Source organism: Bacteroides sp. Marseille-P3684 (genome assembly GCF_900291465.1).
Taxonomy (GTDB): Bacteria; Bacteroidota; Bacteroidia; order Bacteroidales; family Bacteroidaceae; genus Phocaeicola_A.
Map to the genome: position 1 here is coordinate 3,427,422 of NZ_LT985808.1, position 115,343 is coordinate 3,542,764.

At 53.6% G+C, this 115,343-nt stretch carries 72 protein-coding genes, 1 tRNA gene, 1 pseudogene and 1 CRISPR repeat array (2 of these 75 cut by a window edge); of the genes and pseudogenes, 19 read left to right on the forward strand and 55 right to left on the reverse strand.

Annotated features, from left to right (window positions below):
- The 7 genes from C8275_RS13525 to C8275_RS13555 all read right to left on the reverse strand — a co-directional run.
- Positions 1 to 1,255 carry the 5' portion of a chloride channel protein gene (locus C8275_RS13525; protein ID WP_106625545.1) on the reverse strand. 542 nt of this gene lie to the left of the window's left edge, so the window shows 1,255 of its 1,797 coding nt (coding positions 1-1,255); its start codon is at positions 1,253 to 1,255; its stop codon lies beyond the left edge, outside the window.
- A gap of 13 nt (positions 1,256 to 1,268) precedes the next feature.
- Positions 1,269 to 1,838, reverse strand: coding sequence for an L-threonylcarbamoyladenylate synthase (locus tag C8275_RS13530; protein WP_106625546.1), 570 nt, complete (start codon positions 1,836 to 1,838; stop codon positions 1,269 to 1,271).
- 196 nt (positions 1,839 to 2,034) lie between these two features.
- Entirely contained in the window at positions 2,035 to 2,382 is a 348-nt protein-coding gene (locus C8275_RS13535) for a DUF2023 family protein (protein WP_022384341.1), read from the reverse strand.
- A gap of 62 nt (positions 2,383 to 2,444) precedes the next feature.
- The gene (gene fldA, locus C8275_RS13540; RefSeq protein ID WP_106625547.1) at positions 2,445 to 2,942 is read right to left on the reverse strand and encodes a flavodoxin FldA; all 498 of its coding nucleotides are present in this window, start codon (positions 2,940 to 2,942) and stop codon (positions 2,445 to 2,447) included.
- A 132-nt stretch (positions 2,943 to 3,074) separates the two neighbouring features.
- On the reverse strand, positions 3,075 to 4,640 hold the full coding sequence (locus tag C8275_RS13545) for a peptide chain release factor 3 (RefSeq protein ID WP_106625548.1): 1,566 nt from the start codon (positions 4,638 to 4,640) through the stop codon (positions 3,075 to 3,077).
- A gap of 89 nt (positions 4,641 to 4,729) precedes the next feature.
- Positions 4,730 to 5,287 (reverse strand): DUF4924 family protein, encoded by a 558-nt coding sequence (locus C8275_RS13550; RefSeq protein WP_022384338.1) that lies wholly within the window; start codon positions 5,285 to 5,287, stop codon positions 4,730 to 4,732.
- A 14-nt stretch (positions 5,288 to 5,301) separates the two neighbouring features.
- Positions 5,302 to 5,979 (reverse strand): LysE family translocator, encoded by a 678-nt coding sequence (locus tag C8275_RS13555; protein ID WP_106625549.1) that lies wholly within the window; start codon positions 5,977 to 5,979, stop codon positions 5,302 to 5,304.
- Between the two features lie 332 nt (positions 5,980 to 6,311).
- Here C8275_RS13555 and C8275_RS13565 point away from each other — a divergent pair, with 332 nt between their 5' ends.
- Positions 6,312 to 7,355 carry a competence protein CoiA family protein gene (locus C8275_RS13565; RefSeq protein WP_106625846.1) on the forward strand — a complete coding sequence of 348 codons (1,044 nt, stop codon included), beginning with the start codon at positions 6,312 to 6,314 and terminating at the stop codon, positions 7,353 to 7,355.
- A 183-nt stretch (positions 7,356 to 7,538) separates the two neighbouring features.
- Here C8275_RS13565 and C8275_RS14900 read toward each other — a convergent pair.
- From C8275_RS14900 to C8275_RS13585, 4 genes and pseudogenes are all read right to left on the reverse strand, one after another.
- Positions 7,539 to 7,791 (reverse strand): annotated as a pseudogene (locus tag C8275_RS14900) (AAA family ATPase); the annotation flags it as partial.
- Between the two features lie 839 nt (positions 7,792 to 8,630).
- Positions 8,631 to 8,891, reverse strand: a complete 261-nt coding sequence (locus C8275_RS13575; protein WP_369861198.1) for a GNAT family N-acetyltransferase — start codon at positions 8,889 to 8,891, stop codon at positions 8,631 to 8,633.
- A gap of 31 nt (positions 8,892 to 8,922) precedes the next feature.
- Positions 8,923 to 9,804 (reverse strand): pirin family protein, encoded by an 882-nt coding sequence (locus C8275_RS13580; protein WP_106625551.1) that lies wholly within the window; start codon positions 9,802 to 9,804, stop codon positions 8,923 to 8,925.
- Positions 9,805 to 9,907: 103 nt separating this feature from the next.
- Complete coding sequence (locus tag C8275_RS13585) at positions 9,908 to 10,501, reverse strand: Crp/Fnr family transcriptional regulator (RefSeq protein ID WP_199881940.1); 594 nt, start codon at positions 10,499 to 10,501, stop codon at positions 9,908 to 9,910.
- Positions 10,502 to 10,730: 229 nt separating this feature from the next.
- Between C8275_RS13585 and purL the strand changes: the two genes are divergently transcribed.
- The 8 genes from purL (at position 10,731) to C8275_RS13625 (ending at position 21,961) form a co-directional block, all read left to right on the forward strand.
- Positions 10,731 to 14,435, forward strand: coding sequence for a phosphoribosylformylglycinamidine synthase (purL, locus tag C8275_RS13590; protein WP_106625552.1), 3,705 nt, complete (start codon positions 10,731 to 10,733; stop codon positions 14,433 to 14,435).
- 86 nt (positions 14,436 to 14,521) lie between these two features.
- Positions 14,522 to 15,073 carry a chromate transporter gene (locus C8275_RS13595; protein ID WP_106625553.1) on the forward strand — a complete coding sequence of 184 codons (552 nt, stop codon included), beginning with the start codon at positions 14,522 to 14,524 and terminating at the stop codon, positions 15,071 to 15,073.
- On the forward strand, positions 15,070 to 15,648 hold the full coding sequence (locus C8275_RS13600; RefSeq protein ID WP_106625554.1) for a chromate transporter: 579 nt from the start codon (positions 15,070 to 15,072) through the stop codon (positions 15,646 to 15,648). Before C8275_RS13595 ends, C8275_RS13600 begins: the two co-directional genes overlap by 4 nt.
- A 69-nt stretch (positions 15,649 to 15,717) precedes the next feature.
- A complete protein-coding gene (locus C8275_RS13605) occupies positions 15,718 to 17,214 on the forward strand; it encodes a glycoside hydrolase family 10 protein (RefSeq protein WP_106625555.1) in 1,497 nt (498 codons plus the stop codon).
- Between the two features lie 27 nt (positions 17,215 to 17,241).
- Positions 17,242 to 18,531, forward strand: coding sequence for a putative DNA modification/repair radical SAM protein (locus tag C8275_RS13610; protein ID WP_106625556.1), 1,290 nt, complete (start codon positions 17,242 to 17,244; stop codon positions 18,529 to 18,531).
- Positions 18,528 to 19,298, forward strand: a complete 771-nt coding sequence (locus tag C8275_RS13615) for a TIGR03915 family putative DNA repair protein (protein WP_106625557.1) — start codon at positions 18,528 to 18,530, stop codon at positions 19,296 to 19,298. The genes C8275_RS13610 and C8275_RS13615 overlap by 4 nt, the downstream gene beginning before the upstream one ends.
- Positions 19,299 to 19,776: 478 nt before the next feature.
- Positions 19,777 to 20,823, forward strand: coding sequence for a Fic family protein (locus C8275_RS13620; RefSeq protein ID WP_106625558.1), 1,047 nt, complete (start codon positions 19,777 to 19,779; stop codon positions 20,821 to 20,823).
- 133 nt (positions 20,824 to 20,956) lie between these two features.
- Positions 20,957 to 21,961 (forward strand): hypothetical protein, encoded by a 1,005-nt coding sequence (locus C8275_RS13625; protein ID WP_106625559.1) that lies wholly within the window; start codon positions 20,957 to 20,959, stop codon positions 21,959 to 21,961.
- An 84-nt stretch (positions 21,962 to 22,045) separates the two neighbouring features.
- Here the strand turns inward: C8275_RS13625 and C8275_RS13630 are convergent, their stop codons facing one another.
- The 11 genes from C8275_RS13630 to C8275_RS13680 form a co-directional block, all read right to left on the reverse strand.
- Entirely contained in the window at positions 22,046 to 23,290 is a 1,245-nt protein-coding gene (locus C8275_RS13630; RefSeq protein WP_106625560.1) for a phosphatase PAP2 family protein, read from the reverse strand.
- Positions 23,291 to 23,378: 88 nt separating this feature from the next.
- Positions 23,379 to 24,482, reverse strand: a complete 1,104-nt coding sequence (locus C8275_RS13635) for a cell wall metabolism sensor histidine kinase WalK (RefSeq protein ID WP_234395778.1) — start codon at positions 24,480 to 24,482, stop codon at positions 23,379 to 23,381.
- Complete coding sequence (locus C8275_RS13640; RefSeq protein ID WP_106625562.1) at positions 24,451 to 25,128, reverse strand: response regulator transcription factor; 678 nt, start codon at positions 25,126 to 25,128, stop codon at positions 24,451 to 24,453. The genes C8275_RS13635 and C8275_RS13640 overlap by 32 nt, the downstream gene beginning before the upstream one ends.
- Before the next feature lie 239 nt (positions 25,129 to 25,367).
- On the reverse strand, positions 25,368 to 26,243 hold the full coding sequence (locus C8275_RS13645) for a helix-turn-helix domain-containing protein (protein ID WP_106625563.1): 876 nt from the start codon (positions 26,241 to 26,243) through the stop codon (positions 25,368 to 25,370).
- Between the two features lie 200 nt (positions 26,244 to 26,443).
- Positions 26,444 to 27,301, reverse strand: a complete 858-nt coding sequence (locus tag C8275_RS13650) for a copper resistance protein NlpE N-terminal domain-containing protein (protein WP_106625564.1) — start codon at positions 27,299 to 27,301, stop codon at positions 26,444 to 26,446.
- A 367-nt stretch (positions 27,302 to 27,668) separates the two neighbouring features.
- On the reverse strand, positions 27,669 to 28,802 hold the full coding sequence (locus C8275_RS13655; protein ID WP_106625565.1) for an OmpA family protein: 1,134 nt from the start codon (positions 28,800 to 28,802) through the stop codon (positions 27,669 to 27,671).
- A 220-nt stretch (positions 28,803 to 29,022) separates the two neighbouring features.
- Complete coding sequence (locus C8275_RS13660; RefSeq protein ID WP_106625566.1) at positions 29,023 to 29,904, reverse strand: AraC family transcriptional regulator; 882 nt, start codon at positions 29,902 to 29,904, stop codon at positions 29,023 to 29,025.
- 56 nt (positions 29,905 to 29,960) lie between these two features.
- Positions 29,961 to 32,423, reverse strand: coding sequence for a TonB-dependent receptor (locus C8275_RS13665; RefSeq protein WP_106625567.1), 2,463 nt, complete (start codon positions 32,421 to 32,423; stop codon positions 29,961 to 29,963).
- Positions 32,420 to 32,914, reverse strand: coding sequence for a DUF4625 domain-containing protein (locus C8275_RS13670; RefSeq protein ID WP_106625568.1), 495 nt, complete (start codon positions 32,912 to 32,914; stop codon positions 32,420 to 32,422). Before C8275_RS13670 ends, C8275_RS13665 begins: the two co-directional genes overlap by 4 nt.
- Positions 32,915 to 33,001: 87 nt before the next feature.
- Complete coding sequence (locus tag C8275_RS13675) at positions 33,002 to 35,140, reverse strand: TonB-dependent receptor (RefSeq protein ID WP_106625569.1); 2,139 nt, start codon at positions 35,138 to 35,140, stop codon at positions 33,002 to 33,004.
- Between the two features lie 186 nt (positions 35,141 to 35,326).
- Positions 35,327 to 35,650, reverse strand: a complete 324-nt coding sequence (locus C8275_RS13680) for a hypothetical protein (RefSeq protein ID WP_106625570.1) — start codon at positions 35,648 to 35,650, stop codon at positions 35,327 to 35,329.
- Between the two features lie 233 nt (positions 35,651 to 35,883).
- Between C8275_RS13680 and ahpC the strand changes: the two genes are divergently transcribed.
- The gene (gene ahpC, locus C8275_RS13685; protein ID WP_022383295.1) at positions 35,884 to 36,450 is read left to right on the forward strand and encodes an alkyl hydroperoxide reductase subunit C; all 567 of its coding nucleotides are present in this window, start codon (positions 35,884 to 35,886) and stop codon (positions 36,448 to 36,450) included.
- A 307-nt stretch (positions 36,451 to 36,757) separates the two neighbouring features.
- Here ahpC and C8275_RS13690 read toward each other — a convergent pair whose 3' ends face one another.
- From C8275_RS13690 to C8275_RS14680, 9 genes are all read right to left on the reverse strand, one after another.
- Positions 36,758 to 38,713, reverse strand: a complete 1,956-nt coding sequence (locus tag C8275_RS13690; RefSeq protein WP_106625848.1) for a RagB/SusD family nutrient uptake outer membrane protein — start codon at positions 38,711 to 38,713, stop codon at positions 36,758 to 36,760.
- 21 nt (positions 38,714 to 38,734) lie between these two features.
- On the reverse strand, positions 38,735 to 41,821 hold the full coding sequence (locus tag C8275_RS13695; protein WP_369861222.1) for a SusC/RagA family TonB-linked outer membrane protein: 3,087 nt from the start codon (positions 41,819 to 41,821) through the stop codon (positions 38,735 to 38,737).
- A 494-nt stretch (positions 41,822 to 42,315) separates the two neighbouring features.
- Entirely contained in the window at positions 42,316 to 43,311 is a 996-nt protein-coding gene (locus C8275_RS13700; protein ID WP_106625571.1) for a FecR family protein, read from the reverse strand.
- A gap of 94 nt (positions 43,312 to 43,405) precedes the next feature.
- On the reverse strand, positions 43,406 to 43,978 hold the full coding sequence (locus C8275_RS13705; RefSeq protein ID WP_106625572.1) for an RNA polymerase sigma factor: 573 nt from the start codon (positions 43,976 to 43,978) through the stop codon (positions 43,406 to 43,408).
- A gap of 101 nt (positions 43,979 to 44,079) precedes the next feature.
- Positions 44,080 to 44,434: a CRISPR direct-repeat array (repeat unit 33 nt; unit sequence GTTGTGACTTGCTTCCAAATCACTATCTTTGAA).
- A 312-nt stretch (positions 44,435 to 44,746) separates the two neighbouring features.
- A tRNA-His gene (locus C8275_RS13710) sits at positions 44,747 to 44,820 on the reverse strand.
- Between the two features lie 93 nt (positions 44,821 to 44,913).
- Positions 44,914 to 45,984: a CapA family protein gene (locus C8275_RS13715; protein WP_234395816.1), complete on the reverse strand. Its 1,071-nt coding sequence runs from the start codon at positions 45,982 to 45,984 to the stop codon at positions 44,914 to 44,916.
- Positions 45,985 to 46,097: 113 nt separating this feature from the next.
- Positions 46,098 to 46,982 (reverse strand): bifunctional methylenetetrahydrofolate dehydrogenase/methenyltetrahydrofolate cyclohydrolase FolD, encoded by an 885-nt coding sequence (gene folD, locus C8275_RS13720; protein WP_022384171.1) that lies wholly within the window; start codon positions 46,980 to 46,982, stop codon positions 46,098 to 46,100.
- 34 nt (positions 46,983 to 47,016) lie between these two features.
- Entirely contained in the window at positions 47,017 to 48,363 is a 1,347-nt protein-coding gene (gene ffh / locus C8275_RS13725; RefSeq protein WP_022384170.1) for a signal recognition particle protein, read from the reverse strand.
- Positions 48,364 to 48,742: 379 nt separating this feature from the next.
- The gene (locus C8275_RS14680) at positions 48,743 to 48,889 is read right to left on the reverse strand and encodes a hypothetical protein (protein WP_157948288.1); all 147 of its coding nucleotides are present in this window, start codon (positions 48,887 to 48,889) and stop codon (positions 48,743 to 48,745) included.
- Between the two features lie 344 nt (positions 48,890 to 49,233).
- On the opposite strand from C8275_RS14680, the gene C8275_RS13730 reads away from it, so the two are divergent.
- Positions 49,234 to 50,772: a hypothetical protein gene (locus tag C8275_RS13730; protein WP_106625574.1), complete on the forward strand. Its 1,539-nt coding sequence runs from the start codon at positions 49,234 to 49,236 to the stop codon at positions 50,770 to 50,772.
- Positions 50,773 to 50,829: 57 nt separating this feature from the next.
- On the opposite strand, the gene C8275_RS13735 is transcribed toward C8275_RS13730, so the two are convergent.
- The 6 genes from C8275_RS13735 to C8275_RS13765 all read right to left on the reverse strand — a co-directional run bounded on the left by C8275_RS13735 (position 50,830) and on the right by C8275_RS13765 (position 56,067).
- A complete protein-coding gene (locus tag C8275_RS13735; protein WP_106625575.1) occupies positions 50,830 to 51,588 on the reverse strand; it encodes an MBL fold metallo-hydrolase in 759 nt (252 codons plus the stop codon).
- A 26-nt stretch (positions 51,589 to 51,614) separates the two neighbouring features.
- Positions 51,615 to 52,631 carry a UDP-N-acetylmuramate dehydrogenase gene (gene murB, locus C8275_RS13740; RefSeq protein WP_369861223.1) on the reverse strand — a complete coding sequence of 339 codons (1,017 nt, stop codon included), beginning with the start codon at positions 52,629 to 52,631 and terminating at the stop codon, positions 51,615 to 51,617.
- A 104-nt stretch (positions 52,632 to 52,735) separates the two neighbouring features.
- The gene (locus C8275_RS13745) at positions 52,736 to 53,578 is read right to left on the reverse strand and encodes a DUF4348 domain-containing protein (RefSeq protein ID WP_106625577.1); all 843 of its coding nucleotides are present in this window, start codon (positions 53,576 to 53,578) and stop codon (positions 52,736 to 52,738) included.
- A gap of 407 nt (positions 53,579 to 53,985) precedes the next feature.
- Positions 53,986 to 54,687, reverse strand: coding sequence for a hypothetical protein (locus C8275_RS13755; RefSeq protein WP_157948289.1), 702 nt, complete (start codon positions 54,685 to 54,687; stop codon positions 53,986 to 53,988).
- An 11-nt stretch (positions 54,688 to 54,698) separates the two neighbouring features.
- Positions 54,699 to 55,376, reverse strand: coding sequence for a hypothetical protein (locus tag C8275_RS13760; protein ID WP_106625580.1), 678 nt, complete (start codon positions 55,374 to 55,376; stop codon positions 54,699 to 54,701).
- Between the two features lie 28 nt (positions 55,377 to 55,404).
- Positions 55,405 to 56,067, reverse strand: a complete 663-nt coding sequence (locus C8275_RS13765) for a hypothetical protein (protein WP_106625581.1) — start codon at positions 56,065 to 56,067, stop codon at positions 55,405 to 55,407.
- A 1,145-nt stretch (positions 56,068 to 57,212) separates the two neighbouring features.
- Between C8275_RS13765 and pheS the strand changes: the two genes are divergently transcribed.
- From pheS to C8275_RS13805, 8 genes are all read left to right on the forward strand, one after another.
- A complete protein-coding gene (gene pheS / locus C8275_RS13770) occupies positions 57,213 to 58,247 on the forward strand; it encodes a phenylalanine--tRNA ligase subunit alpha (RefSeq protein WP_106625582.1) in 1,035 nt (344 codons plus the stop codon).
- Positions 58,248 to 58,350: 103 nt separating this feature from the next.
- Positions 58,351 to 59,547, forward strand: a complete 1,197-nt coding sequence (locus C8275_RS13775) for an MFS transporter (RefSeq protein ID WP_106625583.1) — start codon at positions 58,351 to 58,353, stop codon at positions 59,545 to 59,547.
- Entirely contained in the window at positions 59,544 to 60,239 is a 696-nt protein-coding gene (nth, locus tag C8275_RS13780) for an endonuclease III (RefSeq protein ID WP_022384104.1), read from the forward strand. The genes C8275_RS13775 and nth overlap by 4 nt, the downstream gene beginning before the upstream one ends.
- Before the next feature lie 99 nt (positions 60,240 to 60,338).
- Entirely contained in the window at positions 60,339 to 61,595 is a 1,257-nt protein-coding gene (gene pgk / locus C8275_RS13785) for a phosphoglycerate kinase (RefSeq protein ID WP_106625584.1), read from the forward strand.
- Between the two features lie 281 nt (positions 61,596 to 61,876).
- Entirely contained in the window at positions 61,877 to 62,836 is a 960-nt protein-coding gene (locus tag C8275_RS13790; protein ID WP_106625585.1) for an ABC transporter substrate-binding protein, read from the forward strand.
- 29 nt (positions 62,837 to 62,865) lie between these two features.
- Positions 62,866 to 63,930 (forward strand): porin, encoded by a 1,065-nt coding sequence (locus C8275_RS13795; protein ID WP_106625586.1) that lies wholly within the window; start codon positions 62,866 to 62,868, stop codon positions 63,928 to 63,930.
- 15 nt (positions 63,931 to 63,945) lie between these two features.
- On the forward strand, positions 63,946 to 66,171 hold the full coding sequence (locus tag C8275_RS13800) for a tetratricopeptide repeat protein (protein ID WP_106625587.1): 2,226 nt from the start codon (positions 63,946 to 63,948) through the stop codon (positions 66,169 to 66,171).
- Positions 66,172 to 66,327: 156 nt separating this feature from the next.
- Positions 66,328 to 66,798, forward strand: a complete 471-nt coding sequence (locus C8275_RS13805) for a hypothetical protein (protein WP_106625588.1) — start codon at positions 66,328 to 66,330, stop codon at positions 66,796 to 66,798.
- A gap of 113 nt (positions 66,799 to 66,911) precedes the next feature.
- Here the strand turns inward: C8275_RS13805 and C8275_RS13810 are convergent, their stop codons facing one another.
- From C8275_RS13810 to C8275_RS13905, 18 genes are all read right to left on the reverse strand, one after another.
- On the reverse strand, positions 66,912 to 69,185 hold the full coding sequence (locus C8275_RS13810) for a DUF5703 domain-containing protein (RefSeq protein WP_106625589.1): 2,274 nt from the start codon (positions 69,183 to 69,185) through the stop codon (positions 66,912 to 66,914).
- 356 nt (positions 69,186 to 69,541) lie between these two features.
- Positions 69,542 to 69,991 carry a DUF6078 family protein gene (locus C8275_RS13815; RefSeq protein WP_106625590.1) on the reverse strand — a complete coding sequence of 150 codons (450 nt, stop codon included), beginning with the start codon at positions 69,989 to 69,991 and terminating at the stop codon, positions 69,542 to 69,544.
- A 57-nt stretch (positions 69,992 to 70,048) separates the two neighbouring features.
- Positions 70,049 to 71,509: a sialate O-acetylesterase gene (locus tag C8275_RS13820; protein ID WP_106625591.1), complete on the reverse strand. Its 1,461-nt coding sequence runs from the start codon at positions 71,507 to 71,509 to the stop codon at positions 70,049 to 70,051.
- Positions 71,510 to 71,560: 51 nt separating this feature from the next.
- Entirely contained in the window at positions 71,561 to 74,815 is a 3,255-nt protein-coding gene (locus C8275_RS13825) for a glycosyl hydrolase (protein WP_106625592.1), read from the reverse strand.
- 191 nt (positions 74,816 to 75,006) lie between these two features.
- A complete protein-coding gene (locus C8275_RS13830) occupies positions 75,007 to 77,850 on the reverse strand; it encodes a glycoside hydrolase family 2 TIM barrel-domain containing protein (RefSeq protein WP_106625593.1) in 2,844 nt (947 codons plus the stop codon).
- A 16-nt stretch (positions 77,851 to 77,866) separates the two neighbouring features.
- A complete protein-coding gene (locus tag C8275_RS13835) occupies positions 77,867 to 81,130 on the reverse strand; it encodes a glycoside hydrolase family 2 TIM barrel-domain containing protein (RefSeq protein WP_234395818.1) in 3,264 nt (1,087 codons plus the stop codon).
- A 63-nt stretch (positions 81,131 to 81,193) separates the two neighbouring features.
- Positions 81,194 to 85,378: a malectin domain-containing carbohydrate-binding protein gene (locus C8275_RS13840; RefSeq protein WP_199881942.1), complete on the reverse strand. Its 4,185-nt coding sequence runs from the start codon at positions 85,376 to 85,378 to the stop codon at positions 81,194 to 81,196.
- A gap of 218 nt (positions 85,379 to 85,596) precedes the next feature.
- Positions 85,597 to 88,293, reverse strand: coding sequence for a glycoside hydrolase family 20 zincin-like fold domain-containing protein (locus C8275_RS13845; RefSeq protein WP_106625596.1), 2,697 nt, complete (start codon positions 88,291 to 88,293; stop codon positions 85,597 to 85,599).
- Between the two features lie 26 nt (positions 88,294 to 88,319).
- On the reverse strand, positions 88,320 to 90,473 hold the full coding sequence (locus C8275_RS13850; protein ID WP_106625597.1) for an alpha-L-rhamnosidase C-terminal domain-containing protein: 2,154 nt from the start codon (positions 90,471 to 90,473) through the stop codon (positions 88,320 to 88,322).
- Positions 90,457 to 91,824, reverse strand: a complete 1,368-nt coding sequence (locus C8275_RS13855; protein ID WP_106625598.1) for an MFS transporter — start codon at positions 91,822 to 91,824, stop codon at positions 90,457 to 90,459. Before C8275_RS13855 ends, C8275_RS13850 begins: the two co-directional genes overlap by 17 nt.
- 29 nt (positions 91,825 to 91,853) lie before the next feature.
- Entirely contained in the window at positions 91,854 to 93,671 is a 1,818-nt protein-coding gene (locus C8275_RS13860; RefSeq protein WP_106625599.1) for a right-handed parallel beta-helix repeat-containing protein, read from the reverse strand.
- Positions 93,672 to 93,694: 23 nt separating this feature from the next.
- Positions 93,695 to 95,782, reverse strand: a complete 2,088-nt coding sequence (locus tag C8275_RS13865) for a glycoside hydrolase family 127 protein (protein WP_106625600.1) — start codon at positions 95,780 to 95,782, stop codon at positions 93,695 to 93,697.
- A gap of 962 nt (positions 95,783 to 96,744) precedes the next feature.
- Complete coding sequence (locus C8275_RS13875) at positions 96,745 to 97,281, reverse strand: hypothetical protein (RefSeq protein WP_106625602.1); 537 nt, start codon at positions 97,279 to 97,281, stop codon at positions 96,745 to 96,747.
- Between the two features lie 4,894 nt (positions 97,282 to 102,175).
- Positions 102,176 to 105,340 (reverse strand): SprB repeat-containing protein, encoded by a 3,165-nt coding sequence (locus tag C8275_RS13885; protein WP_106625604.1) that lies wholly within the window; start codon positions 105,338 to 105,340, stop codon positions 102,176 to 102,178.
- A complete protein-coding gene (locus C8275_RS13890) occupies positions 105,337 to 107,394 on the reverse strand; it encodes a fibronectin type III domain-containing protein (RefSeq protein WP_106625605.1) in 2,058 nt (685 codons plus the stop codon). Before C8275_RS13890 ends, C8275_RS13885 begins: the two co-directional genes overlap by 4 nt.
- Positions 107,395 to 107,396: 2 nt before the next feature.
- Complete coding sequence (locus C8275_RS13895; RefSeq protein WP_234395780.1) at positions 107,397 to 111,830, reverse strand: hypothetical protein; 4,434 nt, start codon at positions 111,828 to 111,830, stop codon at positions 107,397 to 107,399.
- A 484-nt stretch (positions 111,831 to 112,314) separates the two neighbouring features.
- Complete coding sequence (locus tag C8275_RS13900; RefSeq protein WP_106625607.1) at positions 112,315 to 113,811, reverse strand: RagB/SusD family nutrient uptake outer membrane protein; 1,497 nt, start codon at positions 113,809 to 113,811, stop codon at positions 112,315 to 112,317.
- Between the two features lie 20 nt (positions 113,812 to 113,831).
- Positions 113,832 to 115,343, reverse strand: the 3' portion of a protein-coding gene (locus tag C8275_RS13905) for a hypothetical protein (protein WP_234395781.1). 162 nt of this gene lie beyond the right edge of the window; the window shows 1,512 of its 1,674 coding nt (coding positions 163-1,674); its start codon lies off the right edge, out of view — the gene reads right to left on this strand; its stop codon occupies positions 113,832 to 113,834.

Genomic DNA, 115,343 nt, shown 5'->3' on the forward strand with positions numbered 1-115,343 from the left:
CATAGCCCCCGGTCAGCTCGGCAATGAGGAAGATGCCGGTCAGGGGAGCATGCATCACGCCCGACATCAGTCCTGCCATCCCCAGCAGGGCAAAGTTCTTCTCCGGAATGTAGGGACCCAGGTTGAACTGGTTGCAGAAGCGGGCAAAGATGAAGCCCGTGATGCATCCCAGGAACAGGCTGGGCGCAAAGATACCGCCACAACCGCCGCCTCCGTTGGTCGCACTCGAAGCGTACACCTTGAAGAGGACGATAAGCAACAGGTAGACCAGCAGCAGGTTGCCGTGCCCGTAGAAGAACGAGTTGTCGAGCACACTGTTCCAGTCTGCCAGTGTGGTCCCGTTGAGCAGCAGGTTGATGGTGGTGTATCCTTCACCGTAAAGCGGCGGAAAGAGGAAGATGAGCACACTCAGCATCACACCGCCTATGGCAAGCTTGATGTAAGGGTTGGAATACTTGCGGAAGATGTCCTCCATCGAGTCCATCGCACGGGTGAAGTAGAGCGACACCAACCCGCAGGCAATGCCCAGCAGGATGGCGTACGGGATGCGTTCCACCACAAACGGATTATCGAGGTTGAAACGGAACATGGCTTCCATGCCCGTAGTAATATAGGAGAAGGTGGCTGCCGTCACGCAGGAGATGAGCAACGGGAGGAGCGATGCCATCGTCAGGTCAATCATCAGCACTTCGAGCGTGAAGACCAGTCCGGCAATGGGTGCCTTGAAAATGCCTGCCACGGCTCCGGCAGCACCGCATCCGACCAGCAGCATGAGTGTCTTGTGCTCCATCCGGAACATGCGTCCCAGGTTGGAGCCTATCGCCGAACCGGTCAGCACAATAGGAGCCTCGGCACCCACTGACCCGCCAAAGCCGATGGTGATGCTACTGGCTATGACCGACGACCACACGTTGTGCCGCTTGATGCGTCCCTGTCGGCGCGAGATGGCATACAGAATCTTCGTCACGCCATGCCCGATGTCGTCGCGCACGATGTTGCGGACAAAGAGTCCCGTCAGGAAGATGCCCACCACGGGATAGAGCAGGTAGAGCCCGTTCGCCTGTGTGGCATCGAAGTTCTCGGTCAGGAACGCCTCAATCTGATGAATGAGCATCTTCAGTACCCACGCGGCAAGCGCCGTGAAGATGCCCACCAGGAAACTCAGCAGGAGGACGAAACGCTTTTCACTGATGTGCTCCTCGCGCCAACGGATGAGCTGCTGAAGGAGCGAAAGTTGTCTTGTGCCTGTGTTCATCGTGCCCCTCCTCTCACTCGCGAATCACTTTCACCACTCCGCCGGCACCCAGCTTGATGATGCTGGAGGGCTTGGGATGACCGGTTTCCTCACGGCGGCTCTGCACGATATAGTCCACGGCTTGCTTGATGTCTTCTGAAATGTCGCTGAACACGGCGGCTGCGGGTTGTCCGCTGATGTTGGCGGAGGTCGACACGATGGCTTTCTTGAAACGGAAGCAAAGCTGCTTGGAGAAAGGTTCGTTGGTCACCCGTATGCCGACGCTGCCGTCTTCTGCCAGAAGGTTCGGCGCCAGGTTGCGTGCCCCGTCATAGATGATGGTCAAGGGTTTGGTGGACAGCTCGATCAGGTCCCATGCCACAGGAGGCACGTCGCGCACATAAAACTCCACCTTGGCTTCCGAGTCGACCAGTACCAGCATGGCTTTGCTGTCGGCGCGTTGCTTAATGTCATACACTCGCTTCACGGCTTCCGGGTTGGTCGCATCGCAACCGATGCCCCACACCGTATCAGTGGGATAGAGTATCACTCCACCCCGCGCAAGCACTTCGCAGGCTTGCTTGATATCTTCATTTACGTTCATAGGCTAGTTTTTTAACCGGAGGATGCATCAAACTGCTTCGAAGACACCTCTTCATTGAAAACAAGTGTTGCAAAAGTAGAAAGATATTTGTTCACAGCCAACAACCAAGCCCCAAAAACCAAATGAAAAAGAGCGGCACATGCCTTGGATTCGGCTGTACCGCTCTCGCGCCTTCTTCTTTATAGATACCTATCAATCACTTTTTACCTTTCTTTTCACAATAACGGCGGCATTGGCCGCAAATGTCGTAGCCCAGCATGGCTCCCAGGATGAAGTCTTCCTCCGGAGTCAGCTTGTTCAGCGGACGGGAGGTCATGAAGCGGATGGCATTGATGCACTCCGGACGCCCGAAGAAGAGGTTGATGCGTTCACAGTCGATGGGCTGTATGCAGTAGGCAATGTGCTGGTTGTTCAGCCTGTTGACTGCAAAGGCTTCGTACTTCCTGTTGGTCGTATAGAGCACCATGTTGCGGACTCCCTTCTTGAACTCGTAGACATGGTTGAGAAACACCTTCAATTCGGCAGGATGGATATCGGTCGGCATCAGGAATAGAGTTTTAGGGGTTGTTTTATCCTTCTTGAAAAGCCAGGCGGAGCGAAACGTCCTCAGACGAGCGTCTTCACCCAACGGTCGATGCGCTCTTCGGTCTTGTCAGGCTCGTTGATTTCATCGAGAGGCAGACCGACGAACTTCCCGTCGACCACGGAGATGGAGGATGAATAGTTGTAGTCGGAGGGGTCTACCCCGTTGCCTACAAAGGTGCAACCGGTATCCTTCAATTCTTCATAGAGCACACCGATGCCGTCGCAGAACGTGTCGCAGTAGGACTCGGAGTCGCCGCAGCCGAAGAGGGCAATCTCCTTGCCTTTCAAGTCGCAACCCTTCAACACCTTCACGCCGTCATACCAATCGTCCTGCAACTCGCCGTCGCCCCAGGTTGATGTTCCCAGCACCAGCAGGTCACAGGCAGCAACCTGGTCAGCGGTCAGTTTTGCCACGTCGTGTATATCGGCGGCAGCCACACCGAGCTTCTGTCCGATGGTTTCTGCCACTCCTTCTGTCGTTCCGGTTGAGGAACCGTAAAATACGCCAATCTTTTTCATAGTCATTTCATCTTTCGTTGTTTGGATGTTGCAAAGTAAGCGCATCCGACGCAGACATGAAATACCTATTTATAGGGGTTTTACGGTCGGGAGAATACCCACTTCCGGTTAACCGCATGTGAGTACTCCCTATCAGAACTCGCTGGTAAAGTGGAACTTGATATGCTTAAAGTCGTTCTGTGCCATCTGGAGCACATAGCCGCTGTCGGCAAGGAAAACGTCCCGTCCTTCACGGTCTTTCGCCATGAACTGGTACTTGCGCTTCTTGAATGCCTCCAGCTCTTCGGGGTCGTCGCTCTCGATCCAGCATGCCTTGTAGAGGCTGACGGGTTCCCAACGGCACTTGGCGTTGTACTCGTTCTCCAGACGGTACTGGATTACCTCAAACTGGAGCTGCCCCACGGTACCGATCAGCTTGCGTCCGTTGAACTGGTTAATGAAGAGCTGTGCCACGCCCTCGTCCATCAGCTGGTCGATACCCTTGGCAAGCTGCTTCGCCTTCATCGGGTCGGCGTTCTCGATGTACTTGAACATCTCGGGCGAGAAGCTGGGCAGGCCCTTGAAGTGCAGGTTCTCCCCTTCCGTCAGCGTATCGCCGATCTTGAACGTGCCGTTGTCGGGCAGACCGATGATGTCGCCCGCCCAGGCCTCATCGACCGTGGTCTTGCGTTGCGCCATGAACTGCGTCGGCGAAGAGAAGCGCATGGTCTTCCCGTGACGGACATGCAGGTAGGGCGTGTTGCGGGTGAAGCGTCCGGAACAAATCTTGCAGAACGCCACGCACGAACGGTGGTTGGGGTCGATGTTAGCGGTTATCTTGAAGACGAAACCGGTGAACTTGGGTTCCTCGGGACGCACCTCACGCTCTTCCGCCATGACGGGACGCGGACTGGGTGCTATCTCCACAAAGCAGTCGAGCAGCTCCTGCACGCCGAAGTTGTTCAATGCCGAACCGAAGAACACCGGTGCCAGCTCGCCCTTCAGGTAGTCGTTCACCTCGAACTCGGGATAGACACCCTCTATCAGTTCCAGGTCTGCACGCAACTTCTCTGCCAGCGGAGCGCCGATGTGCTCGTCCAGCTCCTCGGTGTGGATGTCCACCTGCACCTTCTCGGTCACCACCTGTTTCGACGGTTGGAAGAGGTTGAGGTTCTGCTCATAAATGTTGTACACACCCTTGAAGCGTTGTCCCTGGTCGATGGGCCACGAGAGCGGACGCACGGCGATGTGCAGTTCCTCCTCCAGTTCATCGAGCAGGTCAAAGGGGTCCTTACCCTCCCGGTCCATCTTGTTGACGAAGATGATGACCGGCGTGTTGCGCATGCGGCACACCTCCATCAGCTTGCGGGTCTGCGTCTCCACACCCTTGGCGCCGTCGATGACGATGATGACACTGTCGACCGCCGTCAGGGTGCGGTAAGTGTCCTCGGCAAAGTCCTGGTGACCCGGCGTGTCGAGGATGTTGATTTTATAGTCATGGTAGTCAAACTCCATCACGGATGTCGTCACCGAGATGCCGCGCTGCTTCTCGATGTCCATCCAGTCGGAGGTGGCTGTCTTCTTGATTTTGTTTGATTTCACTGCGCCTGCCACCTGGATTTGTCCACCGAAGAGCAACAGCTTCTCGGTGAGTGAGGTCTTACCGGCATCCGGGTGGGCAATGATGGCAAAGGTTCGTCTTCTTTCTACTTCGTTCATGGGTCTTGAATGTTTTTTTATCGTACTCAGGTTTCGCTGACTCCCGGCTCATCGGCAACGGGGACTTGCTGTTTTCGTATTCCCGTCGCTCATTCGTCAGCCAGCAGTTCGTCCAGTTCTCCGTTCTTCTCCTTTTTATAATAGGCAGCCAGCAGCGCGATGAAACGGCTGATTTCCGCCACGGCCGCCGCCGTCTCACGGCTCACTTCCCGCTTCTGCAACTTCAGGAGCATCACCCCGTAGAGCGCGTCGAAGCAGTTCTCTATTTCCGGGACATCCCGACGGTCGCCCCGTGCACGTATCTCGACGATGTAGGGCAGCACGTGGTAGTAGTTCGCCCCGTAGGTTGGTATCTTCGGAGAACGCAGCAACCGCAGGTGCAGGTCGGTGAGCAGGATGATGATGTTCTTGTTGATTTGCAGGTGTCCGCTCTGCGCCACTCCCTCGCGGCGCATCATGTCGATGAGGTCTTCATACCATTGTGTGAGTTCCCGTTTCCGTTCCTCGTCGAGTTCATACGGACGGATGATGCTGTCCTTGATGCGTTCGATGTCAAGCCCGTTGGCACGTATCAAGTCTTCCACCTGCCACATGTAGAGCAGGTATTCTGCGATGTTGGATTCCTTGAGTTGTTTTGCAATGAACATAGTAGTGACGACACTTAATAAAGAGATTTACCCAACAGGGTGCCGAAGAATCCCGCCAGGGAGGCAACGATGACGATGCCGCCGATGACGCGGTTCAGAATCCAGATGCCGCGCAGGTTGAAGCGCGTGCGCACCTTGTTGACAAAATAGGTAATGCTGAACCACCACGTGATGGCTCCGGCAAAGATAGCCAGATAGCCCAGCGTCTGTTCATAGACCGGGATGCCGGGCAGGACAAACGAGAATCGGGCGAAGAAGCCTATAAACAGGAATATAATCAGCGGATTGGAGAGGGTGACAAAGAAAGCGGTCACAAAGTTGTGCACCAGCGTCCCTTTGCTGGTTGACACCGGACGGAGGGCATGCACGGGATTGCTGCGAAAGGTGTAGAGCCCGAAAAAGAAAAGCATGATGCTCCCGATGAGTTGCAGGTAGAAGATGTTCGACGGACGTTGCAGGAAGTCGTAGATGAACGACATGCCATAGCCTGTCATCAGACTGTACATGATGTCGCTCAATGCTGCTCCCACCCCGGTGACGAAGCCATACCAACGTCCCTTGTTCAGTGTACGCTGGATGCATAGCACTCCTACGGGTCCCAAGGGTGCGGATACGACCACACCGATGATGAACCCTTTGACCAGGAATTCAAGCAACGAGAACTGTTCTAACCAAGCATAATGTAGATTCATGCTGCAAAGATGCGACTTTTTTGCCAAAGAGGGGACAGGATTTACATTCTTTTTTGAACTCCAACCGGGCATTGGTTCGCGCAAAGGTTCCCTTCCGTTCCACAAGGGCAAGCTTACCGGACATCTTGTCCGGCTCTGCCGAATCTCAAACAGCTTCAGCCCGATATACCCTTTATCCGCGAGAATCAATCATGTATTTTTCTTATACATTGGCAAATTCCTTAAAAGAATCATCCGCCAGACAACAGAGACTATCATATTCTTTGATAAATAAAAACTCCTGCGGAATGAAATAATCACTATCTTTGCTTTATTCCCTAATATATAGTCCGATGAAAAACATAAAATACCATTACGCATACGATGAAACCAATGCCATTGTAAACATTAGCTCAGTAATTCCTGAATGCCGACAAGCACATACATTCCGTTGCATTGCGTGCGGCGCGGAAATGGTTGCCAAACTGGGAAGCAAGAATACGCATCACTTTGCGCATAAGAATGGCGAGGCGTGCAGTGAAGAAACCTATCTGCACAAACTGGCAAAAATGCTGCTGAAAAAGAAGTTTGACCAGTGTTCTGCTTTTGAAATAGAGTACAGCCGCAGGGTCAAGTGTGCCAAGCATAACGAATGCCCGTTCTACAAAGAAGGCATTTGCCAAGATACCGCGTCCCAAAAGTTTGATTTGAAAAAATACTATGACACTTGCACGGAAGAGCAACCAGTAGATGAGTTCCGGGCAGATTTGCTTTTGACACATAGTGAAAAGGAAAACCGCGAGCCAGTCTTGATAGAAATATACGTTACCCATAAAAGCACGGAAGCCAAATTGAATTTCAAGCAAAGGATAATAGAAATTCATATCCAATCGGATGATGACATTCGGCAACTGATGCGTCCGCTTATTAGCGAGGGTTCCAATGTACGTTTTTATGGCTTCAACAGGGAATCGGATAAAGTCGCTCCTTTGACCAAACGACACTTCTTCCGTTTCTTCCTTTTCCAAAGTGGAAAGACGTTCGTTTCAAATTTCGAGGATATGCCCATGTGCAATGAAGGAAGAAGGAGGCCCAATGCGCTCCTCGAACTTAACATCGACAGCAAAGCCGACTATTTGGGCGACATCACGGTTTATGACTATGGACTTGTGTATGCACGCAACATCGGATTTGACATAAAGGATTGTCGCTTATGCCGCTTCCACCGTTCGGGCTTCGATACAAGCATGAACCCTATATTTTGCTGCTTATATAAAGAATTTGGGACACCGCAATACCCCGCCCCGGCAGAAGCTATGCAGTGCCCTTCTTTTAAGCCGGATGAAGAACGGATAAAGAAAATAATCAAAAGTATGCCACAGATACAAAAACTTTGATTTTTTACTACAGACTAGTCCTAAATGCCCGTTACAGGTTTTGAACAAGAATAAACCATTCTGCACAAGGGTATGTCAAAACGTACTTTTTATACACGATAGAACGGAATCGCAGAAACATCAATCCAATAATGCAGTTCACATATACTACACCTCTAAATAGGCAAGTGGTATAACCTTAACTCAATCAGGACACGTGTAAGCCATATAACCACCTGTCATAACAATCATTAGGTCAGGTTTACGCTGTAGCACTTGCTCTTCTCCTTGTTACACTCCTGTATCAGTCGTTTTATTTCCAAAAGATACTTTGCTCCTTCCTCAAATTCACGACTACCAAGCTTACATTTAATCAGTGTATAACGACCCCATCAAGATAGAACACCAAGTCTCCTTCTTGTCCGTAGCGGTCACGGTAGTAGGATACATGATTGCCAAAGCCAAGAAACGCTCTAAACCCAAACAGACTAGCACAGCATTTTACAACTAGCATTTGCAACCTCCTTCTGCACCAACCGACAACAAGGAACGACAAAGCCCAAACAACCGCAATAACACAATGCAAGCAAAACACTCCTTTTGCTTGACAGAATCAGCGAAAACACCGTTTCCGGCTAACGCGTACTTTTGAAAAATCGGGCAAAGTAGGCTATTTTAAGAATATTCATGCGAAACAGATTGCATAAACATGTAGAAGACGGGGCAGAAACGAATAATTATACTGCGAAACAATATTGTTTCACTCGTCAAACAATATTGTTTGGGAGGTCAAACACTTGTGTTTCGTGCGGCAAACAATATTGTTTCATCCGTCGAAGTCAACTATTCGGAAGATGGAACACTTGTTTTGCATTTTTAAAACACAAATTTAGAGTCATTCACTCCTGGTTTGTTCCCGGAGGCGTCAAATCTGAAAGTGTGAGAATGTGCCCTACATTTCCCGGTTCTGATTCTTGAGGATTCCATTCGGACGTATTTTCTTCCGTTATGAGACAGTGTGAGTAAATATGGCAGCAAGATGCATTTTGCAAATTGCCGGAGAAGGGCTGTTTTGAGCACCAGCTTGTATTTTGGTGCGAGGAATGAATTTTCAGAGGGGTTCGTTTGACGTTTTGACAAAATGAAAAACGAGTGAGGCAAAGCAAGCATAAAAAAACTTCCACGCCGGCCGTCGGGATTCCACTTCCGCTGGTCCCCAGCAAGATACCGGAGGATGTGGAAGCGGAGACCCCGATGACAGGGCATGGCAGTCGTCTGCAACAAGTCGGAAGAGCTTTATTGGTAATCCGGGTGTTTGCCCAGCCAGCTCTTGGCATAAGGACAGGTGGCAGCTGTTCCCAGTCCGTTGGCACGGGCATAATCGAAGGCTGCCTGTACCAGCTGGGAGGCAAGTCCCCGTCCGCTTAAAGCTGCCGGTACCACAGTGTGCTTGATTTCCAGTCTGCCACTGTGCACCTTATAGGATACATAAGCCACTTCTCCATCAATCTCTGTAAAAAACTGCCGGATGGCAGCATTGTGTACTATTTCCATCATTCATTCAGTTTAAAGGTTCATCAGGACGGTTTCAGTCTTCCAGGTATCCGAACTTGCCTTGATTGAAGTCATCAAAAGCTTCTTGAATCTGGGCACGGGTATTCATCACGAAAGGTCCGTAGGACACGATGGGTTCGCGGAGAGGCTCACCGCTCATCACCAGCACGACTGTATCGTCGGTCACTGCCTCGATGGTGAACGTCTCACCCTCGTTGGCAAACTTCACGAAATGGTCGGTCGGTGCCTTCTGTCCGTTCACCAGGGCGGAACCCTGAACCACCAGCAGACCGGTGTTGTAGTTGGAGGGGAAGGAGAAGTCCGCCTTCGCACCCTCCTGCAGACGAGCATTCATCAGCATCACCGGACTGTGGGTATCTGCCGGTCCTTTCACTCCGTCATATTCGCCGGCAATCACCTCGACGAAGCTCTTGCCGTCCGCCAACAGCCGACGTCCCATGTCGGCATTCCGGATCGCCTGATAGCGCGGCTCGGACATCTTGTCCTTGGCAGGCAGGTTCACCCACAGCTGCACCATGTGGAAGATGCCGCCCCGCTTGCTCCACTCCGTTTCGTAATACTCCTTGTGGAGCACACCGCGGGCTGCGGTCATCCATTGCACATCTCCGGTCTCAATAATACCGCCGCCACCGGCACTGTCGTGGTGCTGCACTTTGCCCTGATAGGCGAGGGTCACCGTCTCAAAACCACGGTGAGGATGTACACCGACTCCTGCCGGAATGCGCAAAGCCGGGACACGCATCGGCGCGTTGTAGTCGAGCAGGATGAAGGGGTCCATGTGCTGCATGTCCAGTCCGGGAGCTGCCGGAATAAAGTTATGTACCTTGAAACCATCGCCCACCCAATGGGTCTCCACAGGCGACAAAATCACTTCGATTCGTTTGGTTGTTGTCATAGTCTTAATCTCCTTTCCTTTGTTTTCGAGTGCAAAGGTAGGCTGACCGGGGATGCTGTGCATTGATGTAAGTTAAGATTGAGAGGCGGAGGGGCAGCGGAGGCTACTTCTTCCACTTCTTCGCCAGGTCTCTCCGCACACGGCTCAGGGCTTCGGGAGTCATGCCCAGATAGGCTGCAATCTGCACTTGGGAGACACGGAGCATGAGTGAAGGGAAACGACGGGTGAAGTCGAGGTAACGCTCTTCGGCGGAAGAGCTGAGCAGCTGCGTCACCCGTCCCTGAAGTTCCTGAATCTGACTGTGCAGCAGGTTACTGTTGAAGTTGCGGAAGGCAGGGAACTCTTCCGACAGACGGTCGATGAGGGGTTGGTCAAGCAGCAGGATGCTGGTCGGTTCGAGCGCCTCCATGAAATAGTCGGACGGACGACCGAAGTGCACGGTCTCGATGTTGGCGGCAAACCAATATTCAGGAGCGAAAAGGAGGATATGTTCCTTCCCCTTCTCGTCGATGGTGTACTGTTTCAGCAGTCCGTGCTCCACAAAGAAACTGTGCTTGCACGTCTCGCCTGCCCGCAAGGCAAACTCCCCCTTCTTCAGCTCCATCCGCCGGCAGGTCTGCGTCAGCCGGGCAACGATGGCGGGGTCGATGTCGATGTTGGATGCCAAGAAAGCATCGAAGGTCTGTAAATCCATCATACACAAAACGGTTGGATGTGGTTTGTAGTTCAGGTTCACTGCACGGTGGGGCGGCCTGTTGCTCCACACGGCATGCAAACATAGGGAATGTCTGTCTATCTGCCAAGATTACACGCGGAAAAGAGGGAAATCCATATTGCTCACTCACAGATTTTGACTACTTTTGCGCAGGCTTTCCAAAGCCGGCATACAAACGAGCATAATACACTTATCCATAACTCAAAAGTATATGATTCTATTTTTCAGAACATCCACTAACACAGTGATTGCCACGGAAGCCAACCGTGAATTGAGTGCCGAAGACACGCGGAAGCTCTGTTGGCTCTTTGGCGAAGCCACTGTTGAGAAAGAAGAGAACCTGACGGGCTATTTCATCGGTCCCCGCAAGGAAATGATTACCCCATGGAGCACCAACGCCGTGGAAATCACCCAGAACATGGGCCTGACAGGAATCCTCCGCATTGAAGAGTACTTCCCTGTAAAGGACGAACACGCTGACTATGACCCCATGCTCCAGCGCATGTATCACGGACTGACACAGGACGTGTTCACCACTAACATCAAGCCCCAACCCATCGTCTATATCGACGACCTCGAAGCGTACAACGAGAAAGAGGGACTGGCACTCTCGCGTGAGGAGATGGATTACCTGCTGAAAGTAGAAAAAGACCTGGGACGCAAGCTGACCGACTCGGAGGTCTTCGGCTTTGCACAAATCAACTCCGAACACTGCCGCCACAAAATCTTCGGCGGAACATTCATCATCGACGGAAAGGAGATGGAGTCATCGCTCTTCCAGATGATCAAGAAGACCACTGCCGAGAATCCCAACAAGATTATTTCCGCCTACAAGGACAACGTAGCCTTCGCCGAAGGACCGGTCGTGGAGCAATTCGCACCTGCCGACCACTCGACCTCGGACTACTTTGTCATCAAGGATATCAAGACCGTCATCTCCCTGAAGGCCGAGACGCACAACTTCCCCACCACGGTGGAACCGTTCAACGGTGCATCGACGGGTACGGGCGGTGAAATCCGCGACCGTATGGGTGGCGGCAAGGGTTCCTGGCCCATTGCCGGAACGGCTGTCTACATGACCTCCTATCCGCGTACGGAGGAAGGTCGTGCCTGGGAGAAGCTGCTGCCGGTGCGCAAATGGCTCTATCAGACACCCGAACAAATCCTCATCAAGGCTTCCAACGGTGCGTCCGACTTCGGCAACAAGTTCGGTCAGCCGCTCATCTGCGGTTCGGTGCTGACCTTCGAGCATCAGGAGAAGGAGACGTTCTACGGCTACGACAAGGTCATCATGCTTGCCGGTGGTGTGGGCTACGGCACCCAACGCGACTGCCTGAAAGGCAAACCCGAAGCCGGCAACAAGGTGGTGGTCATCGGCGGTGACAACTACCGCATCGGTCTGGGTGGCGGCTCCGTGTCGTCGGTAGACACCGGACGTTACTCGTCGGGTATCGAGCTGAACGCCGTGCAGCGTGCCAACGCCGAAATGCAGAAACGTGCCAACAACGTGGTGCGTGCCCTCTGCGAGGAGGATGTGAACCCCATCGTCTCCATCCACGACCACGGCTCGGCAGGCCACGTGAACTGCCTCTCGGAGCTGGTGGAAGAGTGTGGCGGACTGATTGACATGTCGAAGCTCCCCATCGGCGACCATACCCTCTCTGCCAAGGAAATCATTGCCAACGAGAGCCAGGAGCGCATGGGCTTGCTCATCGACGAGAAAGCCATCGAGCATGTGCAGAAGATTGCCGAGCGCGAGCGTGCCCCGATGTACGTTGTCGGCGAGACGACCGGCGACCATCGCTTCGCCTTCCAGCAGGCTGACGGGGTACGTCCCTTCGACCTTGCCGTCGACCAGATGTTCGGTTCCTCCCCGAAGACTTATATGGTGGACAACACCGTGGAGCGTCACTATGAGAATGTGACCTACGATGCGTCCAAACTCAACGAATACCTGCGCAACGTGCTCCAGCTGGAGGCTGTTGCCTGCAAGGACTGGCTCACCAACAAGGTTGACCGTTCGGTGACCGGAAAAGTGGCACGCCAGCAATGTCAGGGCGAACTTCAGTTGCCGCTGAGCGACTGTGGTGTGGTAGCCCTCGACTACCGTGGAGAGAAAGGTATCGCCACAGCCATCGGCCATGCACCCCAAGCTGCCCTGGCTGACCCTGCTGCCGGTTCTGTCCTGTCGGTTGCCGAAGCACTGACGAACATTGTCTGGGCACCGTTCGCCGACGGCATGGACAGCATCTCGCTCTCAGCCAACTGGATGTGGCCCTGCCGCTCTCAGGAAGGAGAGGATGCCCGTCTCTATACCGCCGTCAAGGCACTCTCGGACTTCTGCTGCGCCCTGCAAATCAACGTACCGACCGGCAAGGACTCGTTGTCCATGACCCAGAAATACCCGAACGGCGATAAGGTCATCAGCCCGGGAACGGTCATCGTATCCGCCGGCGGTGAAGTGTCCGACGTGAAGAAGGTGGTATCGCCCGTACTGGTGAACGACAGCAAGACGACCCTCTACCACGTGGACTTCAGCTTCGACAAACTGCGCCTGGGCGGCTCCGCCTTTGCACAGTCACTCTATAAGGTAGGCGACGATGTACCCACTGTACAGAACCCCGAATACTTCCGCGATGCCTTCCTCGCCATCCAAGAGCTGGTGAAGAAAGGCCTGATACTTGCCGGCCACGACATCTCTGCCGGAGGTCTCATCACGACCTTGCTGGAGATGTGCTTTGCCAACACCGAAGGCGGCTTGAACATCAGCCTGAACAAAATCAAGGAGGACGACCTCGTGAAGATTCTCTTTGCCGAGAACCCCGGTGTTGTCATCCAGGTGAGTGACAAGCACAAGGATGAGGTGAAGAAGATTCTCGAAGATGCCGGTGTGGGCTACGTGAAGCTGGGCAAGCCGACGGACGAGCGCCACATCCTCGTAGAGCATAAGGATGCCACCTATCAGTTCGGCATCGATTACCTGCGCGATGTCTGGTACTACTCCTCCTACCTGCTCGACTGCAAGCAGAGCATGAACGGATGCGCCAAGAAGCGTTTCGAGAACTACAAGCAGCAACCCGTGGAGTTCGTGTTCAACAAGGACTTCACCGGCAAGTTCTCACAATATGGTGTCGACCCCGACCGCCGTACGCCGAGCGGTGTCCGTGCAGCCATCATCCGTGAGAAAGGTACGAACGGCGAACGCGAAATGGCGTATGCCCTCTACCTGGCAGGATTTGATGTGAAGGACGTGACCATGACCGACCTGGTCAGCGGACGTGAGACACTGGAGGACATCAACATGATCGTGTTCTGCGGCGGCTTCTCCAACTCCGACGTCCTGGGTTCTGCCAAAGGTTGGGCTGGAGCCTTCCTCTTCAACCCGAAGGCGAAGGAAGCCCTCGACAAGTTCTATGCCCGCAAGGACACCCTCTCACTCGGTGTCTGCAACGGCTGCCAGCTGATGATGGAGCTGAACCTCATCAATCCGGAGTTCGAGAAACGCGGCAAGATGCTCCACAACGACTCCCACAAGTTCGAGTCCTCCTTCGTCGGTCTGACCATCCCGATGAACCGGAGCGTGATGTTCGGCTCACTGAGCGGTTGCAAGTTGGGCATCTTCGTGGCTCACGGCGAAGGCAAGTTCTCCCTGCCCTACGATGAAGACAAATACAATGTGGTGGCAAAATACAGCTATGACGAGTATCCCGGCAACCCGAACGGCTCCGACTATTCCGTAGCCGCCCTGGCAAGTGCAGACGGACGTCACATCGCCATCATGCCCCACCTGGAGCGTGCCTTCTTCCCCTGGCAGAACGCCTGCTATCCGGCTGAGCGCAGAGACAGCGACCAGATCACGCCGTGGTTTGAGGCATTCGTCAATGCCCGCAAGTGGGTGGAAGCACACAAAGCATAAGCTTCTCGTTCCAATTTAGATAACCATGCGGAAGGGCTGTGTCGTGTGGCACAGCCCTTTCCTTTCTGACCTATCCTTATTTTGATATGAACACCTATCTGCAATTCTTCCTGCTATTCTTCAAGATCGGCATCTTCACCATCGGAGGAGGCTACGCCATGATTCCGCTGATTGAAGACGCGCTGATTCGCAAGCGGAACTGGATCAGCCGCGAAGAGTTCGTCGACCTCATGGCAGTGGCACAGTCGGCACCGGGCATCTTCGCCGTCAACATTGCCATCTTCATCGGCTACAAGCTGAAAGGCACCAAGGGCAGCTATGCCTGTGCGCTGGGCACCATCCTGCCTTCGTTCCTCATCATGCTGCTCATTGCCCTGTTCTTCCAGAGCTTCAAGGAATACCCCCTGGTGGAGAACATCTTCAAGGGTATCCGCCCGGGTGTGGTCGCCCTGATTGCCGCCCCCACGTTCACCGTGGCGAAGTCTAGTAAAATCAACCGTTTCAATGTGTGGATTCCCATCCTGGGAGCCCTGCTCATCTGGGCATGGGGCTTCTCTCCCATCTATGTCATCGTCCTTGCCGGTGTGGGAGGTTACTGCTGGGGACGCTACCAGAACCATAAACAAGCCAAGTCATGATATTCCTGCAACTCTTCTACACCTTCTTCAAGATAGGTCTGTTCGGTTTCGGCGGAGGCTATGCCATGCTCTCCATGATTCAGGGCGAAGTGGTGACCCGCTATGGATGGCTCACCAGCTCCGAGTTCACCGACATCGTCGCACTGAGCCAGATGACTCCCGGTCCCATCGGGATCAACTCTGCCACCTACGTGGGCTATTCCGCTATCGTCCATGCCGGCTATTCGCCTGTCGTCGGCGTATTGGGCAGCATCATCGCCACCTTTGCCGTGTGCTTCCCCTCGTTCGTGCTGATGCTGCTCATCAGCAAATACTTCCTGAAGTTCCAGAAGCACCCCACGGTGGAGTCCGTCTTCAAAGGGTTGCGTCCGGCGGTCGTCGGACTGCTTGCCGCCTCCGCCCTGCTGCTGATGAACACCGCCAACTTCGGCAGCCCCGACGAATCGATGTTGCAGGTCGTTGTGAGCATCCTGCTCTTTGCCGGCACGTTCATTGCCTCGTATATCTATAAGGTAAATCCTATCCTGCTCATCATCCTCTGCAGTGCCGTGGGCGGAATAGTCTACTCCATCTGACGGTCCTTTGCTGCGAATCGCCTATATTTGCAACCATCAATACAAGCAATCTATCGAATAACAGATCCTATGAGAAACAAGACTCTCCTCCCCCTCCTGTTGCTGCTCCTCTTTTGCGGGACAGTCTACGGACAGACGGCACCCAAACGTGAGTTCCGCGGTGCATGGATACAAGCCGTGAACGGACAGTTCCAGGGCATGTCGCCTCAAACCATGCAACAGACCCTCATCCGGCAGCTCGACGTACTCCAGCAAGCCGGCATCAATGCCATCATCTTCCAGGTGCGTGCCGAGGGCGACGCCCTCTACGCCTCCAAGTATGAACCGTGGAGCCGCTTCCTCACCGGTGTGCAAGGCAAGGCTCCCTCGCCCCTGTGGGACCCACTGCAGTTCATGGTGGAAGAATGCCACAAGCGGAACATGGAGCTACATGCCTGGATCAATCCCTACCGCGCCAAGACCAAAGGCACGGCCACGCTGGCAGGCAACCATGCCGCCAAGCTCTATCCCAACCGCTTCATCGAGTACGAAGGACAGCTCTACTTCGACCCGGGCTATCCGGAGAACCGCGCCTACATCTGCCAGATTGTGAAAGACATCGTGGAGCGGTATGACGTGGATGCCATCCACATGGACGACTACTTCTATCCCTATCCCGTCGCCGGTGTCCCCATCCGCGACGACGTGAGCTTTGCACAGTACGGGACAGGCTATGCCAACCGCGCCGACTGGCGACGCAACAACGTCAACCTCCTCATCCAGGAACTGCACGAGACCATCCGCTCCGCCAAGCCCTGGGTGAAGTTCGGCATCTCTCCCTTCGGCATCTACCGCAACCAGAAGAGCGACCCCAACGGAAGCCGCACCAACGGTCTGCAGAACTATGACGACCTCTATGCAGACATCCTCCTCTGGGTCAACAAGGGATGGGTGGACTACAACATTCCGCAGGTGTACTGGGAAATCGGACATCCGGCAGCCGACTATGCCGAACTCGTCGGCTGGTGGGCACGTCATGCCGACAACCGTCCGCTCTTCATCGGACAGGACGTGATGCGCACCGTGAAGAAACCGGACCTGCAGAACCCCAACATCCACCAGCAGGCACGCAAGATGCAGCTCCAACGCTCGCAACCTGCCATCCAAGGCTCCTGCCAGTGGTATGCAGCCGCCGTCGTGGACAACGTGGGCAACTACCGCGAAGCCCTCAGCCGCTACTACCACCGCTACCCTGCCCTGCAACCGCTCTTCCCCTTCATGGACAAGAAAGCGCCGAAGAAGGTCCGCAAGCTCAAACCGGTCTGGATGGAAGACGGATACATCCTCTGCTGGACCGCCCCGAAAGCCCGGCATGAGATGGACCGTGCCATCGAGTACGTGGTCTACCGCTTTGCCAAAGGCGAGAAGCGCGACCTGGAAGACCCGTCAAAGATTGTCACCATCACTCGCGACACCTTCTACAAACTTCCCTACGAAGACGGCAAGACTACCTGTTATTATGTAGTGACCGCCCTCGACCACCTGCAGAACGAGTCGAAAGCGGTGAAGAAGAAAGTCAAACTGTAAAGTCCCCCTTGTCCACTCCCGACAGCCATGACTGAAGAGACCCTCAACAAGCTGCGTATCCTGACGGAGTCGGCGAAATACGACGTGTCGTGTTCGTCGAGCGGAACCGTACGTGCCAACCGTGGGACGGGAGTGGGCAACACCGTCGGGGGAATAGGCATCTGCCACAGCTTTGCCGACGACGGACGATGCATCTCGCTGCTCAAGGTCATGCTCACCAACTACTGCATGTATGATTGTGCCTACTGCATCAACCGCACGAGCAACGACATCCCCCGCGCCACGCTGTCCGTCCGCGAACTGGTCGAGCTGACCATGGAGTTCTACCGACGGAACTACATCGAGGGGCTCTTCCTCAGCTCGGGTGTGGTACGCAACCCCGACTATACCATGGAGCGGCTCGTCCGTGTGGCAAAAGACCTGCGCACCATCCACCGCTTCAACGGCTATATCCACCTGAAGAGCATCCCCGGAGCCAGTCGCGAGCTGGTCAATGAAGCCGGACTCTATGCCGACCGCATGAGCGTGAACATTGAGATTCCCAACGAGAACTCCCTCAAGCTCCTTGCCCCGGAGAAGGACTTCCGCAGCGTCTACGAACCCATGTCGTTCATCCAGCAAGGTGTCCTGGAGAACAAGGAGGACCGGCGCCACTGCCGCCATGTGCCCCGCTTTGTCCCCGCCGGACAGAGCACACAGATGATTGTCGGTGCTACGGCAGACCGTGACCGCGACATCCTGCGCCTCTCTTCCGCCCTGTATGCCCGTCCCACGATGCGCCGCGTCTACTACTCCGGCTACATCCATGTGAACACCTACGACAAACGGCTGCCTCTGCTCAAGCAACCGCCCCTTGTGAGGGAGAACCGGCTCTATCAGGCAGACTGGCTGCTGCGTTTCTACCAGTTCCGGGTGGACGAAATCGTGGACGATGCCCATCCCGACCTTGACCTGGAGGTCGACCCCAAGCTGGCGTGGGCCTTGCGTCACCCGGAAGTCTTTCCCGTCGACATCAACAAGGCGGACTACGAGCTGATTCTCCGCGTGCCGGGCATCGGGGTCAAGTCCGCCACGCTGATTGTCAACTCGCGACGCTTCGGCCGTGTCACCTCTTTCCACCTGAAGAAGATGGGAGTGGTGATGAAGAAGGCAAGGTACTTCATCACGTGCGGCGAGCTGGTTTCGCCCACCATCCACGAACTGCATCCGGAGAATGTGCGCCGGCTCCTCGTCCCGCATCCCAAGCGGAAGACCGATGACCGTCAGCTGACACTCGACTTCGGCGACTCCGCCTCACCCACTCCCCTGCTACCATGACGATTTTCCGCTTCGACCGCACCCTCGACGGACTCCTGACGGCAGTCTTTGATGCCTATGCACGCCGCTCCTTCCCCGATGTCCTGCAAGGAGACGAGGTCCCCCTCCCCCTGTTCTACGAGGAGGAACACACCGTCATCACCGACGAGGCAAAAGCCACCCGCGTCTGGAATGCCCTCCGCAAGAAGCTCTCCCACCAGGCCCTCTCCTGCCTTGCCACTGCCTACCTCTCCGAACTGCCGGAGCTGGACATGCCCCTCTTCCGTTACATCCGCAAGTCCATCGACTCCCCGCAGAGCATCGAGCGCAACTTTGCCGACCCCGACGTGCTCTTCGTCACCAATACCTGCCGCAAGGTGGCACACGAACGGCTGCGCATGCTCCAGTTCGTCCGCTTCCAGAAAGCAGCCGACGGCACCTATTTTGCACTCATGGAACCGCTCTACAATATCCTTCCGCTTGCCATCGACCATTTCCGCGACCGTTTTGCCGACCAGCCCTTTCTGCTCTATGACCGACGCCGACACTACGGTTACTATTACGACTGCCGGGAGGTGACCTGCGTGCACTTCGACGAGCAGCTGCCTCACTTCCAGTCGGGCAAGCTCGACGAGTCCCTGCTTGACAAGGACGAGAAGCTCTTCCAGGAACTGTGGCGCACCTACTTCAAGGCCATCTGCATCCGCGAACGCATGAACCCGCGCAAGCAGCGTCAGGACATGCCCGTCCGCTACTGGAAATATCTGACGGAGAAGAATGGGAAGTAAGAGCAACAGACATCCATCCGCTAAAGCATGCCCCTGAGCCTTCCGACTCAAAGAGACAGCAACGAGATGCGCATCTGCTTGTCGCGAGATGAGCATCTCATTCTCCTGAGATGAGCATCTCATTGGTGACGAGATGCGCATCTCACAAACAGGGCTCACGGTTGGTGTGACAGCGAGTTGCGCGAAATGCAGGTCAGGAGATGCGCAAGAAGGTGATTTGAGAAGGGTGAAAAGGGGTGTCGAAAAACAGGATTTGAACGCCGATGGAATGAAGGAGAACGTCCTGTGACTGGCAGGAGTCAGGCAAAACGGGAGTTCGGAAGGGAGGTACGAAGATAGGGATTTCCGGTGAGGATAGCAATATATGGATATTTATCCGTATATTCGCGGCGTTGATAGCAACCTATCGCTCCATGAACAATTGTCTTGGGCACATTGTTCTACCGTTTCACTAGTGAATAGATAAGAAGGATAAGTTATGAGCAAGGAAAAGTATTCCGGATACGTTCCACCATTTACCGTGACTCCCCGGGCAATCAGCCTTGTTGCCGAAATATCGGCACAAATCGAACGGTACGCCATACGCATGGAGCAGGCAGATGGGCTACGCTTACGAAAAGCCAATAAAATCAGGACAATCCACAGTTCGCTCGCCATAGAAGGCAATAGACTGTCAGAGAACCAAGTTCATGACATTTTGGAAGGGAAGCATGTGGTGGCACCATTAAGGGAAATACAGGAAGTCAAGAATGCCATACGGACTTATGAGCTGTATACTTCGTTAGATCCGTTTGACTTGAAAGATCTCCTGAAAGCGCATGGGGTAATGATGGAAGCCTTGGTGGATCATCCGGGATGCTTCCGCAGCAGTGGAGTCGGCGTATTTGAAGGTGACAGATGTGTTCACCTTGCTCCCCCGCCCATGCGCGTACCCGAACTTATGGAAGATTTGTTCCATTGGCTGAAACATACTCCAGACCATCTTCTTATCCGTAGTTGCGTTTTTCATTATGAGTTTGAGTTCATCCACCCGTTCAGTGATGGGAATGGACGGATGGGACGATTGTGGCAATCTCTCATATTGGGACGCCTCAACCCGGTATTCGAACATCTCCCGATTGAAAATCTGGTATATGCCAACCAACAACTATATTACGAAGCCATAGAGTCCAGTACACAACAGGCAGACAGCGGTCCATTCATTGATTTTATGCTGAACGAAATACTCCATGCGCTGAAAAAATATCAGGGAGAACCACTGATACCTGAAGTTCCTGATAAAGTTCCTGATAAAGTTCCTGATAAACTGAAGCTGCTTCACCCTGAGCTTTCTGACACGACATGGGAAGTCCTGGCGCGCATTATAGATAATCCACAGGTTACTGCTGTCGAAATCGGGAGCTTCATGGGGATTTCAGACAGAATGGTCAGGAAACACATAGCCTTGCTTCGTAATGCCCACATTATCTATAGACACGGAAGCAACAAGAGCGGCTATTGGCGCCTGCTTGATGAAGAGGAATGACAGCTCTCCTTCAGCCATCGGTATGCCCGTCTTTCTATAAACGCACTCATTACATTTAATATTCAGGACTGAATGCTTGCCTATTTCAACTGTACTGATTAGCTTTGCGAACATTACCTATAAACCTTTAAACATGAAAAAGATTTTCTTACTTATGTTCGCAGCTATTTGCTTTGCGGCATGTGGTGGTGACGAGAACAGCATTCCGGGCGTAACTCCCGACGAACCGAACACCACCCCTAAGGAGTTTCTAGTCTCTCTGGGCTTCTCCGGTGAAATCACATCCATCGAGGAAAGTCCTCTCTCACGGGCTGCCACCAACGATCTCTATGGCATTCAAGTCTATTCTTCTCCGGCTTCAGCAGACGATTATAGGCCCTATGCCTATGGCTTGTTTGACAGCAAGGACGGCATGGTCATCAAGCTGCTGGAGGGATATAAGTATAAGTTCGTTTCATCCATGGTGGTGGATGGGAAACAGAAAATCAAATCTTATGACTATGGAACTTCATACTGGCAACCGTTCTATACATCCAACGCAACCACACTAGAGAATAAATTTGTCTATGATAGTGGCAAAGAAATGGACTATTTGGATGATGGACGTACTTATTTAGCTGAACTATCCGATCCACTCAACCATCCCAACACCATACGTTACTATGGTGAAGTGACCGACTACGTCCCGACCGCAAACGGTTCCGTATCCATCAATATGAAGAAAGTAATATTCGGAGCTAAATTTATAACGGAAGGATTCACGGAAGGTACATTGTACATCAAGCTGAAAGATGCTCCCACTTTGCAATTGGTCTTTCCGCAAACAGAAGTAGAAGATATCTTCACATTTAAAAATGGTTATCAGAACGGTAACCGTTGGACTGCCGATACCTACACAGAAAACATTCTGGTCTCCATCTCCTGGCAGAAGAACGACGGAGCCATTGTGCCTCTCATCAATCAGGAAGTTACCTTCAAACGTAATATAAAGACCACCATCACGGTGAAGGTGAATGACAGCTCAGTCAATCAGGGACTGAACATCACGGAAGAGAAAAACGAACTCCAACCGGGTGAAAACATTGTGCTTGAATCTTCCGGTGCAGGTAATACGCCGGTTAATCCGAGCACCAATTAACCGTCCTTAAGACCTGTTCAGTAAAGCCTATCCACATGCCCCACGCGTATGTGGATAGGCTTTTTTTATACCCTTCAAACACCGTTAGAACGTTATTTGAAAGGAGGCGCCGCCCACGAGCTGGTTCATGTATTCACCGCTGCTCTTGCTGTGGGAAGGCAGGAGATTGTAGTCCATGAACAGCTTCACGCCGTAATGGTGCGAGGCACGGAACGTCAGGGAAGCTCCGGTGCCGAAACCGATGCCGCAGCGGGCAGGAACGGTCTGGTCGGTCAGCTCCAGACGAGGGTAATGCACCAAGCCCGTCAGGAGCTTGCTGCCGATGAGCCAACGGTGGGAAAGAGGATAGGAGAAGTAACTTCCGCCGAACAACGACAGGGCATCGAAGGTGTTGTCCTCGGCCAGGCTTCCGTTGACAATGATGGAGGTGGAGGACACCGTGAAGCGTCCGCCTATCCCGACGTAAGGGTTGAAGAACCACGCCCCTTCCAGACCTGCCGAACTACCGGAGGAGGTGCGGAACTCATGCTCCTCGTCGATGTCGTAACTGCTCAGCGGGATGTTCAGACCCATGTACAGACCGAAGAACGAAGGAGCGTCCGTGCGGTCGATGAGTCCTTCGTCGGGCAGCTCGTTGATGCCCCTGCCGCGGAAGATGAGGTCGGCAAGGTAGTAGCCTGCCTCGGTCGAGAGGATGCCTATACCCGCACCCGTCAGTACATCGCTCAGCCAGTGCTTGTTGTTCGCCATGCGCATCAGTCCCGTAGCCGTTGCCACCGAATAGGCGCCGATGCCTACCCACGGACTTCTGTGTCCGTACTCCTTGGTCAGCATGGTGGCGGTCATGAAGGCGGTGGCTGTATGCCCCGAGGGGAAGGAATGATTGTCGGAGCCGTCGGGACGGGTCACGTGGGTCGTCTGCTTCAGTGTGTTGACGGCTCCTGCCATCAGTGCGACCGAGAAGGCATCCGACGTCAGCATGCGCCCCCACGAACTGCGCCCTTTCACCCCGACAACCTTCATGCCCAGCAGGACGGCGGCAGGGAGATACTGCATGTAGTCGTCGGCATGCCGACGGAAGACCGGGAGATAGTCGTTGCGGAGGTTGCGGAAATGGTCGTCCTCGCCCTTGACCAGCAGACCGCTGGCGATAAGGGGAACACTGACGTAGGTCATGCGGAATGCCGGGAAGTCCGTCAGCCTGTCGATAAAGGCATCGTGGGAAACGGCTGACGGTTTCACTGCGAGGGTGTCGGTCTGTGCCTTCAGTCCCGAGGGGATGAGTGACAGGCTGAGACCGACGAGAAGAAAGAGACTCTTTGCTACCATAATCTGAGTGGTTGGTGATTTCGTTGGGAGCAAAGGTAAAGGGAGGATTTTGTAGGAACTTTGAAGATGAGGAGCCTAGTGGACGCTCTCACGAGAAATCGACCGTAAAGCAGTGTCTGCCGGTGTAGCTGTAGGAAACCTTCCACCCGTGATACTGGCAGATTGCCTTCACGATGGCAAGCCCCAGTCCGTTGCCCTTGACCTGCTCGGAGGGACGGTAGAAACGGTTGAACAGCAGGCGTTCGTCGAGGGCTTTTCCATCGGACGTGTTCGACACCGTCAGGCTGCCTGCCGCCACGGTCACGGTTATCTCCCCACCGGGACGGTTGTGGCGCACGGCATTCACCACGAGGTTGTTGACCAGACTCTCCAGCAGCGTCCGGTTGGCACGCACCGTCAGGGTCCGTACACGGAAGTCGCGGTGCAGCGTCAGGTCGCCTGCCAGGCTCTCCAGCGATGGGAGAAGCTCGTCCAGAAGTCCGACGAGGTCCACCTCCTCGGTCTGTCCGTACTGGCTGTTCTCGATTCTGGCGAGAAGCAGCAGGTTGCGGTTCAAGCGGGTCAGGCGGGACGAGACCTGATAGAGGTCCTGAATCATCGCCGCCTGCGGTCCGGTCAGGTCCGGACGCTGGAGCAGCAGGTCCAGCTTGCTGCGGAAGACTGCCAGCGGGGTCTGCAACTCATGGGAAGCGTTCTCGGTGAACTCCTTCTGAAGGCGGTAACTGTTCAGACTGTTTCGCATGAGCGTCTGCAACGCCCGGTTCAGCCGGACAAACTCAGCGACACGGCTTGTCGGCAGGTCGGGCAGACGTCCGTCCTCCAGGCGGAAGTTCTCGATGCTGCGGAGGGTCTCGTCGAAGGGTCGCCACAGACGGCGGGCAATGAAGCGCAGGGTCAGCACGATGGAGACTGCCAGCACCAGGGATATGACACCGAACTGGAGCATGATGCCCTGCATGATGTCTTCCTCCAGGTCGACGGACGGAAGCGGATGGTCCCGCCCCACCACCTCAATCACCCGTATCAGGTCTTCGGCATAAAACCACCGGGTGAGGAAGTAGAACAGCGGCGTGGCAAGCAACAGCAGCCCGATGATGCAGCCGACGAACGGCACCAGCATCTTCTGCGACAGACTCTTTGTCCCCTTCGTATGCAGGGATTCACTCTTCATGCCATTTGTATCCTGTTCCATAGACGTTCCTGATGCAGTCCGCCACTCCGGCGTCCGCCAGCTTGGCTTTGAGGTTCTTGATATGAGTATAGACGAAGTCGTGGTTGTCCAGCATGTCCGCCATGTCGCCACTGAGGTGCTCGGCGATGGACGCCTTCGACACGACCCTCCCGGCGTTGCTGACGAAGAACAGCAGCAGCTCGTATTCCATCCGGGTCAGTACCACGGGACGTCCGTCGACACGTACCGACTTGCCGGGCAGGTTGATTTCGATGCCGTTGCTCCAGAGCGTATTGTTGGCAGCAAACTCTTTCCGGCGGATGAGGGCATAGATGCGCATGCTCAGCTCAGCCAGGTGGAAGGGCTTGGACAGGTAGTCGTCCGCTCCCAGCTCCAGTCCCTTGATTTTGTCGTCCAGCGAGTCTTTTGCCGACACGATGATGACACCCACGGGATTACGCCTGCGCCGGAGTTCGCGCAGGAGGTCCAGCCCGTTGCCACCGGGCAGCATCAGGTCGAGCACCACGCAGTCATAGTCATACAGGCCGGTCTTCATCCCGGCTTCCTCGTAGGAGAATGCCTGCTCACACACGTAATTTTCCGAACTGAGGTAGGACACGATGTTGTCCGACAGTTCCCGTTCGTCTTCTACAATCAGCAGTTTCATTTGAATAGGGAGTAAGGCCCGGACGGGCAATCCGTCCGTCGGGCAGTTAAGGCTTCCGCCTGCAAAGTTATCAGATGGATGCAAAGATGCGAACAGATTCTGTAGCAAATTTGAAGTCCGCCGCCCCTGAAAAGACAAGAGGGCACGTCGTCGGCGACGTACCCTCTTTCCACTTTATGCAACCTAATCCTATAGCACCATGAGTGATGGATGTATAGTCTGCTGATCGTGCCACCGGGTCATTCAACCCAGTAACGTTTTTGCGCTTGTTCGATAAGTTCCTTGGGCGTGCAGTTGAATGTCTTCCGCACGTATCTGTTCAATTGTGATTGTGAGTCGAAGTCGCAGACCTCCAGCAGCTCCTTCACGGAGATACCCGGGCGGCAAGCCTTCCCCAGCAGACGGTTCGCCCGCTGACGGAGCAGCCACTGCTTGGCGGTGATGCCGAAGGCGCTCTTGAACTTCGTGAAAAAGACGCTGCGACTGAACTGGGACAGCTCAATCAGCCCTGCGATGTTGTCCACCTTGGGATAGTTCTGCAAGACAAAGCTCTTGAACTCCGGTTCGTCGCCGAGGATGGGACGGAAGAAGCCCACCATGTCCTTCCGCGGATAGAACTCCTTCAGCAGAAGGATGAACTCCTGCGACATGACCTTGTGCCAATGGGGGCACATGGCCTTCCGCCTCAGGCAGTAGGCAAGTGTCTCGGTGAACAGCGCCAGCGAGGGCTGCATCTTCAACGGACGCACCTCGTCCGATACGGAGCAGGCGTGCTCGTGCAGAAGCTGGAGCAGCGCACTGTTGCACAGGTTCGTCAGGTGCTCGAACGCCAGCGAGACAAAGTGGGTCTGCGGACGTGCCTCCAGACGGATGAACGAGGACTGGGGTAACAAGAGGATATTGCCTTCCACAAACTCGCCGCAATAGCTGTCGGTGTTGAGCAGGACGCTGCCCCGGGTCAGAAACAGGATGAAGTTTTTACTGCTATACTCGCATTCCAAAACCGTAGTGGTGTCAAAGGCCAGATGCTTGAACCAGCAATCGTCATTGACGACAGGCTCCATACAAGCCGGCTGCTCTGTCTTTACAGTCAATAGGGTATTAAAATCGTTCATTCAATAAAAAGCTACTGAGTTCATGTCCTTCGCCGTGAGGATATGAGCTATCATCTTACCACCCGCAAAATTCGGCATTCTGCGCTGAACGAACGTTACCTATCCGGGGGATACGTTGCCACATAACCCCTCCCCTCTTTCCTATCAGCGCGCAAGTGTTTGCACATTGCAGTCGAGGGGAGAGGCAGACGCCCCGTTCCCTATTCACTGACAGCCTTGTAGGTGTAGGCTTTCCCGTCCACGCGCAGGGTCGCACGGTTCTCATTGTCGATGCTCCACTCCACCTTGTCGTCGGCATAAACAGCTGTCTTTGCCGAGGCTTCCGTCTGCGGAAGGGTGTAGCAATGTGCGAGGTCGGCATGCAGGAGCTTGACCAGGGCGCGGTTTCCGTCGTTGTAGTAGACCACGTCGAAGGAGGCTGGACCCTCTCCGTCCGCTACATATACCGTGTTGGCAGGTGCCAGCAGCGTGAAGCGGAAGTCGTTTTTACCGTCCGTGAAGTCAGCCTGGACAAACGGCGCCTTCTGCACAAAGTCCACAGGCAGCCTCAACGAAGCCGTCCCGTCCTTGTACTCCTCGGCAGAGTCCGTCCGTGCAACGGACTTCAAGGCATACTCTTCTCCCTTGAACGAGAGGTCGGCATAGTGCACCCCGCCCTTCTCATAGAGCTTGAGAGAAGCGTCCTCACCCTGACGGGTCTCCTTCAGCTGCAGCGTCGTGTACAGCTCTGCCAGCTGTTTGTCGGAAGAGACCAGGCGCAAGGGCTGTTCACCGGACGACAAGCCTCCGTCCGTCAGGGTGAACTCCTTGCCGTTGTCCAGGCGGAGCACTTTCCCGTCGAGGGTGGCGTCCCCGCAAGTGAGGAACGAACCCGGACGGGAGAGATATTTCTCAAACAGTTCGTACCGGTTGCCATCGACAGCCAGCATGACATAGGTGCCGGCACAGTCGGCTGCCGGCAGGACGCCTTCGTAAGTGCCGTCGCAGGACGGCTTCGTGGCGCAGGAGGAGCATACTGACAGAACCGCCAGCAGCCCCCATTGTAGAATCTTATTCATCGTGTGTTGAGTTTTAAATCAGTTAGTTTCAGGTGTACTCCCGTGGTCAGTGTGCCAGGCATGGTGGACCAGCTGACGAGGAGGCGGCCTCTGACGTCATCCATCCCGGGGACAGACCTCATCAAAGCCCGGCTTAGACGGACCAAAGTATAATACTTAGGCAGCCTAAGTATAATACTTAGACCCCCTAAGTATTATACTTTGGTCCATCTAAGTGGCGCTTCCTGCACGTTCATCCCCCGCTCGGATGCGGTTAAGGGCCGGCTTGTAGTCGGAAAGGAGCACGGAGGAGCAGAGATTCGGGTCTTAATGAAGCGTTGCTGAGTATGGAGAGAATGCTGCTGCCCTCCGTGCGGGTAAGAGTTTGTTATTTTCCTTCCTGTATGGTGCAGATGCTGACACGGTTCCAGTCGGGTTCAGAGAACATGTTGCCCACGCCCTGACCTTCTGCCGTGATGCGGGTGGCATTGATGCGGTATTTGCGTACCAGCAGGTTCATGACTGCCTGTGCACGTGCCCGGGCGATGCGCTCGTTCACCTCCAGGCTGCCTTCGGGCGAAGCATATCCCTTGATGACCACACGGGCATCCTTGTGCTTGTTCAGGTAGGTGGCAATGCGCTCCACGTTGGGCAGCTGGGAAGCGTCGATGGTGGAACGTCCCTGACGGAAGGTCACAACCGACTCCAGCGTCTTGGCCGTCTCGACCACGGTCTGCACTTCAGGCTTCTTGTTGCGGCAGTCATCCAGTTCGCGCTTCAGCTGGTCAGCACGCTCGTTGGCAGCCGACAGGTCGCGCTGACGGGCATCATTCTCTGAAATCAGCTCGTTGATGCGGCGGTTCAGTCCGTCAATCTCTGCCTGGCTGCGTGCCTGTGCCTTCGTGAAGTGGTGCTCACCGTTGCTGTTGCCGAAGTGATAGACCAGTCCGGCGGTGATTTCCACGACGGCATTGTTGCCGTTGAAACGGGACTTGTGCGCGTCGAAGTCTCCCTCCATGTTGTAGATGATGGCAGGCTTCAGTGCCAGGGTCCATGCACGGGACTCACCCATGTTGAAGTTGAAGTTCAGACCGAACTTCGTGGAGAAGGCATTGTCATCGCCCGGTCCGTCGACGTACGAGTGCAACCATCCGACGCCGGCAACGGTCTCGATTTCGAAGACGCGGGGAGTGCCGGTGTAGCCGCCCCACCAGTTCATCAGGTTGACCTTACCCAGCAAGCTCACATTCGAGGCATCAAAGGCGGTCTTGCTCTCACTGGTATTGATATATCCCATGCCTTCCACACCGATGCCGAACGCCGGGGTCACCTGTTTCGTTAGCTCCACGCCTGTCGCGGCACGCATGCTCTTAAAGAACGGGCTGTGCTTCAGGGGAGTGACGACACCGCCCTTCAGACCGAACGACCAGTTATCAAAAAACTTCGCCCCTTCAAGCAGTTCTTGACCGTAGGCGCTGAATGTGCTCGCAGCGAGCAACAAAGATAGGAACGTTTTCTTCATACATTAATTGGTTTATCAACTTCCGTCGCTCAGCTGACTGCCGGGCAGTCGGGCAGATGCGGAAGCTTCATTAATACTATTACGATTCAACTCACCAACCGAACGTGCCCGTGCATCGCCGATTGGTTTTGCAAAAGAACAGAAAAGCCCGTTTCGCCCTCCGTCTAAAAATCCAAAAGAGTTTGCATTTCGTCTTTCGTCCTCCCGGGGCGGGCAAGGGTCAGGTCTGCTTCTTCCGCGTCCGTCCTGCCCCCTTCTGCCTGATTTCATTGGGCGTGGCACCCAGGTTCCGCTTGCAGTAGATCGTGAAGTGCGAGAAGGTCTTGAAGTGGTAGTCGAGCATGATTTCCTTGATTGACACCGAGGTGTTCCGCAGCATGAAGTCAATCTCGTCCGTCGTCCGCATCTGCAGCCAGCGGTAGGGCGTCTCGCCGGCAAAACACTTCTTGAACAGCTGGTTGAACACCGACTCGCTGTATCCGCAGAGCGTAGCCAGCTCCTTGGCGGTCCGGCAGGTCTTGTAGTGGGTCATGACCGCCACGAAGAACTGCAGGTCGCTGGAGAGTGCGTCGCGGAAGATGGAGGCTATCTCCTGCTTGGAGTAGCACATCCGGAAGAGCGAGAACAGCTCATACTCCTTGGCATAGTGCAGGTCGGCATTGACCTTCCCGTGCTCCATGTAGTCCAGCAGCGAGTTCAGGTAGGAACGCATCAGGGGCGTGATGGGCAGGGTCTCCAGCGGGTCTACCTCCTCCATGGAGATTTCCTTCAGGTAGGAGATGACGCGGCGGTGGAAGTAGGGCGCCACCATGTTGCAGGCATGGACTGCCAGCAGGACATCGTCCATCGCCTTGACCTTGCAGTGATGCAGACGGCTGACGAAGAAGAGCTCGTTCTCCATCACCATCCTCGAAGAGAAGTCTTTCTCATTCAACACATAGCACAGAGAGCCTTTCAACACAAAACAGACCAGGAACTCATCGTTCGCATTCAAGTCCGGGACGACCTCTCCTTTGCCCAGCCGGTAACAGCGGAACTGGCTGAAACGGGAGAGCGCCAGGGGGTCATGGTATACATTCTTCAATAAATACAGGGTTTCCATAAGCTTATAGTTTCTTCTTGTTTAATCGACTGACGAGGATTCATCCGCCCCGCCGTTCAGAGTCGCACGCAGATGCCTCCTCCCAGGCTGATGCCGGGCAAGGGCGCCAGGTAGCGCAGCAGGGAGTTCTGCGGACGGGCTTCGCTGTCCAGCAGGTTGGTCCCGTAGACGTAGCACTCCACTCCCGCTCTGCCGACCTGCCTCTCATAGGACAGCCGGGCGCTGAGCAGGCTGTAGGCGGGGAAGGCAAATTCATCGCTGATGTGCTTGCCCAGGTACTTCTGCCGGAGGTAATGGTCCAGCGCGACCTGCGTCGCGAAGTGTCCGATGTGTCCCGACAAGCTTGCCCCCAAGCGGCTTGTGGGCATGTTCGGCAGGAAGTCCCCCTCCGCCCAACGGCTCATCTCGCTGTCCGAGAGGTTCCTGCTCTTCACACGGTCGTAATATCCTCCGAGCTGCCAGCTGCCCAGCGACTTCAAGTCCGCTTTACCGACGAGCCGCACTTCCCAGCCGGACAGGAGGGCGTCGGCAGCCCGCCATTCCTTGACCGTCAGTCCTCCCCGTGACACACCGGTGTGCGCCAGGTAGAGATAGCCGTCGTAGTGCGTCCGGTACCAGTTGACCGTCACCTCGAGGTACTTCGTCGCCAGTCCGCCTTCCACCTCCACCGCGTTGGCAATCTCCTTGCCCAGGCGGTCGTCGCCGTTCTCCTCGGTCACGATGGCATAATGGTTGTTCCCGGCATACAGCTCGTTCACCTCCGGGGCACGCTGGGAGTGGGTGAAGGACAGACGCAGGTAGGCAGGGCGCAGCACGTCGAGCTTCATCCCGGCACTGAACTGGTCGAGTCCGAACCGACGCGGTGCACGCTCCCTGCCTGCCAGTCCGCGTCCCGGCTGGTAACCGTTCCCCTCCACCGCCCTGCGGCGGATGAAGTCGTGACGATAGCCCATCATCAGTTGCAGCCAGGAGAAGTCCGCCCGTTCGTCGACGAAGAAGGCAAGTTCCCGGCTTCGGGTATCGGGCAGGTAGCGTCCCCTGCCCCGTCCGTCTATCCGACGGGAGTCATAGTCCATCCCGACTGTGCCGTTCAGGAAAAGCCACTCCTTCTGCGACAGCTCCAGCCGTGCCATCCCGCGCGAAGTCCCCAACCGGTTGACCGTCTCCTCGCCCAGCAGCTCCTTGTCGGATGCAAACTGACTGCCCAGGAGCAGCTTTGCCTTCCGGAAGAGCGGCATCTCCCCCGTCCAACGTCCCTGCAGGAGCAGCAGGTTGGAGGTGGACCGCACGTTGATGGGCAAAAAGGGTTGCTGCACGGCAAAGAGGTGCACCGTCCCGTCGGCATGCGTATGGGTATGCCCCGCCTCGGGAATCTTCGCATACGCCGGCACCCCATAATAGGCGTAGTCACACTGGTAGCCGATGCCGACTGCCAGCCGGTCGTCTACATACGCCGTCCCCAGGTTCAGGGAGTTCGCCCGCGCATGGCTGTTGGGGATGACACCCCGCCGCATCGGTCCGTAGTCGCGGATGTCGCGGACCACGTCCCTGTAACGGTCGCGCTCCGGGTCCTGCCCGGGAACGTAGCCCGGATTGGGCGGATTATCCTTATAGGAATAGGAGGCGGCATCGTAATAGCGCGCCTTGAAGGTCCACACATCCTCCGGCGAGAGTCCCCACTCCGGGTCGTTCAGGTGGTCGAGGACGAACCGGTCCATGTAGGGGAAGAGGGAGGTGTTGAGCACATGCTCGGCATCCACAGCCACCTGTGCCATCAGCTGCAGGTTCGTGTCAAAACCGACGACGGCAGGGTCATACACCCGTCCGGGCTTGCTGTTGCCGGGGATATGCCGACGGGACACCCAGCTGTTCATCCCGCCCAAGGTCCAGGTCCAATGTTGCGCGACCCGTCCTTCGGCAGCGAACGACTGGCGATACCCGTTGTTGGTGCTCCCGTCCAGACAGGCAGAAACCGCCAACGGCTTCACCGGCACCGTCAGGGGGACCCGGTTGTCGTCCAGGTCCACGGCGCCGCCAATGGCCTTTCCACCATACAGCACCGTGGCAGAGCCTTTGTAAAGCGTCACGGAACGCAGGTTGTCCGGATTCAGGCTGACGTTGAAATCGGGACTAAGCCCCGACAGGTCGTTCAGCGAAAGCCCCTGGTGCAGCACCTTGACACGGTTGCCGCTCAAGCCGCGGATGACGGCGGCACCCGCGTTCGGTCCGAAGTAGCTGTTCTGCACACCCGGCACCCGGCTCAGGGTCTCGCCCAACGTAGCCGCCCGGCTCCACTTCAGCTGCTCGCCTCCGATTTCATCCCTGCCGGTCGCCACGGGAGCCTCTCCCTTCACGACCACCTCGTCCAGCATCACGGGCTTCAGCCTCCTGTCCAGGGAGTCCGGAGGCATACGGAGGTCGTCAGCAGCCCGTCCGATGAGCGGAAGCATGACTGCCAGCCACACCGGCACACTCCTTCCCGGTCGTTGCCGGAGCAATCCATTGAGAGCCCTCATCATGAAGCCTCCACGATTTTGATGCTTACCGATTTCAACTCCTGCCAGCCGGCACGGTCGGTCACCCGTATCATGAAGTGATAGTCGCCCGTATCGATGTCGTCGGGAATGGGAATCTCCACCCGGGCATCGTGGCGCAGGCTGTGCGGCGGAATGGAGAAGTCCCGGTTGTAGACCCAGGGCTTCACCGGCTTCTTCACCGGGTCGAACGGACAGTCGCCCGCCTCGGTGCTATGGGTATGATGGTCGAAATTGTTATGCACTTCGATGTTGTAGTTTCCCAGCTCCACATCGTCGGTGAACGCATAGTGGAACGGGATGACTCCCCCCTTCACATACACCTGACAATTGGTGGGGAAAGAATCGTCGAGCGTCTCGATGACAGGCTTCCGCAAGTCACCCTCTTCACTGCTGCAGGACGACAGTCCGCAGATACACACAGCCAGCAGACAGACTACTGCCTTAAACCTGGCGATACATACATTCTCTTTCATAGGCTTATTGTTTTAGGGAAGGCAGGGAGCATCCATGCGACGCATCCCGCCTTCGGGTGTTATAAGTTCAGGGTATTCACTTTCCCGTCACAGTTCCATCCCCAGCAGGACGGAGAACTGACGTCCCGGTCCGGGCACATCAATCAGACGGTAGTAGCTCGTGGCATCGTAATAGCGCTTGCCGAGCAGGTTGAGCCCCTGCACGTGCACGCTCATCCGATGTCCTTTCCAGGCAAAGGCTTTCCCGGCAGACACATTCACCAGTCCATAACCCGCCGTGGGCAGTTCGGGAGGGACGATGCGGTTCCGGCTTCCGACGAGCGTATAGCTGCATCCGACGAACCCGTCCCCCGTCCCGTCCGCGGAAGGGAACACGTACTTCAACTCCAGTCCGGCTCTCCAGGGTGGGGAGAAAGGCAGGGCGGTCCCTTTGCCGGCACCCGAAAGCTGGACGGCATACAGGTACTCTCCCTGCACACCGACTTCCAACCGGGGCAGCACCCGATAACTTGCCCCGGCTTCAAAGCCCCAACGGAACACCCGGCTCTGGGTATGGACATACGTCTGCAAGCCCTCCGTATAGCCGGCTGTCGGCAGGAGATAGATGTAGTTCGGGAAATAGTTCACAAAGGGTTCGAGGTGGAGATGTGCCTGCTCCGTACGCCATGCCATGCCGGCATCCAGCTGGTAAGACTCTTCGGGCTGCAAGTCCGGCATGCCTTTCTCATAACGGAAGACGTGGTAGTTGACACCGTCCGCTCCCACTTCCTGAGGCTGGGGAACACGGAAGCTCTTGCCCACATTGACTTTCCAGGTCCATGCCCCCGACACGTAACGTCCTCCGACCGACCAGGTCAGACTCCGGAACGTCCAACGACCTTCAGGCGAACGCTCCTTATGGACCGAGTCGGCATCCGCCACCGGAGTGAGGAACCAGTCACGGTAACGGTGCACATGCAGACTTGCACGGTCCACGCGGATGCCGGCATTCAGCGTCAGGGCATCCGACAAGGTGTAGCGGTCGAGCAGATAGCCTCCCAGCGACAGTGCTTCAAAAGCCGGAAGGATGAACCCCCAACCGCCGCGACGGTTGTGCTGGAAGTCCGCCGTCAGTCCGGCTTGCAAGCGGTGCCTTTCCTGGACATCCACTTCCAGACCGATGCCGGCTGCCAGCGTCTGCTTGCGGAAGCTCCTCTCCACATTGCCGGGCGGAAGGGGCATGTAGCCATGGGACACCGCCTCCGACAGCTCCTTGCGCCAATTCGCCTGATAAGCCACGCGGCTCTCCCAACGGACGTCCCCAGTCTGCCAAAGGGAGTGATTTGTCAGTTTCACATGATTCACCCGCTGGCAAGGCAGGTCGACATCACGCGACGAACGGTCATAATCGATGTCAGACAGTCGCACCTCCAGTCCGTGCGCGTCGGCAAAGAAGCCGCTCTCAAGATGCACCAGCGACGCATCGACCCGGGTGGAGAAGTTCTCGCCGGTATATCCCCAGGCCATGCTTCCGTCATACTCCCTGCCAGCCGTGTTCCGCAACCGACGCTTCCGCAAGGGAATCCGGTAGGAGTAATAACGGACGCTGTCTGTCGTCACCTTGTAGTCGGCATAATCGACCACCGTAAAGCATACCTTATAATAATGTCTCCCCCGACGTCCGCCAACACGGGCAGACAGCCCCGCCGAAGCATTCCCCGTCTGCGCAAACAGACGGACACCTGCTTCGAAAGGCTTCATCGGCATGACACGACTGTGCAGACTGACGACTCCGCCAATGGCATCCGAGCCATAGAACAACGCAGCCGGTCCCTTGATGATTTCCACACGGTCGACCGCAAACTGGTCAATCTCCAGTCCGTGGTCGTCGCCCCACTGCTGTCCCTCATGCCGGAGTCCGTTTTCCACCACCAGCACGCGGTTGAATCCCATGCCCCGGATGAGGGGTTTCGATTGTCCGGAACCGATGTGCATGGCACGCACGCCCGGCACTCCGTCCAGCGTCTGCATCAAGCTGCCCGCACGCTGCTCGTCCATCCAGTCCTGCCCCACACGGACGACGTTGAGCGAAGGGAGCAGACGGCTGCCTGCTTCCTCCCGTCCGCCGACCACGACAACCTCATCCAGCGTCACGCTCCTTGCAGCATGCGGTGGAATGGTGTCGGACGTCTCCGCCCGGGAATGCAACATAAAAAGGAGTAGAATGCCCACAAAAATGTTTCGCATTGCTTTTCACATAAATGAATACATATTCTCTCTGAGCGGACCGGGCAGGTACAATGCATCCCTGACGTAAATCCCGGCATCCGAAGAAGCCGGAACATACGGACACACCGTCCGATGCCTGTATCCGAACAGACTTACGGTAAAAATGTAATGAGAGTAGGAAATTTGTTGTTCTTAGAGGGAAAATCAAACCAGAACAACAGGCGGGGCGCGAAGTTGAAAGAGGTGGATACACCTACGGTCCGGCATCGCCACATACAGGGAATATTCAGCTTCAGATACCGGAACAGCAACTTCCACTTGCAGCGACTCGGCTTCAGTGAAAGGTGAAAGCATGAAATGGCAGATGGGGCACTGTTCCTCGGAAGAATGCTCATGCCCGTCGGCACTCCGGCAAACATCCTGGGTACACGTCCCGTGGTGATGAAGGGTCTTCACCACGAAGAAAGGCATGAGTACCAGGAACAGCATCCATGCCACGGCAATCCGGCGTTTAGCCGTTGTTTTCATTCCATGTTTCTTCGACATGCTGCAAATATAGAACTCTTATCGGGAAGTCTTGTCACATATTATCTTAATATACTGTATCATTTTGCAAATATGCCTAACGAAGAACCGACGGGCAGCTCCGGTTTTCGCTTTACAATTGCCAACGCCTCTCAAAATACCTAGAAATGGTGATTGCAGCATTCAACCCCGCCGACTACTTTTGTACACGCTTAAACTTTTTAATGATTACAATTATGGAACCCATTATTAATTCACAACTGCCCGCATTCAAGGTGCAGGCATTTCATAACGGAGAATTTATCACGGTAACCAATGAAGATGTAAAAGGCAAGTGGGCTATTTTCTTCTTCTACCCGGCAGACTTCACCTTCGTATGCCCGACAGAGTTGCTTGACATGGCTCAAAACTATGACCAGTTCAAGGCAATGGGTGTAGAGGTTTATTCTGTCAGCACCGACTCACATTTTGTCCATAAAGCCTGGCACGACGCTTCGGAGAGCATCCGCAACATCCACTATCCCATGCTTGCCGACCCGACAGGTGCCCTGTGCCGTGCATTCGGTGTCATGATTGAAGAAGAAGGTATGGCTTACCGAGGCACTTTCCTGGTCAACCCGGAAGGTCAGATCAAGCTTGCCGAGATTCAGGATAACAACATCGGACGTAACGCCGACGAGCTCTTGCGTAAAGTGGAAGCTGCCCAATTCGTAGCGTCCCACGACGGTGAGGTTTGTCCTGCCAAATGGAAAAAAGGCGCTGCAACCTTAAAGCCCAGCATCGACCTGGTGGGCAAACTGTAATCTCAATCGGATCAGAAACAGGTCGAAGTCAAGATGCAAGTACGGAGGGCAAACCGTACTTGCATGCTTGTTTTATATCAGGGGTATTTTCTATTTCTAAACAGACAGGTAAATCTTCTCACCTATATATCCTAATGTCATTCCACCCCATCACAATAGAGGAGGGTCTAGAATAAAAGAATCAATACTTCATATAGGTAGCAAATCGCCTGAGAAGCCCCACTTACCACCGCTCTGTACTTTGGTAAAAAAACAAGACTTCTCAGACGATTAAAATAACAATTTATAATTCACTATTAAGCTACAATCAATAGCCGGAATTCTGTTGTGCTTTCTTTTGCTCCGGTGTCAGTGCATGCCCGTCAATCTGAATGGCATCCAAATATGTTTGCGGAATAGGACGCAAATTATGACGTTCTTGAATATTAGGTGCCGCATCAGGATTAAAGGCCCTCACTCGCGCCAATAACGTCTTAGTTCTAGACAGATCTTCCCAACGAAGAAGCTCGCCACAAAGCTCACGCGAACGCTCATTCAGTAAAAGACACATCATCCGGTCATAATTGGAGCTATACCCCAATTTAGCAATAATGTCCTCATCTGCTTTAGGCAATTTATGAATATCAGCAATTTCCAAACTAGTCGCCGAAGTTGTTACCGGTATATTGTTTGATTCATAATATGAATTTTCGGCAAAATAAGAATTAACGGCTCCCATACTTGCATAACCTAGAGCATTTTCATTATAAGCTGCTCCGCCATCACAATATGCAGAACGGTCTTCACCAGTTTTATAAGCGGCTCGCGCTCGCAAAGCATTTATGTATTTTAAAGCTTCTACATAACGCTCCTGACGAATCAACGCCTCAGCAGCAATTAAATATGTTTCTCCAACTCGTGCCAATATTCCGTCACGAAAACCTACACGGCTGGTCACACTCTCCCGAGAGCCATCTATGAATTTATTCAAAGAAGCGTATCTGTTCGTAAAATCATATAAAGCCTCATCATCAGTCCCATTCCTGTCCGCTGGATATGCAACAAATACAGTCGGTATTTTCTTACCAGTCTTTTCGTAAGTAACCACTTCACTTAATTGGACATCTGCAAAGCGTGTATCTCCAGGTCTATTTATGACATACATAACTCCCAAATCCCCCTGTTGGTATATTGAGCCTTTTACCGGATTATTTACAGCATATTTTGTTTTAAAGCTTTTCCAGAACCGTGAGTCATTGACCATATCATAAATATTATACATATAATAGGTCGTACGCAAACGCTGATATTCACGTTCCCCCGCAATGTCCCGTTGCATTTGTGGCAAATCCCTGTAAACTGAGATATAATAAAGATGGCATTGGTTACCGCTTACCCCCTTTGTTGACACCTCTGATGAGAATTGAGCAGACAATAAAATCTCGTCAAGCGTCTCATTAGGCCCATTAGGAACAGTATAATTCCATAAATCAGCAAAATTTATAGCCAAAGAACGATTTTCGATTACTTCTTGAGAGAGACGCAACGCTTCTGCCAAATCTGCCTTTCTCGTAGATTGGTTCCACCCATCATTTATCTCACTAGCACGCAACAAATAAGCTTTTGCCAGAAAATGAGCTGCTGCATCTTTAGTCATCTTTCCAACCATTGCGGCTTTGATTGGCAACAACTTATAAGCTTTTGTCAAATCATCAATAATCTGTCGCAATGTTTCTTCTGTCGTAGCACGGGTAAATTCACGTTCAGGTGTTACACTGGGAGTCAATTTCAGAGGGACACCTCCATATTGTGAAACTAATTTCAAATAATTAAATCCCCTCAAGAAATAAGCTTCACCCATATAAAGCTCTTTATTGGGACCTTGATATGAACCTTGCATAATTTTACTCAATAGCAGGTTTGCATTATTAATGCCTATGTACATACCATCCCATACGTCATTCATATTGGTCGAATTATTCACGACCTGAGATTGAAAATTCCCATCATAATTATTCCATGATGCATTTGAACCATCTCCCCCAACCCGAAATTCATCCGTGCCATAATTGGTCGTAGCTGTAGCCCACTCCTTGGAAAAATGAAAACGCAAATTGTAATACAAACTCACTTCCAAAGCCTCAATACCTTCCGGTGTATTAAAATAGTCTGTATTCTGCTGAGTCGTTAGCTCCTCTTTTAGAAAATCACTGCAAGAAACCAAGCAACATCCAAATATCAGCCCCGACAATCCCAGGAACCTGATTTTACGATATAAATTCATAGCATTCATAATTGTTCTTTGTTAAAATCCAGCCTTCAATCCAACTGTAAATCCTCTATTCCATGTAGACGTATACGCTTGAGAAGCATCTAACTCCAAGAAATCAATACTAGAAAAGATTCTTCCCGGATTTTTCGCCTGCACATAAACCTTCAAATTCTTCAATCCGCACTTCATGATCCATTCCTTAGGAAATGTATAACCAAGAGAAATATTACGGATTTTCAAAAAAGCTCCCCGCCTATAACCCAAAATACGATAGTAGGGGTCACCTCCACCAATATTATAAATCGGTTTCTGATATTCAGCATTCTTATTATTCTCATTGTAATAATCAATTTTACGCTGCATGTATCGTCCACCCTGCCATTCGCCACCAGTATCCACTGTATAGCCAAAACGTCCATAGAGTAGTATGGATAAATCAATATTCTTATAAGTGAATCCGTTAGTCATGCCAAAGGTCCATCGAGGACGCGTATGTCCCACAATCACACGATCATCATTCGGATCTATCCGATAATCACCATTTTGATCCACAGGACGTACCATGCCTGCTGTGAAAGAATGACCATTTGCATTAAACTTTGCCATTTCCGCAGCATCTTCTTCTTTCCAAAGACCAGCTGAAGCATAGTCATAAATAACTTCCAGTCCTTCCCCTATGAACCATTTATTATTGATATCATCTTCCTTACCATTAGCCAACTCATCAATCCGATCTTTCTGCCAGGCAGCATTAATGATTGTATTCCATTCAAAAGCAGGAGTTTTAATATTCACTGTATTCAACGTGATATCCACTCCTATATTTGAGGTTCTTCCTACATTGGCAAATGTATTCGTATAACCTGTCAAGGATGGAATACTCATCGCCATCAACAAATCCGTTGTACGAGAAGTATAAAAATCCATGACACCAGAAAGTCGGCCCTTAAATAAAGAAAAGTCTATGCCCACATTATATTGAACCGTCTTTTCCCAAGTCAACTCCGGATTAGCCATGCTTACTTTATTACCACCTGCCTGTGGCTCAGATGCCGCATAACCAGGAACCAAAGATGAACCGAATGGATAATAAAAAGGTACAATCGCACCTTTTGTCTCATAAGGGTCAATGGCTGAATTACCTGTAGCACCTAATCCTATACGCAATTTCAACTGGTTGATCCAATCTGCATTTCTCAAGAAATTCTCTTGGTCTAAACGCCAGCCTAGTGCCAAACTAGGGAAAAATGCCCATTTATTTCCTTCAGCAAGCTGTGAAGCTCCATCCCAACGCCCAGAGACCGTAAGCAAATACTTGTCTGCATAATCATAGTTTACACGATACATATAAGAGAGTAATTGTTTCTCGGTCAATCCACTATTCCACTCATCCAAGAGAGCAACGTTCTCTTGGGTTAATGCATTCCACTTCGCACTGGCTAAAGGAACGTTCTCAGCTGCCATTGAAGACTCTTCATAATGGTATTTGGTGGCACTCTGCAATAAAGTTAGAGCTAACGAATGTTTGCCTATTTTTTTATCATAATAAATCAAATTATCAAGTGTCCACGAAAAATCAGACTGATTAGCTAATGACGCACGATTAATACCTTGGCTGCTAACAGACTCTGCATCACGGAATGTCCCATTACGATAATAACGAAAATCCGGACCAAAATTAAACCTATATCGCAACCCCTCCAGAGGATGAAACATCTTGCCAATATCAAATTGAGCATAAAAACTTCCTATTGCACGAAACATCCTACGTTCATTTTCACTCAGCCTCCATTCTTCTGCCACATTTTTCACCATATCATCTCCACCAGGATAATCTATTCGACTACCCTGATCATCATACGGAACTGCATAAGGAAATAAACTAGTAGAAGCTGCATACAGATTTCCCGGCATATTTTTCAACAAAGAGCCTACGACTGAAGCAGAGGAACCATACTGCTGTTCACTAAATGTCCCATTAATATCCATTCCCATATTAAACCATGATGAAGGTTTTAAATCCAGACTGAACTTTGCTGTATATCTTGTATATGATTGCCCTTTGATAGTTCCTTCATTATCCAAATAGCCAACAGAAGCATAACCTTTAATCTTATCCGTACCTCCACTGGCACTTAATGTATGTTCATGAGTGACGCCCGTTTGTGTAACCATATTTCCCCAATCAGTTGTAGGCACAAGCGCTCCATTCCATGTATCATTAGACCACCCCTTTTCAATATTATGCCAAGCATAAGGGTCCGAAGCTCCCAAAAATATTTCATAGTCATTCTTTTTATTAGGTTGATCTCCACGAGGATAACGTTGAGGATTCAAATAATAATATGACCAACGCCTCCAGTCTATGTATTCCTCAGAATTCATCATTCGAGAATAGTCCTGCAGACTCTCGACTGTCAAAGTGCCTGAATAATTTATACTCATCTTACCTTCCTCACCACGCTTTGTTGTAACAAGAATCACTCCATTGGCACCACGAGACCCATATATGGCTGTGGCTGAAGCATCTTTCAATACATCAATAGATTCAATATCCTGCGGATTCAATGTCTCAATACCACTCGAAGACATTAAAGGAATACCATCCACAACATATAGCGGTGCATTGCTTGCACTTAATGAGCGTACCCCACGTACATTAATTGTCCCAATCTCTCCCGGTCGTTCATTGCTTACAATATCGACACCAGCTGCCTTACCCTGCATGGCTTCAAAAGCATTGGATACCGGACGAGAATTCAACTCTTCATCATTGACACGTATCATTGCGCCCGTCACATCCGATTTTTTTTGTACACCATAACCTACAACAACGACTTCATCCAACGCTCTGGTATCTTCGTACAAAACAATATTGGCAGATATCTTGTCCTTTACACTTACCTCTTGTCCTACATATCCAATGTAAGAAATCTGCAGAGTCGCATTTTCAGGGACTTCAAGCATAAACTTACCATCTATATCGGTAATGGTACCTGTTGAAAATCCCTTCACCAGAATATTGGCGCCTATTATAGGTTCTTTATTCGTATCCATTACAATACCGGAAAACTTCTTGAATCTGCCAGACGATACACGTTTCCCTTTCTGAAGTGGCAATACGACAATCACACTATCTGATACCTTATAAGACAAATCTCTTGCAGCGAGCTCATGTCTCAATATCTCCTTAAGTTCTTTATCTTGAACAGAAATTGTAATATTCCGTGTTTTTTCAATGTCATTATCCCGATAAGAGAAATGATAAGCACTTTGTTTTTCAATGGCACTAAAAAAATCCCTGACTGGAACATCTTTCAGTTCCAAACTAATCTTTCCCGTTTGGGCAAATCCTCCTACAAAAGTCAACAGACACAAAGAAGTAGTAAAGCTCCTAGTAATACGTGTTTTTTTCTGTACCTTTGTACTCCTATAAAATAAACACCTTAAATTTTTCATGATATTATGAATTATTGGTCTCACTAAATAAAACTATGTTGCAGCATAGTTTGCAGACTGATTCTCTCCTCCGGACCAATCCTTGTTTGTCCGGAGGTCTTGTTTTTATTCTACTATGTTTTCATAAACTATATCAATTAATTCGACAATTTTCCCTATTTTCCCATTTCGATACGAATTGTATCATGCATACGCGTATAATCAAAATCATAATGTAGTTTCAGAATGTCAAGTATATCTTCCAAGGATTCATCCTTAAATGTCCCTGTATAGGAATCATCAGCCAACGCAGTATTTACGCTACATATTGTCACATTAAATTTTCTTTCCAAGCAATCAAACACCTCATGCAATGGTGTATGGCTAAAAGTCAACATAGGTTGTACCCATGATGTTTCTACATGATTCAAAGTATGCTCTAGCCTTAATCTCCCTGTACTCTTATCAAAAGTAATTTTTTCATTAGGACGAGCATATAAGCAATTATAAGGAGGCTGATTTGTATTTACGCACACACGTCCTCTCACTAAGGACATTTCCAAGAAGTCTTTATTTTCATAAGCATACACATTAAAGGATGTTCCTAAAACGGTGATATTAATATAGTCAGTCTCTACCACGAAACGCTTTTCTTCACAATGTGTTACATCAAAATAGCCTTCACCTGACAGCTTTACAGTTCTGTCTTTATGACCAAAATCTTGTTTATAGGTAAGAACAGAGTTCATATTTAACCGCACCTTGGTACCATCAGGCAAAATGACAGTAGAAGGCGAATCATTAGAGCGTATTGTCACATTATGTTCTCCGAGTAATTGCAATTCTCTATATTGTAAGTAAACCATAACAGACATGCCAATACCGACCGCAAGTATTATACTTGCAGCTATTTGTATCCAATACCGAAGCAAACTGAAACGCTTCGGTAAATGTATCTTACGTTCAAGCCGATGAAATAATTCACCCTTCTTCGTTGAGGACAATAAATATTCATCAGAATATAATTCCCAATGTTGCTGAAGAATAGGTTTTATCTCCTCATCACGACTCTGCTCCATAAGAGTTTTCAATCTTACAAACTCTTCACGCGAAATATGTCCTGAATGATACTTCAGTAACAAATCAGCTATGTCAGAATTACGCATATCCATTCCTGCTATTTTTTTGCTGTTTGGTAGTTATATCCCCGAAATGAGATTTTATAACATCTCAATTATATGTTATAAAGCAGAAAATAGCATTTTCCTAAAAGTTCAATAGAAATATTGCTAGCAAAAGAGTATAATTTTTCAATTCAGAACGAATAATTTTAAGTGCAGCAGAAAGCTGATTTCGCACAACCTGTTCACTTATAGACAACTGAATTGCAATATCTGATACAGACACATTCTGCTCCTTATTTAACTCAAAAATCTCACGTTGACGAGGAGACAATTTATGCTTAGCCTGAATAAGCAACATACGAAAACGTTCCAGATCAAAATCGTCCTCTATACCATCGACCGAAGTGGATATTTGATCTTGATATTCTATATATTCTTCTAACAATGGGTTTTTTAGTTGTCGGCGCAACTCCTTTAATAACAAATGATATGAGATAGTAAACAAATAGGATTTAAATGAACAATCAGGGTTCAACGATTCATGATTCACCCAAATACGTATAAAAGTTTCCTGTATAATATCATCTGTAACAGCTTCTGACTTCACATAATGATAAATGAAAGCATATAATCTAGAAATCCAACGCTCATAAAGCTCTTTATAGGCAGAAACCGACCCCGTTCTCAACTTCAATATCAAATCCTTTTCATTCATAGTATTCTCCTAAGTGCAAATTTTAGCAATGAATTTGGCGAAGATACAAACTTTCCCTTGCAGGAAACAACAAAAACTCAATTCTTTTATATCTATGATTAGTTGTGACTTGCTTCCAAATCACTATCTTTGAACCATCAGAGACAGTACTGTAGAAGTAAACAGGGATAAGCGTATGTTGTGACTTGCTTCCAAATTACTATCGTTGAACCAACAGAGACAGCCCCCTTAAAAATTACTTGATATGAAAAACGGTTGTGACTTGCTTCCAAATCACTATCTTTGAAACATCAGAGACAGTAATATCAGGATTCAGGGGGAATCCCATTTGGTTGTGACTTGCTTCCAAATCACTATCTTTGAAACATCAGAGACAGTTTCCCAGCAGGGAGGTCTTCAGGATGAACGGTTGTGACTTGCTTCCAAATCACTATCTTTGAACCATCAGAGACAGTACACTATACATTACTCTCTGATTATACACAAATTATCTCTCCTATTAGGAAAATAAAAAAGACTGTCTCAAAACAATAAATCCCACTTCAGAGTGGGATTTATTGTTTCCAAAAGAGTTCTATTGTTAGGAATAAAGACAAAACGGATTTATAATCTATGGCTTTATGTTTCATATAGCAAAGATTTATCTGCCATTTGTTAAATCCCCAGGAAAACAAACTGAGCCAAAACAAACTGAACCGAACCATGTTCATCCGGGCGAGAACAAAGAAAAAACGCTAACTACTTTATTAGTAATTAGCGTTTCTTACGGGTGGCAGATGGGACTCGAACCCACGACATTCAGAACCACAATCTGACGCTCTAACCAACTGAACTACAGCCACCATATATGTTTTGCTTTCGAGATATCGCTTTCTCAATTGCGATGCAAAGGTAGGCATTATTTTGAATCCTGCAAATAGTTTGGTAGATATTTTTCAGAAAACATACTCTTTTATGCCTCTATTGTACTTCTCGAACAGGCGACGGCTCTCGCCGACAAACGTATGAAGGCGCGTCTGCTCAGCCGGAGTAAGGTCTTGGGGAGGATTGGCGGCTGGATAAAGACGATATTGACTCTTGCCACTCAACACCGGACGTGATACCCACACCAGGCTATAGGCACAATCACTCAGGCGAGTGGTCTCCCCCTTCTTTGTCAACTGCAACCGAACCATCAGCCCTCCGTCTGTACCGGACTTTGACATGTTGCTGATGTAGTTGCCCAGTGAATAGACCACCAGATGGCGTCGGGAGCGGTCCTTCTCGTCTTCCCATACCTCAATGGGCTGCACCACATGGGGATGCGAACCGATGATATGGTCTACCCCTTCACGAATCAACCAACGTGCCAACTGACGGGTGGATGCCTCGGGCTGGCTCTTGTATTCCAGTCCCCAATGCATCAACGCAATGATGGCATCGGGACGAAGCCGGCGGGCTGCCTGGATATCCTTGCGGATTTGCAGCGTATCAATGTAGTTGACCACTTGGGGAGGAGACACTTTCAGCCCGTTCGTCCCATACGTGTAATTGAGGAAGACAATCCGCAGACCGTTCTGCTCCACCAGCAGCGGATAACGGCGGGAACGCTCCGCAGCATCACGGTAAGTCCCTGCAAAAGGAATACGGAGGGAGTCAAGCATCGAAATGGTGCGTGCCAGCCCTTTCTTTCCGCCGTCCAGGCAATGATTGTTGGCAGTGACCAGCACATCGAAGCCGGCATCCTTGACCGCCTTCAGATACTCATCGGGGGCACTGAACTGCGGATAGCCCTTATAAGGCTTGCCTGCCAAGGTCACTTCCAGGTTGGCAACAGCCAGGTCGGCCTTCTCTATCTCGGGCTTCACCAGCGTAAAGCAGGAATCATAATTGTAACCGGTCGCCGTACGGGCGGCATCGATTTGCGCCTGATGCTGCATCAGGTCGCCGGCAAACAGCAAGTCGACAGTCTGTGCAGGGGCAGCATGCCACAGGATGCAGCCTAGAAGCAGGCATCCGCATTTCATCAATCGTTGCAGGAACATGGGGAGAAAAGTGAACGGGTGGATAAATGGAAAGGGGACAAGGCGACGAGAAACCTGTTCACTAGTCCGCCCGTCCCCTGAATTTCTTACAGTCTTCAATCCTTATAGACGGCTTTCTTGCCGGCAAGCAGGGTATTCTTCATCAACGACACAATCGTCATCGGACCCACACCGCCCGGCACCGGAGTGATGAACGAGCACTTCGGAGCCACTTCGTCAAACTTCACATCGCCGGTGAGCTTGAAGCCGGACTTACGGGTTGCGTCGGGCACACGGGTCGTACCGACATCGATGACCACGGCGCCTTCCTTCACCATTTCGGCTTTCACAAAGTTGGGCTGTCCCATGGCGGCAATGATGATGTCCGCCTCCTGACATTCCTTCACCAGGTCCTTCGAACGGCTGTGGCAGACGGTCACGGTCGCATCTCCGGGATAGGCTTTCTGCATCATGAGCGTAGCCATCGGCTTGCCCACGATGTTGCTGCGTCCGAGCACCACACACTTCTTGCCCGAAGTCTCGATGTTGTAGCGGCGGAGCAACTCCAGGATGCCGTTAGGCGTAGCCGACACATAGCAGGGCAGTCCGATGGACAGACGTCCGACATTGATGGGGTGGAAACCATCCACATCCTTGCGGTAGTCAATCGTCTCGATGACTTTCTGCTCGGAGATGTGCTTCGGCAGGGGAAGCTGCACGATGAATCCGTCCACGTCGGCATCGGCATTCAGCTCTCTCACCTTGTCGAGCAACTCGGCTTCCGTCACATCCGCCTCATAACGGATGAGGGTCGATTTGAAGCCACACTCTTCGCAGGCCTTCACTTTGTTTGCCACATACGTCTCGCTGCCTCCGTCGTGACCCACCAGGATGGCGGCCAGGTGAGGACGCTTGCCTCCGGCAGCCACAATCTGTGCCACCTCTTCGGCTATTTCCTTCTTAATCTGTGCCGAAACGGCTTTTCCGTCGATTAGTGTCATAGCATCTATTCTTTTTAATGTAACTTTTGCAAACTTACTTCATTTTCGGCATGCCCGGCATCTTCGGCATCCGTGCCATCATCTTGCCCATCTTGCTTCCGGTGACCATCTTCATCATCTTGCGTGTCTGGTCAAACTGCTTCAGGAGGCGGTTCACTTCCTGAAGGCTCGTTCCGCTACCCTTGGCGATGCGCTGACGGCGGGAGTTGTTCAGGATTTCGGGGTGTGTACGCTCCTTCGGCGTCATGGAGTAGATGATGGCCTCGATGCTCTTGAACGCGTTGTCGTCGATTTCAATGTCCTTGATGGCTTTGCCCACACCGGGAATCATCGAAGCCAGGTCCTTCAGGTTACCCATCTTCTTGATTTGCTGGATTTGCGCCAGGAAGTCGTTGAAGTCGAACTGGTTCTTCTCGATTTTCTTTTGCAGACGCTTGGCTTCCGCCTCATCATACTGTTCCTGGGCGCGTTCCACCAGGGAGACGATATCACCCATGCCGAGGATACGGTCTGCCATACGGGCAGGGTGGAACAGGTCGATGGCTTCCAGCTTTTCTCCCGTACCGACGAATTTGATGGGCTTGTTGACCACCGTACGGATGGACAACGCAGCACCACCCCGGGTGTCACCGTCCAGCTTTGTCAGGACTACGCCGTCGAAGTCAAGGCGTTCGTTGAACTCACGGGCAGTGTTCACCGCATCCTGTCCCGTCATGGCATCGACCACGAAGAGCGTTTCATCCGGCTCGATGGCACGCTTGATGGACTCGATTTCATTCATCATCTGCTCGTCGATGGCGAGACGTCCGGCCGTATCGACAATCACCGTGTCATACCCCTTCGCCTTGGCTTCCTGGATGGCATGTTGGGCTATCTCCACGGGGTTCTTGCTGTCCGGTTCGCTGTAGACAGGCACCTGCACCTGCTCGCCCAGCACCTTCAGCTGTTCGATGGCGGCAGGACGATAGACGTCGCAGGCTACCAGCAACGGCTTGCGTCCTTTCTTGTTCTTCAGCATCAGGGAGAGCTTGCCGGAGAAGGTCGTCTTACCCGAGCCTTGCAGACCGGACATCAGGATGACGGCAGGACGGCTCTTGAGGTTTATCTCCGCCGTTTCACCACCCATCAGGGTCGTCAGCTCGTCGTGCACGATCTTCACGAGCAGCTGGCTCGGCTTCACGGCAGTCAGCACATTCTGTCCCAACGCCTTCTCCTTCACCGTGTCCGTAAAGGTCTTAGCCACTTTGTAGTTCACGTCGGCATCGAGCAACGCGCGGCGTACATCCTTCAGCGTCTCTGCCACATTGATTTCGGTGATTTTGCCTTCACCTTTCAAGATTTTAAACGACCGTTCGAGTCGTTCACTCAGATTATCGAACATATATATTATCGCTTGTTTTGTTTTTTATTTCGTGTCCAATCCTATAGAATGTTGCAAAAGTACAAAAAACTTCAGAATCTGCGACTACCCGGCTAAAGTTTCGCTATGCCCAACTCATCTGTTGACAAGGATTTATTTGACGAATCGCCCGAGAAGTCCAACTTTAGCCAACGACTGCATTTGGGTGCAAGGAAGGGCGTCGTGAAACGATTCGTTTGACATTTTGACATGCTGGCACTTCTGCTGGAGAAAGGGAACAACTGACGGATGAACAGACTTGCAGCTCCGCCTCCTCTTGTCGTACTGCATGAGAAAGCCAATCCCTTTCCAGGGTTGTACCAGCACTGATTGAAATGCATACGACCGTATTCACCACCGGCTAAAGAAGAAGACGGTCGTCCTCCCTTGCAACGGTAATTTTGACTTTTGGCTCCCATTTATCCCCTGAAATCAGTCCAAAAGATACAAAAAAGCCCATAAGTTTCAAATAAAACTGTTTCAGTCCTTCCTTTTCTTCAAAATTCATGCCTTAGTTTTGTTTTTATCATTTATATTTGCAGGCGGTAAACATGGTTGAAGACCATGTACATGGGTATGACAAATCAGGATGTATCTCCGGTGCGTCCGATGATTGGTCCCGCCTGTCCCGGCAGGCCGTTTTCAATTGCCCAATTTCTCTCTCCATACTCTTTTCCTACACGGATGCTCCGAAAGACACTTCTTTTGAGCATCCGTGTTTCCTTTCTAACATCCCTTAATGATTTTGGAACAAATCAAGAGAATTCATTAATATTATTTCATACTTCTCACATTATTCCTTATATTTGCCCCAACTGTAGGAAAAAGAGACTTTAAGATTTGACAGATGTCATGAGTCGGAAACTGAAATCAAGAATCACCCTTACGCTTGTCTTCGTCCTTTGTTGTGTCGTGACAGGTGTGTTCTTCTATGCCCAGTTGAATCTGAAGGAGAAGAACCAGAAGGCCGACCTCTTTTCCCTCGTCCCCCTTCATGCACAGGCCATCATCGAGACCAACAACATCAACAGCCTCTTCCAGGCGTTGGAGGCCACCCCCTTTGTCGACGAATACGAACAGCTCCACTTCTCCGACCTCTTCAACTTCCTCAACCACAAGATTGATGAGATAGCGGAAGAGAAGGGTCACGGACTGAGTGTCCCCATGAGCAACGTACTCATCAGCTTCCACAATCCGGGACTGCCGGAGGACCAGGTCCTGTACGGACACCTGGGCAACGGCGACCGCAACCTGATGGAGGACATCCTCCGGGAACTGAGTTCCACAGGATATACACCGAAAGAAGTCTCCTACAAAGGGGAGAAAATCATCATCTACCCGCTCGACAACGGGAAGTTCCTGGCATGCTTCTTCCAGCAGAACAGCTATGCCATCAGCTTCCAGAAGAAACTCATCGAGGCTGTCATCGATGCCGCGACCGACAAGGCGTCCATCCGCCACGATTCGCTCTTTGCGAAAATCTACCGACAGAAAAAGAGTGAGAATGCCACACGGCTGTATGCACGCACACGCCCCATCGCTGACTGGACACAGTATGACCTCCACCTGCAGGGGAATGCCATCTACCTGACCGGACTGTGCTATCGGGCGGAAGGCGACAAGGACTGTTACTATCCGCAGCTGGCACATGCACGGGTCCCGTTGCTGTCTGCCGATTTCCTCCCGACAAACACCTATACATTCTATCAGATGGGGATTCCGCAAATCCAACACCTGGTCGACGCACTTGCCTGCCGAGACTCCATTGCCGGGAAAGATACCCTGACCGAGCGTCCCCTGCAACAGGCTTTCTATCGGTTTGTGGAGGACTACACACGCACGGAGCTGGACATCATCGGATTCCGGGGGAACGACTCTACGGAAGACCATCGGGTCATGTTGCTGCCCCTGCGTTTCGAGCTGTCCGCCACGCGGGGTGCCTGGCAGAAGATAGCCCGAAGCGGCTGGAAGCGCATCTGGCACAAGGGACAGTCCTACCCCATCTACACGCTGCCCAACAACCGGCTGGCGAAACACCTGCTGACGGAACGTGCGGCTGAAGCTGACAAGCTACATGCCATCCTCAACGAACAGTACCTTATCCTCTCCGACCGGGAAGAGGACCTGAGGGCTTACCTGAACAAGCGTTCCTACTCCGAGGTAGCCCGGGTGGCATGGACCGACTATCTGGACACATTGGCGCCGGAAGCAAACTTCACCTTCTTCGCCGACATGGAGGACATCTACCTCCATCCGAATGAGTTCAAGACGATTCTCCCACCCTTCTTCTTCAACCACCCGAAGTTCTTCGGCGATTTTACCATCACGCTCCAATTCATCGAGGCAAACGAAACACTCAACACCAACATCACACTGAACTTCAAGCACTGAGCGAGACACCGGACGGTTCAAGGGACAGAGGACCGGCTTTCAGCCTCCCATCCGTCATCAGACTTCAATTTCCAGTCCGTCGTATGCCATGTGTACATGCGGCGGCAATGACTGGGAGAACACGACATGCAGTCCGATGTGATGGCTGGCATGCGTGAAGTAAGTCTCTTTCGCACCGACACGGGCTGCAAAAGCCAAAGCCTCCTCCACATTCTGGTGCGTCCAGTGTGGTTCAAAGCGCAAGGCATTCACCACCAGACAATCGACATTCTCCAGATGCGCGAATTCCTCTTCAGGCATGCTCTTCATGTCAGTGATGTAGACCAGTCCCCCGATGCGGTAGCCCAGGATTGGCAAGGGTCCATGCATCACCCGAAGAGGCATCACCTCCACCTCACGGATGAAGAAGGGACGTCCCGGATAAATCTCCTGCAGCTTCACTTGAGGGACTCCGGGGTACTTATGTTCGGCAAAACAATAAGGAATGCGACGCCTCAACCGCTCCGCCGTGTAGTCCTCCGCATAAAGGGTGACTTCACCCAGGCGGCAGAACGGACGCAAGTCATCGATACCTCCCACATGGTCGTAATGCTCATGCGTGATGAGCACCCCGTCAATGGGTTGAAAAGGAAGGTTCATCACCTGCTCCCGGAAGTCGGGTCCGCAGTCAATCAGGATACGCGTGTCGTGCGTCTCCACCAGGGCCGACGTACGCAGACGCTTGTCGTGCGGGTCATCCGACCGACACACCTCGCAGGTGCATCCGACCTCGGGAACCCCGGTAGATGTCCCGCTGCCTAATATCGTTATCTTCATAAGAATCTCTTTAGAACCGAGTTGGATTAAACTATGTAATTCACTTCCGGATGAATCTCGACACCGAATTTCTCCTTCACATCCCGGCGGACGGCTTCAGCCAATGCCATGACCTCTGCACCCGTGGCACCACCCCGGTTGACAAGCACCAACGCCTGTCGGTCATGCACACCGGCACGTCCCAGCGCACGTCCTTTCCAGCCACACTGGTCGATCATCCATCCGGCAGGGATTTTCACATGGTCGGCATCCACCTCATAGAACGGCATGGAAGGATAGTCGGCACGGATTCGTTCAAAACACGGACGCTCCACCACCGGATTCATGAAGAAGCTGCCAGCATTGCCCTGCTTGCGCGGGTCGGGCAACTTGCTGTCGCGGATACGGCGCACCGCCTCGCGTACAGTTGCCAACGTCAGGGGTTTCCCTTCCAGTTCCGTACGCAGGTTGCCATAATCCAAGCGGAAGTCCGGCTGCTTGCCCAGACGGTAGGTGACATGCGTCACGATGAACCGCCCCTTCCACTCGTTCTTGAATATACTCTGACGATAGGCATACCGGCAATCGGCTGCGGGAATGAGCCTCAACGCGCCGGTTGCCACCTCCACTACTTCCACTTCGGTGATCAGGTCTTTCACCTCGGCACCGTATGCACCGATGTTCTGCACGGCACTGGCACCCACCTCCCCGGGAATGGCGGACAGGTTCTCGGCACCATACCAACCCCGGTCCACACAGTGGGCCACAAAGTCATCCCACACTTCACCGGCACCGACCTTCACCCACACGTGGCTGTCATCCTCGGCAACAGGCATCATCCCACGTATGGCAGAATGGAGGACCGTTCCGCTGAAATCGCCTCCGAACAGCAGGTTGCTTCCACCCCCGATGGGGAGCAGACGGTCTTCAGCGCCTGCACGCCGACGTTCGGCCAGCACCGTCTGCAGGTCATCAACCGAAGTGTATTCCACAAAAAAAGCTGCCTTCACATCCATCCCGAAGGTGTTGTGCGGCAGCAATGAATAGTCTGTATAACGATGTATCATAAACAAATATAGAACACGATTTAGAAACTGTTTCGCACCTGGCGTGCAGAAACGAATATGCAAGTCCGGGAAAGCCTTTTGCTGGAGCTCAAAGCCGTTTCCTAGTTGCTCAGGTCTTCAAAGCTGGACAGGTACCACTCATCATGCTTGCGCGAGAAGAAGAGCGTATTGCTGTATCCGCTGCCGATGCCCCGGAAAGTGACAATCTTTTCCTTCGACGAGGGACTGTAAGGCTGTCCGTAGTTGATGTTGGTCATCTTGTCTCTGGGCAGATTCGGACGGAAGGCAAACCACTGGTCGACCTCAATGAACGCCTCCATCACATTGAAGTCGTCGTCAGGGTCCGTCGTGACGAACTTCAGCGGAGACTCCACATGCTCCCGCTGGAAGATGGAGTCGTTGCAGAACTTGTAGAAGAATTGCAGGAAGTCCTCGTTGGGGTCATTCTTCAGCGAAGTTTCCTCGATATCTTCCAGCATCCAGCGTCCGTTCACCCGTTCGAAATGGTAACGCCGTGTCTTCGACGTATCCAGGAAGAGCCAGGAGACGTAGACCCGGTTGACGTCGGTCTTCTTCTCATACTCCATGTCCGGCTCACTGTCGAAGAGCATGTTATAAAACTCCAGATTGGTATACAGGGCATCATGAATCCATGCCGAACGAGCGATGGTCGTCTGCACACTGTCTTCCTTATAAAGCAGAGGGAAATGCGTCCGATACAGCTGGAACTGCTTGTCTGAGGCATACGTATAGACAAAGTCGTCAAATGTCTCATCCAGATTTTCAGGGACATCCATCATCGCACGCACGGAATCAGCCGCCACGGAATCGGCAGCCACTGAATCTACAGTCACAACTCCGCTATTCACTCTCTTGGCTCCTTGACCGTTGCTGCATGCGCCAAACAACAGAAGCACGATTATTCCGATAGATAACGTTTTCATACCTTCTTTAAATTGGCACAAAAGTAGGTCTTTTCTCAATAGTAACAAAAGATTAAGGAGACAAATCCGTGTTGCCTTTCGCCCAAACAAAATCTTTATATTGAGGTTTGTATAGATTTTCGCTGATATACGAGAATCAAAAGGTGGTAATCAAAACGACAACGACTATTTCCATAAGTTTATTGTTCAGTTGGTGGTTTAACAATAATACGCCAATAACCAGCCTTATCAGAACCTTCATGAATGAGAATGCCTCTGTCTCGAAGATTCTTGATATTTTTCTCTATAGCGCGCTTTGTTATACCGAACTTTGGCTGTTTACACCGAACATTTTTGCATTTACACCGAACTCTTTGACCGAACATTTTTTCGTTTACAGGACACATTTTCACTTGTTCTTCAAACAGCTAACGCTGTATATCTAAATATTTCTTATACATCATTCCAAAAGCCTTCTCATCCCAAAGGTTATGTTCTTGCAACAAGAAAGACGAAAAACTCTTGGTATCCGTATCTTCCTCCTTCATCTTGACAAACTGCTTGGTTGGAGCGATAAAGTATGTCGTCTTATGGATGTGACCCGTAAGCGGTATTGCTTCCACACCGTATGCCAAGTCCAGCATTTCACCCTCATAATCAAAAATCATCTCATAAACGATCACTTCTCCCATTTCGCGAAGTTCATACTGCTTAAGGACTTGCTGATTGAGTGTGACACAGCATTCCAAGGTTGCACGAATCTTTCCTCTCCGGTCTCGGATGAATAAGAGGTCTGTCCGATAGGGACTGATACCACCATAAGTGATTGCACCAAGGATAGACTTATCCGGCAGGGGGATCTGCAAATAAAGAGCTGGAGCCATATAGGGATTCCGTGCAGGATCCCAAACCTTTTTACGCTGCATATCCAAGTAAATCTTTCCGGGAAACCGAGCGTCATGACCAATATTAATTATTTTTGTTCCTGTATCTAAATTTTTATAAGGAAAATCAGAATAAGGGACATGGTTTAAGGCTATGTCTAATGGATCTTCTTGTGCGTATAATCTACTATTACCAGTTATAGCAACCAACATCAACAGGCAAATCAATGTATAAAGTCGTTTCATAATCACTCCTTTCATTCCTTATACGTCATCCCAAACGCTTTCTCATCCCAAAGGTTATGCTCATGCAACAAGACAGAAGAGAAAGTCCTAGTATCCGTATCCTCTTCCTTCGTCTTGACAAACTTTCTAGTCGGAGCGATGAAGTAAGTTGTCTTATGGATATGACCGGTAACAGGCACAGGTTTCACTGTATAATCTTCATAAAGCATCAGCTTATCCGATTCGAATATCATTTGATAAACTACCACTTCTCCACTTTCTCGAAGTTCATATTGTTTAATAGCCGAATCATCAAGCATCACACGACATTCCAATGTGTCTCTAATCCTTCCTTTTAAATCCCGAAGAAAGAGCATATCAGTTCGATACTCGGTCGCCCCTCCAAAGGAAAGAGCACCTAGTATCGACTTATCAGGTAAAACTATCTTCAAATAAACATCCGGCATAAAGTCAGTCACTTCATCCGCCATACCAAATTGTTTGCATTGAAGGTCATCGTACATTCTTGCCGGAATGCGTGAATCAAAACTGATACAGCAAGTACCTTCATACTCAACAGGCAGATAGCGGTCCTTATAAGGCAGCTTCGAAAAAGGAATCCGACCCAAGCCTTCTTCCAGCGTATATTGTGCATACAGATTTCCAAAGAATACGCAAATCAGGCAAATCAAGGTACAAAAGCGTTTCATAATCCATTCATTGTTTCAGGTTCAAGGGCTACATACCGGGTGCCCAGATATCCAGGTTATACAATTGGTCATAGGTGTAATATTTCTCAGGGAACGGACGTTCTCCGACTTTTACGAACTTACCTTCTTTCACTTGATAGAGTTCGTCCATACGATAAGCACGTACCGGTGCCTCATTTGTGAAATACTCATGATAAGTAATGTGCGCCGGCTTGGTTACAACCAGATGGGAGACCGTGATGGACAGGTCCTCGTAAATCCGATACTGCTTGATGGCAATATTGCTGTTGAGGGTACAGCCTTCCAATACATCGGTGATGTTCCCTTTTTCATCAGCCAAAAAGAGCTGGTCGTTCAAATAATCGGTAGCTCCTCCAAAGGTAACAGCCCCTAGCACGTACTTCGAATCGGGGATTCGCATCTTCAGATAAAGAGAAGGATACAAATCCTCATTCTTATAAGCATGAATATACTGGGTGGATTGCAAATCCTCATAGAGATTGTCCGGTATAACCGTATTGATGGGAAATTCACCCAGATAAGGGAATGGCGTCCATTTGCGAGCAGAAAAAGGTGGTTCTACAAAAGACACCGCATCCAGTGCCTGTTTGACAGTCTTGATGTCCTGAGCGAAACTCCAATCCGTAAGGAGGATACTCAGCATGCAAAGAAGGAATAGCAATCGTTTCATAATTAGGGCTTTCAGTTATTTCATGCAACGTTTTATCGAGTGTCGGGGGTTGCCCGCCCGGGGCGTCAGACAACTTACCCCCGGAAATCGCCTGACAGTCCCATACGGGCGGACAACCTCCGACACTGCAAGGCTTCTGTCAGACCGACTGACACAGGCCGTCAGCAAGTCACAAAGATACGTTTGAAACAAGCCATCTTCCAAAGGAGAAATTTAAGATTTAGGATTCTTTTTGGATAAGATTCTCATTTGTATATCATACACTTATAGAATATTTTTCACACGATTTTTCGTTTCATCCCGTACTTGCAGGGCTGACTGGCGTACTTCGGTTTGAGAAAAAGACGTAAGTCTCGCGTATGCGGTACCTGCCCCGGGAAACGAATTGTTAAAAGGGACCGTCCGTTTTGTCAGAATGCAGCCGCACTTCCACTTTTGCTTGACAGATTTCACAGAATGGGGCTTTTGCCCTAACGCATACTTTTCAAAATCCGGGCAAACTAGCGCGCAAACGTAAATGAATGCAAACAAAAAGCCGAAAAAGAGGACTTGGTTTTAGAAAACTATACACTTCATTTTCGAAATCCTTACATTTTAACGCTCAAACAATATTGTTTCACGCGTCAAACACTTGTGTTTGGGAAGTCAAACAATATTGTTTCACCTCCCAAACAATATTGTTTCGTCCGAGAAAGTCAAATGTTTGGAATATGAAACGCAAAAACATCAAGTTTCGTTCGCTGGAAGAAGAACCGTGTCAACAAATCGGATGGTAATAAAAGGGAGGGATATTTCCGTTTACAGGAAAACAGGTGAACCGTGTTTCATCTTTACACATGGCAGATGGAAAGCGCCAGGAGCTTATCGGCGACAATCTGCATTTTGCGAATCGTCTGAGAAGGGCCTCGGAATCCACGAAAGCGTATTTTGGTGCGAGGAAGGGCACCAGGAAGGGCTTCGTTTGACAAAATGTCAATTCCGGGAAGCGACGGGACCGGAAGGCAGAGCGTCCGCTCGTCGGCTGACAGAAAGGGAAGCAGAATGAAAATATTTCCTCGTCGGCTAAAAACAACCATTATTCCACAGATTTCATTACCTTTGCAACGATTTTGCACACAGACAAACAAAACATTAAGGACACAATAATGATAGCAAAGATTCAACAACTTCTATCAGAGGTAGAGGCCTTGAAGGCCAACAGTGCCGAGGAACTGGAAGCACTGCGCATCAAATACCTCAGCAAGAAAGGGGTCATCAGTGAACTGATGGCGGACTTCCGCAATGTGCCGGCTGAACAGAAAAAGGAGGTCGGCATGAAGCTCAACGAACTGAAACAACGCACGCAGGAGCGCATCGCCGCCCTGAAAGAGGTGTTCGAGAGTCAGGACCACGGCTGCGACGAACTCGACCTGACCCGCACGGCTTACCCCATCGCCCTGGGCACACGCCATCCGCTCTCCATCGTGAAGAACCAAATCATCGACATATTCGCCCGCATGGGCTTCAACATCGCCGACGGTCCCGAGGTGGAGGATGACCTCCACGTCTACACGAAGCTGAACTTCGCCGCCGACCACCCGGCACGCGACATGCAGGACACCTTCTTCGTGGATGTCGACCCCGACGACGTGACGCGCAACGTCATCCTGCGTTCGCACACCAGCTCCGTGCAGGTGCGCACCATGGAACGCCAGCAACCGCCCATCCGCATCATCTGCCCGGGACGTGTCTACCGCAACGAGGCCATCAGCTACCGTGCACACTGCTTCTTCCACCAGGTGGAAGCGCTCTACATCGACAAGGGGGTATCGTTCACCGACCTGAAGCAGGTGCTGCTGCTCTTCGCACAGGAGATGTTCGGCAGCGACACGAAAATCCGTCTGCGTCCGTCCTACTTCCCCTTCACGGAACCCAGTGCCGAGATGGACATCAGCTGCAACATCTGCGGCGGCAAGGGCTGTCCCTTCTGCAAGGGTACCGGATGGGTGGAAATCCTCGGCTGCGGCATGGTGGACCCCAACGTGCTGGAAGCCTGCGGCATCGACAGCAAGGTCTACAGCGGCTACGCACTGGGCATGGGCATCGAGCGCATCACCAACCTGAAATACCAGGTGAAGGACCTGCGCATGTTCTCCGAGAACGACGTCCGCTTCCTGCGCGAGTTCGAGGCTGCCAACTGACGTACCGGTGCATGCGTGAAAGGCTTATCTGCCGGCAAGGAGTCTGCCGACGGGTAAGCCTTTCGCCCAAGCGCCCTATCCAAGCAAGAACTTTTACCATACAATGAAGGACAGACTATTCACTCCCAGCTACTATTTCATCCTGGCAGCCAACTTCCTGCTGTTTTTCGGATTCTGGTTCCTGATGCCCGTGCTTCCCTTCTACCTCCAGGAGGTCTTCCGGGTCAATGAGTCGGGCATCGGCATCATCCTGGCTTCCTACACGGTGGCATCGCTCTGCATCCGTCCGTTCTCGGGCTATCTCATCGACACCTTCGCCCGCAAGCCCCTCTACCTGCTCGCCTATTTCGTGTTCACCTGCATGTTTGCCGGCTACATCGTGGCAGGCGCCCTCACGCTGTTCGTCATCTTCCGCTTCATCCACGGACTGTCGTTCGGCATGGTGAGCGTCAGCGGAAACACCATCGTCATCGACATCATGCCGTCGTCGCGACGTGGCGAGGGACTGGGTTACTACGGACTGGCAAACAATTTTGCCATGTCGACGGGACCGATGGCAGGACTTTTCGCCCACAATGCCGGTGCCTCGTTCACGCTCATCTTCACCTGTTCGCTGCTGTCCGCCGCGTTGGGGTTCGTCATGGCAACCCTGGTGAAGACACCCTACAAGGCACCCGTCCGTCGTGAGCCCATTTCCCTCGACCGCTTCATCCTCCTGAAGGGCATGCCGGCGGGACTCGCCCTGCTGCTGCTCTCCATCCCCTACGGCATGACGACCAACTATGTCGCCATGTATGCGCAGGAAATCGGGTTGGATGTCGAGACAGGCTTCTTCTTCACCTTCATGGCGGTGGGCATTGCCATCTCCCGACTGTTCTCCGGACGGATGGTCGACCGGGGAAAAATCACCCAGGTCATCTCGGCAGGCAACTGTGTGGTCATCGTCTGCTTCTTCCTGCTGGCAGCCTGCGAGAACCTCTACGCCTGGTCGGCAACGGCAGCCGGCTACCTCTTCTTCGGTGTCGCCCTGTTCCTGGGCATCGGGTTCGGCACCATGTTCCCCGCCTTCAACACGCTCTTTGTCAACCTGGCTCCCAACAGCCAGCGCGGCACAGCCACCTCGACCTACCTCACCTCGTGGGACGTAGGCATCGGTCTGGGTATGGTGGCAGGCGGATACATCGCCCACATCAGCAATTTCCACGACGCCTACCTGTTCGGTGCCACGCTCACCATCATCTCGGCGCTCTATTTCCGTTTCAAGGTCACTCCACATTTTAATCATAACAAGGTAAGATGAAAAAACAAGAACTCTATGACCGGGTCATGGCGTACATGCGCGAGGCAATCCCCGTCGCCGAGACCGAGCTGCACTACCGGAACCCCTACGAACTCCTGGTGGCAGTCATCCTCTCGGCGCAATGTACGGACAAGCGGGTGAATCTCATCACCCCTGCCCTGTTCGAGGCATACCCCACCCCGGAAGTGATGGCAGCCGCCACCCCGGAAGCCGTCTTCGAGTACGTCCGCAGTGTCTCCTATCCCAACAACAAGGCCAAGCACCTGGTGGGCATGGCACGCATGCTGGTCAATGACTACCACGGCGAGGTGCCCGACACGCTGGAGGAACTGGTCAAGCTCCCCGGCGTGGGACGGAAGACAGCCAACGTCATCCAGGCGGTGGTGTTCAACAAAGCCGCCATGGCAGTCGACACCCATGTCTTCCGTGTGAGCCACCGCATCGGACTGGTCCCCGACCGTTGCACCACCCCGCTCAGTGTAGAAAAAGAACTGACAAAGTATATCCCCGCAGAGGTCATCCCCACTGCCCACCACTGGCTCATCCTGCATGGACGTTACACGTGCATCGCCCGTCGGCCGAAGTGTGAACAATGTGGTCTGAATTTGCTATGCAAACATTACAAAAAGGAGCACAAACTCCGGGAAGCTGACAAATCTGAAACCAATCCGGGTACTTCCGAAGCGAAATAAGCCGGGCAAACGCCTTGACTGAAAGCATAAAATTCCTACCTTTGCGTGCACAGAATATTGCCAAGAACTAAAATCCATATAACAAAAATCAAAAACACTATGCAAACCATTGACAACTTCAATTTTGCCGGAAAGAAGGCATTTGTCCGTGTAGACTTCAACGTTCCCCTGGACGAGAATTTCAACATCACCGACGATACCCGTATCCGTGCAGCCATGCCTACCTTGAAAAAGATCCTGGCCGATGGCGGTATGCTGATCATTGCTTCTCACATGGGACGCCCCAAGAAGAACCCGGATCCCAAGTATTCGTTGAAACACATCCTGGCTCATGTATCTGAAGTGTTGGGCGTAGATGTCAAATTTGCTGACGACTGCCAAAAGGCTCAAGATATCGTGGCTTCCCTGAAACCGGGCGAGGCTGTCCTGCTGGAGAACCTCCGCTTCTATGCAGAAGAGGAAGGCAAACCCCGCGGTCTTGCCGACGATGCTTCGGACGAAGAGAAGAAGGCTGCCAAGAAGGCCATCAAGGAAAGCCAGAAGGAGTTCACCAAGGTGTTGGCTTCCTATGCTGACTGCTATGTGAACGACGCCTTCGGTACGGCACACCGTGCACATGCCTCAACGGCTCTCATCGCCGACTACTTCGATGCCGACCACAAGATGTTCGGTTACCTGATGGAGAAAGAGGTGAAGGCTGTCGACAAGGTGATGAACGACATCAAGCGTCCGTTCACTGCCATCATGGGCGGCTCGAAGGTGTCGACCAAGATTGAAATCATCGAGAACCTGCTGACCAAGGTGGACAACCTGATTCTCGCCGGCGGCATGACCTACACGTTCATGAAAGCCATGGGCGGAACGGTTGGTACTTCCATCTGCGAGGAGGACAAGCTCGACCTGGCGCTGGACATCATGAAGAAAGCCAAGGAAAACGGCGTGAACCTGGTACTGGCTGTCGACACCAAGGTGGGCGATGCCTTCTCCAACGACGCCAACACGAAGATTGTTCCTTCCAAGGAAATTCCCGACGGATGGGAAGGTATGGACATCGGTCCGAAGTCCGAGGAACTGTTTGCCAACGTCATCAAGGGTTCGAAGACCATCCTGTGGAACGGTCCGACCGGCGTGTTCGAGTTCGACAACTTCTCACACGGTTCGCGTGCCGTGGGTGAAGCCATCGTGGAAGCTACCAAGAACGGTGCCTTCTCACTCGTGGGTGGCGGCGACTCCGTGGCTTGCGTGAACAAGTTCGGCCTTGCCAGCGGCGTATCTTACGTGTCAACCGGTGGCGGCGCCTTGCTGGAAGCCATCGAAGGCAAAGTACTGCCGGGCATCGCAGCCATCAAAGGCTAAGGCTATTGGTTTGTATACCCCACTTTCGCAGACTCCGACAGCTGCCGGGCAAGCTCTTGTCAACGGACAGGCCGGAGTCTGCGAAACTTTAATTCCATGAAGAAAGAGGCTGTCTCAACCTGCACATCAGGCCAGTTTCTTGCATGCAGACGACGCAGGGTTCCTGCTTCCCAGTGCAACGGGAAGGACTTTCCCCGCATCAGCGGTGTCCTCTGCGCCTGAAGCACAAGCCTTGAGACATCCTCTTTCTTTTGTCTTTCTCACCCATCCATCGTTCAGCTATGAGACTAAAAGCTACAGCCCTTCTCTGCTTCTGTCTGGGACTCGTGTCCCTGACTTCATGCGGACTGTTCCGGAAGGAGAAACCCGTCGCCGTGAAGCCCGACCTGGTCATAGGCTACTTCCCGTCGAGCGACATGCTGCCTTTCTACCTGGCACTCCAACAGGGATACTTCGATTCGTTGCAGGTCAGACCATTCTTCCTGCGGATGGAATCGAAGCTTCAATGTGACACGCTCTACCGCAAGGGGCGGCTTGACGGCTGCATCTTTGACCTGACCGATGCCCTGCGCATGTCTGCACAAGGCAACCGCATCCATCCCGTCATGGGCAACGAGGGGTGCTTCTACCTGCTCGGCACGCCCGACTCGACCATCCTGACACACACTGCCCTGAAGGACCGCACCATCGCCGTGGCAAGCTATACGGCTGCCGACTACCTTGCCGACCGCCTCATCCACAGTGCGGGACTGACCAACGACGAGGTGAGCAAACCGGCCATCGGCGACAACGTGACACGGATGGAGATGCTGCTCAACGGACAGGTGGATGCCGGCATCTTCCGCGAACCCTACTCCACACAGGCGGTGCGGAGGAAAGCCCTGAAGCTGTACTCCTTCCGCGAGCTTGACGAAATCACCACCGTGACAGCATTCAGCCAACAGGCTCTGAACAAGAAAGCCGAGTCCATCCGCAAGCTCATCCGGGCATACGACCGGGCAGTGGACTACATGAACTCCCACCCCGTGAGAAGCTGGTACCGCCCTGTGGCAGACAGCATCGGCTTCCCCCACTGGAAGGCGCCCATCCGCATCGCCCCGTTCCACCGGGCACGCCCCATCCCGCAAGCACACGTCGATTCTGCCGCCCAATGGATGAAGCGCTACGAGCTGATTCCGGCAGGATTCTCCGCTGACATTGTCGACCGCACCGTGCTGAACAGTCTGAGGAAGAAGAACTAACATTCCCCTTTTTCATCGAACATTGAACCATGACTTATAAACGATTCTACGCGCTGTTGCTGGCAGCACTGCTGGTCCTGCCTGCCTGCGCCCAACTGAAACTGAAAGAGATTGCCAGCGTCCCGCAATTCGGGGGTTACCTCGTCGGACGCGCCCAATATACCAACGACCGCACCTCCAAGAATGGGGGCGGCTTTGACCTGCGCATGGTGCGCGGCTACGTCAAGGGAACCATCCTGAAGGAGTGGAACTACTACATCCAGCTGGAGTACAGCGGGGCACCGGGAGTGGACAAAGGGGTCCGCCTGCTTGATGCCTACGGCGAGTGGAAACGCTTCCCCGAATTCAGCGTGAAGTTCGGACAGATGAAGCGCGTCTTCACCTTCGAGAACCCTTACAGCCCCTGGGATACGGGGTTCGGCAACTACTCCCAGCTGGTGCAGAAGCTGGCAGGCATGAGCGACCGTGTGGGCGAACATTCGTCAGGCGGACGTGATGCCGGCATCGTGGTGCAGGGCGATTTGTTCCCTGCCGAAGACCACCGCTGGTTGCACTACCAGGTGGGCGTGTACAACGGACAGGGCATCAACCACTCTGACGAGAACAAACAGAAGGATGTCATCGGCGGTCTGTGGGTATCCCCGACCAAGGAACTGCAAATCGGTGCCTTCGGCTGGACGGGACGCTACACAAAGAACAATGTCACCGTCGACCGCAACCGCATGGCTTACGGCATCAAGTACGAGGGCGACTGGACGGTGCGTGCCGAATATGCCACCTCACAGGGTGGAAAGACCGACAACCGGTTTGCCGCCACACGCGCCGACGCCTGGTATGTCTCCGTGGGGGCTCCCCTCTGCAAGAAGCTGAAGGCCTATGCCGTGTGGGACGTGTACCGCGACGAGAAGACGAGCGACACACAGAATGCCCTCTACACGCTCGCCCTGAACTACCGACTGTGGAAGAACCTCATGATACAGGGCACCTACAGCTACACCGACGGCAGCCAGGCCGCCTACTCCGACACAGGAGAACGGAGCGTGAGCAAGAACAACTACCACACCGCCATGCTCCAGCTTTACGTACGTTTCTAATCACTGCATACGACAATGAACAACGCCAATCAGATCCAGACACACTATCAGAGCATCGCTGCCCTGCTGGCAAACCACCGGCTGAAGCAGGCGCTCGACGAACTGGGGTCGTTCGTAAAGGAGGTACCCGAATGGGACCTGCACAGCCAGTTTGACGAGCTACAGACTGCCTACCGCTACATGCTCCAGTACTTCCGCCGCAACGTGAGCGACCCGCAACGTGAGCGTCTTCATGCCGACCTGCTCAGAAAGACCTATGCCTTGAACGAACGCCTGCTCATGGTGCAGATGGAGCTGATTTCGTCGGAACTGTTCTATGCCACCCTCCGCGAGCAGAAACAGGATGCACGCAGCCTGGCAGACTATCGTCTTGTCTTCGAGACGTTCGCCGAGGACATGGCGATGACGCGCCTGCTCCATCAGGGTGAACAGCTGACGGCAGAGCTGGACAAGCTGCGCACCAGCCACGAGTCGGCACAGAACAGCCTGTTCAACAAAGTGTGGACCTCGCCGGCATGGGGTGCCGGCATGCTGGAGGAGGCGCGCACCTTCCTCGCATCGGTACTGGTGCCTTCCAACGACCTGGCACTCTTCGTGAGTGCGGTGACGATGGGACTGCTGCAGGTGTTCGATGCCCGCAAGCTGCACTGCCTCTTTGATGCCTGCGAACACACCGATATACAGGTGGCACAGCGTGCGCTGACAGGCATCGTCCTGGCATGTCTCGCCTATGAGAAAAGACTGACGGCTGAACCGGAACTGCTGGCACGCCTGCAACTGTTGCAGGAGAAGCCGGACTTCACCCGACGGCTGCTGGAGATGCAGATTCAGCTGCTGCGCATCCGCGAGACCAAGAAGGCAGACCGCAAGATGCGCGATGAAATCATCCCCGAGGTCCTCAAGAACAGCCGCAACATCAACCGCTCGAAAATCAACTTCATCGAGCTGGACGAAGAGACGCTCCTCGATGACAAGAACCCGGAATGGAAGAAGTGGGAGGAGGAAAATGCAGGACTGACCAGCAAGATGCAGGAGCTGGGCAACATGCAGATGGAGGGCATCGATGTCTACATGAGCACGTTCTCCCAGCTGAAGAGCTTCCCGTTCTTCCGCAACGTCTGCAACTGGTTCTATCCCTTCGACCCGCAGCACAGCGTGGTCGTCCGTGTCTTCCCCGAAGAGGAACAGCAGAAGAACTTCATGGTGCGCGGCATCCTCGCCTCGCCTTTCTTCTGCAACTCCGACAAATACTCCTTCTGCCTCACGGTGAACAACATCCCCGCCAAGCAACGGGAGATGTTCGCCTCCGGCTTTCCCGGACAGAACGAGCTGCCCCAGGAGGCGGAAGCCTGGAAACAGGAGAATGCCTCAGCCGAAGTCATCAACCGACAATACCTGCAAGACCTCTACCGCTTCTTCAAGGTGCATCCCCGACGCCATGAGTTCACCGACATCTTCGAGACGTTGTCCTTCAACTTCCGCGACAACAGACTCCTGCGTCCGCTCCTCTCCGATGCCGACGCACGTCGCAAGGTGGCTGAATACCTGTTTCACAAGGAATACTACGACGAGTCCCTGCGCCTGTTTGACGAGCTTGTCGCGGACGGAGCCGTGGATGCGGAACTATTTCAGAAGGTGGGATTCTGTCACCAGAAGACCAAAGACTATCCGAAGGCAATCGAGGCATACCTGCAAGCCGATGTGCTGAAGCCGGATGTGCTGTGGACCATCCGTCACCTGGCGCAGTGCTTCCGCCTGTCGAAGGAACCGGAAGCTGCCCACCCCTACTACCTGAAGGCGCTGGAAATGCAACCGGACAACCTCGCCCTGCTGCTCCAGACGGGGGAATGCGAAGTGGAGATGGAACGTTACGAGGATGCTTTTGCCCGCTTCTTCAAGGTGGAATACCTCGACGGAAGTTCCCTGCGTGCCCGTCGCTGCATCGCCTGGTGTTCGTTCATCACCGGCAAGTATGACCAGGCAGAGAAATACTACAACCAGTTGCTCCAAGCCGACAAACCCGATGTGCAGGACTACCTGAATGCCGGCCACACCGCCTGGGTGCAGGGCAACACGGAACGTGCCGTATCTCTGTACCTGAAGGGCTGCCGTGCGAAGGGTGACACGGAGTCGTTCATCGACCTCCTCTTCAAGGACCGGGAGGAACTGGAACGTCAGCATGTCTCTCCCGACGACCTGACCCTCATGGCGGATGTGCTGCGCTATGGGGAGGGGGAGTAAAGATATATAGAAGGGCTTCGGTGCATGAAAGGAACAGGGGAAGAGCAAAAGAGTCGTGTTACAAAACCTTAAAGTTCTTCCCTTCTCATAGTAGTTTTTCGACAAAGGACAGTCTTCGGGTAAAAGACTTGCATATTCTAACAAAAACTTACCATTATGAGAACAAGATTTTTGCTCCTTTTTGCCAGTATGCTCCTGCTCCTTTCATGCGAAAAGAAGGATTATTCACCCCACATCTCTCCGAACTGGTTTACCCTGTCCGATAAGAATGCGGAAGTACATGTCGAAGTAGATCCGGATTGCGAAATGTGGGGATTCAACATGGACGAATCTCCCATGTATCCTATCACGGAAGAAATGAAGGAAAAGTCCATGAGCATCCAACCCATTGATGAACACCACCAAGCAACCATCTACTGCAAAGAAAATCAGTTAGACAAGATAGACTTTGGTGTGATGACAATCGAGAAAGAGGGAAAAGGCAAGTACAAAATCCTATTCACTCCTAAAGACGGTTTGTCCATTCCACAATTTATTACCTGCGGTTTCATGTCAGCCGAAGGAAGAGCCAATTTAGTTATTCTCTTCAAACGACAAATCCGAGACACCGACTATGATGACTTCTAACCGCTGAAAGCAATCCTTCGACTTTCGCAAACTGAAGTCACAGTAAATAAGAAGCCCGAATCGCATCAGACCACTCTGAGCCTAATGACGATTCGGGCTAAATCGTACTTATCTCACTCCGCAGGCATCACCACATCCGCCTTACGCTCACGAGGCAGGACCTCCAGCCGTTTCACCTGCCCGTCTTCATAGAGCACCTCCACCGTCGTGTTGCCCGGTGCATGGAGCTTGAAGTGGACATCCCGGTCGCGAGGCCATGCCGGAAGGATGTATATCCTGTCACCTTCCGTCTGCAGAAGCATCTCCTGCAGGCCAATCATGCCGCTGCCGCCCCAGTTGTGGTCGGGAGTCCAGTCGTAGCCGGGACCCCAGAAGGCAGGGAAACGGTGCGGACCGTCAGCCAGCTTCTCATCCGTCCACTTCACCGCCTCATCCGTCAGACCCAGGCAGGCAGCCCAGATGTTGTCCTGCTTCCAGCCCTTCGACGTGCGGAACTTCAGCGCGTCGGCATCGTGGAGATAGGTGTTGCGCGCCACTTCCAACCCTTCCGCGTCCGCCGAAGCGACGGTGTGGATGCGCCACGGGAAGACGGGATAGAGCTGGGGAGTCTCCACATTGTTGATGCGCTCCCAGGTCTTTGCCGGTGCAATCATCTCCCGTCCGTCGACCACCCGACGGGGAATCTCCGGGATGCGGACGAGCAGGCTGCGCCATGCCGAGGTGGCTGTATCGCCCTGCGCTTCCTTCACCTCGATGAGGGTGCGCGTGACCGTCTGCAGGGCGGCAACGGTCGAGGCGGCATTGTTCGCCATCTTGTAAGTCTCACAGCCGGAACCGGGGAAGAGCACCAGCTTGCCGTCAGCATCCAGGGCATTCCGACCGCGACGGGAAGCCAGATAGCGGTAGTGCTCGTCAAAGAACGTCAGTGCACTCTCCACCAGGGGAAGATAGCGGCTGATGTCAGCCTGACGGTAACGGTATGTCTCCAGAATCATCTGGCAGAACTCCAGCACGGTGTCCCACTCATACTCCAGCCAGGCATTGTACTCCAGTCCGGGGTCAAACCAGGAGGGACGTTTCGTGCCGTACTCCGCCGGGTTGGGCAGTCCGAAGTTCTCTATCTGCTCGCAGAAGCAGCCCCCGGCATGCCCCCAGTAGACCAGGCTCCGCAGCTCGGCATTGCCCAGCATGCGCAGGTAGGTGTCAAACTGCGACGGCATCAGGTCGAAGTCCCCGCTCTTGAGCATTCCCCAATAGACCAGGCGCTGGTTCTGCGCCGTCATCGTGCCTCCTCCCCACTTGCGGTAGTCGGGTGTAAAGGCTTGCGTGGAGTCCACCCCGCAAGGGTCGAACGTGAAGAGTCCGCCGTTGAACTTCGTCGGGTAGGCTCCGTAGGCGTTGCAACCCAGCATGTAGCGGAAGAGCGTGTAATTGCGCGCCAGCGTTCCTGCCTTGGTGCCGGCTGGCGCGTCGATGAAGCTGCGCTGCCAGAAGGCGTTCCACCAGGCACGTGTCTCCCGGCGGTCGCTCTCGGTACGGACGGAAGCCACGGTCTGCCGCAAGCCGTCCCTCCATGCCTCCAGGTCGGGGGTCTGCCGGGTGTGCAGGGCTATCAGCACCTCGTGCCGACGGGCTGCCTGCCGCGCACGGAACTGCCAGGCACGGAAGTCCGTACCGGCATACGTCGCGTCCGCTGTCCCGACGAAGGTGAGGTTCGTGCCCCACAGCTTTCCGCCACTCACCAGGTTTCCGATGGGGTTCATCAGACGGGACTTGACGCCCTCCAGCCCTTGCTGTGCGACGACCTCGTCAAAGACCGTCCGCCCGGGGTTGCGGTGGTAGAAGAGCACGCCGTCGTCCGCGGGCTCCATCACGTCGTGCGTCGTCACCGCCTTCTTGGGAATCGCCCACTTGTAGGAGCACTGCTGCCCCTCTCCCTTGCGCAGCGGACGGTCGGCATACCGCCAGTTCTCGTACGCCAGCGTATAGGTGAAGGGCCGTTTGCCCGACAGCTCCAGGTGCACCACCGGACGGTGCACATCCGCCCACAGCTGCACGGTGACGCCGCGGAGCAGAACCTCCACATAGCCGTCGTTCAGCTTCAGCGTCTGCCGGAAGTCACCGTCCAGCAGCGAGGGGTCGTCCAGCCGGACACGCACACGCCCCTGCTTCAAGAGCGTATTGTGCTCATCAAAGGTACCGCTGCGGCTCAGGTAGAACAGCAGTTCGCCGTTTTCCACCCATACGTTCATGCCGATGTCGCCACCGCCGCAAGGCATCGACTCCGAAGAGTTCCGGCTCGGCGTGGTCCACGTGTAGTCGTCCGGTTGTGCCCACAGGCCGAGGGACACCAGGACGGTCGCTAAGAATGTTGTGAATCGAAGCATCTGTCTCGTCATTTTCAAGGTCCGACAGTACGGAGACACCGCTGACGAAGTTCCTTCCCCGCCAGCCGACGTCCGTACAGACCGGACTTAGGTTATCTGTTAATCAATACTTTCCAGGCACACACTTCTTCATACAAGCTCCCCAAGAAGCATACATGAATCCGGCAAGCCGAGTCCCAAAAGGAGTTCCACAGCTTGGGACTTGAAGTTCCACGGCTTGGGACTCGAAGTTCCACGGCTTGGGAATCGGAGTTCCACGGCCTGGGACTCGCGGTTCCACGGCGTGGGACTCACGGTTCCACGGCGTGGGACTGACAGTACCATGAAGCAGGTGCCCCAAGGTGTTGCTGAAGGGGTCAGTATTCTTCCGTGAAGTCGTAGATGTCCCGATACGCGTCGAAATGCAAATCGCCCGTGTAGCCGTAACGGTGGAAGAGGTTGATGATCCACTTCTGCTGTTCGGGGGTGAGCATCCGCTCGCCGTGATGGAAGCGGTAGTAGGTTGTCTTTCCACCCAGGTAAGCCCGGATGCGGTTGCGCAACGTGGAGCTGTCTTTCTGCTTCACCTCGGCGAAGAGGGCGGTAAACCCACAGGCAGCATGGATGATGCGTGCCTCCTTGTACATCTTGCAGGTGTTGCCCTGCCGTGCCGTCGGGTAAACTGCCTGACCGTAAACCCGGTTGCCCGGAAGGCAGCTTCCGGCAAGGAAACGGATGCAGGTGTCCGACTTCGGACAATCGCCCTGAAAACAGAGGGAAAACATGGGTGGAATCTGGTCAAAGGTCAAAGAAATTCTTGTATCCATAAAGCGTCAGGTTTTGGTTAGTAAGAGTGGAAGAAGGCGGACGAATGTCCGCCTCCCTTATTTGATGTCTTTTGTTTCGGGCCAGTTGTCGGAACGGAACGAAGAGACGGGGATTTCCTCGCCGAAGAGGTCTCCGTCGACCCAGTTCGTGAAACCGTAGCGCACGGCAACGGGATGAGCCACTTCGCTGCTCTTCACATAGACGTGCTTCTGCACAATCCATGCCTCGGCAGGATGGAAGACGCGGTCCTCGCCTGCAACTTGGAAGTTCTTCGAGGTGAACACGCCCTTGCCGGCGGGCCACATCTTGTTGCGGTCGAACGTGATGATGACGGTGTCGCCCTTCACCTCCATCTCCTTATAGACGGGAGGGTCGCAGACGAGCCCCTTCATGCCGTAGGTCTTGCAGAGCGCCTGCAGTGCCAGCCGTTCGCCTGCCTTGTTCTTCTGACGCGGATGGATGCATGTCTCCAGTCCGGCATCGAGCAGCACCGCCATGCCGCTGTTGGGAATCAGCTCGGCAGCTTTCGCCTGCTGTTCGCGCAGGAAAGCGGAATTGGGCACTTCCTCGCCCTCCTTGAAGAGGAGGCTGTAGTCATAGGGAGCAATCTGACAGAAGTAGAAGGGGAAGTCGCCCTGCCCCCACTCCGTGCGCCAGCCGCGCACCATGGTGCTGAGCTGGTCGGCATAGCTCCATGCCCGGTCGTAGTTGTCCTCGCCCTGGTACCAGATGACGCCCCGCATCGTGTAGCCGATGAGCGGATGCAGCATGCCGTTGTAGAGCACGGTGGCTGTACGGTTCTTCGAGGGGATTTTGCCGCCGGGAGCCGGCACGGGGTACTTGTAGTTCTTCATCCATTCGGGTTTCAGCCAGGCGGGGTTCATCCATGCCTCGCAGGCAGAGCCGCCCCACGCCGTCACAATCAGTCCGACGGGGACACCGTCGAGCACGCGGTTGAGCATCCGCCCGAAGTAGTATGCCGTGGCGCTGAACTCCCGCACGCTCTCGGCGCACGCTTCGCTCCAGTGCCCCTTCACCGTGTCTTGCGGTGTCGTCTGTGAGTTCAGACCGACGGTAAAGAGACGGATGTGGGGGTTCCGGCTGTATGCCGCGTCCATGTTGGCACCCTCCACGGGCTGCATCTTGAAGCCCTTCATGGGCATCTCCATGTTGCTCTGTCCGGAGCATACCCAGACTTCGCCAATCAGTACATTCTTCAGGGTCAGGGGCTGTCCGTCGCTGATGGTGAGGTCATAGGGTCCTCCGGCAACGGGCGTCTCCACGGCAAGCTTCCACTTGCCGTCCGCTGCGGCAGTCGTCGTATAGGTCTTCCCGTCCCATCCGGTCTTCACGGTGACGGTCTTCGAGGGGCTTGCCCAGCCCCAGAGGTTGGCTTGGGTCTGCTGTTGCAGCACCATGTTGTCGGCAAAGAATGCCGGCAGTCTGATTTCAGCCCGCAGGCTGACGGCTGCCGACAGCATCAGAGCCAGGGCAGCCAGTGTCTTCAATCCTTTCATGATAGATTTCTTTATTATGGCGGACGGGGGAAAAGCCCCGTCCATTCTCTTTTACTTCACCAGTTTCCATTCCAGGGGAGCGGTCAGTCCGGCAGGGAGCAACTCCTTCTCTGCCATCCGGTACCTGGCATTCGTCCAGATGCCGTCGAAGGGAGCCTTGCCCTCGTCCACACCGAGCAACGCGTTCGCCCAGGTATTGGTCACCTCGATTTCAAGGGTATTCTTGCCTTTCTTCAACGCCGAAGTGACTTCCACCTCATAGGGGGCGGTCCATGCCGTGCCGCAGGGCACCCCGTTGACGCGGACGGTAGCCACATCGCTCAGGCCCTTGAACTTCAGGAACACGCGGCTGCCACGCTCGGACTTGCCTGCCTTCCACTTGAACTCCGTCGAGTAGACGGCAGTCCCGGAGTAATAGCGCACCTTCGGGTCGGACGAACGTGTCCAGCTGCGCAGCTCGGTCACGGTCTCGTCCGTATTCAGGGTGTTGTAGTGCACGTTCCACTCCTTCACCTCCAGCGGACGGCGGCGTACGCTTGCCACCGTGGCGTTGCCCACCTTGGATGCCGGACGGCGGAACACGACGAACATCGACTGTGAAGGAGCCAGTGACAGCCCGACTTCCACCCGTCCGTCTTTCTCACGCCAGATGCCCGGCTCGGTGATTTCGCCCGTCATGGGATTCCACAGCTCGGGCTGCATGCCGCTGATGCGGAACGAAGCCGTGAAGCTGCTGCTCTCCGCCTCATCCTGGTTGGCGATGAAGTAGATGTCCGCCTCCTCGCCCCGGCGGTGCGTCCAGGCAATGCCCTTCGGCACCACGACGTCGCGGTCCAGTCCGAAGTCCGAGAAGCTGTCGTAGAGGAACGGCTTGTCGACCACCAGCACACCTGCCTGATACAGCTCCTTGAGCTTCTTCTCCACCTCGGAAGAAGACACGCGGTTGGGCATCATCGGGCGCGTCTGCGGAACGACAAGTACCCGGTACTCGCCACCCCAGGGCATCCGTATCACACCCTTCGTGTTGTCAGCCTGTGCCAGACGGAGCAGGGCGTCGCGGTTGAAGGAGTCATAGGCATAGCCGCGCAGGGGGTTCACCCAATCCTCCGGGTCCGCCATGTTTGCCGAGTGGGTCACGCCGACGGGCATGGTGCGCAACGGCTGTCCGATGTTTGCCAGACGGACGTGCTCGCTCTCCACCCGTTCCCGTCCGAAGATGCCGGGAAGCATCGGAACCAGACGGTCCGGGAGTACTGCCCGACGCGGCATCTCCTCGCCGGTGAACACGGCAATGTCCGTCACGGGCCAGCCGTACTGCAGCAGGGTCTGGCAACGGCGGACGTAGTCGACCAATGCCTTGCCTCCCTGTTCGAACCAGGTATTGTCGCGCTGGAAGAACAGCCCGATGCCGTCGAGCGTCATGCCCGGCTTGCGGTCGAGCCACGGGTTGTGTGCGGTGACATGGAAGAAGAGTTTGTTGATGCCCAGGGCGTAGTTGCGGTCAAAGAGTGCCTTCACCGTGGCAGGCGCCTCGTCCCAGATGCCGCGCACCTCGGTGCCGCCCTCCGCCTGGATGATGCGTTTGCCGTAGATGTGTCCGCCGCTGATGGCATCGAGCATGTCGTTGGGCTTGTCATGCGTCGGACTGCGGAGCCAGAATTCCCCCATCGGCAGGTCTACCGACTGGTAATGGAGCATGCCGTCGCTCACCATCGTCGGTGCGACACACTCGGCGGAGAACTGGCAGCCATAGTCCCTTGCGCATGCTGCCAGCGTGTCATAGAACACGTCCTTCACCAGCTCGGCACACGTGGTGCGGACATCGCGCAGCACCTGTTCCGAACGGGCTGCCGTCTCCATCGGGATACCTGCCAGCAAGGGAAGGTAGGGCATGAGGTCATAGCCCCGGCGTGCCTTGAACTCAGCGGCGAAATTGTCGCTCCAGTTCTGGCAGCCGCATTCCCAGCTGTCCACGTGCATGTATTTCAGTACCCGGTTCGCCAGGTCGCGGTCCACCATCGTGAAGACCTTGCCAAACCAGTTGTCAAACTGCTTGCGGACAATCTTTGCATCAAACTTGCTGCACTCCAGTCCGCGTCCGCCTCCCGCCGTGGCATTGTCATGTCCCGTGGAGGTATGTCCCATGCGCAGGATGCGCCACTGCCCTTTCGGGAGGGTGGCGACGAGCACGCCGTCCTTCAGGGAAGCGGTGAGGTTGATGACCTCGGACGTCTTGACACAGTCGGCATCGGGCACATCCGTGGCAGGCGTGTCCTTCGCCACCCGCCAGACCAGTCCCGCCTTGCCTTCCCACTGGTTGAGGCGTGGCTCGGAGTGCAGGACGAGCTGCTTGATTTTCAGGTTGGGTTTCCACTTGGCAGCGTCCATGTCCTCACTGCCCGGCTCGCTGCCGGCAGGCGTCCAGTAGAAACGGAAGAACCGCGCCTTGGTCGGAGGGATGGAGTGCGTGGAGTTCTCGTCGGTGTTCTGCCACCCTTGTCGGGCAGGCTCCAGCTGCTTGACGAAGCGGAAGTCCTTTCCGTCACGGCTTGCCATCACCTTCAGGCGGTGTGCCTGGTAGTTGTTTCCGGTGAGGATGATTTCCACGTTGCGGCAAGTAATCTCTTCGGGATATTCCAGCTGAATCCAGCAGGGCACCGATGAACGGATGACTCCCTTCTCATCGATGCTCACCCCTTTCTTCGGGTCACCCGGCTCGTTGAGGTTGCCGCACGTCATGCGGGGCGTCAGACGGACGTCCGCCTGCCCTTTCACCGGCAGGGCATAGAGAGCGATGTCCCTGTAATAGCCTTTGTAAGCTTCCGGACGGGAGAGCTGCAGGTTCACTTTCCCTCCGCTGACGATGGTATCGGTGAAGACCACCTTCTGCATCGACTCTTCCGGTGTAATCCACGGACCGCCCGCCAGGGCAAAGCCGTCGCAGATGTGCATGCCCAGCTTCAGTCCGAGGCGGTCCGCCTCCTGCATGCTGAAGCGCACCATCTCCCACCATTCGGGACTGAGCTGCTCCGCCTTCCCGTTGAACTCAGGTCCTTGAGAGACCGACTTGATGGGCATCAGATACGTACCGCCCAGTCCGACGCGCTTCATCGCTTCCAGGTCGGCGGTAATACCTTCCTTGGTCACGGCACCGAACATCCAGTACCAGAAGGTCCACGGCTTCGCTTCTTCCGAAGAGAGTTGCGTGAACTGGTCCTGGAGCGTTGTCTGTGCGGCAGCCTGCGGATGCAGACCGGCGAGCAACGCCAGTGCCAGACTCCATGTTGCTAATCTGTTCTTCTTCATTGTTCTGTTGATGAATCTGTTCTTTCTGCCTGTTCAGCCCTTTCCCCGCCTTCCGAACTCTTCGTACGGACAGAGGATGCTGATAACGAACGGCTGAAAGCACAGACGAAAGTAGACAAAATCTGTATCAAAGCAAAGGAGAGACTCTGCCGAATTGCATCCCCGGCACAGTCTCTCCCTTGTCAGTCTTCTTACTCAAAGCGCAGGACGATGCGTCCGCTCTGCGTGCCGTCCACCCACTTGGCTTGTGAGGACGGTCCGATGAGGTCGGTCGTGTTGACCTTGTTGCGTACGGGCGGAATGACCTTCATCACCGAAATGCCGGTCTTGGGCAGGGTGTAGAGCAAGTGGTCACGTCCGTCGCGCGGCTCATAGATGCCGATGTAGGAATCGGGAGTCTCGTTCTGGATGTGGATGGTCCCCTGCTTGGTGCGCAGGCTCATCCAGTCGACGTGGGCAAAGTAACCCTTGAACTCCGGATAGTCAAAGCTTTCTCCGGGGATGGGGTCGTTGTAGTCGTTCTCCCAGAGTCCGTACTGCGGACCGTGGAGACGGTTCTGCCAGACGCGGTACGGTCCGTCGCCGACCCAGCGTTTGCTGACAACCAGCTCTTCGGGGTAGTCGAACTTCACACCCATGAGGTCCACCACTCCCGAGAAGTTGTAGTAGAAGTCCAGTGCTGCCGTTCCTTCGCTGTCGATGGTCCACACCGCCTTGTCAAAGCAGCCCAGCTTGTAGGTGGCTGTCACCACGACACGGTTGCCGTCCTCCTTCGCATCGAGGCTGACGAGCTTGCCCAGGTCCTCGAACTCGGTATACTGGGTCTTCTTCTTCTCGGCATCCTTGTCATCGTGGTTGTAGAACTGGTCCATGGAGCGGTCGGCACGTTTGGCGCAGATGAAGCGCGGTCCGTCCTTCAGGTCAATCTGCTTGCCGTTGACGCTGACGCCCTTCAGCTGTCCGTCCTTCTGGCTGAACGTGAAGACACGTCCGCCGGCGGTCACCGTCAGCCGGTCCGCCTCACGCTGGATGGCAGGTGCCGCGCCGGCAGTAGCCAGCTCCGCCTTCTTCGCCTGATAAGTCAACGGATACGACCAGGTGAAGAGCTCGTTGCCGTACTTGTCGATAGCCGTCACCTGCAACGCATCCGCCCCGTCGTTGGCAAACGGGATGGTCAACGTCCCCTTGCCGTGAGCCGGGACATCCGGACCTTTCACCTCGCCCTGCTTCAGCACCTTTGCCTCTCCGCTCTCCGTCACGGCAGGGAACTGCACGCGCTTCCACACGAAGCGGCAGGTATTCAGGTTGAGGAAGTCGTAGCGGTTCTCCACCTGGAACACCCCGTCGAAGTCGGCATCAATCGAACCGTTCATGAGCTGTACGGGCGACCATACCTGCTTCACGGTCCAGTAGCTTCCCTCCTTCTCGTGGTGCGGACCGACAATGCCGTCGGCTCCATAGTTGCCCACGTTGTCGATGAAGCCACCCATGTCGACGCGCTTCACTCCTTCGTCCGCCAATACCCAGAGGAAGCCTCCGGCACAGCGGGGATGCTTGCGCATCATCTCCCAGTAGTCGTACAGTCCGGCTCCGTGTCCGCCGTCATACAGACCGTGGAGGAACTCCGTCGGCATGAAGATTTCCGGCAGACGCATGTAGTTCTGGCTCTCGCCGTAGGAACGGTAGTGCATGGTCTCGAAGCCGCCGAAGTTGCCTTGCGGATGGAGCACGGGACGCTTCTGCGGGTCGTACTTGTGGAACTCGCCGTTCAGCTCGTCGTTCCAGCCTTTCTCGTTACCGTTGCTCCACCAGATGATGCACGGATGGTTCACGTCGCGCTCCACCATCTCCTTGACCAGCTTCTGGCCGACGATGGTCTCGTGCTTGCCGTGCCAGCCGGAGAGCTCGCTCATCACATAGAGTCCGAGCGAGTCGCATGCCTCGTAGAACTCCGGGTCTGCCGGATAGTGCGACAGACGGACGGCGTTCATGTTCATGCTCTTGATGAGGTTCACGTCCTCGATGTTCTTCGCCTTGCTGAGCGTGCGTCCGCTCTCCGGACGGAAGCTGTGGCGGTTCACGCCCCGGATGTTCACCTTCACACCGTTGATGTAGAGTCCGTCGCTCTCGCGCACCTCGATGGTGCGGAAACCGAACTTCTCGTTCATCCGGTGGAGCACCTTGCCGTCGGCATCGAGCAGGGTGAACTCTGCCTTATAGAGGTTCGGCGTCTCTGCCGTCCACAGGGCAGGCTGCTTCACCGCCATGTTCACGAGGCAGTGGTCCCCTCCCGTGGGCAGTGCCGTCACCGACTCGCCCACCTTCTTGCCGGCGGCATCATAAATCGCCGTCTGCACCTTCGCGCCGGGCACGGCAATGTTCAGGTAGCAGTCCGACTTGAACGTTCCGTCAGCCTTCGCGTCGATGGCGACCTGGTGGATGTTCATTGCCGGACGGGCAATCATGAACACCGGACGGATGAGTCCGCCGAAGTTCCAGTAGTCCGCACGACGTTCCGCCAGGTTGACACCGGCATTCTCGCTCTCCTTGCTGACGGTCACTTCCAGCACGTTCTTCTTTTTCGGACCGAAGAACACCCGGTCGCTCACGTCGTAAGTGATGCGGTAGAAGCCGCCCTGGTGGGGCGTACCCGCCTTGCGTCCGTTGATGGTCGCCTGCATGTCGGTCATGGCAGCTTCGAAAATCAGCTCCACCTGCTTGCCGTTCCACGACTCCGGCAACGTGAATTCATACTTGTACATTCCTTTCTCATCGGCAATGCCCTCGGGGAACGCCTTGCCATAGAACTTCATGCCGTACTGGAACGTACCGAAGCCCTGGCACTCCCAACAGGAAGGCACACCAATCTTGGTCCACTTGCCGGAGTTGTTGCCGCCTGTGCACATGAAGTCCCATTGCACCATGTCGTCGCATCCGGTTCCGGAAAGGTACTGTCGCTCCGTCTCCACCGACGACTGCGCCCAAAGCGCCGCCGAGAACAGCAACGAAGCAACACACATCATTGTCTTTTTCATATCGTTTAAGGGGTTTTTAGTTCTTAAGTCTGAATCCTTGAATCCGCACGTGTAACGTATGCGGCTTCTTCTCGATGGCATACTTCTTCAGTACGCCCGGTCCGCAGCTGCTGTTGCCCAGGCCCAATACGGCGGTGTCGATGTTCAGGTAAACCGCACCGGAGGGCTGCAGGTCGCAATCGTGCGAGGCGTGATAAATGTCCATCACCGAATAGGGCAGTGCCGAAGCGGAGAAGGGTTTGTCCAGTGCCGACACGCTGATGCCGTGCCCTGTCCCGTCCGTCAGACGGATGACAGCCACCGACTCCAGGTTGCCCGAGTCCTGCGGACGCGGATAGTGCGTGTACTGGTCGCCCGCCTTGGCTCTCCACCAGTTGATGGTGGCAGAACGGTGCCGGTCGGGATAAGTCTCCATGGGACCGTAGCCGTACCACTCCACGTTGTCACAGGCGGCGTCGGCTACGAAGGACACTCCCAGACGAGGCAGTTCCGGCAGGTCTCCCTCCGGCGTATACGTCTGGCTGAGGTCTATCGTCCCGTCTTCATATACCTTATATATACTGTTCACCAGGATGCTCCCGGCAAGGTAGGCATACCGTTGCGCGGTCTCCACTTCGACCGAGCCATCATCGAGTGCACGGCCCGTGCATGCCAGCGCCTCCACCTTCGGGGCGTGCAGGAGGTTCTTCTGCCAGTCTTTCGCCAGCCAGTTGCCGAAGCTCTTGTCGTTGTCCGTCGGAGCACGGAACGCCTGGAAGTTCGCTGCTGCCAGAGAGTCCTTCGCCTGGAGGACGGTACGCCCGGCATAAGCGAGCTGACGGAGCGTAGCCGACTTCACGTCCCAGACTGCCAGCACGGCATTGTTCTCCACCCGGATGGCAGCCTCATCCGTCGTGAGTGCCAGCTTGCGTCCGCCTTTCACCTCGGTGCGTGCCAGCTGCATCAGGTTGTCCTTCAGCGTCAGCTGTTCGGCTGCCACCTCGTGACCTGCCTTAGCCCAGTCACAAGCCGTCTTGAGCACCAGCGAGAGGTTCAGACGCACATCGTCCGTCTCCCAGTCAATCTTCTTCACTGCCTTAGCCAGGTCAATCGTCACATTCTTCGACTCCGCCGGGAGGATGTAAGGCAACTCCGCCTCCCCTTCCGCCTGCTTCACGCCGTTGCTGTACAACGTCCAGAGGCAGCGGTAGCCGTCGACACCGATGTGGTGGTTGTGGTTGGTCATCTCCACGGCACATTGTCCCGTGGCGGCATCCCAGTTCGCCAGCTTCATGTAGACCGGCTGATAGACCTTCTTCACCTCCCAGTACTTGGGCGTCAGCGTACGGTCGCACCGCACGATGCCGTTCATGCAGAATGCCTTCAAGTTCGGCTGGTCACCGAAGTCACCGCCGTAAGCCACCTGCTCGCGTCCGTCGGGCAAGGTGCGGATGATGCCCTGGTCCACCCAGTCCCAGATGAAACCGCCCAGCATGCGGTGGTTGCTGTAAATCTCGTCCCAATATTCCTGGAAGTTCCCCAAGGCATTGCCCATGGAGTGCGCATATTCGCTCGTCAGCACCGGACGGTTGTCGTTCGTCCGCTCGGCAATGGACAGCAGACGTTCCCAACGGGCATTCTCCGCCCGCTCCTCGTCGGCTCCTTCGGGGATGCCCGGATTCAGGTATTCATCCTGCGTACGCGGATAGAAGCGGCTGATGACGTCCACCGTGTACGGGTCGGGAGCGCCGTCCAGTCCCTGTGCCCCTTCATAATGGATGGGGCGCGTCGGGTCGAAGTCCTTCAGCCAGGCCGAGATGGCTGCAAAGTTCGGACCGTAGCCACTCTCGTTGCCCATGCTCCAGAACACGATGCAGGCATGATTCTTGTCCCGCTCCGCCATACGGACAGCACGGTCCAGGAAGGCTGCGTGCCAGTCGGGCGTACTTGCCAGCGTGCCGCGCAAGCCGTGCTCCTCGATGTCCGCCTCATCCATGACATAGAGTCCGAGCGAGTCGCACAGTTCGTAGAAGCGCGGATGGTTGGGATAGTGTGCCGTGCGCACGGCATTGATGTTCGCCTGCTTCATGAGCAGAATGTCCTGCAACATGCGTTCTTCGGTCATGACACGCGCCGTCCGCGGGTCATGCTCGTGCCGGTTCACGCCCCGGAAACGGATGGGACGTCCGTTGACCAGCACCTGCCCGTCCTTCACCTCGACGCTGCGGAAGCCCACCTTGCTCGTGGCACGTTCCACCACCTGACCGAGGCTGTCCTGCAACGACAGATTCAGGGTATATAGATAAGGTGTCTCTGCCGTCCAGCGGTGAGGCGCCTTGATTTCGCCCGCGATGCGTCCCAGCTTGCGCGGTCCGCGTTGGGGATACCATTCGTTCATCACGGCTGCCTTGTGGTCGAGGTCCAGGATGGGCTCGGCGTCCGCCTGTCCGCTGAAGACGGTCTGCCCCTCCCTGTCAGTCAGGACCGCCACGACCTTGTAGCCTTTTCCTTTCCGGCTCTTCTCCTCGCCGAACACGCTCAGCTGCGGGTCTATCTGCAAGGTAAAGTCCTCGTAGCCGGCGTGGGGAAGTGTCCGCACGGCATAGTCGCGGATGCGGATGTCCGGCGTATGGAACAGGGTGACATCACGCTGGATGCCACTGAAACGCCAGAAGTCCTGGTCCTCCAGGTACGAGCCGTCGCTGTAGCGATAGACCTCCACAGCCACCTGGTTCGTCCCGGGCTGCAGGTAGGGAGTAATGTTGAACTCCGACGGCTCCATGCTGCCCTGGCTGTAGCCGACGCGCTTGCCGTTGACCCAGACGTAGAACGCACTCATCACGCCGTCAAAGCGCAGGAAGGTCTGTCCGCTCTGCCAAGCCTCGGGCAAAGTGAACGTGCGGCGGTATTGTCCCACGGGGTTCCGCTCGATGAAAGTCGTGTACTTCTGCTTCGGTTCGCCCATCACATAGGGAGGGTCTATGCGGAACACATAGCCCGCCGATGCGTAGATGGGGGTTCCATAACCATTGACTTCCCAATTGGCGGGGACGGTAAAGTCCGTCCACGAGGCATCGTCAAAGTCCGTACGATAAAAATCGGGAATACGTTCGTCGGGAGTCTTGGTCCAACGGAACTTCCAGGTGCCGTTCAACGACAGCATGCGGTCGCCCTTCTGTACGCCGAAGGGGATGAACGCCGCACGTGCCGGCTCGCGGTTTATCTGGAGTACGTGATGGTTCTCCCAATCATGCTGCTGGGCGTGCAAGCCCAACAAGGGTAGCAGCAACGCTGCCAACATGCCGATACGCTTCATGTGTATGCTTGTGAATGTTGAGTTACTCAAATTGCTATCTCACCGGCGTCATTGTATGTCCAATGCCTCGAATGCCAGTCCTTCCAGGTTGTCGCCGGTAATGACCACCCGGTAATGTCCGGCATTGATGAACGTCCCGGTCGTGGTACTCATCATACGCCACTTCTCCGGTGTCTCGGGGAAGTTCAGCGTGTCGTCCTTGAGCACGACGCCCTTGGCATCGATGAACTTCATGTTCACCGGGATGGGTTTGCCGGTGCTGTTCATGTATTTGAACCGCAAGGCATAGACTTGCGCCAGGCCCGTGGAGACCTTCCACTCGATGCGGTTCCGCGTCCCTTTGCCAAAGAAGATGCCGCTCTTGTCCTTCACGACCTTCACCTGGTAGTTGCCGCTCACCTTGGCGTCCTCTGCCTCGTACGTCACGTTGACACGGGCATTCTTGTCCTCGGGCAGCAGCTCCTTCGGGGTCTTCACCAGCACCTCCCTGGCAGCCTTCTCCCAGCTCCAGTCATTGCCGACGGGAAGGGCAGGCACCGTCACCAGCGCATTGTCCGTGGCGATGGCTATTGCCGAGATGACCGCCTGTCCGGCTTTCACCTCGGGGAAGTCGATGACGAGCTTCCCGTCGGTCACTTCGGCTTCGACCACCTGCTTGAATGCCCCGTCGTGTCCGGCTTCCGCCCAGATATCGAGGTCATCGATCACGGTCTTGCCGTTGACCGCCACGTCGAAGATGCGCATGCCTTCGCAATCAATCAGCGGCGCACCCGTACCGTGCCACGGCTCGATGAAGTACAGCTCGACCCGGTACTTGCCGTTCGGCACCTCAAACCGGTAGTTCAGCTTGTGACGTCCGAAACGGAAGGACTGGAACAGTTTCCAGTCGCGCGTGCCACGGATGGGGTCGTTCGTCGTGCGCTGGCTGGCAAGGTAGGGATTCAGCTCCTTGAAGTCCTCCGCCCATGAATGGGAGAAGTAGGTGTTATCCGTCTCCCACGTCTGACCGAACTCGTCGACGTACTGGTCTCCCCCGCAATTCACCCGGTAGAGGTAGTGATAGCCCGGAGCTGCCTTCAGCAACGGCTTCGCATCCTGGTAGAGCCGGTCGAAGTTGGGGGCTTCGGGCAGGTTGTTGAGCACAATCAGGTCTTCCGCTACCGCCTTGCCCTGGTAATAGCCCACGGCACGCAGGACGTTGTAACGGATGTCGCGGTAAGCCCAGATGAAATGGGTCCCGACTTCCCCCTTGAGCTTATAGCCCAGGAAGGCCTCTTCGCCCGCATCGTTGTACAGACGGACGGAGTCACAGTTGCTGTACACCTCGATGGTCGCACGGCGCGGTTCGGTGAACCGGTCGGGCCAGGTGTGCGAGGCGATGTAGACCATCGGGTCCTTCTTCGCGCTCACGTAGTTGGAACGGTACATATAATAGACATCCAGCGGCTCTTCCCATGGCGTGACCAGTCCCTTGTAGTTGAACGGACCGACCTTGTCTATCTTGCGGTACGCCTCGTCGGGCTGACGCCGTCCGGGATTGTCGTGGCTGCTGTAAATCCACTGGAAGTGTCCGCAGACCTTGTCCTTCGCCTGTTCGGCAAGGCGCACCTTCACCTCCATCAGGTGGCACATGTGCTCCTCGCTCCAGATACCTTCCGAAGCGGCAGCACCCGGCTCCGTATGCAGGTCGATGCTGCGCCATCCGCCATACTCGCCGTTGAGCAGCTGGTTGGGCTGTGCCAGCTCCTGGTCATACTTGAAGATGTCGCCACCGTACGTGCCGCTCCAGTTCTGGATGACGTTCCAGTCGGTGCCGTCACCCCCGTTGCAGGTCGTGATGATGCGCATGTTGCGGGCGGTCGGGTCCATCTCGCGGATGATGTCGCAACACTCCTCGGCAAACGCCTTGGGCAGCGTGCTCTCGTTCTGCAAGCCCCACATCACCACGGACGGGGAGTTGCGGCGCTCCTTCACCCAGCGGCGGAGCATCGTCTTGAAGTTCTCGCGGAACTCCGGCGTGTCGTACCAGATGTGTGCCGAGAGCTGCGTCCACCACAGGATGCCCTCCTTGTCCCAGTACTTCTGATATTCCAGGTTATGCGGTTGGTGGGCATCACGGAAGGCGTTGAAGCCCGCATTCTTGATTTGTTTCACACGCGAGGCAATCTGTTCGTGACTGAAGGCGTGACTCTGTCCGAACTGGTGCTCATACTCGCACACGCCGTTGAGGAACACCGGCTTGCCATTGAGGTAGAACCGTCCGTCGCCGTCGTTGCGCTTCACCGGCCAGCTCAGCGTACGGAAGCCGAAGGGCGTGGTTATCTCGTCGGTCGTAGCCGTGCCGCGCTTTATCATCGTTGCCAGGGCGTAGAGGTAAGGACGCTCCGTGCTCCAGCGTATCGGGTCCTCGATGGGCGACTCCTGGTGCACCACCTTGGTCTCTCCGGGTTGCAGGGTCACCTCCACCGGAAGGCGGAAGACCTGTACCCCGTCGGCATTGTTCAGTCGGTTCACCAGCTGCACGGTCTGCGGCTCGCTGCCGTAGTTGGTCACCTCGGTATCCATGTACACCGTCTTCACGGCGTCGTCGTGCCAGATGTGCACGCCGAAAGGCTCGATACGCACCTCGTCGGTCACCTCCAGCACCACCGGACGGAAGATACCGAAGGGCTGCGAGCCTTCACTGAAGCCCCACTCCGACGAGCAGCCTCCGCACACCCACGGCATGTCGGCAATCATCTCCGGATGTTCGGCTTTCACCTCCAGCGTGTTCTCCGTAGCGAGGGCGTCGGTCACATCGAGCGTCAGGGTCGTACGGCCGATGGGGTGACGCCCCAGGTCCTTGCCGTTCAGGCGGATGGTGGCATACGTGCCCACCCCCTCGAAGCGCAGGAAGTAGCGTTTGCCCGGTTCAATCCGGTCGAGCGTGAAGTGCTTCTCATACCCGGCTGTGCCGTGCAGGTTGCCGTGCGTCAGCTGACGGTAACCGTAGTAGTCGTCCCAGTTGTGGGGGATGTTGACGCGGTGACGCTGCGTCTCCTTGCCATCGGACGTGAGGAGCCACGTGGTCCAGTCGCTGTCCAGGTTGACCAGCGTGCGTCGCTTCTTGCTCTCCGGTTCCGGGAAGTGCACCTTCGACCGTCCCATCGGACGGCTCGTAGCCACGGCAATGCCGCGTTGCTCGGCGTTGTTGACCGCGCAATAGAAGTGATAGACCACGCCGTCATGCTTCACCACATAGCTCTTGTGGGCGAACATCTCGTCGTAGGGTTTCGTGGGGTAAATGAGGTCATCGCCCTGCCAGTCGTCCCACGTCACGAGGTCATAACTGCAGGCGAACGTATTGAATGCCTTGTAAGGACGGCTCGGATTGAAGGCGGAGAAGTAGAACATCACATAGACATCGCCCATCTTCACAATCTGGGCATCGCCCGTGATGGTCCCCTGCGCCTCGTGGCTGAAGACCGGGTTGCCCTCGTAACGGGTCCACTTCTTCATGTTCTTCGAGAGCGCGATGCCGATGCGCTCGCCCTTGATGTTCGTGGCGGGGTTGATGCCGCCGGCATTGTAGTACATCACGAAGGGTGCCCCCAGGGTCTCGTCCTTGTCCCAATAGACCATGGTCTTGTAGTGCGTGAGCCGTTCCCACCACTGTGCCTTCTTTTCACCGGGAGTCATCACGGGCTTCTTCCCCGTCTCCCACTCATGGGCAACGGCAGGACTCTCCTCGGTCCATGCGACACCGATGGACAAGGGCGCCTCGATGGCTTCATAGCCCCGCCCTTCTCCACCGAAGTAGCTCATCCACGCCCGGTCCTTGTAACGCTGGAGGGCATAGCTTCCGCCCCACTCCATATCGACCAGTGCAGGGAATCCGGCACGCTGGTTGCTGTCCCACATGCCGTCGCGGTAGGAAAGGACACGTCCCAGTGTCTTCCATTCCAACAGGTTGTCGCTCTCGGCAAGCCAGGTCTCATACCCGCGCCCGTCCTTGGCTTCCTTTCCATTGTAAATGACGTAGGTCATGTACCACTTGTCGCCCTCACGGAAGACCGTCGGGCAGTCAATCTTGGCATGGTTGCTCGTCGGAGCTACGACCAAGCCGTATTTGTAAGGAGTCTTTGCCTCCTCATAGACTTCCGCCATGCGCTCCTGTGACACGTGACGCTGCGCCTGCACATTCCAGCAGCACAACGCCGTCATCAGCATCAGTAATAATGAGTGTCTATTCATTCGTTCTTCGTTTATTCAAGTCTTTGTTCCGACAGCGTAAAAGCAGGGGACCAGTCTGCAACAAGCACGGGATAGACGGACCAAAGTATAATACTTAGACCCCCTAAGTATCATACTTAGGCAGCCTAAGTATTATACTTTGGTCCGTACATGCCCTATGATGTCCGCGTCAATCCCGGGCTTGGCAGATGTCAATCCCCTGCCAGCACTGCCGTGGCTTAGTAGAACAGCCAGTCCATGGCATCGTCCGTCCCGTCAAGTGCCGCATTGCGGGTCGTGATGGCGGAATCGGTGAAGCCGAGGACCAGAGCCATGCCTGTCGGCAGCAGCAAGGTGTGCTTGCCAGCCTCAAAGCGGTAGGCATGGATGTTCGCCAGCGGCATCTTGTCCAGATGGATGGCGTTGGTCAGCACGGGTTCTGCCTGTCCGTATTCGTTGGCGGACGCATCGGTCTCCAGCTTGGGTGCCTTGGCATACTTCTTCTGGTCGTCCTTGAAATAGCCGACCAACAGGCTGACGGGCGCCTGGCACTCAAATTCAATCTTCGTGCCTTCCTCCCGTTGGGCAGCTCCGTCGACACAGTATGCCGTGAGTCCCTTCAGTTCAGGAGCCAGCGCCTGTACCTTGTTCGCAGCGAGGTTGCTCATCAGGACCGCGCCTTCAGCCAGTTTCACCGGTTTCAGCGAACTTTTCATTTGGACTGCCGCAGGCTTCAAAGGTTCAATGGCGGCAGCCTGCTCGGTCACTTTTCCGGCAGCCTTGTCCTTCAGTGTCTGCAAGTGTCCGCGGAAGTTGGCAAGCTCGGCTTCGTAGTGCGGCAGCAGCTCCTCCCAGGTCTTGTTCTTCCCGTCATCGCCTCCGATGGGGATGCGTCGTTGGGCGGTCTGCATGCTGTTGGCGTAGAGATAGCGGTCCTTCGTCAGGTCCACCAGCTTGCGGTAGTGCTCCAGGCTCTTCTCCAGCAGCGGCGCCACCTCGTCGAGGTACTTCAGGTCCTTGCTCCACTGGTAGTTCAGCACCTGCTCGGCCGCCTTCACCTTGTAGTTGAAGAAGTAGGCGAATTCACGGTAGCAGTGCATGTCGTTGATGAGGCGTGCCAGCTCGTCCTGGTTGGCAGTAGCCTTGCCCGCCAGCTGGTCGATGGCAGCCACTGCCTTGTCGCCCCGCTCGGCACAGTCGTTCACGACGTCCAGCGGAAGTTCGCCCACGTGGGGCTGCTTCTTCCATTCCTTCTCCACGTATTCGATGAGCTTCTCCCCTTCCGGTCCGCAGCTCTCGTAGAAGCCGGGGTAGATGGTATACTTGTAGGGGTTGACCAGCTGACTGACGAACATGCCCAGCAGAAGGGTCTGCCGGTTGCCCTCGGTGATGCCGAAGCGACGGAGCAGCTTCGGGGCAATCTCGCCCGACTGTTCGTACGCCTCACGCACCAGCGCGCCCTGTTCGTCGCTCAGTCCGTAGAAGTTGGCAAACTCACGGTCCCAGTACTGCATCTCCCCGTTGCGGTCGCGTCGGCAGTTCCAGGCATAACGTCCCCAGAGCTTGTACCATGCCCAGTCGCGGTAGAGCTGTTCCTCGCGCTGTCCGTCGGGCAGCTTGTCGGCGGTGTAGGGATACTCCCAGTAGGAAGCCTGCGGGAAGAGGTGCAGCGCGTTGGCTCCGTGCACATCGTGCATCGCCTGTACGGTCTTCTCCACGAAGTCGGGCGAGCTCCAGCGGAAGGGCTCCAGGTTCGCCAGCACATGCACGTTCTCGATGTGTGTCGACCCGAGGGAGCTCAGGTCCTTGTGTATCTGTGCCCAGGGTCCGCGCGGCTCGTAGGTCGTCAGCGACTCGCCGTTATACTTGTGCATGGTGTAGAGGTTCTTGTACAGCGGAAGGGCGGCATCCATCACCATCTTGCAGTTGGTGTCGTGGGCACGCACCAGGATGGGCGGTTCGTCGGTACGTCCCAGTGCCTGCAGTCCGTCCTTCACACCGGGGATGATGGTCTGGGTGAACCACTCCACATCGTCCTCGTAGGTATCCATCGCCTCGCCCAGGCAGACGAGCAGACCGACGTTGGGATACTTCTCCACAAAGGCGGCAATGCTCTTGCGGGTATAGTCACTCAGCAGCGGGGTGATGGGGCGGTTGCGGTCCTGCGTCTTGATGCCGTAGTGTTCGGCAAAAGGCTTCGACACGAGGATGTTGTAGAACTTCTGGATGACGAAGATGCCCCGTTTGTCGGCTTCCTCGGTCAGGAACTTGTACATCTCCTCGTTCTTCTTGAAGGTCTCCTCGTCCACCTCGACGGCAAACGGATAGTCCTCCAGCTTCACCAGCGAGGCAAAGGGGTGCCCGTTCCACAGGTAGAGCGAGTTCATGCGGTTGTCCACCAGCATGTCGAGGTACTTGATCCAGCGTTCCTTGTCATAGAACCAAGGGAAGTTCTCCGGCGTGTAGGGGTACTCGTACACGTGGTAGCCGGGCAGGATGTAGGTCTTCTGCACGCCGATGCACGTACCGCGCAGCACCATCTCGGGCGCATCGGTCACCTGGTCGGGCAGCTCCAGCTCTCTGTTGTGTTGCAGACGGTCCGTCAGGTCACACGTTCCGTAGATGACACCGCTCGGGTCGTTGCCGCAGACGGTGGTCACGTTGCCTTCGGTGGTGATGGTATAGCCTTCCTTCCTAAGACTGTCCTGAGTACTTACCGTGAGCGAGATGACTTTATGTTTGTTGTCTCCTTCGGGCAGACGGTCGGTGAGGGAGGCATCATAGCCCGATGCATCCAGGATGCGCTCCAGGCGTTCCCCGGCATACTGTACACGGTTGCCGGCACCCGGCGGCACCACGACGATAATCTTCTCCTGACCGCAGGCGGCGAGCAGGATTGCCATCAGCGAGGCAGCGAATAGTTTGCACTTGTTCATAAGGTTGTAAATAGTTCGTTTTAGTACTAGTTGGATGAATAGTTGACAATGACTTCGTCCGTCCCGGTGATGCGTACCCGGTAGCGGTCCCCGCCCACGTGTTCCACCACACCGACGGAAGCCTCGGGCCGTCTCTCCGAACGGAAGTACAGGTAGCCCTGTCCTCCGGTCGCCCGGACACGGATTTGGGCAGCATCCATGCGTACCCGTATTTCACCTTGCGGGGTGGGCACGGCGCCCTCCATCCACTCCAGACCGCCCAGCGTCGGCGTCACGGTGAACTCTTCGTAACCGGGCTTCAGCGGACGGACGCCCAGGTAATACTTGCCCAGCAGGTAGATGGGGCTGGCTCCCCAGGCATGGCAAAGGCTCTTGCCGTACGGCCGCCCGTACATGGAGAGATGCTGCGTCCCCGTCTCCGCGGGGTTGTACTTCTCCCAGAAGGAGGTGGCGCCTTCGCGGAGCATGCCGCCCCAATAGGCCTTCATCTCACGCATCACCGCCTCATGCTCGCCCAGTGCACACAGGGCTTCCAGCTCGTAGAAGCGCATGTAGGGAGTGGTGATTTTCAGGATGGCGTCGTTGAGCAGTACGGAGTGTTTCACTGCCTCCTGCTGTTCCGGCGTCAGGTAACCGAAGAAGACGGCAAACATGTTGGCATAACGGGTCACGGCTTCGCTCTGCCGGCCGCCGATGCGGTTGTGCACCAACGCCTGCCGTGCCTCGTCCCAGAAGGCGGGCATCAGCTTGTCGCGCAAGGCGGAAGCCAGCTCGCCGTACTTCTGCACGTCGGCAGTGCAGCCTGCCAGACCGGCACAGAGCGCCATCGTCTCCAGGCTCTTGCAGAAGAGCACCTGCTCGAACGAAAGCTCGCCGTGCTTGTCCAGGTAGCCGTCCGCCCAGTCGACGAACACCCAGTCGCCCGTCAGTCCTTCGACCATGCCGTCGGCATTGGTACGTCCGAGCACATAGTCCATCATCGTCTGCATGCGCGGATAAATCTGGCTCACGAAGTGGCGGTCGCCGGTGTACATATAGTAATCATAGATGCTCAGGAACCAGAAGAAGGTGTAGTCCATGATGGTGTTGGTGTGGCTCGTCACGGGGTCCTTGCCGCGCAACAGCCAGATGGTGCGCTTCACTGTCTCGCTGTCGAAGAAGAGGTAATAGTTCATCAGGTAGCTCTGGATGGCATCGCCGCTCCACACCCAACGGTCGCGCTTGATGCCGTCGATGAAGAACTCGCGCGTGGTGAGGTGCATGGTGTAGGCTCCCACCTCCCAGATGCGGTTCAGCTCCTCGTCGTTGCAGCGGAAACTGCCCCGGTAGTCCTCCGGCAGGAACTCATACTCCATGCCGACGCGGTCCACGCTCAGCGCATCGGTCGGCTTGAGGAAGACGTAGCGGAACGCCTTGCTGCTCTCCAGCACGTAACGGTCGGTGCGCTCCGCCGTCCGGTTCGTGGCAAGGTCGGCAATGTGCTGTCCGTTGACCTCCAGGCGGTCGAGCGTCTCGCAGTGTTCCGTGTCGCAGGCCTCTTCGGGGCTTTCCCCGTAGTAGAGGTCCAGGCAGCCCGTTCCATGAATGCCTTCCAGGACGACATAGCCGAACGTCTCCCGTCCGAAGTCGTACAGCACGCCTCCGTTCTCCGGAGAGGTCGTCACGGGTTGCAACGGCTTGCGTTCCAGCCGGAAGGCTGACGGCCGCTGCGACGGGTCGTCGAAGTTCCAGTGTCCGGCATCCATGTATACCGTGGCGGACGTGTCGCTCGCCTTTCCGCTCTCGTCAATCCACTCCTTGTCTTCGTAGGTCACCTTCCAGGTGCCGTCGGTGTGTACCGTCGGTCCGCTGACATAGAGGGCAGGCGGCGTCGCCTGGTTCCAGATTTTGATGTTCAGCTGGTGCCTGCCTGCAGGAAGCCGGAAGGCACGAGGCATGCCGAACTGCAACTTGCCGTCGAGCTTGATGTTGTAGGTTCCCTCGGCAGCAATGCGAATCTCCTCTTCCTGCTCCAGATCAAGCGTCTTGCTGAACTCCACGGTCACATAGTGGCTGTCCATCTTCCAGAAAGGAGGGAAGAAAGCTCCGCGCTCCGTGCGACGGCTGTTCATGCGGTTGCCCAGCCAGATTTCATAGTCGCCCGGATACCATATCCATGTACTCTTATTCTTCATCGCCATATCGTTCTTTGGTTATTTGCTCCAGTGTCTTCCCGCGTGTCTTCGGTGTCCAGATCGTACCGACCAGCAACGACACCATCAAGAGGCCTATCATGATGTAGGAGGCGCGGTAGAAGCCTTCCCCGTTCTCGCCGTAGATGTAGACAAAGCAAAGTCCCCACACGGCAGACAGACCGCGCACCACGAAGAACATGATGCCCTGTGCCGCCGCCCGGTATTTGGCAGGGAACAGCTCCGATGCCCACAACGCATAGAACGCCTGCACGGAGACACCAGCCTGAATCGCCCACAGCAGGGTGAAGAACAGCAGACCCGACAGGCTCTTGATGCCGATTGCCACGATGATGAACCATGCCAGTACGCCCATGCCCACACCGAAGCAGTAGAGCCAGCGCTGGTTGACCTTGTCCACAACCATCGAGAAGGCAAGGGTGGCAAAGATGATGATAATCCACTGGGCGGCAGAGAGCATGTTGGCATGCACGTTCGAGAGTCCGCCAGCCGTCTCGTAGATGTGCTGCTGGAAGAAGCCCATCACCGAGCTGACGAGGTTCCACGTCAGGTAGATGCCGGCGAGGAAAATCATGGTGCGGATGTTCACCTTGTTGGTCAGCAATGTGCCGAAGGAGGCAAACGTGCCGCCCTGCTTGTTCCCGGCCCCGGCGGCAGACTTGGCAGCCTTCCACTCTTCCGACTCGTTCAGACGGCGTTGCAGCAGCCAGGCGATGAACGCGACGATGAAGAGCGACGCGAACACGATGCGGCTACTGAAGACATTCAGGGCAGCCCCCGTCAGTGTACCGCCGCTCACGGCCTCAGCCAGCGACTCCACCCAGCCGAAGAGGATACCGCTCGTGCCGTCGCCCGTCGGCGGAGCCAGCAGCATGCCCAGAATCAGGATGATGGTGGGACCTACGCCCCATGCCATCTGGGAGATGCCGATGTTGCGGCCACGGTTATTCACTTCAGAGTTCTCGGAGATGTAGGTCCACGATGCCGGTACCCCGACGCCGACCGAGATTCCGGTCACCAGGAATCCCGCCAGCAGCATGGGGAAGTTCACCGAGATGACGATGAGCGCCACGCCCAGCATGTAGACCAGCATATTATAGGTATAAATGGCTTTGCGCCCGTACTTGTCGGCGAGGAATCCGCCGATGATGGCACCGATGGCAGCGCCCAGACAGTTGGCACTGATGGCATTGAGCCAGCCCAGATGCCCCTCGGTCAGGCCGAGGTAGCTCTGCCACAGCGTCAGACCACTGGCACCGGCAACGATGGCTCCGGCGTCCAGGTAGTTGGTCAATGACACGGCAATGGTGCTCTTCAGACTTCCTTTTTGGTTTTTCATTTCGTTTGTACTGTGATTGTTCGATTGGCTTATCTTTCAATTGGTCGGAGCAGGCCGGCTCTTGCCTTGATGCTGTCGCTGACCATCGGTCCGTTGTTCTCCCACACATTGCCCGGTCCGTTGGCATTCTTGAGGAACTTCTCCCCTTCGGTCCAGTTGTCCTTCACGGTGATGAACGACGACCCCTCGTCGGTGTAGAGATAGAACCAGTGGTTCGGGTCGTGCGCATAGCCGGGCGTGTAGATGCTGTGCACCACGTTCTCCACCACGTAGCTCTTGGGCTGTGCACCCAGGGTGTAGATGCCTGCGGTGTCATACATGTGCTTGGCATAATGGTGAATTAGGTTGGCACGCACGACGTTGTTGCGCATGCAGTTCACCGTCTGTGTCCAGCCCCAGCCCAGGCTGATGCCGGTGTAGGAGACCTCGTTGATTTCGTTGTGCTCGATGGTGATGTCCGCCACATAGCCTGCGGCAATCGCCACGCAGCCCCAGTCCTCGTTGGTCACGTCGGTGAAGAGGTTGTTGCGGACGGTCTGGAAGGTGCAGAGCTCCCGACGGTCTGCAGGGTCATAGGGCTGATGGGTCTCGTGGGCTGCCGGTGAGAAGCTGCCCAACACCAGACCGTTGCCGGCAATGTCGCGGAAGAGACAGTCCTCCACCAGTCCGCCTCTCGTGCCTTCCACATAGTCCAGTCCGGTAGAACCCAGGTGCTCGAAGTCGCAGCCCAGGAAGTCGATGCCGTCGGCAAAACGCACGCTCACTGCCGTTCCGGGACGTCCCAGCCAGCCCTGGTTGTCCAGCTTGTGGTTGTTGTAGTTGCGTATCATCTTCGGTGTGATGCGGTAGCCGTCGGTCATGTACATACCTGCCTGCAGGGGCACATGGCCCTGCAACGAGGGACGCATCCACGTGGTGTAGTGGAAGTCCACGTTTCTGAACTGCACGTTCTGCACCGGACGGTCGATGGTGCCCAGCACCTGTACCAGAGTCTCCACTGCCGGGACGACCGCCTCCGCCGAACGCATGTCCTCGCCTTCACGGGGATAATAGTAGACCTTGCGGGTATCGATGTCGTGATACCACTCACCGGGACGGTCGAGCAGCTCACGGGCATTGGTCAGATAGAACGCCGAGTTATGTCCGTCAGTAGTGACCATCGGACTGGGCCAGGGATGTTCGAACTGGATGCGGCTCTCCGGGTCGTGGAAGCGCACACCTGCCGAATCGCCACGCACCTCGATGGACTTGATACGCAGATTCGCCACGCACCACATCTCGTGGAGCACCATCTCGGCATAGGGCGCCTTCATCACCTTCTTCACCGCCTCGGCAGGCACCCAGAGCACCCGCTCCTGCTTGTCGACACTGCGGATGCGGTACATCTGCTCAAAATCGTCCACGTCGCGGGCACGGACGGCTTTCACTCCGTTGACCCACAACTGGCGGAAGTCCAGCGGACGTCCGTTGAACGTCGGCACGTCTGCCACCCACAGCTTGCCCTGCCGCTTCCACCCCGTCAGGGTCACACCTCCGCTGATGGAAGCACCGTCCTCTCCCTGGATGACGGTCGGAGCAGCCGCTGTCCCGCTGTCCTCCGGACGGATGAACACCGGCTCATAGACCGCATGTACGCCCGCAGCCAGGTGGATGGTCACCCCGTCTTTCACCGAGGGGTCGTCCAGCCGACGCAACTCGCGTGCCTGGCGCAAGGCAGCCGTCAGCGTCGCCTTCGGCTGTTCCTTTGTTCCGTCGTTGGCATCGTTGCCACGGGGCGACACCCAGATGTCGGCAGCCGACAAGCTGACACTTGCCGACAGCAACACAATCGATAAGAAATGTCTCATAATATATTTAAGGTAGTTAAGTTTCATTTTGCCAACGGCATCCACACCGTCATCTCCGACTTGCCCCGGTTGCCCCAGGCGAAGTAAGGAATCAGGCGGATTTTCACCGTACGGTCAGCCTTGCCCACCTCCCGGTAGAGCACATTGTCCCACGAAGCCTCGTCCATCAGGCGTGCTTCACCGTCGAGGGCAATCATCTTGCTGCCGTCAATGGTGATTTCCGTCGGGATGAACTGAATCGTGGAGGGAATCAGCACGTCGTCGATACGGCGTCCGTCAGCCACATCCATGCCTTCCAGACAGTAGACCAGCGGACCACGCTTCACCACCACCTGGTTGCGGGTCTCCTCCACCAGCGGATTGGACTCCATCAGCTTCACGCGCATCTCCATGTCGAGTTCCACCACGTCGCCCTTCTTCCAGACACGGTTGAGTGTGGCATACGTATTCGCCTTCACCGGCACGTCGACCGCCTCTCCGTTGACCTTCACCGTGGCACGGTCACACCAGGCAGGGATACGCAGGTGGAGCGCCATCTCCTGCTTCTTGGGGACGGCACGGAAGGTCAGCATCACCTTCCCGTCATAGGGATAGCCCGTCACCTGAGACACTTCCAGGTCGTGCTTGCCCAGCTTGGTCGTCAGTTCGCTCTGCCCGTAGAGGTTGCACCACAGGGCATTCTCGCTCACGGTGTAGGCATAGTTCTGTGCTTCGCAGATGGTGCGCAGCGTGTTCGGCGGACAGCAGAAGCAGCTGATGTACTCCTGACGTTCGCGCGGCCAGCGCAGGGTATAGGGGAAATCGTCGCTCAGACGCAGGGGGTTGGTGTAGAAGTAGCGTTTACCGTCGAGGCTCACCCCGCTCAGCACGCTGTTGTAGAGTGCCGTCTCCACGATGTCGGCATACTTGGCGTCGCCCGTGCTCTCGAGCATCCGCCAGTTGAAGAGCATGTTGCCGATGTTGGCACAGGTCTCGTTGTGCGCCGTGCTGTTGGGCAGCTGGTAGGCACGTCCGTAACTCTGATGCACCTTCTGGATGCTGTCAGGCTCGTAGCAGGTGCCGTCGGGCGATGTGCCGTCGTAGAGCGCCCCACATGCACCGGTGACATACATCTTGCGGTTGACGATGTCGTTCCAGATGCTCGTCAGGTTCTTCATCAGCTGTGCCTCTCCGGTCTCGGCATACACGTCAGCCACGCCGGCATAGAGGTAGTTGGCACGCACGGCATGTCCCATGGCATTGTATTGTTCACGGAAGGGGATGCGGTCCTGGTTGTCGTCGGTCCCGTTCTCCACCATGCCGCGGATGTCAATGAGGTTTTTCGACAGCTCCAGGTAGCGGGGATTGCCTGTGGCGCGGTACATCTCCACCACACCCATGTAGTGCGACGGGCAGATGGCGTTGCGTGCCAGTTCGGCAGACGCTGTCTCATAGAAATGGCAAAGGAAATCGGTCGCCTTGATGGCTGCGTCAAACAGGGTACGCTTACCCGTGGCGCGATAGTGGGTGATGCCCGCCATCATGAGGTGACCCAGGTTGTAGGTTTCGAAGTTCAGTCGGTTGGCAAAAGCCCCCTTCTCGTCTTCCGCTCCGACCTTTGTACCGATGACGGTCTGGTCGCGGTGTTCGCTGTGTGTATCGATGCCCTTGTTTCGCTCTTCGATGATGACCGGTGTGTGGATGTATCCATCGGCACGCTGTGCCTTCACCACCTGTTCGATGAACTTGTCCATCAGGGCATCCAGTTCGGGGTCTTTGTTGACGGCATAGACGGCAGCCACAGCCTCCAGCCATTTATACATGTCGCCGTCGTGGAAGGGAGGTCCCCAGTGTTCGCCCTCACACGTTCCGGCAGCGATTTCGAAATTACGGAAGCCGTGCGAGATGTCCGGATTGCTCCAGGTTGCCCACATGCTCTGCAAGGAAGTGTTGCTATAGACATTGAATCGTTCCCCCCAGAAGCCTCCGGTCCACTTCACGGCACCGAGGGGTGTGTTAACCATTTTCGCATACTTACTGTGCGCCATATCAGTCAGTCCGCCTGTTTGTGAAAGGGCAGCCCCGACTACGCACGTAGCCAGTGCGACTGTAGAGAATAGTCTTTTTATCATAGTATTATAGTATTAGTTTCATAGATTAACGTGCAAATATATAATAAAATATATGGATAAAGGAAGCATAAAAGGATTCTTTTGTTCTTTTCTTTACTTTTCGGGATAGATGGATGCCACGGACGTTGCCCCGCCTGCCTCTCTGCTCAAGTTATTGTTGCGCCCGTCAATCTTAATTGTTATGTGCGGCGTGGGGAAGGATGGTGATTGGACGGAATTGGGCATCGCTGAACTGATGGCATCAACAATATGGGGTGGACATATTCCATCGGTAATACCGTAAATGCATGCAAACGAATGTAGGGGCGACCGGTCGGGTCGCCCGATACACACGCCGCACGGTCAATTGTCCACCGTTATATATAAATGCAGGGAAAACAATCAGGATTGGACCGGACATTTGTGTGTGACAGTCGTTTGTTGGACCGGGCGACCAGACCGGTCGCCCCTATATTTTGATTGATTGGACGGAATTGGGCATCGTCGAACTGATGGCATCAACAATATGGGGTGGACATATTCTATCAATAATCACACGAATGCATGCAAACGAATGTAGGGGCGACCGGTCGGGTCGCCCGATACACACGCCGCAGGGTTCATTGTCCACCGCTATGTATGAATGCGGAAAAACAATCAGGATTGGACCGGACGTTTGTGTGTAGCAGTCGTTTGTTGGACCGGGCGACCAGACCGGGCGCCCCTACATTTTTGATTGATTGGACGGAATTAGGCATCGTCGAACCGATGGCATCAACAATATGGGGTGGACATATTTAGAATAAACGCCTTGTTTATCCGCCACATCTCATCATTGCTTTGGACGATATTATACGCTTCATCCCACCCATCCTCTCCCAAATCAAAGTAGGTATAGTCTTCTCCCGCTCTTTTTATGTATAATGTTTCTGCTTCATAGTCATATTTTCCCAACATTTTCTGCTTATTCTAGTTAGGATTTTTCATTTGTTCGTCTTTTGCTCCCAACGGCCCAATCTTTTCCTCTTTTCTAACTGATGCAGTGCTAGTTCTTTTATCTTTTCGTCGCTTGTTTCTGCAGCTAATTTCTCTAATGCAGAGAGACTTTCTGGCTGAGGTTGAGCACCAATTGCATAGATAATCTTTTTTATATAAGAATATTTAGTTACTACATCTTCTTGAAGGTATTTAGGTATCTTGATTAATGCTTCTAATAGCAAAGATATATTTGCAACATTTTTATTAAAATGCCATTGAAAAGAACCTACAATATCTTCATGCTCTATATGCCAATCTTCAAGCAATAATTTCTTGTAAACATTTTCAAAAGACTTTATATTTCTAATAGGTACAAGTCTCAAATAACACAATGCATCACAATCTCTATTTGAGATAATCTCATTATAATTTTTGATTATGTAATCTTCGTTTTTATATTGAGGCATTTTTTGATAAAAATCATCAAGAGGAATCTTAGAAGATACAAAATCAAGAATAATATTTTTTTCTGATTCGGTCATTTCTTTATGATTTTAATTAGTTGATATTCTATTATATTATTATTGAAAATATCAAGAGCCTTTCCTTGCCCTAATGCTATATTCACTTGTTTAGATTTTGTTTCTTTTACCGTTTCTACTTTAAAACGAGCTCTTGATTTATTCCAATTACCACCTATTTCAGAATTCGTAGGCATTTCTCCAAATTGCCTTTTTACCAAAGGATTTCCATCTGTAATACCTATCAATCTTAGTTCATCTATAGTTCCTTCCTTCATCTTGAATTTAACAAGATAGCCCTCATAATCTTCAGAAAAAATTATATTGGGTGAAGTGGTCGTTTCGCCTGTGCCTAACATTCTATTAGTTTTTAGAAGTTCTTCGTAGTGTTCTTTAGACATTGTTCTGTAAAAGACTTCACCATTTTCATACACTTCATAATCGCCTATTTTCTTTACAAATTGCCCTAAATCGAGTTTATCAACAAGTTTAGAAATATTTTTCGAGGCATTTTTAGCCTTGGCGGCTTTCTCCACAAGCGCATCAAACTCCTTGAGTTCCTTCTGTGCAACCTTGTTCTCCACCAAAACCCTGCGCACACTGAAAGCATGGTTATTGACAGCCAGCAAGCTACCCTGCGCAATGTTGGCAACATCAATACCCATGCTCAGGGCAGAGTAGGCTTTGATAAAGTCTTCACCCCAGGATTGCGTCTCAATGTAGGTTCGCAGGGATGAGTTATCAAAGAACAGATGCGTAGCATCATTCAGCAAGCCGGTCCAGGCTATCGTACGGGCTATCTTTCCCGTGCTGCTCAGTAGCGTGTAAGTCGACCCGTAAACGGCTATGGATTGCAAGGACCAGCTAACGGCTGCCTCCATGCGTTTTGCTTCCTGCTCGGCAGCAAGATGGTACATGTAGATAGCCGGGACAGCCGAATATTGATTTTCGTTCACATTCTGCTCTTGCGTGAAGAGCAGGTAAACGGGTGACAGGGGATTGTGGGAGACTCTCGGTGTAACCTGTACAAACTGTACCGGGAATCCACTGCCTCTGTTGCTCCACAAGTCAAGCATACGGTTATTCAGTTGTCCGTGATGCTGTATGCCTTCGGTAAGGAAGAAAATATTCTCTTTCTTATAGTACGAAGCGATTCCCTCAGGTGTCTCTTTCCAATGGGCACTGAAGGATTCCAGTATCTTATTCAGCAAAAGGCGCCGGTTCTCCTCACTGTCTATTTTATTGTACAGGTCAATGGTTGTTTGTGGGTGGGCTTCCAGATAGTCATACAGCCTTGCCTGATTGTTGATGTGGGAGAGAATATTCAGTGCGGCTTTTTCCTCATCCGTATCAAACTGCCAGCCGACCAAGGTCTGCATCACCCGATTGGACATGTCACAACCGGCCAATGTCGTCAGGTGCTGCAGCAACCTGTCATCGTCGAGCGTGTCCAATACGAAACCCGGAGCCGTCTCATAGACAAGGTCCAGCTTATCGCAATCCTCGCCAGCTCCGGTCAAGGCCTTGTGGTACAGATCAATAATAGTCTTTTGTGATACCTGATAGCCTAAATAGTCAAGTAAACAGGCAAAGTCATCATAGTTGTAACACCACAACCGGATGGCTTTCTCCTTGTCATTCTTCCTTTCTGAATAGGAGAAAATCAGGTTGAAGCCTGTGTGGAATTTATTGTCAAAGTCCAGTTCATAGTTAATCGAATTGGTGACATTCTTTTCGTTAACCGAGAAGTCTACGATGCCGTCGCTTCCTAATTCAGCATAGAGCTGAATACTCCGTTTCTCCGACACAACCGTGCTGATGGAAACATCAAACAGACTGAATCCTTTGTAATAGTCATCTTTACGGTAGGGAACTCCCGATCTTGACCTGTTACTCTTTATCCAGTCCAGCAGCTTCTTGATTTCTACATTGTGGCTTTGTGTCTGTGTGGCCTTGTCCATCGCCGTGAACACCGCCGGATTGGCCATGACGTTCCACTGGAAGGCGGCAAGCTCTCTTGCTCCCGGAGTGTAGTCCATCAGGTTGTAGGTCTTCCCTTGGGACTTCCTGCCACCGTATTCCCCGTCGAAGGTGTGCTGCAGGGTGAAGAGACCGTGACCCACTTCATGGGCAATGGTACGGGCAAGCGCATCCGTATTCGGGCTGTTACCGGCGAAGATGTATCCGAACCGGCTCTTACGGGGCATTTCACCCTGCAGACCGTCCTTCTCGTCCTCCAGGCCTTTGGCACCGTCCAGCACAAAGAGGTAGAGACCGTCGAGTGTGCCGGCTTGTTCCTGGTACGTCTGCTGCAGGTTGAGCATCTCGGTGCTCTCCTTGAGTTCCTTCTCATATCCCCAGAAGGACTTGCCAACCGTGCTGAGCAGGCCGTCCTTCTCACTCTCCACTTCCCAGTCGTAGTTGCCGCGCAGGCTCTCATCCACATCGACGGTGAACCGGACGCCGGCTGGATGATAGATGGCATTGAGCTCCCTCTCAATGGCGACCTTGTCCAACTTCGCCTCATTGATGGGGACCAGAGTGACCTTGTGCTGCTGACGGGCATAGCTCACCACACGGAGCTTGCCGATGACAGCCCCATCGTAGACGGCAAAGACCTCGTAACCGGAGCCTGACGCTACGGAACGGAGGGTGACTGTCCAGGACTGCTCCGACTCATTGAGCCGGGCAGGAAGGGCCGTGGTATTGGGCTCGGACACAAAGCGGACCTTGGTCAAGTCGATGTCCTTCAGCCCGTCATAACGGGCCGTTACGACATCCTCCTCGCCGACCGGAACGAGCTTCCAGGGGGCGATATATCCCTTGGCAAAAGGTTTGTAGAAGCGGTCCACCTTGACGCTCTTCTGATACCACTTCTCCTTTCCGTCATCGAAGGCATATTCACCCTCTCCACGCTCGAAGCGTACATAGCCGTACTTGCTGGAGAGTGATTCCGGGTTGAAGTCGCCGACACGGTCCACGCGTTCACACATGAGACGGACCTTGCCGTCCGTGCCATCCGGGGCAGTCCCGGAATCATCCGGGGTGTTGCCTCCAGTTGTCCCGACCTGATAGCTGTTGCCCTTGCTGTCGGTGACGAGCAGGGGGAAGATGCTCTCATACGGGGCATTCGCCGGCACATCGAGCCGGATGGTCTGCGGATTCCCGTCGGCATCCGTCGTCTCCAGTTCCCCCGTTGCGGGATTGTACGTTATCTGGGGCAGGTCGGGCAACGTAAAATCCAGCTTGTGCTCGCGCATCCGGATGGTCGCGGGTCGGATGTCCTTTCCACCGTCATCCACATAGTCGAGGTTGGAAACCTTTGATTTCCGTTCATCGTAGGAGGCTTCCACCGTCCCGCCTGTCTGGAAGTTGTCCACATTGATGCGGAGACGGTCGAAGCGAAGGGAGACCGGCGTGTCGATGACGGTCTTCAGACGTGTCTTTCCCCGACCCGAATACCAGCCGTCACCCAGGGACGTCACCTCGGTAATTGTCATGGGGTAGTCGCCGCCTATCGTGACGACATCTCCGACCTTTACGCTCAAATTGGGGACCTGCGACAGGTCGCTCCGCACGGGTTCCTTACCGCAGTCTGCCAGCAGCTCTTCATTACGGCTGCTGAGTGTGAACTCCTGCACATCCGAGAACACGGGACGATTGTCCGTGCAGAGAGTGCCCACCCGCCACTGGTAGGTCCATCCGGGTTTGAGCCGTGCCAGCGTCAGGGACTCGCCCGACACCTGGACGTCGCTCCATTCATAGACATTGAGACGGGTCTTGGGACGGCACTCGACGACATAGCCGGTCGTGCCGATGACCTTGTCCCAGGAAAGGTCCACCTTGGCAAACCGGGGATGGGACTTCAGACCGGTGGGGGCCTGGCAATCGTCGTTGAGATAGAACCAGCTGACCTCACTGAAGCCACCGTTCTCGAACATGCCGACTTCATCGATGCCATCACGGGCTATCGCCTGTACCTGCCAGGCATAGCGCCGGTTCGGAAACAGGACGGGTTCGAGGTGGGTGTAGTTCAGCGTGGTGTTGCGCGTACGGACACGGTAAATCTCATTCCCATAGGCAAACGCGGACTGGGGAGCGGCACCGTTGTCAGGCAGTTCCTTCAAGACGAACTCATACTCGGTGCCGGCAAGTCCCTGATGGCGCGGCATCCACTGGAAACGGAGATAGAGAGGCTCCGTGATGGCGATTTGTGCGTCTTTCTCCGGAGAGTTTAGCTGGGGAGGTTTCTTTACATCGAGATAAGAGCGTCCTGCATGCCAGTCCGACAGGGTACGGCCGGTGTAGTAGTCGACGACCTGTACGGCGAACTCGGTGTAGCCCGTGGGAAGCTGCCCGTTCCGCAGACGTCCGTTCGTCTGCAGGTTCTCAGGCTGCAGGTAGGGGGCAAGGTCGATGTTCGTCAGCCGTGTGGGCACGTTGGCATAGAGCTCCAGCATCGGATAGTCCGCATCCTCACGGCTTTCGGCACGGAACCCTGTACTTTTCAGCTTGATGCGCAGCTTCGCAAAGAGCAAGGGCTGCTNAAGGTCGATGTTCGTCAGCCGTGTGGGCACGTTGGCATAGAGCTCCAGCATCGGATAGTCCGCATCCTCACGGCTTTCGGCACGGAACCCTGTACTTTTCAGCTTGATGCGCAGCTTCGCAAAGAGCAAGGGCTGCTGCAGGTCCCGGTTGAGAAGGGTGACGAGCAGACGGTCACGGCTGCCGCTGTAGTAGTCCGCAAGGTAGGGACTTTGCGGGGACGGCCATTGGACTGTGGCATGGACCGGATAGTATTGGGCATAAAGCCTTACGCATCCTGCCACTGAAAGAAGGACGGTTACAAAGAGTATTTTACACAGCGCGAACAACTTCATTGACTTCATGCTCCTCATACAGGTTGGTGTTTAGGTTATTCCTTTGTCTTTATGACCTTGAGCGTTGATTTCTCATTGCCCACAGAAAGTTCTACTCCGAAAATTCCCTCAATATCCCCTCGCAATTCATATTCGAACGTCTGCTTTTGCGTCTTCGATATGACTTTCCTGTCCATTTCGGCTCCCGTTGGAGAGAGCAGACGCAGGATGAAATCACGAGGTTCCTTCAGCTCTACATATACTTTGAACTCTCCGCTTGTGGGAGTTGGAGTTACCAGAAACTGCTTAATCAGATTGTCCTTGCCATCCGGTAAAGAGACACTTCCTTCCTCAAGGACTTCCAATCGTTGGGTAATAACCGTAGAACAGTCTTCCAGATAACCAATGAGAGTAATTTCATAAATGCCGGTTTCCGGGATTGTGAAAATCACCCCTTCATCAGACTTGCTTGTAACGACAGCATTGTCAGGCAGTATCCATTCCAATTTGTCAGCCTTGACACGGCTGATATTCACAGCGTGAACGGTGGAGCCGACAGTCACAGAGGTAGGAACCGTGATATCCAAAGGAAGGTCGGTATCACTTGTCTTTATCATGACTTCAGCCATTGCCGTACATCCAAACTCATTGGAAATCACCACACGGTATTTTCCTTCTTTGGACACGGTCAGTTCGTTGCCCGTTTCCTCCAATTCTTCTCCGTTGTAAAGCCACTGATAAGTCACATTCTCCGTACTCGGACGGGCCGTCAATTTCCGGGATTGTCCCTGGCAGAGTGTAAAGCCCTCGCTAAGAGCAACGGTAAGCGCTTCAGGTTCTTCCAGCACAATCCGATAGTGCAGGGAGCAACCTGCCTGGTCGGTGATTACCGCCACATATTCACCCGCTCCCAGATTATTCCGGCTCGTTGTCGTTACGGTGTTGTCATCTTCCCAATGTATGGTATACGGCTGTGTTCCGCCAGACAACTCCAATGTGATTGTACCGTTGTTGGCACCATGGCAGGTCGGATGGGTAATGGTTGGTGTGATGGAAATCGCATCGGGAGTCATCACTTCGATATTGCCCGTGATGGAACAGCCGCGGCTGTCGACAACTCGGACAAAGAAACTTCCTGATTCATTAATTGTCAGAGTGGATTCTGTCGCTCCCTCCTTGTTCCACTCGTAAGTGTAGGGTGGAGTTCCTCCGGTTACGGTTGTGGAGATAAATCCACTCCCGCCATTACAGGATGGAGGAGCTGCTGTAAATGACAATGCCAGCAAATCAGGTTGTTTGAGCTCAAAAACAGGAGACTCGGCTGAGATACCATTGCCATCGGTAATTTTGACTTGATACAGGCCGGCAACCAGGTTATGGGCTATACTGTCCATTTGTAAGGAAAGTTGCTCTTTCATACCGCCGGAAATCTTGTACCAGGTATAGGTATAAGGAAGTTGGGCAGAGAGAATGGGCTTTCCTCCCTTTCCATGTGCCGTCAGTTCTCCGTCGTTGTCGTCATGACAGCTGATGAAGTGTGTTTCTTCAATGTCTACCGTCAGCAAAGGAGGAGCAGAAAGCGTCAGGGGCAGTTGGGCATGACAACCGCAAGGATCCTGTTTGTCCCTCTCGTCAAGCAGGGCAAAGCGCATATCTTCTGCAACGGCAGTATATTCCCCACGGGGAATATCGCGCAGCGTATAGATATACCGGGAGCCGTCCGGACGTGATTCTGTCGGAGGAAACGACTGCCCGTCCTGGGTGCGAATAAAACGGACTGCATAACCTGATGCAGAAGGAGAGCCTCCTGAAACCGCTATCTGTATGGAGCCGTCCGATGATTGATAAGCCAATGGGCTTATTTTCTCTATCTCCTCTATACTGACAGCCTCATCGGGTTCTGTCAAGATTATATGATGAATCAGCTCTTCGCCGGATGCTGTCTTGGCCACACAGCCGTTGCTATCCTGCAAACGAAGTGTATAGTTCCCTGCCGGTAATCGCCTGAATGTTGTGGCTCCTGTCTTGAAAGATTGGCTTTGCACGACAGCACCGCCGGCATCGGTCAGTTCTGCAAGAAAGTCTCCTGTACCTCCTGCAGCTGTCAGCGTGATTTCTCCATCCTGTCCGGAGAAGCAACTTACATTCTTCTGGGTGAATGAATGTGTGATGGCAGGGCGTTCGGCAATAGTCGCGGTAAATTTATGCCTGGCATCCCCTGCAAACGTACTATATCCATTATAACTGCCTTTAAGAGAAATACTATAGGCGCCGGAAGACAATCCCTCCAACAGGAAGCTGTTCGCACCATCCACGGTAATATTCCCGGCACTCCCGGTAGCCTGTCCGTTGATAAAGCAACTTAATACTTCCCCGGGAAACAGGGCACGGTCCAATGTCACCCGAATGGCAGCATCTCCCGACTGATGACAATTCTCAAGATAAGTCTCATAGGACGAGATTTTTGGCGAGGACAAGGCTGGCTGTATACTGAGGATGCCGCTTGACTTCACCGGATTGAAAATGCGAAACAGTACAGGCTTCCCTTCTCCTGCAAGTTGCTGGAACACCGTTGCAGACATTAAATCAGTGCCACTCACATTTAAGGAACCGTCAGGAGAAGCATCGATGACAGAGCGTGGAACGTCTATCCATGTTTCTCCACGGTCTATTGAATATTGCCATTTATACACGGCATGTGGAAATCCTGCTGTGTTTTTCAGGAGTACCTTATCATTGCTTGGCAACAACGCCGGCTGCTCCTGCTCAAACAGCAATTGCGGATAGACCATAAATTTATGTGTGATGGCGTATGAACCATGGACACTAAGGCTTCCCCACCACAAATCAGTCAAAGAAAACTCCGTTTGACCATTTCTTGACTCAAGGAATTCAGCCGTATTACTCCCGTCTTTACTCCACACGCCCACTGATTTTACTTGCTTGGATGTTCTTGCCCACATGTGATTGACAGGTCCATCCTTCGCCGGGATCGAATAAGAGCCTTGTACGCTAAAGTGCCCTCTGCGCTCTCGATGCATAAAGAATGCCGGAATGTCTCTTTTCGTGGAGTTCCTGGTCGTAGTGTAGAAGAGTTCGTTATAATACCTTCTACGCTTTCTATCCAAAAAGAATTCCACATCATACTCAAAAATATAATATTGGGCATGAATCTCCAGTAGCCCGAATAAACAGAAGATGATGGTTACTAATTTTCTCATAAACGTATTTTCTTGATAAGTTGTGAGGGCTTTCTGCCTTTCAGTTTTACGATTAATGTATATTCATTTTCCCCTTCTGGAGAGACCTCTTTATCGACAAGTTCCCCGGAAGATGGCAATCCTTCGCGATACAGGAACTTGGTGTTCATGCTGTCAGATTTATACAAGGTGACCGATATCAGATTCTCATCGGGTATATTCCACCTTACGGCAATACCTTCCGGCAACGCTTCCAGGTCGAATTTCATTCCGCCCTCTTCCGCCTTACTGATAAACGACTTTATTTTTATGGGATTGGATAGCAGGGAGCGCAATTGATTACCGGTATAAGCCATTATCTGGTAAGTATAGCTTCTCCCGGATTCGATGTCGGTGTCTTCGTATCTGTATGCTGCGGGATCCTCTATGCGCAGCACTTTCTGTTCAGACTTGCCGCCAGCATCCGTACGTGAGACAATAAATCCGATGATAGACTGATTCTCTCCAACGACCCATTCTATAATGTTCTTACCGTCCTCTGCCAGACCTTTTGTAATGAGTGGTGCGGAGGGTGGGATTGTCAGTGGTTTGGTGACCTCAATGACTTCACTCGGTGCTGACTGGTTGTATCTTTCGTCCAGAGAGGTCAAGGCATAATAAACCTTGTTGTTGAGATTGTTGATATTTACACTATCTGTAAAATAAGTGTTGCGGATGGCTACATCCGTAATGGGTATCAGCTCTTCTCCCTTTGTCTGTCCGCGATACAATCTGTACCCATAAAGATCGGCATCCTGATTCTCGTCCCAGGAAAGATGCACACGACCCAGACTGTCTATCTGCGCTTTCAGACCTTGTGGAATTGCAGGAGGCACACTGTCAATCGGCTGCAAGAGTATGGGAGGTGATTGGGTGGAAGCTCCTTGCCTGGCTTGTGCTTCCACCTTGTAATAGATGTCTCTACCGATTCGGTCTATATGGAAATGTCTCGCTTGAGAGCTGACATTGGCAGCCAGTATACCGTAAGTCCTGTCATTTCTTGAAGAGAGGACATTAAAACCACTGATGAGCGCCTGCTCTTCGTCGTCGAAGTTCCATGCAATATCCGCCCCTCCATTCTGGTCGAATGTGTAGCTCGTAATCAGAGGGGTCGCTTTCAATGCAGGGTAGGCCGTTCCTGATACGACATCGCTATATACGCCCTTACTGCCGAAAGGCGTTACACCGGCGACCCGATAATAGATGGTTTTTCCCAAAGGAATACTGTCAAGATAAGTGATGGGGGCATGAGGATTCTTGTCTGTATCCGCCATACGGGTAACAGGCAAATCCGACACCTGTTCAAAATTCTTTCCATCCAGACTTCGTTCGATGACATAGGCGGAATAAAGATAGGAAAGCGTGTTATAGTCCCAGGTCAGTAAAGCCCCGGATTCACTGAATTGGGCAGTCAGTCCAATGGGGCGGACCAGATTGATTTTTTCATTGGCAATGGCAAACACTGCACCTTGGCTGATTTCTCTTTTTTTCTTCGGTACGAGGGACGTCACACGATAGAGGTAACGTTCGTTTTCCTTTATGTCATTATCAATCCATCCCCAACCAACTTCTTTAGCTACCGGAAAACAGAGATCGGCAGCATATAGCGAGAAGAGATAGCGTTGTTGGCGCATTTCATCCAGCGAAATGGCTTTGGACAGAGGATGGTCTCCAATCCCCACTTCAAAGTCTTCCCCGAAAATGGCTTGTGCAATGACTCCACCCATGGGGTTAGCGGCAACGAGCTGTTTCAGTTCGTCTGTTTCTTCCGGCTTCATGACTTCAGCAAGCACTTTGGTTTCCGGATTATCCAATACCTTTCCAGAGCGGGCCACTGTCAGGCGCTCCAGGCGAACTCCATATCGGTTGAGCAACTCCCAACTTTCTGCATCGGTTGGAATCCAACGCAACAGGATGCGGTTAGTCTGTACTTCCGCCCTCATTCTGATGGCAGGTTTTTGAGACTCCTGTGCCATCCCGATAAGCGGGAACAGGCAAAGAAGAAGTAGAATGTATATTGTTTTTAAAGGACGCATACTTATTTATTCAGATTAAGGTGATTTATGTATGTGAAGTCATAACTGCTGGTTACGGTTCCATCAGGCAAAATATAGCTTATGATGGATTGGTATTTACCCTTTTTCAGAACAGGCAAAGACCTTGTGACAAACCTGTTGTACACTTGTGGTGTAACGGCATTCTTATGGTTGATGACGGAATTCTGCAAATCCCGGTAATCATTGAACGAAACCAGAGCAACATCAAATGTGAACGGGAAACGGAAGAGGGATGGATTCACACCGTCGTTCTGCATCGCTGAAAGATAAATCCGACTCGGCGAGAAAGCGTTGTATGGAGGAACGCCAACAGGCTCTTCTTCTCTGCCCATAAGATGTATGTTGCCATAAGGATAGCCGTCGTACACAAGAGGAAGAACCGTATTCACGAAATACTCTTCCCTGAGGTCAGAATGGAAGGAGAGCAAAGGTTTGTATTGCGTCTTTTCAACGCCGACAACCTCCACTTCATCGAATGGTTCTTTGCTTTGGACATCGGCACCCAGTGTAAGGGCGACACCGGCATCCAGAACGACATGATCGCGGACTTTCAAACCTTTCATCTTCTCTCTGAAGGTTCCATATTTACTGGTTGAGAAGTTGTAAGTAAGGATGGATTGCTCAAGCTCTGTTGACACTTTTGCAATGGCCTTGTTACCGCCTATATGTCCCGAGAAATATTCATCTTTGGTTTCCTCTGTGTCCTCTGAGACCGTTTCCTCTTGGTTCCTGTCACCTCTGGTAGTAGCGGAATAGGATAAATCCAGTGCATACGGGGTCTGGTTCTTCAACACGGGAAGACTGAACTCCAGACGATTTTCCGATTCATTGTAGTTGAAATCGGTAACAATCCGTTCATTTTGACCTGTCACAAAAGCCAACTTATAGTCAAATCCCTTCTCAAACAGGTATTTCTGTCCGAATTGCAACTGAACGTATCCCTTACCATACTCCTTGGTCAGCAGATATTTCTGTCCAATGACAGGGTATGAATAAACGATGTTCTGGAAGGGGATATCTGAGGGCGCACCTCCTGTCCTGAAATGACAGACTTTCTCTTCATACGCCGGAACACCGGATGTTAGAACAGGTTTCCATTTCCCATTCTGCAACTCTTCGAAAACGATACGGACTTCTGCAGTCAGTTCTTCATTGGGTGGAAGAATTTCTTTGGACTGGAAACGAATGTCAGTCATTTCTTTACCCCAAATGAGTTTTCCTGGTACGACCTGATTGTTCTTATCCTTGACGATAAACTCTTTGAGGTTGATGCGGTAATACACGGCTTGACCGGATTCATCGCTGGCTTCGAAGCTTTTACCTACTTTTACATTGAAGGTTGCTTGCGGCACGGTGAAAACACTGACTTCCTGTTCTCCTTCAGCAGGGGAAAGGTCATTAATCATGGGTTCGTCTATCGGAGAACTTCCGGGTATGATGACATCACATTCTTCTCCCAGTTCCAATTTGAACCGTGCTTTTCCTTTAATGAGTCCGAGAACGTTGAGATTTACACCCAGATATCCCTTGAAGTAGGTCGGGTCAGGCAATCCGGCTTGCAGCAGAGCGGCTGCTCCACCTTTGATTACCGGCACCCGCATACGGATGAACCACAATTTTATTTTCACACCCAGTTCTCCTTGCAAATAGGCATAAGTCTGTCCTTGTGCATACCAGCCGTCCATGCCTATGGTGCCGGAACGCCCTTTGCACTGTGCTTGTGCATAGTCCTTGAGCATGACATCAAATCCAAGCCCAGCCTGGAAATTGGCATACATCATCATAAATTGCAGATCTCCGGTCTTCATGGAGAATTCAGAACCAAAGGCAAAGCCCTTTCCTGTGCTTAGAGCTTCCAGATTCCTGTTTGTATGGAGGCGTCCGACATCTTGCCCCAGAAGGTTGATGACCGCTTGAGGAGGAGCAGGCATCTCTGGGATGTGTCCCCCTGCCATGAAGTATGACCCCGTTTTTATAGCCAGGATGTTTCCAACGGCCAGCTGTACCCCCAACCTGTTTGTCGGTGTGCCCAAATGCAGATACCAGTCTTTCGGCTCCATGTGGAATACGCCCCAGCCTGCTTTGCCATGCTCCCCGACACCACGGATGAGCTCGGAAGGTGTGTTGAGATAAACATCAGAACTTGCATGCAAAACGTGGTTCTGGAAATCCATCTGTATACATAGTGTTCCAGACAATCCCACATCCTTTATGGCATCCGGAAGAGACTTTATGGCTTCTGTCAGGCGAGGCCAGTCATTCTGTTTGAATTGTTCTGACAACTTGGAGGGGAAGGTGCGTTGCTGCTTGTCAAGCTTCTCACTGATCGCACTTTTGCTCATGCCACCACCCTTATTGGGAAATTGGCCATAGCCATAAAAACCGGCTGAGGCAAGTCCTCCTGCCTTGGTGAATGTCATTTCAAAAGCCGCTTCGCCATAGAGTGCCTTACCCACCTCAAACACGGTGCAGGCCTTGAATCCCAATCCCATGGAAGAATCAGGTATATAATTGGCGTTTGTGAAACGTCCACCGTTTGTACTCCTTCCTTCTGCCCGTACACCAGAAGTCAATGCTCCCCCAATCCCATTCAACGTCATGAGACCAAGGATGGGCATACCGGGATGGAAGGTGGCCATTCCGTCCGCATACCAATATCTGAAATCGTCTTTACGACCGAAGGCCGCACGTGCCAATATGGAAACCTTGTTTTTGTTGTTTTCAACAGAACCTTTCTTGATTTCTCCGTTAAAGGATATAGCCATGTTTATATCGCCGGCAAAACCATCCCCATAGAGCATGTCTCCACGATGCCAGTCAAGACGGCCATTCATTTGGACGACACCGGCTACGACCGCATTCAGTGCGATGGTGCCCACCTCTACTTTATCAAGGTGCCATGCCCTGTCCTCGTATTTCGCAAGAAAACTTACTTCCGTGGCTCCCGAAAAAAGATTCTTTCCAAGATTGATTTCTGCTCCTACGGTCAGCTTGACATGCTCTTTGCCGGAATTGGTAAGGGCAATATTATTAATCGACAAGGGGAAGTTACCCAGTTTGGCTTTCCCTTCATATCCGAAGTAATCAGCAGAAATATATGGAGAGACGGTCGTAATCTTAAAATTGCGGAAACTGATTTTATCGAACGTCGTTTGGGTGGTTGAGTCATTGTCCTCTTCCCCGCCAAGGGACATATACCCATGCAGTACAGCCTCTGGTACAAACCGGTCGTCCACTAAACGCAGTGTGATGCTGGAATTTTTTTCAAGATGGGCCTTTGCCTTGAAAATGGAAAAATCAAGAGATTCTTCATTGCGTACACGCAGGGTATATTCATTGTTGGGCTGCAAGTATCCTTCATACCCTAAAACGGTATTTTTACCCTTGAAAGGCAGACCCAGCTGTCCGCCAAATTCAGCCCCTACCAGTTCACTTGCAATGAAGCTCAGGCCGAAATGATCCACAGAGAAACGCCATCCGTCCGCACTCCCCTTGTCAAGAGGCAATATGTTGTCTGCTGAAAAAATGCCTGTCACACCATAGTCATCAATCAATAGCCCCTTTGCAGAAAAGCTCGCATTTGAAAAAGCTTTCGGCATCGTGATGGAGACATTCTCCGCATACACTCCTCTCCATAAAACTTCTTCATCGGGCAGGAAACCGTTTCGGTATTCCGACGGGAAATGTATATCCGTTGAGTTTCGTCTGCTGCTAAAGTCCAGAATGACGTTATCGAGCGAGAAGACGTAACCTTGGAGACCTTTGATTTCAAAGCTTGGAAGGTCTAAGGCAACCAACAGGTCATCCCAGGAGTCGATGACTGTGCTGAAATGCCCGATTACCTGGTTTGACAGGCTGTTACCCGCCTCGGCAGCCCCATCCGTCCCGCCATGAGCGGTTATGCCATCTTCCCCACACTGTCCTCCGGCTTTTACGATCAATGAAGTCGGGAAATGGACTTCCGCATCAAGGGAAAGATTGTGAAATCCGTCACAACCGACAGTCATGTAGGTGTTGCTTTGCGAAACACCCCTGTCTTTACTGAGTCCGTTCCCTTTCAGGACGATTGTGGTGTTTCCTCCATTAAAAGGCACTTCTACATCATGCAAAAGAGAAAGCTTCAAATCTCCGGTCAATCCACCGGTGTATGTGCCTTTTATTCCTTCCGCCCCAAAGAACAGTACGGTGCGTTTGCCATTCGTTCCTTGTGGGATGACCACCTTCGCGTAAACACCAAGTTCTGTGGTAGAGGTTTGTAATGCAAAACGATTGATGGCGATAGTGACTTCCATGCCTCCAATCGTCCTTTTCAACCCCAAAGGAAGATTTAGCGCTTCCTCCTCGTAAAGTTCCAGGTCCTCCACATAGGCATCATTCTCCGCTATGTGGGTGAACATGTTGTTGAGGTCTTCCAACTGTTGTTGCCAACTGTCCCCTGTCTGGGAATAAGATAAACTTATGCTCAAAAACAATGTACAGAATAAAATGCTTATCCTGTGACAATACAAATGTTTATGAGAGAGACTTGAAATGGATGAATACTTTATCATACGGTATAGTTAAGGTATAGAGATAACTGCTGCAATGTTTGACAGCGGTTATCCGTATTTTTTCAACACGACATCTATTCTCCTGTCTGAGAGAGATTGAACTTCTCTGCTTGTACAAATCCTGTGTGTACGATTAAATCATTTGTTTTGCATGGGTTTATGGTTTAAGATTATGGACTATGATAATTTCTCATGGTGCTTTAACAACTTGGTTCAGGTTTCATGAAACGTTGATTCCCGACATCGGAATACTTGGTTTACAAAGTGCTGTGTTAAAGCTTGTTTGCAAACATAGCATATTCTTCCAGAATTCCAAATTGTTCGCCGACTTATTTTTGTATGAAAATCGCTATTCCTGACCTGGGCTACTTCGTGCAGGATGAGGCAGGTACAGACCCTGGCTGACACCCTGCCGCTCACCGGTCACAGCTGCGTTGTGATACGGAACAAAAATGAGTGTATCATTTCTGCTTTCCGGGAAATATCCGGTGCGGTTGATGTCTGTCAGTTGTTTCATTTCAAACGGAAGTTCCCGCAGGCGTTCCAACCAAATCTGATGCAGGAAATCTTCCACGGACAGGGACATCAGGGCCTGCTGCATCTTTCCCTCATCGGCCTCCGTGGCGCGGGACCTCACTTGAGCCAGATAGCTGACAGCCTCTGCCGTGACCCCTTCACTCTGGACAATCGCTTCGGAGGCCATCAGCAGCACCTCACTGTAACGATAGATACCGACAGCCTGACGTGCCGGTTCCTGTGGGTCTGCATTTTCTGAAATCCAGAAATAGGGTGCGGGATTGAACAGTTCAAAGACAGTTTTCCCATCGTCCTTGATTTTAAGGAATGTATGAAAAAACTGACGGTCCTTTCCGCGCAGGTCATTGTCCTCATAGCAGCGCATGAAGGTCCGGGTCGGTTCAAAGGCATTAAACGCCACATCTGTCTTGAGCTGTTCCCATTCACGGGCCTTACGGGGAAAAGCAAAAGATGCCAGGGAATGCCCGGATTCTCCAAAGGCAACGTAGAGGTATTCATCGCTTGTTGGAGTTGTGCGGAGCACATTGAATGCCGACAGACTCTCCAAAGCTCCATTTTTCTCAAGCCGGTGCTTGCCGGAATGGATGACAGGGCGCAGAAGCTCTGCCGCCTGCCTGTATCTGTCCTTTCCCAGTGGTTTTCCACTCATGGAAAGGTATACTTCAGCCAATAATGTACGTGCTGCATACGCTGTAACGTGCATGTGATTTTCTACAAAGCCTTTCTCGGGCAAGGTGGCAACAGCATCCAGCAAGTCTTTTTCCACGACAGAGAAGGCTGCCTCCGGTTTCAAAAATGAGGTGTCCGTGCGCTTGTTGGGATACCCGCCGAATGCACGTATCAGATAAAAGCGGTTCAATGCACGAAAGAACTTCGCTTCACCGGCAAGCCTTGCCCTTTCGGAAAGACTGAGCCCGGGTGTGTCGGGCAGGAGTGACACAATGCTGTCTGCTGCCTCAATACCGTCAAAGCATCGGGCATAGATGCTGGATGACAGTTCCCTGACAGAGGGACTTGACAGCTGCCTGTCCGTTAAGTCCGGATAGAAGCCTTCTGTCGCCTCACTCTTGAAAAGCCCCGAAAGATAGCTTTCCCAGGCAGCCGGTATACCATCGTTGTCGTCTGAATAAAGATGGAGGGCAGGGACTCCCTTCGTGTACAGTCCGTCAAGGACTGTCCTGACCAGCAGGGAGTCGGCGTACGATTCCTCTGCAGGTTCTATTGACGGGGTGTCATCGTTTTCACAGGATGTTGCAACATGGAGACACAACATCATCAATATGATTGGTACGAATCTGTTTGTTTGCATGGTCAATGGCTATTTAATGGTTAAAATGAATAACTGTAACTGATTTGGCTCGTGAATGAGGAAGTCCTTTGCCGGGCGGGGTCCGCCAGGGAACGGTGCTGATAGGAGAGTCCGGCGTTCAAGCCGTGGCGTTTGAGGAACCTGTAGCTGGCATGCCACCTCACATTATAGATGTCGGCCATCCGTTTTCCCTCATCCAACGTCCGGTTGGAGGACACTGTAAGGCCCGTTGTCACTGCCTTGTCGAAAAGACGCTTGTAGCAAGTGAGAATAGGGCCCATGGTGAGGACATTCTTCCTGGACATGTAATTGTTGCTGATGTTCACTCCTGCAACCAGTGACAGGTCTGCCGGTATGAAATCGATGCTGTAATTGGTCCCGACATTCAGGAAACGGGTCAAATTGCCCGGCATGATGTAGTCACCTTGCCGATCGGCTGCTTCCTGATAACCGGCGTTGGCGGACAGGATGTGTGTCTGTTTATCCGTTTTCTTCACGTGCCAGTTCAGATTCATCTCTATGCTGTTGCTTAGCTGGGTAAAACGGAGTGTATCCAGATTCTCATAGGGTGTCCGTTCGTTGATATAATCAAAGGACGACTTGATATTGCGGTGAGCCTGATAGCTGGATATCGCCACCGATGCCGAAAACCGTTCACCGGGCGTGTAACTGATGCTTGCAGAACCAACAAACCGCTTGTTTGATTCCTGTTTGTCTCCAGACAAATCGTCTCTCTGCACACCGCCACTCAGGGCAATGCTCAGTTTGTTGTCAAACAAACTCCTGCCATAATTCAGCGTCAGGTTCTCATAGTCATTGTTGAAGTAGTAGGCACCCAGTGTTTCATACTCCGGACTGATCCGTTCGTATCCCAGGCTGATGGAATTTCCGAGGAATGTATAAGACAGGTCTGACTTGAAGGCATGATAATCCTGAGTCTCCTTTATCCGCAAGTCCCGCTGCATGAAACTCACTCCATACTCAAAGGAGAGTTTCAGATTTTTGATGATGCTCAGGCTCCCCTCAAGACCGAGGGCTACATTCCCTTGCGGCAAGATGCCCCGTGCATCGGCTTCAAAAGAAATGTCTTCCATCTTGTCCTTCGCCGTAAAGAACGTCCCGCCGAATGCAAATTTGTCATGTTCATACCGGACTTTTGCACCGTATCCCCAACGTTCGTAGTTAGGACGGACAGCAGGATTCGAGGAGTCTGCCTCGACCCGTTTTAACAGCCGGCCACCCATCGCGGAGATTTTCCACTTCCCGGGAGTCAGCTCTGCCCCGACACCTGTGAACTGGTGCCCATTGAGCGTATAAGGATTGAAGTTCATCGATACATCACCTACATGCAATCGTATCCATTTGTAGGATGGATGGAGGCTCAGCCTGTTAGGCAGTGAAGGATACGAGACCTGTGCCCCGTAGTTATTCAGATTGAATGACAGGGGGATATCCAACAACTCATACAGTGACATATTGATAGAACCGGTCAGCTGATAAGTGAAAGACTGGCGGGATTGTTTGGGTGTACT

Coding starts and splice junctions, on each gene's coding strand:
- C8275_RS13530 (WP_106625546.1), bottom strand. CDS start 1,838: ATGAACGTAAATGAAGATATCAAGCAAGCCTGCGAAGTGCTTGCGCGG.
- C8275_RS13535 (WP_022384341.1), bottom strand. CDS start 2,382: ATGCCGACCGATATCCATCCTGCCGAATTGAAGGTGTTTCTCAACCAT.
- fldA (WP_106625547.1), bottom strand. CDS start 2,942: ATGAAAAAGATTGGCGTATTTTACGGTTCCTCAACCGGAACGACAGAA.
- C8275_RS13545 (WP_106625548.1), bottom strand. CDS start 4,640: ATGAACGAAGTAGAAAGAAGACGAACCTTTGCCATCATTGCCCACCCG.
- C8275_RS13550 (WP_022384338.1), bottom strand. CDS start 5,287: ATGTTCATTGCAAAACAACTCAAGGAATCCAACATCGCAGAATACCTG.
- C8275_RS13555 (WP_106625549.1), bottom strand. CDS start 5,979: ATGAATCTACATTATGCTTGGTTAGAACAGTTCTCGTTGCTTGAATTC.
- C8275_RS13565 (WP_106625846.1), top strand. CDS start 6,312: ATGAAAAACATAAAATACCATTACGCATACGATGAAACCAATGCCATT.
- C8275_RS13575 (WP_369861198.1), bottom strand. CDS start 8,891: ATGATGGAAATAGTACACAATGCTGCCATCCGGCAGTTTTTTACAGAG.
- C8275_RS13580 (WP_106625551.1), bottom strand. CDS start 9,804: ATGACAACAACCAAACGAATCGAAGTGATTTTGTCGCCTGTGGAGACC.
- C8275_RS13585 (WP_199881940.1), bottom strand. CDS start 10,501: ATGATGGATTTACAGACCTTCGATGCTTTCTTGGCATCCAACATCGAC.
- purL (WP_106625552.1), top strand. CDS start 10,731: ATGATTCTATTTTTCAGAACATCCACTAACACAGTGATTGCCACGGAA.
- C8275_RS13595 (WP_106625553.1), top strand. CDS start 14,522: ATGAACACCTATCTGCAATTCTTCCTGCTATTCTTCAAGATCGGCATC.
- C8275_RS13600 (WP_106625554.1), top strand. CDS start 15,070: ATGATATTCCTGCAACTCTTCTACACCTTCTTCAAGATAGGTCTGTTC.
- C8275_RS13605 (WP_106625555.1), top strand. CDS start 15,718: ATGAGAAACAAGACTCTCCTCCCCCTCCTGTTGCTGCTCCTCTTTTGC.
- C8275_RS13610 (WP_106625556.1), top strand. CDS start 17,242: ATGACTGAAGAGACCCTCAACAAGCTGCGTATCCTGACGGAGTCGGCG.
- C8275_RS13615 (WP_106625557.1), top strand. CDS start 18,528: ATGACGATTTTCCGCTTCGACCGCACCCTCGACGGACTCCTGACGGCA.
- C8275_RS13620 (WP_106625558.1), top strand. CDS start 19,777: ATGAGCAAGGAAAAGTATTCCGGATACGTTCCACCATTTACCGTGACT.
- C8275_RS13625 (WP_106625559.1), top strand. CDS start 20,957: ATGAAAAAGATTTTCTTACTTATGTTCGCAGCTATTTGCTTTGCGGCA.
- C8275_RS13630 (WP_106625560.1), bottom strand. CDS start 23,290: ATGGTAGCAAAGAGTCTCTTTCTTCTCGTCGGTCTCAGCCTGTCACTC.
- C8275_RS13635 (WP_234395778.1), bottom strand. CDS start 24,482: ATGGAACAGGATACAAATGGCATGAAGAGTGAATCCCTGCATACGAAG.
- C8275_RS13640 (WP_106625562.1), bottom strand. CDS start 25,128: ATGAAACTGCTGATTGTAGAAGACGAACGGGAACTGTCGGACAACATC.
- C8275_RS13645 (WP_106625563.1), bottom strand. CDS start 26,243: ATGAACGATTTTAATACCCTATTGACTGTAAAGACAGAGCAGCCGGCT.
- C8275_RS13650 (WP_106625564.1), bottom strand. CDS start 27,301: ATGAATAAGATTCTACAATGGGGGCTGCTGGCGGTTCTGTCAGTATGC.
- C8275_RS13655 (WP_106625565.1), bottom strand. CDS start 28,802: ATGAAGAAAACGTTCCTATCTTTGTTGCTCGCTGCGAGCACATTCAGC.
- C8275_RS13660 (WP_106625566.1), bottom strand. CDS start 29,904: ATGGAAACCCTGTATTTATTGAAGAATGTATACCATGACCCCCTGGCG.
- C8275_RS13665 (WP_106625567.1), bottom strand. CDS start 32,423: ATGATGAGGGCTCTCAATGGATTGCTCCGGCAACGACCGGGAAGGAGT.
- C8275_RS13670 (WP_106625568.1), bottom strand. CDS start 32,914: ATGAAAGAGAATGTATGTATCGCCAGGTTTAAGGCAGTAGTCTGTCTG.
- C8275_RS13675 (WP_106625569.1), bottom strand. CDS start 35,140: ATGCGAAACATTTTTGTGGGCATTCTACTCCTTTTTATGTTGCATTCC.
- C8275_RS13680 (WP_106625570.1), bottom strand. CDS start 35,650: ATGAAAACAACGGCTAAACGCCGGATTGCCGTGGCATGGATGCTGTTC.
- ahpC (WP_022383295.1), top strand. CDS start 35,884: ATGGAACCCATTATTAATTCACAACTGCCCGCATTCAAGGTGCAGGCA.
- C8275_RS13690 (WP_106625848.1), bottom strand. CDS start 38,713: ATGAATTTATATCGTAAAATCAGGTTCCTGGGATTGTCGGGGCTGATA.
- C8275_RS13700 (WP_106625571.1), bottom strand. CDS start 43,311: ATGGATATGCGTAATTCTGACATAGCTGATTTGTTACTGAAGTATCAT.
- C8275_RS13705 (WP_106625572.1), bottom strand. CDS start 43,978: ATGAATGAAAAGGATTTGATATTGAAGTTGAGAACGGGGTCGGTTTCT.
- C8275_RS13715 (WP_234395816.1), bottom strand. CDS start 45,984: ATGAAATGCGGATGCCTGCTTCTAGGCTGCATCCTGTGGCATGCTGCC.
- folD (WP_022384171.1), bottom strand. CDS start 46,982: ATGACACTAATCGACGGAAAAGCCGTTTCGGCACAGATTAAGAAGGAA.
- ffh (WP_022384170.1), bottom strand. CDS start 48,363: ATGTTCGATAATCTGAGTGAACGACTCGAACGGTCGTTTAAAATCTTG.
- C8275_RS14680 (WP_157948288.1), bottom strand. CDS start 48,889: ATGAATTTTGAAGAAAAGGAAGGACTGAAACAGTTTTATTTGAAACTT.
- C8275_RS13730 (WP_106625574.1), top strand. CDS start 49,234: ATGAGTCGGAAACTGAAATCAAGAATCACCCTTACGCTTGTCTTCGTC.
- C8275_RS13735 (WP_106625575.1), bottom strand. CDS start 51,588: ATGAAGATAACGATATTAGGCAGCGGGACATCTACCGGGGTTCCCGAG.
- C8275_RS13745 (WP_106625577.1), bottom strand. CDS start 53,578: ATGAAAACGTTATCTATCGGAATAATCGTGCTTCTGTTGTTTGGCGCA.
- C8275_RS13755 (WP_157948289.1), bottom strand. CDS start 54,687: ATGAAACGACTTTATACATTGATTTGCCTGTTGATGTTGGTTGCTATA.
- C8275_RS13760 (WP_106625580.1), bottom strand. CDS start 55,376: ATGAAACGCTTTTGTACCTTGATTTGCCTGATTTGCGTATTCTTTGGA.
- C8275_RS13765 (WP_106625581.1), bottom strand. CDS start 56,067: ATGAAACGATTGCTATTCCTTCTTTGCATGCTGAGTATCCTCCTTACG.
- pheS (WP_106625582.1), top strand. CDS start 57,213: ATGATAGCAAAGATTCAACAACTTCTATCAGAGGTAGAGGCCTTGAAG.
- C8275_RS13775 (WP_106625583.1), top strand. CDS start 58,351: ATGAAGGACAGACTATTCACTCCCAGCTACTATTTCATCCTGGCAGCC.
- nth (WP_022384104.1), top strand. CDS start 59,544: ATGAAAAAACAAGAACTCTATGACCGGGTCATGGCGTACATGCGCGAG.
- pgk (WP_106625584.1), top strand. CDS start 60,339: ATGCAAACCATTGACAACTTCAATTTTGCCGGAAAGAAGGCATTTGTC.
- C8275_RS13790 (WP_106625585.1), top strand. CDS start 61,877: ATGAGACTAAAAGCTACAGCCCTTCTCTGCTTCTGTCTGGGACTCGTG.
- C8275_RS13795 (WP_106625586.1), top strand. CDS start 62,866: ATGACTTATAAACGATTCTACGCGCTGTTGCTGGCAGCACTGCTGGTC.
- C8275_RS13800 (WP_106625587.1), top strand. CDS start 63,946: ATGAACAACGCCAATCAGATCCAGACACACTATCAGAGCATCGCTGCC.
- C8275_RS13805 (WP_106625588.1), top strand. CDS start 66,328: ATGAGAACAAGATTTTTGCTCCTTTTTGCCAGTATGCTCCTGCTCCTT.
- C8275_RS13810 (WP_106625589.1), bottom strand. CDS start 69,185: ATGCTTCGATTCACAACATTCTTAGCGACCGTCCTGGTGTCCCTCGGC.
- C8275_RS13815 (WP_106625590.1), bottom strand. CDS start 69,991: ATGGATACAAGAATTTCTTTGACCTTTGACCAGATTCCACCCATGTTT.
- C8275_RS13820 (WP_106625591.1), bottom strand. CDS start 71,509: ATGAAAGGATTGAAGACACTGGCTGCCCTGGCTCTGATGCTGTCGGCA.
- C8275_RS13825 (WP_106625592.1), bottom strand. CDS start 74,815: ATGAAGAAGAACAGATTAGCAACATGGAGTCTGGCACTGGCGTTGCTC.
- C8275_RS13830 (WP_106625593.1), bottom strand. CDS start 77,850: ATGAAAAAGACAATGATGTGTGTTGCTTCGTTGCTGTTCTCGGCGGCG.
- C8275_RS13835 (WP_234395818.1), bottom strand. CDS start 81,130: ATGTTGGCAGCGTTGCTGCTACCCTTGTTGGGCTTGCACGCCCAGCAG.
- C8275_RS13840 (WP_199881942.1), bottom strand. CDS start 85,378: ATGAATAGACACTCATTATTACTGATGCTGATGACGGCGTTGTGCTGC.
- C8275_RS13845 (WP_106625596.1), bottom strand. CDS start 88,293: ATGAACAAGTGCAAACTATTCGCTGCCTCGCTGATGGCAATCCTGCTC.
- C8275_RS13850 (WP_106625597.1), bottom strand. CDS start 90,473: ATGGCGATGAAGAATAAGAGTACATGGATATGGTATCCGGGCGACTAT.
- C8275_RS13855 (WP_106625598.1), bottom strand. CDS start 91,824: ATGAAAAACCAAAAAGGAAGTCTGAAGAGCACCATTGCCGTGTCATTG.
- C8275_RS13860 (WP_106625599.1), bottom strand. CDS start 93,671: ATGAGACATTTCTTATCGATTGTGTTGCTGTCGGCAAGTGTCAGCTTG.
- C8275_RS13865 (WP_106625600.1), bottom strand. CDS start 95,782: ATGATAAAAAGACTATTCTCTACAGTCGCACTGGCTACGTGCGTAGTC.
- C8275_RS13875 (WP_106625602.1), bottom strand. CDS start 97,281: ATGACCGAATCAGAAAAAAATATTATTCTTGATTTTGTATCTTCTAAG.
- C8275_RS13885 (WP_106625604.1), bottom strand. CDS start 105,340: ATGAGAAAATTAGTAACCATCATCTTCTGTTTATTCGGGCTACTGGAG.
- C8275_RS13890 (WP_106625605.1), bottom strand. CDS start 107,394: ATGCGTCCTTTAAAAACAATATACATTCTACTTCTTCTTTGCCTGTTC.
- C8275_RS13900 (WP_106625607.1), bottom strand. CDS start 113,811: ATGCAAACAAACAGATTCGTACCAATCATATTGATGATGTTGTGTCTC.